This is a genomic window from Phaeobacter sp. S60 (assembly GCF_000826845.1).
Taxonomy (GTDB): Bacteria; Pseudomonadota; Alphaproteobacteria; order Rhodobacterales; family Rhodobacteraceae; genus Phaeobacter; species Phaeobacter piscinae.
Genome location: NZ_JSWJ01000014.1, coordinates 1 through 100,716, shown reverse-complemented (window position 1 = coordinate 100,716; position 100,716 = coordinate 1). Strand labels below are relative to the sequence as shown.

Here is a 100,716-nt window from a genome sequence, read left to right as displayed (position 1 = left end):
GTCGAAAATCACTGAGTAAGACGGCTTTGCCGTCTGGCGGGCGGCAGTTGGTTTTGCCCAGCAAAATCAATGAGAGCCCGCACCGGTGAGATAATAGAAAGGCCGCTCCAACTGGGGCGGCCTTTTTTCTATGCGAGGCTCTGCATCGCGTTCCGTAATATTTGGGAAAAGATGAATGGTGTGTTGCGCTTACACGATGGTTGTTAGCTTGCTTCGCTGTGGTCAGTTGAGCTGAAGTCGCCCACGCCGAAACTTCGCATGTGAAAGTATTGACGGGTGTCAGAATGCGGGTTCTCGTGGTTCTATTGCGCTGTTGAGTTCCCTCCGGAAATCGCAACACCCTACGGGTTAGCAGCCGTTGCGGCCTTTTTCCTGCCGCGCATGGCGCTAGGAAAGCCAAGCCGAGCCGCGCGCTTTTCGCATTTTGATCACCGCTTATCGTGGCGCCCTCAAACCCCCTTGCCACACTGGTCCAACAGGCGTATACGGCGCCATCTCGCATTGCGAGGATGAGGCGGGGTGATTCCCGCCTTTTGGGTTCGATGAGGGTGCGCGGTGGTCGCATGCCCTCCTCTCAACCCCAACGCCTGAGAAAAAAGGCACGACTATGCAAAGCCAAAATATCCGTATCCGGCTGAAGGCATTCGACTTCCGCGTACTGGACGCCAGCACGCAGGAAATCGTGAACACTGCCAAGCGGACCGGCGCGCAGGTGCGCGGCCCGATCCCCCTGCCGAACAAGATTGAGAAATTCACCGTTCTGCGTGGCCCGCACGTTGACAAGAAATCTCGTGACCAGTTCGAGATCCGCACCCACAAGCGGCTCCTGGACATCGTTGATCCGACCCCCCAGACCGTGGACGCGCTGATGAAGCTCGACCTTGCCGCTGGTGTGGACGTCGAAATCAAGCTGCAATCCTAAGATCGGAGGGTAATGAATATGCGCTCTGGTATTATCGCAAAGAAAGTCGGCATGACCCGGCTGTTCCTCGAAGACGGCAAGCAGGTTCCTGTGACCGTTCTTCAGCTGGACGGCCTGCAAGTGACCGCACAGCGCACCGAGGAAAAAGACGGCTACACAGCTGTTCAGCTCGGCGCAGGTTCGGCCAAGGTCAAGCGCGTCTCCAAAGCCATGCGCGGCCACTTCGCAGCAGCGAAGGTTGAGCCCAAGCGCAAGCTGGTTGAATTCCGCGTGCCTGCAGATGGCCTAATCGAAGTGGGTGCGGAAATCTCCGCAGAGCACTTCCTGGAAGGTCAGAAGGTCGACGTGACCGGCACCTCCATCGGTAAAGGTTTTGCCGGTGCGATGAAGCGCTGGAACTTTGGTGGTCTGCGCGCCTCGCACGGTGTGTCGATCTCCCACCGTTCCCACGGTTCGACCGGTCAGTGTCAGGATCCCGGCAAGGTTTTCAAAGGCAAGAAAATGGCCGGCCACATGGGTGCTGCCCGCGTGACCACTCAGAACCTTGAAGTCGTCAAGACCGACGCCGATCGTGGCCTGATCATGATCAAAGGCGCCGTTCCCGGCTCCAAAGGTGGCTGGGTCACCGTTAAAGACGCCGTGAAAAAGAAAGCCCCCGAAGGTCTGCCCTATCCGGCAGCTCTGAAGTCGGCTGCAGCGGAAGAAGTCTCCGCGGAAGGTGGTGAAGCATGAAACTTGATGTGATCAAACTGGACGGCGCCAAAGCCGGCGACATCGAGCTGGATGCAGAGCTGTTCGGCCTCGAGCCGCGCACCGACATCCTGCACCGTGTGGTGCGCTGGCAGCGTAACAACGCGCAGCAGGGCACGCACAAGGTCAAGACCCGCTCCGAGACCTCCTACTCGACCAAGAAGATCTATCGCCAAAAAGGCACCGGTGGCGCACGTCACGGTGACCGTAACGCGCCGATCTTCCGCAAGGGTGGTATCTACAAGGGTCCGACCCCGCGTTCGCACGGCCACGATCTGACCAAGAAATTCCGCAAGCTGGGTCTGCGCCACGCGCTGTCCGCCAAGGCAAAAGCGGGTGAACTGGTCGTTATTGAAAACGCCGATTCCGCAGGCAAGACAGCCGCTCTGGCCAAGCAGGTCAAAGACCTGGGTTGGAAGCGCGCACTGGTCATCGATGGCGCATCCGTGGACGAGGGCTTTGCCCGCGCCGCGCGCAACATCGACGGTCTGGATATCCTGCCGACAATGGGCGCAAACGTCTATGACATCCTGAAGCGTGACACCCTGGTGCTCACCAAAGCAGGTGTCGAAGCACTGGAGGCTCGCCTGAAATGAGCGCGAAGGCAGAACACTACGACGTGATCCGCAAGCCGATCATCACTGAAAAAGCAACCATGGCATCCGAAACCGGTGCAGTGGTGTTTGAAGTTTCGATCGACTCCAACAAGCCCCAGATCAAAGAAGCCGTTGAGGCGCTCTTTGGTGTGAAGGTCAAAGCGGTCAACACCACCATCACCAAGGGTAAGGTCAAGCGTTTCCGCGGCCAGCTGGGCAAGCGTAAAGACGTGAAGAAAGCCTATGTGACCCTGGAAGAAGGCAACACCATCGACGTGTCCACCGGACTCTGAGATCTGTTTGTCTGAGACTTAAGAAGGCCCCTGCGAAAGCGGGGGCCTTTTTTGTTGGTGAGTACTACGAAGGGCAGCGCCTGACTCAAAGTGGGCGTGACGCGCCCTCCCGTTTGGCCGAAGGCAAACCTGCGGTTTGACGGGGAGGGCCGGGCGCTGCTCGGTCTGCGGCCTGGAGGCTGAAAGAGCAGATACTACACCTGCATGAACGCCGCGCTTGCCCAACCTCAAGACTATTCCACAGCTTAAGCTATCCTCTCGGCAAGGGTATATCTCATTGTCCAATAGTAAAATCAGGACTTGCAACTCAGGGCGGTGACAGGCCGAAGAGCTGAAAATTTCACAAAGCTCGCAAAATGCGCTTAAGAATTCGAGCTGGTATTTCGGTGGATAACCTGGTGCAGAAATTCTCTCTGCAGGGTTTGCCGTGCGTCCGCATACGCAAAATCAGTTTCTTTACCCGTGGCTTCTGGGGCTATTTCAATCCCAGATCGTCCTTGGGGGTGGGTTTAAAATAGTTGGGTTTCATCGCGATCTCTGACTGTCCTTTCGATGGGACGAAACAAGGTTTCTACCTTGTGTCGTGAGGTTAAGGTCCTTCATCGATGCTATCCTAGTGATAACGAACGCATCGGGAGCCGCTTCCCCATTGCCACCCCTCCCAACCTCTGCTAAGTCGCAGCAATCCTGACGACCCCGGATTCGCTCCGGGGTTATTACGTTTGTCAGGATGTTCGAACCTGGGGACCTTCGGGGCCCTATAATCTGGCCACCCTAGTAGGGCGTCTCATCTTGGGACAACCGGGCGGGGGGCTTACACATAGCGGACCCAAAGACAAAAACCTAAGGGTCTGCACGCTAAACGGAAGACAGAAAGCATGGCACTCAAGTCGTATAAGCCGACGACGCCGGGCCAGCGTGGGCTGGTTCTGATCGACCGTTCGGAGCTTTGGAAAGGGCGTCCGGTCAAATCTCTCACTGAGGGTCTGACCAAATCGGGCGGCCGGAACAACACCGGACGGATCACTTCACGTCGTCGTGGCGGCGGCGCAAAGCGTCTCTACCGGATCGTTGACTTCAAACGGAACAAATTTGATGTCGCGGCAACCGTTGAACGGATCGAATATGACCCGAACCGGACCGCATTCATCGCGCTGATCAAATACGAAGACGGCGAGCAGGCCTATATCCTCGCTCCGCAGCGTCTGGCAGTTGGTGACCAAGTCGTTGCATCCGCAAAGGCCGACATCAAGCCGGGCAACGCAATGCCGTTCTCGGGCATGCCGATCGGTACCATCGTTCACAACATCGAAATGAAGCCCGGCAAAGGCGGCCAGATCGCCCGTGCAGCCGGTACTTACGCTCAGTTCGTTGGTCGTGATGGTGGCTACGCTCAGATCCGCCTGTCCTCGGGCGAACTGCGCCTGGTTCGTCAGGAATGCATGGCCACCGTTGGTGCGGTCAGCAACCCCGACAACTCGAACCAGAACTTTGGTAAAGCCGGCCGTATGCGCCACAAGGGCAAGCGTCCTTCTGTGCGTGGTGTGGTTATGAACCCGATCGATCACCCGCACGGTGGTGGTGAAGGTCGTACCTCCGGTGGCCGTCACCCCGTGACACCCTGGGGTAAGCCGACCAAAGGCAAGCGTACCCGCAACAAAAACAAAGCGTCGCAAAAGCTTATCATCCGCTCGCGCCACGCCAAGAAGAAGGGACGTTAATCTATGTCTCGCTCTGTATGGAAAGGCCCCTTTGTCGATGCTTACGTGCTGAAAAAAGCCGAAGCAGCGCGCGAGTCGGGCCGCAACGAAGTCATCAAGATCTGGTCGCGTCGTTCCACCATTCTGCCCCAGTTCGTGGGTCTGACATTTGGTGTGTACAACGGTCAGAAGCACATTCCCGTCAACGTCTCGGAAGACATGATCGGTCAGAAGTTCGGTGAATACTCCCCGACTCGGACCTATTACGGTCACGCTGCGGACAAAAAAGCGAAGCGGAAGTAAGTCATGGGCAAGGCAAAAAATCCCCGCCGCGTGGCAGACAACGAAGCAATGGCAAAACTGCGCATGCTCCGGACCTCCCCGCAGAAACTGAACCTCGTCGCCGGCATGATCCGTGGCAAGAAAGTTGAGAAGGCCCTGACCGATCTGACTTTCTCCAACAAGCGGGTCGCGCAGGACGTGAAGAAATGCCTTCAGTCCGCAATTGCGAACGCCGAGAACAACCATAACCTGGACGTCGATGAATTGATCGTGGCCGAGGCTTATGTGGGTAAAAACCTGACCATGAAACGCGGCCGTCCTCGTGCCCGTGGCCGGTTTGGCAAGATCCTCAAGCCGTTTTCGGAGATCACCATCAAGGTGCGTCAAGTTGAGGAGCAAGCCTAATGGGACATAAAGTCAATCCGGTCGGCATGCGCCTTCAGGTCAACCGCACCTGGGACAGCCGTTGGTACGCCGACACCAAAGATTATGGTGATCTGCTGCTGGAAGACCTGCGCATCCGTGATTTCATCAAGGAAGAGTGCAAGCAGGCAGGCATCGCCCGCGTGATCATCGAACGCCCCCACAAGAAGTGCCGTGTGACCATTCACACCGCGCGTCCGGGCGTGATCATCGGTAAAAAAGGTGCTGACATCGAAGTGCTGCGCAAGAAGCTCGCCTCGATGACAGACTCGGAACTGCACCTCAACATCGTTGAAGTCCGCAAGCCCGAGCTCGACGCACAGCTGGTCGGCGAGTCCATCGCTCAGCAGCTGGAACGTCGTGTGTCCTTCCGTCGCGCGATGAAGCGTGCCGTACAGAACGCCATGCGCATGGGCGCCCTGGGTATCCGGGTGAACGTTGCTGGTCGTCTGGGCGGCGCTGAAATCGCACGGACCGAATGGTACCGTGAGGGCCGTGTGCCGCTGCACACGCTGCGCGCCGACATCGATTACGCTCACTCCGAAGCCATGACCCCTTACGGGATCATCGGGATCAAAGTCTGGATCTTCAAAGGCGAGATCATGGAACACGATCCTCAGGCGCGTGACCGTAAAGCACAGGAACTCCAGGACGGTCCGGCACCTCGCGGTGCAGGCGGTCGTCGCTAAGGAGGAGATGACATGCTTCAACCAAAGCGTACTAAATTCCGCAAAATGCACAAAGGCCGGATCTCCGGTCTGGCAAAAGGCGGTTCGGACCTGAACTTCGGCACCTATGGCCTGAAGGCAACCACTCCTGAGCGCGTCACCGCGCGTCAGATTGAGGCTGCTCGTCGTGCCATGACCCGCCACATGAAGCGTCAGGGTCGTGTCTGGATCCGTATCTTCCCGGATACCCCGGTGACCTCCAAGCCCGTCGAAGTTCGTATGGGTAAAGGTAAAGGTTCCGTGGATTACTGGGCTTGCAAAGTGAAGCCCGGCCGCGTGATGTTCGAGATCGACGGCGTCAATGACGACATCGCACGTGAGGCCCTGCGCCTGGCCGCGATGAAGCTGCCGGTCAAGACCCGCGTCGTGGTTCGCGAAGACTGGTAATCGCTTGCGCATCCGCGCATTCGATTAGAAGAAAAGACCCCCGCTGAGCAATCGGCGGGGGTCTTCTTATGAAATCAAAAGAGGCGGGCGGTTGTCCGCCCCGGTCGGCCCGGCCAGATCAGCGATACTGCGCTGCGGTGATGAACTCTGCGAAGGTTTCGCACCAGATTACCACTGTGGTGTACTCCTCGATATTGATACCCTCGGGGATAGCTAGGATCAGACCGTCGAACATCTTCACATCGCCGACGCGGGCCGAGGTGGCCTTGATTGCCTCAAAGCCCGCTTCGTCCTCGACAAACTCCGGCGCGAGGTAGAGCTTGTAATCCGGACCCGGTGCCAGCGCGCCCATATGGGTGATCTGCTGCGGCGACAGGCTGACACGGCCGGTGCCCCAGTGCAGGAAATCGCTACCGGCCAGATCGCGGGTGAAGCTGCCGGTATATGTCGCGCCGTCCGCACTGGCGGTCAGAGTTGCGGTATCGGGGCTATCCGGCGCGGTCAGAATGGGCAGCATGTAAATCCCCAAGGCAAAGCCGATCGCCAGCGCGATACCGTGGCTCAGCAGTCTCAAAATCCAGCGCATATCATGTTCCTTTTTCGGATGGGATCAGACTAGCCAGTCCGCAGAGGAAAAGGGAAGATGCGGGTGCACAGGATCCGGCAAAGCATCTCGTACTTCACGCTGTGTTGCGCTAAAGGACGGGTATGGCACAGATAGATTCCCTCTTCGTAACCCGTCTCTACCGCGCAACCCTGTCCGAACATGGACCCAAGGTCGACGCCGGTGAACTTGAAAACTCCTGCTTCGTGATCGCGCAAGACGACGATGCCGGCCAGGACTGGTGCGAGGAGAACGGCTATCCCGGCTACACCTCCTATGCCTCGTTGACGGATCTGCCCTGGCGCTTCCCGATCTTTGCTGACCTGGTGAAATCGCTGGACCTGCATGTCGCGGCCTTTGCCAGGGATCTGGAGCTCGATCTCGACGGTCGCGCCTTGGTGCTTGAGGATCTCTGGATCAACATCCTGCCCGAAGGCGGCACCCATGCCAGCCACATCCACCCCCATTCGGTGATTTCCGGCACCACCTATGTGTCGATGCCGGACGGGGCTTCCGCGCTGAAGCTGGAAGATCCGCGCCACGCCATGATGATGGCGCATCCGCCGCGCACTAAGGAGTGCCGGCAGGAGCTGAAGAGCTTCGTTTACCAGAAGCCTAATGTCGGCGATGTGCTGCTCTGGGAGAGCTTCATCCGCCATGAGGTGCCGATGAACATGTCCGAAGACGAGCGCGTCTCGGTGAGCTTTAACTACCGCTGGGAGTGAATCTTGGGTTGCGCCTGCAGCGATGGTAACTATGCAGGGTGCACAACCTAAAAGGATGGCTGACTAAATGAAATCAATTCTAGTTCTTGCTTCTGTATCCCTGATGGCGCTGTCAGCCTGCGTTGATTCTGAGAAAGCAGCGATGCGACGTGGGTCTCTCATTGCGCAGGTTTTTCCTAATCCTGCTGATCGAACGGGGATCCATCTGGCTCTCCCTGTCGGCTCATTCTTGCAGATCATCTACTTCAAGAATGAAGTTAGCTCTAAAGCTATTGATCGTCGTGTAGCGGGCTACTGCGAACGTATCGGTGAGCCTGTCTTAACCGTGTATAAGGCCCCGAAGGCGAGCGTTGCGACTTTGGCAAATGGAACGCAGCGACCCGCGACGACTATCTGGTATGACTGCAAATAATCTGTGAGTTCCCTTTGCCCCGCCGTCATCCCCGGTGGGGCAAAATCCAAATGAAGACCGGCAAGTGATCCAGATGTACCATCACGCGGCAATTGAACTCAGTGATGGTGAGCAAGTTGTTCATGCCACTCACGCCCGAATAGCGCCAACACTGACTGAGATGATCGTCATCGTGCTTTGCGCACCAGTGGCACTGGTGATTTGGCTGTTCATCCATAGGGCCTTTCTCTCGGTCACCTACATCATCACCACGCGGCGTGTGATGATTGTCGATAAGCAGGGCATTGCCGATCAGATCCGCATTCAGGATATCCAGCGTGTTAAGGCGAGACAGCGCGCGATGATGATTTCTGGAATGAGCAGACGCCTGTGGCTTGCACGGCTGCAAAACGGGGGGCAATTTGATACGATCTTAACGCGGGTTCGGGCACTGCGCTAAACGCTGTGACCGGGTGCAAACGGTGTCGCAAACTTCGCCCTTGCTCCGACCGCCCACCTCCTGTAAGTGGACCCATCGCCTGACCCTTGATCTGTCTGGATCCGGGGCTGGTGATTCTTTTTGCCGCGTCTTTTGGCGCGGTGTGACATAACCCACCAGGTAACAAGGTGACCCATTCGGGGCCTTCTGGTGCTTAGGACAAGGAACAAAGGCGATGAACGCCAATGATCTGCGCGAGAAAACCGTGGATGAACTCCGCGATACCCTCGCATCCCTGAAAAAAGAGAGCTTCAACCTGCGTTTTCAGCAGGCAACCGGTCAGCTGGAATCGACCGCAGGCATCAAGGCGGCTCGCCGCAATGCTGCACGCGTCAAAACCATCCTGAACGAAAAAGCTGCAGCAGCAGCTGAATAAGGAGCTTCTCGAATGCCTAAACGTATCCTGTCCGGCGTTGTGACCTCCGACGCCAACGCACAGACCGTCACCGTTTCCGTAGAGCGCCGCTTTACGCATCCGGTTCTGAAGAAAACCATCCGTAAGTCCAAGAAATACCGGGCTCACGATGAACAGAACGCTTTCAAGGTCGGCGACTCCGTACGCATCATCGAATGCGCGCCGAAATCGAAAACGAAACGCTGGGAAGTTCTGGAAGCCTAAGAGTCTCATCCGAGACTCCTGGCGACTGGGCTGAACAGCAAAGTCGAAACCCTGGGGGATCACGCCACGCATCGGCGCCCCAAAGGTCGGGAGAAACCACATGATCCAGATGCAAACAAACCTGGATGTTGCTGACAACTCCGGCGCTCGCCGAGTTCAGTGCATCAAGGTTCTGGGTGGTTCCAAGCGTAAATACGCATCCGTAGGCGACATCATCGTCGTCTCGGTCAAGGAAGCCATCCCGCGCGGCCGCGTGAAAAAAGGGGACGTCCGCAAGGCCGTCGTCGTACGCACCGCCAAAGAGGTCCGTCGTGAAGACGGCACCGCAATCCGTTTTGACCGCAATGCAGCTGTCATCCTGAACAACAACAACGAGCCGGTAGGTACCCGTATCTTTGGCCCGGTTGTTCGTGAACTGCGCGCGAAAAACTTCATGAAGATCATCTCGCTCGCTCCGGAGGTGCTGTAATCATGGCTGCTAAACTCCGCAAAGGCGACAAGGTCGTCGTGCTGGCCGGCAAGGATAAGGGCAAAGAAGGCACCATTGCCTCCGTTGACCCCAAAGCTGGCAAAGCCATCGTTGACGGTGTGAACATGGCAATCCGCCACACCCGTCAGACCCAGTCCGACCAGGGTGGCCGTCTGCCTAAGGCACTGCCGATCCAGCTGTCGAACCTGGCTCTGCTGGACGCAAATGGCAAAGCAACCCGCGTTGGCTTCCGCATGGAAGGCGACAAGAAAGTGCGCTTCGCTAAAACCACGGGGGACGTGATCGATGCTTGATAACGCAACCTACACCCCGCGTCTGAAAACTCTCTACAAGGACTCCATCCGTGGCGCCCTGAAAGAAGAGTTCGGCTACAAGAACGAGATGATGATCCCCAAGCTGGAGAAAATCGTTCTGAACATCGGCTGCGGCCGTGCTGCCGTCAAAGACAGCAAGAAAGCCAAGTCTGCTCAGGCTGACCTGACCGCAATCGCGGGCCAGAAAGCTCTGACCACCGTGGCAAAGAACTCCATCGCTGGCTTCCGCGTTCGCGAAGGCATGCCGATGGGCGCAAAGGTGACTCTGCGCGGCGACCGGATGTATGAATTCCTCGACCGTCTGACCACCATCGCGATGCCCCGTATCCGCGACTTCCGCGGCGTTTCGGGCACGTCTTTTGACGGCCGTGGCAACTACGCCATGGGTCTGAAAGAGCACATGGTCTTCCCCGAGATCGACTTCGACAAGATCGACGAACCTTGGGGTATGGACATCGTGATTGCCACCACCGCGAACACCGACGCGGAAGCCAAGGCGCTGTTGAAAGCATTCAACATGCCCTTCAACAGCTAAGCGCGGGAAGGAAGAGACATGGCTAAGAAAAGCATGATCGAACGCGAGAAGAAGCGCGAGCGCCTGGTGGCAAAATACGCCGCAAAGCGTGCCGAGCTGAAAGAAATCGCAAACGACGAATCTCGCCCGATGGAAGAGCGTTTCAAAGCGCGCCTCGAACTGGCGAAACTGCCGCGTAACTCGTCGGCAACCCGTCTGCACAATCGCTGCCAGCTGACCGGCCGTCCTCACGCTTACTACCGTAAGCTGAAGATCAGCCGTATCGCTCTGCGGGAACTGGGCTCGAATGGCCAGATCCCCGGCATGGTGAAATCGAGCTGGTAAGGGAGAGACTGATATGAACGATCCTATCGGCGATATGCTCACCCGTATCCGTAACTCGCAAATGCGCGGCAAATCCACCGTCATGACACCGGCTTCCAAGCTGCGTGCATGGGTTCTGGATGTGCTCAAGCAAGAGGGTTACATCCGCGGTTATGAGTCTGCGACTGATGCAAAGGGCCACCCGGCTCTCGAAATCAGCCTGAAGTACTTCGACGGCGAACCTGTCATTCGTGAACTGAAGCGGGTCTCCAAACCCGGTCGTCGCGTTTACATGGGCGTCAATGACATCCCGTCGGTCCGTCAGGGCCTGGGTGTGTCGATTGTCTCCACCCCCAAGGGTGTGATGTCGGACGCAAGCGCACGCGCAGCCAACGTTGGCGGCGAAGTGCTCTGCACCGTCTTCTAAGGAGGCCCCACGATGTCCCGTATTGGTAAAAAACCGGTCGAACTTCCCAGCGGCGTAACTGCTTCTGTGTCCGGCCAGACCATCGAAGTTAAAGGCCCGAAAGGCGCCCGTACCTTCACCGCGACCGACGACGTCACCCTGACGGTTGACGACAATGTCGTCAAAGTGGACCCTCGCGGCAAATCCAAGCGCGCGCGCCAGCAGTGGGGCATGTCCCGCACGATGGTCGCAAACCTGGTTGCAGGCGTGACCTCCGGCTTCAAAAAAGAGCTGGAGATCCAGGGTGTGGGTTACCGGGCTCAGATGCAGGGCAACACCCTGAAGCTGAACTTGGGCTACAGCCACGACGTTGATTTCACTGCCCCGGAAGGTATCACCATTACCGCTCCGAAGCAGACTGAAATCGTTGTCGAAGGTAATGATCAACAACTCGTTGGCGAAGTTGCGGCCAAAATCCGCGACTGGCGTCGTCCCGAGCCCTACAAAGGCAAAGGCATTCGCTACAAAGGCGAGTTTATCTTCCGCAAGGAAGGCAAGAAGAAGTAAGGACCAGCAAAATGGCAAACAGCAAACGCACCCTGTTTCTGAAGCGCCGGCTGCGCGTCCGGAACAAGCTTCGCAAGGTCAACGCAGGCCGTCCGCGCCTGTCCGTGCACCGTTCGAACAAGAACATCTCTGTTCAACTGATCGACGACGTACGTGGTGTGACCCTCGCTTCGGCATCGACCCTGGAAAAAGACCTGGGTCTCGTTGGCAAGAACAACGTCGAAGCAGCCACCAAAGTGGGTTCGGTTATTGCCGAGCGCGCCAAGGCGGCAGGCGTCTCCGAGGCCTATTTCGATCGTGGCGGCTTCCTGTTTCACGGCAAGGTGAAGGCTCTGGCCGACGCTGCGCGTGAAGGCGGCCTGAAGATCTAAGGATCTGCGCCCTGTGTTTTCGGTTGTCCGGGAACGCGGGGCGCACCCTAAGTCAAGGTGGATGGCGTTCGCGCCATCCCGATGATCCGGGGGTGGGCCGGTTCGGCCCTTGCCCACTTGGATTGAGTATACGTCAGGCGCTTGTCGCCAGAAAAAAAGGATTGCCTCATGGCAGAACGTGAAAATCGCCGTGGCCGTGGCCGCCGCGAAGAAGAAACACCGGAATTTGCTGACCGTCTGGTCGCGATCAACCGGGTGTCGAAAACCGTAAAAGGTGGTAAGCGCTTTGGCTTCGCCGCTCTTGTGGTTGTTGGCGATCAGAAAGGCCGCGTCGGCTTCGGTAAAGGTAAAGCGAAAGAGGTCCCCGAGGCCATTCGTAAAGCCACCGAGCAGGCCAAGCGTCAGATGATCCGTGTGCAGCTGAAAGAAGGCCGCACCCTGCATCACGACATGCACGGCCGTCACGGCGCAGGCAAAGTTGTCATGCGCACCGCCCCTGAAGGTACCGGTATCATCGCAGGTGGTCCGATGCGTGCTGTCTTCGAAATGCTCGGCGTCAAAGACGTTGTTTCGAAGTCGATCGGTTCGCAGAACCCCTACAACATGATCCGCGCCACTATGGACGGTCTGAAAAAAGAGCAGTCGCCTCGTTCGGTTGCTCAGCGTCGTGGCAAAAAAGTCGCCGACATCCTGCCCAAGCGGGATGAAGCACCTGCCGCTGAAGCAGAAGCGTAAGGAGACGGACACATGGCAAAAACCATCGTTGTTAAGCAGATCGGTTCCCCGATCCGCCGCCCCGCAGACCAGCGCGCTACCCTCGTTGGCCTGGGCCTGAACAAGATGCACAAGACTCGCGAACTGGAAGATACCCCTTCCGTACGCGGTATGGTCAACAAGATCTCGCATCTGGTTGAGATCATCGAAGAGCGCGACTAAGCCTCTCTCGCATGAGCCAAGAATACAGAAAGCGCCCCGATTTCGGGGCGCTTTTTTCTTTGTCTGGCGAACCTGGTGCCCATGTATGTCAGGCTCTCACGCGATGCCTGTTGGGGCTGTGTGCCCACGGGTCCATGGGTCCAGGGGTGCAGAAACCCCAGAACGCAGCCCGGACGGGCGGGTTAACGTTTGAGTCACCTCCTATGCTTGGCGTGCATAGCGGGCAGTCCGAGCTGTCAGTTGTTTGCGCAAACATTTGCGCCTATCTCTCGGATGTCACTGAAACAGACACAATTGAGAACAGCCGGAAATTCGTCCGGCCAGAGAAAGGACCAATACCATGGCACATGTCATCAACACCACCGACACTGGCTTCAATCTGATCACCCGCCTGCGCGGCCTGGCAGAAGAGATCAAGGATAGCTGGGCGCGTCGCGCCGAGTACAAACGCACCTTCGCCGAGCTGGACAGCCTGTCCAACCGCGATTTGGCCGATATCGGCGTGCGTCGCTGCGATATTCCGCAGATCGCTCATGTTCAGGCCTACGGCCACTGAGCTTTGCTACCCGGGGCAAATCGCAGTAATGCTGCCGCCGCTGGGTTGCCCAAGTGTCAGACCGGCTCTTTCTCCTCCCTCAGGGGCCGGACTGGACGCGCCTCCGCTTTGCGGGGGCGTTTTTGGTTTCTGAGGCGGCGGGCCAATAAGAGGCCGGGTGTTGGCCAGTAGCTGGCCGTTGCGACCCCAGCGCCCGCCCGCTCCATGATCCGTTCATGCGCCTGTGGCATCCTGCACAGGATCGCGATCACCCGCCGGGCCTGACACCCCCGGCACCGATGACCAGGGCCCCGGCGTGGCAGTCGGGAAGCACGATAATATTATCCTCGCACGGGAGAGATCCCGTCCCACATACCCCGGCGGCGCCGCCACCCTCTATGGTCGGCCACAAACGCAACGGAACCATGAGGTAGCAGAATAACACGCAACCGGCAGGGCAGAGGCCCCGGCGCTGCGTCTGGCTGTGCGCCTTTGGGAGCCAGTTGCCAGCCATACTGCACCCTTGATCCCGCTCCGCATCGGGTCTATACGCCCCCGGTGGTCCTGCGGGACACAGAATCATAAAACCAAGAAACGCCGTGTCTGCCCTAATCCGCTTCGGGGGCACTTCCGGCAAAGGAGAAGCGATATGAAACTCAATGAACTGCGCGACAATCCAGGCGCCGCCAAAAAACGTATGCGCGTTGCCCGTGGTCCGGGTTCCGGCAAAGGTAAAATGGGTGGCCGTGGTATCAAAGGTCAGAAATCCCGTTCGGGTGTTTCGATCAATGGCTACGAAGGCGGCCAGATGCCCCTCTACCAACGCCTGCCGAAGCGTGGCTTCAACAAGCCGAACCGTAAGTCCTACGCCGTTGTGAACCTGGGCCTGATCCAGAAATTCATCGACGAAGGCAAGCTGGAAGCCGGTTCCATCACCGAAGATACCCTGATCTCTTCGGGTCTGGTACGCCGTAAACTGGACGGTATCCGCGTTCTGGCAAAGGGTGACTTCACTGCCAAGGCAACCATCGCTGTGACCGGCGCCTCCAAGGCCGCCGTTGACGCGGTCGCAAAGGCTGGTGGCGCCCTGACCGTGGCAAACACTGCCGCAGCTGAGTAACAGCTTGTGAGCGGCGCCGATGCCGCTTACATAGTCTTCAGTTTTCCATTAACGCCGCCCGAGCCGGAAAACGGCCCTGGGCGGCGTTTTCGCAAGAAGAGACCTTTTTTATGGTATCAGCAGCAGAACAAATGGCGGCGAACACCAGCTGGGCCGCTCTTGGCAAAGCCACGGATCTGCGCAACCGCATCCTGTTTACGCTCGGGCTTTTGATTGTCTATCGCCTGGGCACCTATATTCCCGTTCCGGGGATTGATGCGGATGCTCTGCGCCAGTTCATGACCTCGGCAGGGCAGGGCATCGGGGGCATGGTGTCCATGTTCACCGGCGGTGCGCTTGGCCGTATGGGCATCTTTGCACTTGGCATCATGCCCTATATTTCGGCGTCGATCATTGTGCAGCTGCTGACCTCGATGGTCCCGGCGCTCGAACAGCTCAAAAAAGAGGGCGAGCAGGGCCGCAAGAAAATCAACCAATACACCCGTTACGGCACCGTGCTTCTGGCCACGGCGCAGGCCTATGGCCTCGCTGTGTCGCTCGAATCGGGCGATCTGGCGACGGATCCGGGCCTGTATTTCCGTCTCGCTTGCATGATCACGCTGGTCGGCGGCACCATGTTCCTGATGTGGCTCGGCGAGCAGATCACCCAGCGCGGCATCGGCAATGGTATCTCCCTGATCATCTTCGTTGGCATCATCGCCGAGGTGCCCGCCGCAATTGCCCAGTTCCTGGCCTCCGGCCGCTCCGGTGCCATTAGCCCGGCAGTGATTATCGCGGTAATCCTGATGATGATCGCGATCATCATGTTCGTGGTGTTCATGGAACGCGCCCTGCGCAAGATCCACATCCAGTATCCGCGCCGTCAGGTCGGCATGAAGGTCTATGACGGTGGTTCCAGCCACCTGCCGGTCAAGGTGAACCCAGCAGGCGTGATTCCCGCAATCTTCGCTTCGTCCTTGTTGCTGCTGCCGGTGACCATCTCGACCTTCTCGTCGAATGCAACCAGCGGCCCGATCATGTCTTGGCTCTTGGCCAACTTCGGCCCTGGTCAGCCGCTCTACCTGCTGTTCTTCGTCGGCATGATCGTGTTCTTTGCCTATTTCTACACCTTCAACGTGTCCTTCAAACCGGACGAGGTGGCCAATAACCTGAAGAACCAGAACGGTTTTGTCCCCGGCATCCGCCCCGGCAAAAAGACCGCGGAATACCTCGAATATGTGGTCAACCGTGTGCTGGTCCTGGGCTCCGCCTATCTGGCTGCTGTCTGTCTACTGCCGGAAATCCTGCGCGGTCAGCTTGCAATCCCGGTTTACTTTGGCGGTACCTCCGTGTTGATTGTGGTTTCTGTTGTGATGGACACCATTCAACAGGCACAAAGCCACCTGCTTGCGCATCAATACGAAGGTCTCATTGAAAAGAGCCAGCTGCGCGGTCGGAATAAGAAACGGACACGACGGGGACCTGCACGCCGATGAGCAATATTATCCTTCTGGGCCCGCCCGGCGCGGGCAAGGGAACACAAGCCCGTTACCTGGTTGAATCTCGCAATATGGTTCAGCTGAGCACCGGCGACATGCTGCGCGACGCGCAGGCGTCGGGCAGTGAAATGGGCCAGCGGGTCGCCGCAGTGATCGCCCGCGGTGAGCTGGTCACGGATCGCATCGTGATCGGTCTGATCCGTGAGAAGATCGAAGAGGGGGCCGAGGGCGGCTTTATCTTCGACGGCTTCCCCCGCACACTCGCTCAGGCGGATGCGCTGGCGGAACTGCTGCGCGAAACTGGTCAGAAACTGGATGCCGTGATTGAGATGCAGGTGGATGACACCGCATTGGTCGCCCGCATCACAGGCCGCTCCACCTGCGGTGACTGCGGTGAGGTCTATCACGACGAGACCAAACCCTGGCCCGAGGATGGCAAGTGCGCCAATTGCGGTGGTACCAACCAGAAACGCCGCCCGGACGATAACGAGGAAAGCCTCCGCACCCGGCTGATGGAATACTACAAGAAGACCTCGCCGCTGATCGGCTATTACTATGCCAAGGGCAACCTGCAGCGCCTCGACGGTCTGGCTTCGATCGAAGAGGTCCGCAAAAACCTCGGCTGGATCATGGGTGACTGATGGCCTGATCCGTTTGGATTTGAAAACGCCCCGCGCCACACCGGCCGGGGCGTTTTTGTACGTGGTCGCGTGCTGGCAGAAATACCTCACAAATTGCGCTGCGGGAGGTTGACCTTGGGGGAAACTTCGGCCCCAGTCTTGCCGACGGGTTGACCATAGTGCGATTTCCACATAGGGAACCCCATCCCTTCTGGGAATCATCACAGGTGCGTGCAATTTCTGCCGCCCTGACCACCTCGAAATGCTGGACCAACGGGCGACACTGCCAAGGTCAAGCGTTGTGAAAAAAGGTTCCGGCGCTACGGAACCGCAACGAAAAGGAAAGTGACACGTGGCACGTATTGCCGGCGTAAACATCCCGACTGCAAAGCGGGTACCGATCGCCCTCACCTATATCACTGGCATTGGCACGACCTCTGCTGAAGCCATCTGCGAAGCCGTAGGCATCGACGCAACCCGTCGTGTAAACGAGCTGTCCGACGCTGAAGTTCTGGCCGTGCGTGAGCACATCGACGCCAACTACACCGTCGAAGGCGACCTGCGCCGTGAAGTTCAGATGAACATCAAGCGTCTGATGGACCTCGGCTGCTACCGCGGTCTGCGCCATCGTCGTAACCTGCCCGTTCGCGGTCAGCGTACCCACACCAACGCTCGTACTCGCAAAGGCCCCGCAAAGGCCATTGCTGGTAAGAAGAAATAAGGGAGGGTTTGATCAATGGCACGCGATAAGACTCGTACCAAGCGCAAAGAGCGCAAGAACATCGCCTCCGGCGTTGCACATGTGAACTCCTCGTTCAACAACACCAAGATCCTGATCTCGGACGTGCAAGGCAATGCGATTTCCTGGTCCTCCGCAGGCACCATGGGCTTCAAAGGGTCGCGTAAATCGACTCCTTATGCGGCTCAGATGGCTGCTGAAGACGCAGGCAAAAAAGCGCAGGAACACGGCGTTAAAACCCTGGAAGTCGAAGTTCAGGGTCCCGGTTCGGGCCGTGAATCCGCACTGCGCGCTCTGGCCGCAGTGGGCTTCAACATCACCTCGATCCGTGATGTGACCCCGATCGCGCACAACGGCTGCCGTCCGCCAAAGCGCCGTCGCGTCTAAGCGACACTGATTTTTGCTGGGGCTTTGCGATTTCTGCAAGGCCCCAGTACGCCATTTGAAACCTCGGGCGTCTGTACCTTCGGACATGAGGTATAGACAGGAATGGAGGGACCGCATGATCCACAAGAATTGGGCTGAACTGATCAAGCCGACTCAGCTTGACGTGAAGCCGGGCAATGATCCCGCACGCCAGGCCACCGTTGTGGCTGAACCGCTGGAGCGCGGCTTTGGTCTGACACTGGGCAACGCGCTGCGCCGCGTCCTGATGAGCTCGCTGCAAGGCGCCGCCATCACCTCCGTGCAGATCGACAACGTCCTGCATGAATTCTCCAGCGTCGCCGGCGTTCGCGAAGATGTCACCGACATCATCCTGAACCTCAAAGGTGTGTCGCTGCGCATGGAAGTCGAAGGCCCCAAGCGTCTTTCGATCAATGCCAAAGGCCCCGCAGTTGTCACCGCCGGTGACATCTCCGAATCCGCTGGCATCGAAGTGCTGAACCGTGAACACGTGATCTGCCACCTTGATGATGGTGCGGATCTGTTCATGGAACTGACCGTCAACACCGGCAAGGGCTATGTCTCTGCTGACAAGAACAAGCCCGAAGATGCGCCCATCGGTCTGATCCCGATCGACGCCATCTATTCGCCGGTCAAGAAGGTCTCCTATGACGTTCAGCCGACCCGCGAAGGTCAGGTTCTGGACTATGACAAACTGACCATGAAGATCGAAACAGACGGCTCCATCACGCCCGATGACGCGGTCGCTTATGCGGCCCGTATCGTGCAGGATCAGCTGTCGATCTTCGTCAACTTCGACGAGCCGGAATCGGCAAACCGTCAGGACGATGACGACGGTCTCGAGTTTAACCCGCTTCTGCTGAAGAAAGTGGACGAGCTGGAACTGTCCGTACGTTCGGCAAACTGCCTGAAGAACGACAACATCGTCTACATCGGCGATCTCATCCAGAAGACCGAAGCAGAAATGCTGCGCACGCCGAACTTCGGCCGCAAGTCGCTGAACGAGATCAAAGAAGTGCTGTCGGGCATGGGTCTGCACCTTGGCATGGACGTCGAGGACTGGCCGCCGGACAACATCGAAGATCTGGCGAAGAAGTTCGAAGACAGCTTCTAAAAGATTGGGCGGCTTACGGGCCGCCCGAAATGCCCGGATGTGCCGGGGACAACGAGGGCACACGCCCCAAGGTGAGCCGCTGACACGCATCAGCAGCCTGACAAAGCAAAAACGCAGATCAAAGGACTATCAAAATGCGTCACGCACGTGGTTACCGCCGCCTGAACCGTACTCATGAGCACCGTAAGGCCCTGTTCTCCAACATGGCTGGCTCGCTGATCGAGCACGAGCAGATCAAGACAACCCTTCCCAAAGCAAAAGAACTGCGCCCGATCATCGAAAAGATGATCACCCTGGCAAAGCGCGGCGACCTGCACGCCCGTCGTCAGGCCGCGTCCAAGCTGAAGGAAGACAAGGACGTCGCAAAACTGTTCGAGGTTCTGGGCCCGCGCTACAAAGACCGTCAGGGCGGCTATGTCCGTATCCTGAAAGCCGGTTTCCGCTATGGCGACATGGCACCGATGGCGATCATCGAATTCGTTGATCGTGATCGCGATGCCAAAGGCGCCGCCGACAAGGCACGTCTGGCTGAAGCAGAAGCTGCTGCTGACGAATAATCAGATCGGTCATCTGACCGGACCTGACCCCCGCTCTGGCAACAGGGCGGGGGTTTTTCGTTTTCGCACTCCGCGCGGTGGGCTGAAAGTGGGTGGGTGAAAATGCAGCGTTTTTCCCCCGCAAATCCAACCTTGTAAAAGATGCCTCCGGTCCGCATATCCTGTTCACAAGAACAATCGGAGTCGTCATGTTTCGCGCAATCCTGACCGCAGCGGGCCTGTTTTTGGCCACTCAGATCCCCACCACACAGGCGCTCGCAGAGACCCGTGTGCCGCAGAATCAGGCGGAGATTTCCCTCGGCTTCGCACCCTTGGTGAAAGAGGCCGCTCCGGCAGTGGTCAATATCTACGCCAAGATTGTCCATGAACAGCGCCGCACGCCTTTTATGAACGACCCGTTCTTTGATGATTTCTTTCGCGGCCTCTCGAAGCCCCAACCCCGTGTGCAGAACTCCCTCGGCTCTGGGGTGATCCTGTCTGCGGATGGCATTGTGGTGTCGAATTACCACGTTGTGGGCATGGCAACCGACATCCGTGTGGTGACCACAGACCGGCGCGAATATGCGGCACAGGTGGTGCTGGCGGATCAGGCCAGTGACCTGGCCATCTTGCAATTGGAAGAGGCCGAAGACCTGCCCTATCTGGAGCTGCGCGACAGTGACGGGGTTGAGGTGGGTGAGCTGGCGCTGGCCATCGGCAATCCCTTCGGCGTTGGTCAGACCGTCAGCAGCGGGATCGTCTCCGGTCTGGCGCGCAGCGGCGCGGCGACAGGGGAGGGGATTGGCTATTTCATCCAGACAGATGCGCCGATCAACCCCGGTAACTCTGGCGGGGCGCTGATTGATGTGAATGGTGACCTAATCGGCATCAACACCCGTATCGTGACCCGCTCCGGCGGCTCAAATGGTATCGGCTTTGCCATCCCCGCCAATTTGGTGCGCGCGTTTATGCGACAGGCCGATCAGGGCGCCGAGGAATTCCAGCGCCCCTGGGCTGGCATGATGGGGCAGCCGGTGGATGCGGATCTGGCGGCCTCGCTGGGGATGGACCTGCCGGAGGGGATGGTGATCTCCGAACTGCACCCCTCCAGCCCTTTCACCAAGGCGGGGTTTGAGGTGGGCGATGTGATCCTTGACGTGGCCGGGCAGGTGGTGAACTCCCCGTCGGAGATGGTGTTCCGCATGTCCGTTACCGGGCTCGGCGATACGGCCGAGATCACCCGTTTGCGGGCAGGCGAACGCGAGGTGTTGACAGTCGAGATGATGCTGGCCCCGGATGAGCCACCTGCCAACCCGCTCAGCCTTGATAAAAACACGCCGCTGCCGGGACTGACGGTCGCGCGGATCAATCCGCAATCGATCCTGCGGTTCCAGCTGCCTTTGTCCTCTGACGGGGTGGTGATCACCGACCCCGGCGCCTATGGCGGCCGCGTCGGTCTGCGCGCAGGAGATATCATTCTGGGCATCAACAATGAGGTGATTGCCTCGCCCTCCGATGTGTCTGACGTGCTGGCGACCGTCGGCCGTTGGATGAAGGTCGATCTCAACCGGCAGGGCCAGCGCGTCTCGCTGCGCTACCGGCTCTGATCATGGCGGATCTCTTTGACAGTGGCGATGCCGCCCCCCGCCCGGACCCGCAATCGGAGGTGAACCGCCCGCTGGCGGATCGCCTGCGTCCGCAGTCGCTGGCAGAGGTGATCGGTCAGGCGCAGGTCCTTGGTGAGGAGGCGCCGCTTGGGGTGATGCTGGCCTCCGGCTCGCTCTCGTCGCTGATCTTCTGGGGGCCGCCCGGTGTGGGCAAGACCACCATCGCGCGGCTTCTGGCGCGAGAGACGGATCTGCATTTTGTGCAGATCTCAGCCATTTTCACCGGCGTGCCGGATCTGAAGAAAGTGTTCGAGGCGGCCAAGATCCGCCGCCAGAACGGGCAGGGCACGCTGCTCTTCGTGGATGAGATCCATCGCTTCAACAAAGCCCAGCAGGACGGGTTCCTGCCGCATATGGAGGATGGCACCATCCTCTTGGTCGGGGCCACGACCGAGAACCCGAGTTTTGAGCTGAACGCCGCTGTGCTGAGCCGCGCGCAGGTCTTGGTGCTGGAGCGCTTGTCGCTTACGGACTTGGAACGGCTGACCCAGAGGGCGGAGCAGGAACTGGATCGCGCCCTGCTGCTGACCACGGATGCGCGGGACGCCTTGCAGGAGATGGCCGATGGCGACGGGCGCGCCCTGCTGAACCTGATCGAACAGGTTGCGGCCTGGAAGGTGGAGAGCCCGCTGGGGCGTGAGGCGCTGGCCGCACGGCTGATGCGGCGGGCGGCGAAATACGACAAATCCGGTGATGAGCATTACAATCTGATTTCCGCGCTGCATAAATCCGTGCGCGGTTCGGACCCGGACGCAGCCCTTTATTGGTTCGCCCGCATGCTGGAGGGGGGAGAGGATCCCCGATACCTGGCCCGCCGCCTGACCCGGATGGCGGTTGAGGATATCGCCCTTGCCGACCCGCAGGCGCAGGGCATCTGCATTCAGGCTTGGGAAACCTATGAGCGTCTGGGCAGCCCAGAGGGCGAGCTGGCGCTGGCGCAGGCGGTGATTTATCTGGCCCTCGCGCCGAAAACCAACGCCGGCTACATGGCCTATAAGGCGGCGCGCCGGCTGGCGAAACAGACCGGCAGTGCGCCGCCGCCGAAACATATTCTGAATGCGCCGACCAAGCTGATGAAATCGCAAGGCTACGGTGACGGCTATGACTACGACCACAACGCGGCAGATGGGTTTTCTGGACAGAACTACTTTCCCGACGATGTGCCACGTCCGGTGCTATATCAGCCGGTTGAGCGCGGGTTCGAGCGCGAGTTAAAGCGCCGGACCGAGTATTTCGCCAATTTGCGCGCCAAACGGAACAGCTGATCCGGCTTTGCGGGGCAAAGCCGGTGCCTGCGGCGCGAGTATTTTGGGAAAGGTGACGGGCCTGCGCCGCTGCGCAATGCTGCCATGCTTGCGCAAAACTTGACATCCATGCGCCAGCCGGCGACAGACCGTTGATGGTTTTTTCGGTTCTATATGTGGCCTTGGGCGGCGCGATCGGTGCCGCCTGCCGCTATCTGGCCGGTTTGGGGATGTCCCGCCTTTTTGGGGCGGGAGAATTTCCGGTGGCGATTCTGACGGTGAATGTGATCGGCTCCTTTCTTATGGGCGCCTTTATTGTCACGGCCGCCCATAAGGGGCTGACCCACCTGAGCCCGTTTGTGATGACTGGCCTTCTGGGCGGTTTCACAACGTTTTCGGCCTTCTCGCTTGAGACGGCCACCCTGATCGAGCGCGGCGCCTTCGGGCAGGCTGCGCTCTATGTGCTGTTGTCCGTGGGCCTGTCGGTCGGCGGGCTGTTTTTCGGCCTGATGGCCGCCAGAGGAGTGTTCGCATGAGCGGCGTACAGATGATTACCGTCAGTGAAGACGATGCAGACCAGCGTATTGACCGCTGGCTGCGGCGGCTGTTCCCGCATGTGAGCCAGGGGCGGATCGAGAAGATGTGCCGCAAGGGCGAATTGCGTCTGGATGGAGGCCGGGTGAAGGCCAACAGCCGCGTCGCCGCCGGGCAGGTGGTGCGTGTGCCGCCGCTTGGCGCAAGCGATCTGAAACCGGCAGAGGCGCCGAGCTACCGGATTTCCGAAGCGGACGCCAAGATGATCCGGGGCTGTGTGATCTACAAGGACGATGCCGTCATCGTGTTGAACAAACCCGCGGGTCTGGCGGTGCAGGGCGGCAGCGGGACCACCAAACATGTCGACGGGCTGAGTGCGGCCTTGCAGTTCGATGCGGAGGAAAAGCCGCGTCTGGTGCATCGTTTGGACAAGGACACTTCAGGTGTGCTGGTGCTGGCGCGCACCCGCCTCGCGGCGCAGTCGCTGACCGCAGCCTTCCGGCATCGCGCCACCCGCAAGATCTATTGGGCGCTGGTGGCCGGGGTGCCGACGCCCTATCTTGGTGAAATCAAATGCGGGCTGGTGAAGGCGCCGGGACACGGCAAATCGGGCGAGGGCGAGAAAATGATCGCCATCCATTCCAATGAGGTGGACAGCACACCCGGCGCCAAACGCTCGCACACCCATTACGCCACGCTCTACCGTGTGGCCAGCCGTGCGGCCTGGGTTGCGATGGAGCCGATCACAGGCCGTACCCATCAGCTGCGCGCGCATATGGCGGAAATCGGTCACCCGATTGCCGGTGACGGCAAATACGGTGGCTCCAGTCAGGAAAACCTCGGCGATGGCTGGGGCGCGCAGCTGGGGGGGATTATCTCCAAGAAGCTGCATTTGCACTGCCGCCGTATGGCGTTTGAGCATCCGACCACGAAAAAGCCGCTGTCGATCACAGCACCTTTGCCCGATCACATGAAGGACAGCTGGGACACCTTTGGCTGGTCCGAAGATCTGGCAGCAGAAGATCCGTTTGAGAGCCTGCAATAAGGGGCTGCACAGATGAGTGGTGAGTTGCGTCTGATCCTGTTTGATGTGGATGGTACCCTGGCGGACAGCCAGGGCGCGATCACCTCGGCGATGGCGGCCGCCTTTGACGGGGCCGGACTGGCGGCGCCCAACCGGACGGAGATTCTGTCGATCGTCGGCCTGTCGCTGCCCTTGGCAATTGTCGAACTGGCCCCGGCGCTGGATGCCAGTGTTCAGGCAGAGTTGGTTGAGGGCTATAAGTCTGCCTACAAATCCGCCCGCATGGCTGCGGGCGCAGGGCATTCGCCGCTCTATTCCGGGGCGGCAGAGGTGCTGGCGGAGCTGAATGCCGTGCCGCACTACCTGCTGGGGGTAGCCACTGGCAAATCTCAACGTGGATTGGATGCGCTGATCGAGGCGCATGAGCTGCGGTGTTTCGTAACCCGCCAATGTGCGGACCACCACCCGTCAAAGCCGCATCCGTCCATGGTTCTGCGGGCGATGGCAGAGACCGGGGTATTGCCTGAGCATACCGTGATGATCGGCGACACCAGTTTTGACATCGATATGGGCCGGGCCGCCGGCGTGCGCACCATCGCGGTGAGCTGGGGATTCCACCCCGCTGACCAGCTGGGGGCGGATCACATTATCGACAGCTTCGCCGACCTGGCGCCGCTGTTACAGCACATCTGGAAAGACTGACGATATGAGCGAGTGGAAACAAAAGCGATTCTGGAAAACCGTCTCAGTGGCCGAAACCGAGGATGGGTTTGCGGTGGAATTGGACGGGCGGCGCGTAAAAACTCCGGCAAAAGCTGCGCTTTCTGTTCCGGGTCGCGAAATGGCCGAGGCAATTGCGGCGGAATGGAACGCGCAGACCGAATCAGTTAACCCAAACACCATGCCAGTGACCCGTTCGGCCAATGCCGCAATCGACAAGGTGACACATCAGCACGCCGCCGTTGCGGATATGCTGGCCGAATACGGTGATTCCGATCTTTTGTGCTATCGCGCGGAGATGCCGGTTGAGCTGGTGCAGCGCCAGGCCGAAATCTGGGATCCGGCGCTGGAGTGGGCGGCAGACGTGCTCCGCGCCCGTTTGGAGCCGCGTTCCGGGATATTGCATGCACCGCAAAACCCCGAGGCGCTGGCGCGGTTGCGCGGCTTAGTCCATGAAATGACACCATTTCAGCTGGCTGCTTTCCATGATCTGGTAGCAATGTCGGGGTCTCTGATCCTTGGGTTCGCAGCGGCAAAAGGCTGGCGCCCAGCCGAACAGATCTGGGAAATGTCTCGGCTGGATGAACTGTGGCAGGAGCAGCAATGGGGCCAGGACGAAGAGGCCCAGGCCACTGCTGACCTGAAACGCCATGCCTTTTTACACGCTAAACGGTTCTATGATTTTTCCTGTTAGCGCAATATATTACCGAGATTGCCGCGCAGCCGCAAAAATCGTTCGTGCCCACGAAAATGTTCGGCATGCGCCCATCGAAATTCCTGATCCCGCACTTGACGTTTGTTGATGAATGCGACCACACTCGATCGCGAAATGGGCAAAACCCTGTTTCAACACCTATCTCCGGCATGGCTGGTGCCGGGCAAAAAGAGCCGCCAAATAGGCGGACAATCAGGAAGAGGTAAACATGAAGAATAAGGTAATTTTGGGTGCGCTGACTGTTGCTGGTCTGGCCGCCGGTGCCGCTGCGGCGGGAACGCTGGATGACGTCAAGGCCCGTGGCAAGCTGAACTGCGGCGTGACCACTGGTCTGGTCGGCTTTGCAGCGCCCAATGCCAATGGCGAATGGGAAGGTTTTGACGTTGCTGTCTGCCGCGCGGTTGCTGCGGCTGTACTGGGCGACTCGACCGCCGTTGAATTCGTGCCGACCACCGGCAAAACCCGCTTCACCGCTCTGGCCTCCGGCGAGATCGATATGCTGGCGCGGAACACCACCTGGACCTTCAGCCGCGATGTCGACCTGAAGTTCGAATTTGTTGGTGTGAACTACTACGACGGTCAGGGCTTCATGGTTCCCAAGGAATTGGGCGTGTCCTCCGCGAAGGAACTGGATGGCGCGACCGTCTGTATCCAGACCGGTACCACAACCGAGCTGAACCTGGCGGATTTCTTCCGTTCCAACAACATCAGCTATGAGCCGGTTCCGATCGAAACCAACGCTGAAGCGCAGCAGCAGTACCTGGCAGGCGCCTGTGACGTCTACACCACCGACGCGTCTGGTCTGGCGGCAACCCGCGCGACCTTTGATGATCCTTCGGCGCATGTTCTGCTGCCCGAAATCATCTCCAAAGAGCCGCTGGGCCCGCTGGTTCGTCACGGCGACCATGAGTGGGGCGACGTTGTCCGCTGGAGCCTGAACGCACTGGTCGCAGCTGAAGAGCTGGGCGTGACCTCCGCCAATATCGGCGAGATGGCTGCAGGTACCGAGAACCCGGAAATCAACCGTCTGCTGGGCACCGAAGGCACCCTGGGCGAAATGCTGGGTCTGTCGGCTGACTGGGCGAAAAACGCCATCGGCGCCGGCGGCAACTACGGCGAAGTCTTTGCGAAGAACATCGGCGAAGACACTCCGATTGGTCTGGCACGCGGTCTGAACGCACAGTGGACCGAAGGCGGCCTGCTCTACGCACCGCCCTTCCGCTAAGAACGACTGAGGAAAGGGCGCAGGACCAACCTGCGCCCTTTTTTCCTACCGACCTATCCTAACAAAAACGCTTGAGGTCTGACGCGAGCAGGGAACCAACCCCGCCGATCAGTTGACCTATAAGCCACGGGGATCACACATTCATGTCAACTCTCACTGACCCTCCAAAGGCACAGTTTCAGCTGTCCATGTTGGTCAACGATACCCGCTATCGTTCGTTGACCTTCCAGGCGATTGCTGCACTGGTTCTGGCCTTGGCCATCTGGTATCTGGGGAACAACCTTATTCAGAACCTGCGGGCCGCGGGTCTGAATATTTCATACGGGTTCCTTGGGGATCCATCCGGTTACGACATCAACCAGCGTCTGATCGAATACGACAGCCAGTCCAGCCACGCGCGTGCGGCGGTTGTTGGTGTTCTGAACACGCTGCTGGTGGCCGTTCTTGCCTGTATCACCGCCACCATCTTTGGTGTGATTGCGGGTGTTCTGCGCCTGTCGAACAACTGGCTCGTCTCCAAATTGATGGCCGTTTATGTGGAAATCTTCCGCAATATTCCGGTTCTGATCTGGATCATCATCATTTTCACCGTCATGACCGCCGTGATGCCGGGGCCTCGGGAATTCCGGGGTGACAACGCCACGTCGAGCATGCTGTTTGACCTCTTCGCCTTTACCAACCGTGGTGTCTATATCCCGATGCCCTGGTTCGAGAGCGGTTTCTTCGCCTCCGGTGCGTTGAACTGGCTGGTGATCATCGCAGTGTTGGTCGGGTCCTTCCTTGTGATGCGCAGGGTCGAGACCAACGCGACCAAAACGCAGGAAAAAACCGGCGTACGTCCCAACACCAAGCTGATTGCCCTGGGCGTCTGGCTGGTGCCACTGGCGCTGGTCCTGTTTGTCATGGGCCTGTCCTGGGAAGTGCCTGAGCTGAAAGGCTTCAACTTCAAGGGCGGTATCAAGATTGGCGGACCGCTGATTGCCCTGTGGTTTGCTCTGTCGATCTACACCGGTGCCTTCATCGCGGAAAACGTGCGCGCGGGTATTCAGGCGATCAACAAGGGTCAGACTGAGGCTGCCGCAGCACTGGGTCTGCGTCCGGGCCGGATTATGAACCTCGTGGTGCTGCCGCAGGCGCTGCGCGTCATTATTCCGCCGCTGATCTCCAACTTCCTCAACATCACCAAGAACTCCTCGCTGGCGATTGCTGTGGGCTATGCCGACATCACCGCGACCCTGGGCGGCATTACGCTGAACCAGACCGGCCGCGCCATCGAATGCGTGCTGCTGCTGATGTTGTTCTATCTCACCGCGTCGCTGCTCATCTCTATGGTGATGAACGTCTACAACGCATCTGTGAAACTGAAGGAGCGCTGAGACATGAGCGATACACACGCACAAACTGTCGCCTTTGTCCGCGAAACCCAGATCCCACCGGCGCCGCCGCCGGGCCGCGAGACCGGGGTCTATAAATGGATGCGCGAGAACCTGTTCTCCAGCATCCCCAATTCGATCCTGACCCTGGCGGCGCTGGCGCTGATCTATGCTCTGCTGAGCAGCACCCTGCCGTGGTTGCTGAATGGCGTCTGGACCACCAACTCTCTCGCGGAATGTCGTGAGGTTCTGGATGGCAAGGTTGGCGCCTGCTTCTCAGTTCTCACTGAGCGTTGGAACCAGCTGCTCTATGGCTTCAAATATCCGGGCACGGAATATTGGCGCCCAAATCTTGCATTGGTGTTGTTGCTGGTCGCATTGGCACCCGTGCTGTTCTTTGATCTGCCGCGCAAGCTCCTGGCCTTCACCGCAATCTATCCTTTCCTGGCCTTCTGGTTGATCTGGGGTGGTTCCATCCTGGTGCCGATCGTTGCCCTGCTTGGCTTTGTTGCTGCCGGGTTCGTGTTTCAGAAATTCGGTAAGGGCAGCTTTGCTCTTGGGTTCTTCGGTGCGATTGTTGCGGCGATCGTGGTCTGGAATGTCGGCGGCTTTCTGATCCCGGAAGGGGCGTCTGACAACGCGATGCTGTCGGCTGTGCCCTCGCGGGATTTGGGCGGCTTCATGCTGAACATGATGCTGGGTGTCACCTGTGTGTCGCTGTCGGTGCCGCTTGGTATCGCGCTGGCACTGGGGCGTCAGTCCAACATGCCTCTGATCAAGTGGATCTGCGTCGTTTTCATCGAATTCGTGCGTGGCGTGCCGCTGATCACCCTGTTGTTCGTGGCATCTGTGATGCTGTCCTACTTCTTCCCGCCAGATGCCACCGTGGACCTGTTCCTGCGCGTGGTCATCATGATCACCCTGTTCTCTGCGGCCTATATCGCCGAAGTGATCCGGGGCGGTCTGGCCGCGCTGCCCAAGGGGCAGTATGAAGCAGCAGACAGTCTGGGGCTGGATTATCCGCAGGCGATGCGCCTGATCATTCTGCCGCAGGCCCTGAAGATCTCGATCCCCGGTATCGTGAACGTGGCCGTCGGCCTGTTCAAGGATACCACGCTGGTGTCGGTCATCTCGATGTTCGACCTGGTGGGCATGATCCGTGGCCCAATCCTCGCCTCCACTGAGTGGAACGGCGTTTATTGGGAACTCCTCGGCTTTGCCGCCTTCCTGTTCTTCATCGTCTGCTACGGCATCTCTCAATACTCACAGTGGCTCGAGCGTCGTCTCGCCACCGATCACCACTAAGGAGTTCAACATATGTCTGAACTTATGTCCGACCGCGCCATCGACCGCTCCAAAATGCAGGTGAGCGACGAGGTTGCTATCGAAATCAACAATATGAACAAGTGGTATGGCTCGTTCCATGTGTTGCGCGACATCAATTTGACCGTCAATCAGGGCGAGCGGATCGTGATCGCGGGACCGTCGGGGTCCGGCAAATCCACCCTGATCCGCTGCCTCAACGCGCTGGAAGAGCACCAGCAGGGCAAGATCATGGTGGATGGCACAGAACTGTCCAACGATCTCAAGAATATCGACAAGATCCGGTCCGAGGTTGGCATGGTGTTCCAGCACTTCAACCTGTTCCCGCATCTGACGATCTTGGAGAATTGCACCCTGGCGCCGATCTGGGTGCGCAAGACGCCCAAGAAAGAAGCCGAAGAGCGGGCGATGCACTTCCTGGAGAAGGTGAAGATCCCCGACCAGGCGCATAAATATCCCGGCATGCTCTCCGGTGGCCAGCAGCAGCGTGTGGCGATTGCCCGCTCGCTGTGCATGATGCCGCGGATCATGCTGTTTGATGAACCGACGTCGGCACTGGACCCGGAGATGATCAAAGAGGTGCTCGACACCATGATCGAGCTCGCGGAAGAAGGCATGACCATGCTCTGCGTGACGCATGAGATGGGCTTTGCCCGTCAGGTGGCGAACCGCGTGATCTTCATGGATGCGGGGCAGATCGTGGAGCAGAATGAGCCGGAAGAGTTCTTCAACAACCCGCAGAGCGAGCGTACCAAGCTGTTCCTGAGCCAGATCCTCGGCCACTGAGGTCTGTCTGCTATGATATTGAAAAGGCCGGGCGTCTGCCCGGCCTTTTTTGGTTTGTGGCCCTGGCTAGGGCAGTGTCAGGGAGCACCGGCAGGGGACGCTGCCCCCTGACCCCCGGAGTATTTATCGGAAAGATGACGGGGCGGCGTTGCGCAGAGGTTAGCCGTGGTGTGCAAAGATCTCGCTGGTGCCATCTGCGCGGATCAGCAACGTGGCGAAGGGGTCTGTGTCGTCGCCCATCTCCATGCCGGGAGAGCCGATCGGCATGCCGGGCACGCTGAGGCCGCGGGCACCCGGGCGTTCGGCGAGAAGGCGGCTAATATCTTGTGCGGGCACATGGCCTTCGATCACATAGCCCGCGATTATTGCAGTGTGGCAGGAGGCCAGCGCATCGGTGATGCCAAGCCGGGATTTCATCTGCCAGAGCTGATCGTCGCTGACATTCCGGACATCTGTCTGGAAGCCTGAGGTGGTGAGGTGGTCCACCCAACCGGTGCAACAGCCGCAGCTTGGGGACTTCATCACCTCTATCATCGGGGTGGCGTCTGTGACGGCCCATGCGCCTGTAGCGAGGGGTAGCGTGGCGGTCGCAGTGAGCAGAAAGGATCGGCGGTTCATCTCAAAGGGGCTCTATATGCGGTGGTCTCAAGTCCCCCAGATGGTAGGGGATATCCGCAAAAGGGGGCGAAGGGGTTCCCGTGTGGGAGCGACAGGATGCCACAGATGCGGTGGCCGCAGCGCCGCGCTAGCGGCGCCACGCCCAACGGGAGCGGTTGCATGGTGATGCAGCCGTGACGGGCGGGAGGCCTGCGGGTGCGGCGCTGTCAGGTCTGGGGTCAGGCGCCCAGCAATTCACGCGGGACAGTGAACTCTGCCACCTTGCCGCTGCTCCACGTCAGATCGGCCCAGCTGTCGATGTCGAAACGGGCGATCAGAGTGGCGCCGGTAGGGAAGTCGTCAAACCGGGAATGATCCGGCGGGTGGCGGACAATGGAATGGGCAAAGGCGGCCAGTCCGGGGTTGTGGCCCAGAATCAGCACCCGCTTGTGTTCGGCCTCACGCAGCACCTGAAACAAGATCTCCGCGCTGGCATGATAGAGCCGTTCGATGAAAACCGCAGGCGCCCCAAGCTCCATCAGATCACAGGTCTCGCGGGTGCGCTGCGCCGAGGAGGAGATCACTTGATCCGGGATCATCCCGATTTCGCGCAACCAGGTGCCGACGGCCGCGGCGGAATGGCGGCCACGGTTGTTCAGCGGGCGGGCGTGGTCGCTGGGGGCGGAAGTATCCCAAGCGGATTTGGCGTGGCGGGTCAGGATCAGCGTGCAGGTCATTTTATGTGAAAATACCTCATGTGATGGGCGGATTGCGCCGGGAGACGGTCAGCGCCTGCGCTCAATGGGCAGGCGCGGCGGGCGAGGCAGCCATCGGACAGGCAGGGCGCACCTGCGGGGCTGTCTAGATGGTCATGGCAGGCTGCCAGATCATAGGGGCCACCATCGTTCAGGGCGGCCACCGGGCAGGTGGTCAGGCAGGGGCGGGCATCGCAGCTGAGGCAGGGCGTCTGGGCCCGTGGTGCAGGCGGCAGGTCCAGAGGAGTGGTGAAATAAAGCGCACCGCGAAAGGAAATCATCATACCGTAGCGATCATGCACCAGCATTTGCGACGGGGATGTGAAACAGCGGCCCGTTGCCAGCGCCCAGTCCACAAACGGCGCATAGGGCGGGCCTGTGAAGGGGAAGGCCGGTGTGGCCTGCCATGATTCTGCCAATGCGGTGATGACGCGGCGCGACCAGCGGTCAACCGGGTCGGCAGCGCCGTCCTGCGCCTCTGGGCTGCCGCGAAAGTGTGTCCAGAAGGACTGCGCCGTGCCCAGCAGGATCAGCGTGCCATGGGGGATGCCGGGGGCGGCATCCACGGGCAAGGAAGCGCCGGGGAAGCGAGACATGTCTGCAGGTGAGGGATGAAAGCCGCCGTAGATATCCAACCCAAGCCTTTCGGCGGCGTTTTGCAGCCGGGCGTAACCTCGGGTGGTCTCAACAGGGTCAGCGACAGGTGCCGCTGCTAAATCCATGGCAACGGCCCTGTCCGTGTCGGGGGGGCTGGTCATGGCTCCAGTCTAGCGCAGTTTGGCCAGTTTCCCTAAGGGGATTTCACTGTCGCCAATTGGGCGTAAAGCGCGCCGAAGCAATCAAGTAAAGCTCAGGGGCGGATCATCGACCCGGCCCCGTGGTCGGTGAACAGCTCCAGCAGCACCGCGTTGGGCACCCGTCCGTCGACGATGGTACAGGCCCGCACACCGCTGCGGACGGCCGACAGTGCGGTTTCGGTTTTCGGGATCATGCCGCCGATGATCACACCGTCGCGGGTCATCGCCTCGACGTCGGCGGCTTTCAACTCTGTAACCACCTCACCTGCGCCGTTCTTGACGCCGGAGACATCAGTGAGCAGCAGCAGCCGGTCGGCCTTCAACGCGGAGGCAATGGCCCCAGCGGCGGTGTCGCCATTGATGTTGAAGGTCTCGCCATTGGGGCCTGCGCCAATGGGGGCAATGACCGGGATCATGTCCTGTTCAAACAGGTGGTGGAGCACGGAGGGGTCCATCTGCGACGGGGTCCCGACAAAGCCGAGATCCGGGTCCGCCTGAGTGCAGGTGATGAGATTTGCATCCTTGCCCGAAAGGCCAACACCGGCGCCGCCTTGACGGTTGATCGCCTGCACGATGCGTTTGTTCACCACGCCGGACAGCACCATTTCGACCACATCCATGGTGGCAGCATCGGTGACCCGCTTGCCGTTCACGAAATCGGATTTGATCTGCAGTTTTTCCAGCATGGCATTGATCATCGGGCCGCCGCCATGAACGATAACCGGATTCACCCCGACCTGCCGCAACAGCACGATGTCGCGGGCAAAGGTTTCCATCGCCTCGTCGCTGCCCATGGCGTGGCCACCCAGTTTGATCACGACGATGGCACCGTCATAGCGCTGCAGATAAGGCAGGGCGCTTGAGAGGGTCTCGGCTGTAGCAATCCAATCGCGGTTCATGTCTTGTTTCTTCATCGTTGCAATCCCTGGAACTGGCCGCAGCAAACGGCGCAGGCGTGGGCCATGTGTTACGCGGTTCTGCTCGCTGTGCCAAGCATCGGGCAGAGTATTCGCCCCATTGCAGTTGCCTGTTGGGGTGCTAGGTTCGCCTCAACGTGCCGATGATGTGGCGCCGATCGTCTGACTGTCAGACGGAACCTCGGGACTGGCTTTGGGCCAAGGATGGTAACATGCGCAAGAAGACCCTGTTGTTGACCGGTGCAAGCCGGGGCATCGGCCATGCGACGGTGCAGCGGTTCAATGCCGAAGGCTGGCGGGTGATCACCTGTTCGCGCCAGCCCTTTCCTGCCGAATGCCCCTGGGGGGGAGGGCAGGAAAACCATGTGCAGGTGGACCTCTCCGACCCGACGGACACCATCAACAAGGTGGGGGAAATACAGGAGCTGCTGAACGGGCAGCTGGATGCGCTGGTCAACAATGCCGGCGTGTCGCCCAAGGGACCAAAGGGCGAGCGGCTGAGCACGCTGGACACCGACCTGATGACCTGGGGTAAGGTATTCCACGTGAATTTCTTTGCCTCTGTGGTGCTGGCACGGGGACTGAAGGATGAGCTGGCCGCGGCCAAGGGATCTGTTGTCAATGTAACGTCGATTGCGGGCAGCCGGGTGCATCCCTTTGCCGGGGCGGCCTATGCCACATCGAAGGCGGCCCTGGCGGCGCTGACGCGCGAGATGGCCCATGATTTCGGCCCACTCGGGGTGCGGGTCAATGCGATTGCGCCGGGGGAGGTGGAGACCGCGATTCTGTCGCCGGGCACCGACAAGATCGTGAAGAAACTGCCGCTGCAGCGTCTGGGCCAGCCGGAGGAGGTGGCCGCGGCGATCTACTATCTGTGTTCGGACCAAAGCTCTTATATCTCGGGCGCGGAGATTGAGGTGAACGGCGCCCAACACGTCTGATATCGGCTCTACCTTGCGGGTTAGACACAAAACACCCCCGGATCAGCGGATCAGCGGATCACGGGGGCGTTTGTCATATCACTGAAAGGAAGCTGGCGTCATTCCAGCCCGGCGATGATGGACCGCAGGGTGGCGATACCGTCGCCCTTCTCCGAGGAGGTCAGAACAATCTCGGGATAGGCGGCAGGGTGTTTGGACAGGGCGCTGCGCACCTGTTCCATCACCGCGGCGCGGTCCTTGTCCTTGACCTTATCCGCCTTGGTCATCACGCATTGGAAGGTTACGGCAGAGCTGTCCAACCGGGTCATGATCTCGTCATCGACCTTTTTGATACCATGGCGGCTGTCGATCAGCACAAAGGCGCGGCGCAGGGTCTGGCGTCCGGAGAGATATTGTTTCAGCAGGCGCTGCCATTTCTCCACCACAGGCAGAGGCGCATTGGCGTAGCCATAGCCGGGCAAGTCGACCAGATAAAGCTCCGGGCCTTGGGTGAAATAGTTGATTTCCTGCGTGCGCCCCGGCGTGTTGGAGGCACGGGCCAGACCTTTGGTGCCGGTGAGGGCGTTGATCAGGCTGGATTTGCCCACATTGGAGCGGCCAGCAAAGCAGACCTCGATGCGGTCGGCAGGCGGCAGGCCGGACATCGCAACCACGCCTTTGACAAATTCCGATTGTCCGGCAAACAGCTTGCGACCCTTCTCGGTCATGATTTCATCTGGCGTCTCGGCCAGGGGGAACGGCATCTGCATCAGAGCACCTTTACAGTATCGCCGACGCGGATCGCGCCGTCTTGGATGACCTCTGCATAGACAGCAAAGTCCTGATGACCCCAGCTCTCGCGCAGGGTCTTCAGCGTATCGGCGTCGCGGACGCCGGTCTCGGGGTTGGTTGTGGTTGCAAGGCAGCGCACGGTGCGCTCGCGGACGGTCAGCACCGCCTCGCCAATCTGGACATTGCGGCCGATCCAGTCGTTTTCCTCCCAGGCGGTGCCTGTGTCGAACCAGATGTTGCCGCGCCAGCGCTGCGGGGACAGCGGATTGCCGATGGCGGTCTCCACCGCGCGGTGAGAGGCCCAGTTGCACAGGCTGATCGACGGGAAATCGCTGTCGGTCATGCCCCGTCCCGGCACCCGCAGAATACGGGCGGAGGCGGCGCGATCTTCGGGCATCAGGGGGCGTACCCAGTCAAGGAACCGGGGCAGGTCAGCCGCGCTATCAGGATTGAAGGTTAGCGCATCCTGCGTCGGGTGGGTCAGTGTCACCGCGCCCTTAGCCGCATCGTAAACGGCCTCAATCGCCATCAGCTGTGGGGCCTTGGCCACACGGCTGAAGTTGGCGCAGGGCACCCAGGCGCTGCCGTCAGCCTTGGAGGCCTCATGGGCAACCGCCCAAACGCGATCGCCGGGCAGACACTGCCCGGCGACCAAAGAGGCGCTCTCCAGCGGCTCCCGACCATGTGATTTGATCGGATGCCGCCAGATATGAGTTATGCCTTCGCTCATTTCTTTTCAGCCTTCGGCGTCTTTTTGAAGCCAGATTTGATATTGCCGAACACATCGGGTTTGTAGCCGTGGCTGCGCATAATCAAATACTGCTGGGTAAAGGTGATGGTGTTGTTCGCAATCCAGTAAACCACCAGACCCGAGGCAAACCCGCCCAGCATGAACATGAAGACCCAAGGCATCCAGGCAAAGATCATCTGCTGAGTCGGATCGGTCGGCGCCGGGTTCAGTTTCTGCTGCAACCACATGGAGATACCCAGAAGGATCGGCAGAATCCCGATGAAGATCGTCGCCATCAGCGTGCCTTCGACCGGGGCGGCAAAGGGCAGCAGGCCGAAGAGGTTCATGATCGAGGTCGGATCTGGCGCGCTCAGATCCTGAAACGGACCAAAGAACGGCGCGTGACGCAACTCGAGCGTGACGAAAATCACCTTGTAGAGCGAGAAGAAGATCGGGATCTGGATCAGGATCGGCAGACAGCCGGCGGCCGGGTTGACCTTTTCCTTCTTGTAGAGCGCCATCATCTCCTGCTGGAGCTTCTGACGGTCGTCGCCCGCTTTCTCCTTGATCTCCTCCATCCGCGGCTGCAGCTCTTTCATCTTCGCCATGGAGGCATAAGATTTATACGCCAACGGGAAGACCAGAAGCTTGATCAACACGGTCAGGCCGATGATCGCCCAGCCCATGTTGCCGATCAGGGCGTTCAGCCAGTGCAGAACCGCAAAGATCGGTTTGGTCAGGAAGAAGAACCAACCCCAGTCGATGCTGTCGAGGAAGCCCTCGATGCCGTCTTTCTGGTAGCCGCGAATGGTGGCCCATTCCTTGGCGCCGGCAAACAGCATGGTGGTGGCTTCAGAGGTGTCGCCATCCGCCACGGTGACGGTCGGCAGCACGATATCGGTCTGATAGATCTCGCGACGCTCGTCGAATTTGGCGATGGAACGGAAGGCCTGACCCGGCTCTGGCACCAGGGTCGACATCCAGTAGTGGTCGGTGAAACCGATCCAGCCATTGGTTTCAACCTGGGTCACCTCGGCGCGGGCACCGCTGCGGGCGTCCGCCTCGAAATCGGTCATGTCGTCATAGTCGATTTCGGCGAGGGTGCCGTCCGCCATGCCAATCACGCCCTCATGCAGGATGAAGAAGTTCTTCAGATCCTGCGGCTCGCCATGGCGGGCCAGCGTGCCGTAAGGCGCCAGCGCGACGGTGTTGCCGGAGGCGTTGGTGACCGATTGCGTGATGGTGAAGAGATAATCCTGATCAACCGCGATGGTGCGGTTGAAGGTCAGACCCTTGCCATTGTCCCAGGTCAGGGTGACCGGGCTGTCCGGCGTCAGGGTTGCGTCACCTTCGGCCTGCCACAGGGTGTTGGCACCGGGCACATCATCAGGGCCAAGACCAGCACCCGGCGCCCAGCCATAGAGCGCGTAATAGGCGTTCGGATCACCGGCGGGGGACAGCATCTTGACGATGGCGGCATCCTCTTCCAGCGAGACGCGGTAGTCCTTGAGGGACAGGTCGTCAAGACGCCCACCTAGCAGGGAGATGGTGCCGGAGACGCGGGGCGTGTCGATGGTGAGACGCGGCGCATCGGCGACCGCGTCTGCCTCAGCGGTGACAGCGGCGCCTTCGCTGCCAGCTGCGGGGCTGGCGGCGGCTGGCGCGGTCACGACGTCGCCCGCAGGCGCAGTCTCGGCCACAACAGCGTCCGGCTGGGGCTGCGGTTCTGGCGGTGGGAAAAAGACATACCACCCCAGAATCACCAGGAAGCTAAGCGCGGTTGCGAGAAGAAGGTTTTTGTTCTGATCGTCCATTGGGGACCGCCACCTCGTGTATGGAATGACAGGGTGTGGTTCAACAGAGATGCCCCCCAAAGGTCAAGCGGAATCGCCCCCATGGCGGCCTCGCGACGCGGATGACGGGGTATTTCCTTGTATCACCGCTGTAAAAGACCGAATTGCCGCCTTACGATGAATGAAAGGGCGGGCAACAGGACAGGGGAGCGCGCCGGGCTGAGGTCCCCGCGCAGGGCCACATCAGATCCGCGTCAGGCCCAACGTCGGAACAGGCAGGCGCTGGATGACAGGGCGTTGGCTGGAGCAGGGGCTGAAGGCACGAGGTCCGGCGACGGGATTGGCAGGCAAGGCGGGCGGCCCGCTTAGGTAGCCAACCTGCGACCGATCAGATTGGCTATGGTCAGGGGCGCGCTGCGTGTTGTGTGCCCGGGGCCGGATGCCTTGCGCAATGACTGTATGGATTAGTTGCCCTGACGCCCTATCGTGGGCGCCTCTTGCAACTTGGCCTCATGGGCGGCGATCCAGTCGAGTGTTTGGTCAAACGGCATGGGGCGGCCAATGCCAAAGCCCTGGACATGATCACAGCCCAGCTGAGACAGGAGCGCGTGTTCGCCGACGGTCTCCACCCCCTCGGCAAGGGTGGCCAGATCCAGTCGTTCGGCCATGGTCAGGATTGCGGCGATCAGTTTTTGCTGTTCGGGATCGCGGTCCGCCTTCATCACGAAAGAGCGGTCAATCTTGATCCGCGAGACGCGGAACCGCTGAACCGCCGCAATGGAGGCATGGCCGGTGCCAAAATCATCCAGATCAATACCGCAACCCAATTCGCCAAGGGCGGCGATATTGCGCACGATCATATCATCCGGACGATCCGTCATCACGGTTTCGAGGATCTCGATGCTGAGCCGATCCGGCGTGAGGCCAAACCGCTCCAGCTCCCAGCTGATCCGCTCGACCAGATTGGCGTTGCGCAACTCATCCGTGGCGAAGTTCACACCAACAGAGGGCACATTGAGGCCCGCCGCATCCCAGGCTTTCAGCGCGGTCAGTGCGTTGTAGAGCATGATTTCGCTCAGACGCTCCATCAGGCCGGCGCTTTCCAAGGTCGGGAGGAAGGACATCGGCGCGATCATGCCGCGCACCGGATGGGCCCAGCGGGCCAAGGCCTCAAACCCGGAGACACGGCCGGTGTCGGTGCAGATCTGTGGCTGGAACCAAGCCTGGATCTGGCCATTCTCCAGAGCTTCAGTCACCTCATCCAACATATCGCCGCGGGCCTTGCTGCGCTGATCCATCTCGGGAGAGAAGGCGCGAATGCCGGAGGGGCCGTTGTTCTGAGCATCCAGCAAAGCGGTGCAGGCCGCGCCCATCCAGTCGTTGCCGGTTGGTCTGGGGCTGCGGCTATGAAGGCAGAAGCCGACCGAACAGGAGATGTAAAGCGACGCGCCATCCACTGCGATCGGCTCTTCAATGGAGGATTGTAGGCGCCCGGCCATCTGGATCGCCAGTTCGAGATCCATCTGCAAAACCGGCGTGAGGCAGATGGCGAAACGCGAATCACCTATGCGGGCGACGTAATCCTGCGGGCGCAAGATAGACATAATGCGGTCACCACAGCGGTTGACCAGCTGATCGGCGGTTTCCTGTCCGTGGCGCTGTGCCAGCTCCTTGAATTCATCAAGTTCGACGATGAAGACCGCAGACCGAAGGCCAGTATCGGCGGCGCTATCATAGATCTCGGAGACGATTTCATCGAATCCCTCGCGCAGCATCATCCCGGTAAGGCTGTCGCGGGGCATGGTCGGGCGACGGAAATAGGCAAATCCGCCTGAAGCGGCAAAGATCAGCGGCAGACCGAGGGCCACGGCCAGCAATGCCGCCTCGCCGCCCAGCCAGAAGGTTGCCAGTGTAAGGGCCGGCAAAAACGCAAGCAGCGGCGGCCCGAGCAGCACCGGGGCAATCCGTTTCCTGACCTGTGTCAGCGTCTGCGACAGCGTTTTTGTCATCTGTAGACCTTTCACCTACGGCATATGGCGCCTGCTGTAGACTAAGGTCGCGGTCTGACCGGCAAGTTAACGCAAATCGGGAATCTCATCGGAATCTGCCCTCAAATCGGGATTTTTCAGCATAAGCGCAGAAAAATCGAACAGTTTGGGGTCCAGAAGATGCGACGGGCGGGCATTCATCAGGGCGCGGAACATCACTTGACGGCGTCCCGGGCTGTTTGATTCCCACTGATCGAGAATCTGTTTGACCTGCTGGCGCTGCAATCCGTCCTGACTGCCGCAGAGATCGCAGGGAATGATCGGGTAATTCAATGCTTTGGCGAATTTCTCGCAATCCGCTTCGGCAACATGCGCGAGGGGGCGGAACACGAACAGATCCCCTTCCTCATTGACCAGCTTTGGCGGCATGGTTGCCAGACGGCCGCCGTGGAAGAGGTTCATAAAGAAGGTCTCAAGAATATCGTCGCGGTGATGGCCAAGAACCACGGCAGAGCAGCCTTCCTCGCGGGCGATCCGGTACAGGTTGCCGCGCCGCAGACGCGAGCAGAGGGCGCAAAATGTGCGCCCCTGCGGGACCTTATCCATCACGATGCTGTAGGTGTCCTGATATTCGATGCGGTGCGGGACCCCCATCTTCTCCAGAAACTCGGGCAGCACGGTGGCTGGAAATCCGGGCTGACCCTGATCCAGATTGCAGGCGAGCAGATCCACCGGCAAAAGCCCGCGCCACTTCAGTTCATAGAGAACCGCAAGCAGGGTATAGCTGTCCTTGCCACCGGAGAGGCAGACCAACCATTTCGGCGTGCTGCCGTCCTCGCGCCGTTCCACCATGCCGTATTGGTCGATCGCCTCGCGCGCGTAGCGCACGATCCGTTTGCGGAGCTTCTTGAACTCCGTCGTCGAGGGGGCGCCGGCGAACAGCGGGTGGATATCGTCCAGATCATCATCAAGCATGGGCGCGCCCTAGCCGAGGATCGGCGTTTTGCCAAGAAGAAAAGGCGCCGCAGACGCGTCGCAATGCCAGGATCGGAGGGCAGGCCGGGTGGCAGAGTCATCCAAAACCGGGGCCGCTGCGTAGCCAACAGCGAGAGACTCAAGACAAAGATGAGGTGTGCGACATGGCATTTGTGACGGAAACACCATGGCGGTTTCGGTTTGGGCGCTGGGCGGCTCTTGGCGCGGGGGCAGCAGCTGTAGCGGCATTGGCGTCTTGCGGGCGGCCCAGTCTGACGGATGAAAAGCTAAGTGATAAGACCTTCAATCTGGAGGAGTATTTTGAAGGTAAGACGGTAGCTTATGGGCAGTTCGCGGATCGGTTCGGCACTGTGCGGCGCCGGTTCAAGGTGGATATCACCGGTGAGTGGGACGGCCGTGTGCTGACGCTGGCGGAGAATTTCCGCTACGCCGATGGCAGTACCGAGCAACGGATCTGGTCGCTGACCAAGACCGGGGAGAACACCTGGGAAGGCAGCGCCGATGGGGTTCAGGGCATCGCCAAAGGCGAAGAACGCGGGGACACCTTCAACTGGGGCTACACAATTGATCTGCCGGTGCCCGGGGGCGACACCATGCGTGTGACATTTGATGACTGGATGTGGCTTCTGGAGGACGGCAGGTTGTTGAACAAAGCATATATGAGCCGCTATGGTGTCACGCTGGGCGAAGTCACGATTTTCTTTGAGAAGCTCTGAACGGGTTACCTGCGGCCAGCAGCCGGGTCCTGTTTGGCCCGGTCATGGTCGGGGTCACAGCCGGGCACCGGATCGTAGCCATCCCCGCCGAGGGGGTGGCAGCGCCCGATTCTGCGCGCGGTGAGCCAGGCGCCCCTGATGGCGCCGTGTTTCTCCAGTGCCTCCAGCGCATAGGCTGAGCAGGTGGGCTGGTAGCGACAGTTGAAGCCGACCCATGGGCTGAACAGCAGCCGGTAGGCGCGCACAGGCAGAGCGAAGAGATGGGCGAGCAGGGTCATGGCGCATAGATAGGTGCGATAGCGTCCCATAGCAATCTGCGGGGTGTCGCCGCTGCCGGGGGAGGGCGCACCAGCAGGCGCGGCCTGATGTGACTACTTGCCGTGAATTTTCTTCAACGCGTAGATCAGATCGTTTTTCAGATCGTCGAACGGGCGGTCAGCGGTCCCACCGGCACGGCCAATCAGCACATAATCCCAGCCAGTGCGGCCGTGGATTGGCAGAATCATCCGCGCTACCTCGCGCAAGCGGCGTTTGGCGCGATTGCGGGCCACTGCATTGCCGACCTTTTTGGAGCAGGTAAATCCCATGCGAATGCCATCGCCGACGGGATCGTCGGCGTGGCGTTTGCGGCCCTGAACCATCATCCCCTTGGTGCCCTGACGCCGTGCCCGCGCCGCCGCGAGAAAATCACGGCGCTTGGCGATCACAACGGGTTGCGGCTGGGGGAGGCTGCGTGCGGGTGTTTCAGACGCAGAAACGGACACCGCCGGAGACCTGGTCCCTTGGGCAGCTGAGCCATCCTTGGGGGTCTCCGGCGGTGTCATGTCCGTCTGAACAGTGCTGGGCGCGATTACGCGCTCAGCGACTTACGACCGCGTGCGCGGCGTGCGTTCAGGATCTTGCGGCCTGCCTTGGTGGCCATGCGCGCACGGAAGCCGTGGCGGCGTTTGCGAACCAGGTTCGAAGGCTGATAGGTGCGTTTCATCGCTCCGGTCTCCAACTGTTTACATCGGGACGGCGCGGAATCGGCCACCCGGGGGTCTATCTCGAAGCCCGGTCTCTAGAAGGGAATGACCTGCGAGTCAAACCCCAACGCTGTTGTTTTCTGCACGAAATGCAACATTTCCATGAAAACCGGACGCTGGAGGCTCTTTAACAGAAGAGAATTGTAACAGACAGGGGGCAGATTGGTGTTTGGCTCACTTTTTCGCAGGGGATGATCAAGCGGACGTGAATAAGTGGCGCATGGTCTCGTGCAGGGCCTATTTACCGGATAGCCAGAGACAAAGCCCATAGGGCCTATGTCGCCCCAGCCGAAAAACCGCAGCTGCGGGACAATGTATGACCGGTCAGCCATGGCCCCAGACAGCAGGATTTACATAAGATGCCCGATCAGTCCGACCAGCCAGATATCGGAGATAATTCACAGACCCAGACCCCCGCAGACGAATCGGGGGGGAGGGGCGAGAAAAAACCAGCGCTGACCCGGTTTCTGCCGCTGGTGCTGGTGCTGGTGGTTGCGGTGATCGGCGCGATGACCTTGGGCGACTATCTGACGTTTGAGACGCTGCGCGACAACCGGGTGGCGCTGATGGCGTTTCGTGATGACAATTATCTGGGTCTCGTTGGTCTGTTTGTGCTGGCCTATGTGGCGATTGTCGTTTTCTCGCTGCCCGGTGCGGCTGTGGCCTCTGTCACGGGTGGCTTCCTGTTCGGGTTGGTTGCGGGCACGGTGTTCAATGTGCTGGCGGCCACGGTCGGGGCTGTTGGCATTTTTCTGGCGGCACGTTGGGGGCTTGGGGCGATGCTGACCCACCGGTTGGAAACAGCTGAGGGGCGGGTGCGAATCCTGAAGCAGGCGCTGCGGGAAAATGAGATCGAGGTGCTGCTGTTGTTGCGTTTGGTGCCGGCGGTGCCGTTCTTTGTGGCCAATCTCCTGCCCGCGCTGGTCGGGGTCAAGCTGATCAATTTTCTGTGGACGACGGCAGTGGGCATCATTCCCGGTGCTGTGGTCTTCACCTGGATTGGTGTGGGCCTTGGCGCGGTGTTTGATCGGGGCGAGACGCCGGATCTGTCGATCCTGTGGGAGCCGTTTGTGATTGGGCCGATCCTTGGTCTGTGTGTGTTGGCGGCCCTGCCCATCCTGCTGAAGAAACGCCGCCCGACAACCCTCGGAAAGGACCAGTGACCATGCATGAGATAACTTGCGATCTTCTGGTAATCGGGGCCGGGTCTGGCGGATTGTCCGTCGCGGCAGGGGCGAGCCAGATGGGCGCTGACGTGGTGCTGCTGGAAGGTCATAAGATGGGCGGCGATTGCCTGAACTACGGCTGTGTGCCGTCCAAATCGCTGCTGGCCAGTGCCAAGGTTGCTTATGGTCAGGCCCATGCCAGCGCCTATGGCGTCGCGGATCAGGCGCCGGTGGTGGATTATGCTGCCGCGAAGGATCATGTGCAGGACGTGATCGCCACCATCGCGCCCGTGGACAGTCAGGAGCGCTTCGAAGGGTTTGGTGTGCGGGTCCTTCGCGACTACGGGCGGTTTGTCGATGATCGCGTGGTCGTGGCGGGTGAGCACCGGATCACAGCCCGCCGGATTGTGATCGCTACGGGGTCCTCTCCGCTCGTGCCGCCCATCGATGGGCTGGCGGATGTGCCCTATTATACCAATGAAACGCTGTTTGAGCTGCGCGAGCGGCCAGAGCATCTGCTGATTATCGGCGGCGGACCCATCGGTATGGAAATGGCGCAGGCCCATATCCGGCTGGGCAGCAAGGTGACCGTGATTGAGGGCGACCGGGCGCTGGGCAAGGATGACCCGGAGCTGGCCGCCATCGTATTGGACCAGCTGCGCGGCGAAGGTATTGAGATCGCCGAGGGCGCGCAGGCCGAAACGATCACCTCTACGGAGGCCGGGGGCATTCGCGTGCGCACCAAGGATGGGCGTCAGTTCGATGGCAGCCATCTTTTGATGGCGGTCGGGCGGAAGGCCAATATCGACAAGCTGAATCTGGAAGCGGCCGGGATTGAGACCAATCGCGCGGGCGTGGTGGTGGATGACAGCCTGCGCAGCAGCAACCGCCGGGTCTATGCCATTGGCGACGTGGCGGGCGGGATGCAGTTCACCCATGTGGCGGGGTATCACGCCGGTGTGATTATCCGCTCGATCCTGTTTGGCCTGCCGTCCAAGGCCAAAACCAATCATATCCCCTGGGCGACTTATACCGCGCCGGAACTGGCGCAGGTCGGCCTCACGGAGGGGCAAGCGCGTGAGACACATGGCGACCGGCTGGAGGTGGCGCGGTTTGATTATCACCACAACGACCGCGCCCTGGCTGAACGCAAAAGCAAGGGGCTGATCAAGGTGATGGTGGTCAAGGGGCGCCCCGTCGGGGCCTCCGTCGTGGGGCATCAGGCGGGGGAGCTGGTGGCGCTGTGGTCCATGGCCATCGCCAATAACCTGAAAATGAGCCAGGTCGCGGGCATGGTGGCACCGTACCCCACCATATCTGAGGTGAATAAACGCGTCGCAGGGGCCTATTTCTCGCCACGGCTTTTTGATAGTCCAATGGTGAAACGAGTGGTGCAATTTGTGCAGCGCTGGCTCCCGTAACGCCGGAAGGGGCTGAATGCTCAACACGCTTTCAGGCAGATTCCTGATCCTGACCACGGTCTTCGTGATGTTGGCCGAGATCCTGATCTTTGTGCCCTCTATCTCCCGGTTTCGGCTCGACTATCTGGCAGACCGGCTGGAGCGGGCGCAGATTGCCTCGCTGGCGCTGCTGGCCGATGACATGCTGGAGACCGAGCTGGAGGCTGAGCTGCTGGAAAACGCAGGCGTCTTCAACGTGGTGCTGCGACGGGATGAGGTGCGCCAGCTGGTGCTGTCCTCACCGATCCCGGCCCCGATTTCGGGCACCTATGATTTGCGGATGAGCAGCCCGTTTGCGCTGATTGGCCACGCGATGCAACGGCTGGTGACGCCGGAAAATCAGATCATCCGGGTAATCGGCGCGCCGGTGCGTGACGCTGGGCTGCTGATCGAGATCACGATTGAGACCGACGGGCTGCGGGCTGCGATGATCGATTATGGCGTGCGCATTCTGCTGTTGTCTGCGGTGATCTCCATCTTTACCGCAGTGCTGTTGTTTGCGGCGGTGCGCCGGTTCATGGTGAAACCGATCAAGGGTGTCATCGGCTATATGCAGCGCTATGCCGCCGCACCGGAGGACGCCCGCGGCATCATTCATCCCACCGCCGGGGTCCGCGAATTGCGTGAGGCGGAAGAGGCGCTGATGCAGTTGCAGACCGAGCTGACACAGGCGCTGAAGCAGCGTGAGCGGCTGGCGCAGCTGGGCGGTGCGGTGGCCAAGGTGAGCCATGATCTGCGCAATATCCTGACCTCGGCGCAGCTGTTCACCGACCGTATCGAGATGAGTGAAGATCCGCTGGTGCGCCGCCTTGCGCCCAAGCTGGTGAATTCGATCACCCGCGCGGTGTCGCTTTGCGAGGGGACGCTGGCGTTTGGCCGGGCGGAGGAACCGGCGCCGACCTTTGGCCGCGTCGCCCTGCATGGGCAGGTGGAGGATATTCTGGAAAGCGAGAGCCTGGCCGGGGGCGCTGAGGGGCGGGTCCGTTTCCTGAATGAGGTGCCTGTGGATCTGAGCCTGCGGGCCGATCCCGAACAGCTGTTTCGGATCGTGATGAACCTGGTGCGCAATGCGCGTCAGGCGATCGAGGCCACGGGGCAGGAGGGGCAGATCACCCTCTCTGCCCGCGAAGACACCGAAAGCTGGTGGATCTCGGTTGCGGATACCGGCCCCGGTCTACCGCCAAAGGCACGAGAAAACCTCTTTACCCCGTTTCAGGGTGGCATCCGCAAAGGCGGCACCGGCCTGGGCCTTGCCATCGCCGATGAGCTGGCGCGCGGTCATGGTGGCATGGTGGTTCTACGCGAAACCGGTCCGGAGGGCACGGTGTTTGACATCTGCCTGCCCAAGGGGGACGGGACGCTTTGAGGGTTGGTCGGCGGTAACCCATACCGGATGCGCAAAATTACGAAAACCTGCGCCAAGCTGACATTTTAGGCTTGCACCCGCGCGCCGCTGCGCATAAACCCCGCCGCAGTGGACCGATAGCTCAGCTGGATAGAGTACTTGACTACGAATCAAGGGGTCGGGGGTTCGAATCCTCCTCGGTCCGCCACTACCTCCCTGTAAAACGCCACAGATGTTTGACTTTTCCGTCACAACATTGATCCAAGCGCCATTTTGAATTCAATTGGGCTTGGGCTGGCCGCTTCATCTTGGCGACTAATACTACGCTGGGCTATTGTGAATAGGGCGTATCTCAAGCCCTTAATTGGACAAAGCGGTCCTTGAAAACGGGCGCTTTTCAGGGTGCTCGAGAATGCCAGAGTTTCCCTTTGCCGAGTGCAGCGCGATACACGCTTTCAGTCATTAATGGCGTCGCCGCTTCCGGCCCAAAGCTGCCCGTCGGTTTCGATCAATGCTGCGTGGCCGCAAGCCTGGAAACTGACGTTCGACTGACACCGCAGCAAAGTCTAGGCAACGATGGTAGGGAGCCGACTCCGGACGTGGCTCTCTTATGCTGCGTTTGCAGCTTACACCGCCGCCATTCGTGGCAAGTACACATCCCAAGGCTGCTTGAAAAAAGGCGACATTTGGTCTTGCACAGCCGTTGAAAAACCATATCAAAATGGACACCTTAAGGTTGAGTGAATTTGAATGAGAGGTTTAATATGAACGCGGGTGCGGACATAGGTTATGGGTATAACGTCGCGATTGAAAAACTCGCTGAGGAATTGGCAGTACCGCAAGACCGCTTCGATCAAGCCGAAAAACGCTACAAGGATCTTGGTGAGTTTTTGCATCGCGACGAGTCTAAGGTTCGCATCTATGATCCTGAGGTTTATATCCAAGGCTCTTTCGCGCTCGGCACACCGATCAAGCCGGCGTCCAAGGACGAAGATTACGATCTCGACATCGTTGTCTCGTTCCGGTCTTTGACAAAATTGCAAATTTCCCAAGCAGATCTTCGTGCTCTTCTATTGGTTGAGCTTGAGGCGTATCGCCATGCCCGGGGGATCAAGAACGAGGTAGGTGAGTCTAGAAGGTGCTGCACCTTGGCCTACGCCGAAGGTGCGCAGTTCCACATGGACATACTGCCGGCGGTTCCGGACGAGGCAAACATGCGGACCGTCCTTTCTTCCCACCTCGCGGATCAGGCACTTGCGGAAGGTGCGATCGCTATCACCGACCGCGACAAGCCTAGAAAATACCATGTCATCACGGATGATTGGCCCCGAAGCAATCCCAGGGGGTTTGCCACATGGTTCAAGTCAAGGCAGATCGAACAGCTAAACGAACGTCGCAGGGCATTCCTCAACGCCCAAGGCAAAGTGACCGCGAGTGTGGAGGATGTCCCGGTATTTCGGGTGCGAACACCTTTGCAGTCAGCCATCATGATCTTGAAACGTCACAGGGATGAGTGGTTCGCGGAGCGGGATCCGGACCTAAAGGTTATTAGTGTAATCCTCACGACGCTCTCAACCCATGCCTATGCAGGCGAGGCAAGAGTATCGGATGCAATTGCTAAGATCCTGAGGGATATGCATCTCGCAATCGAAGAACGGAATGGCGTGTCGTGGATCACAAACCCCACGGACCCTTCAGAGAATTTTGCTGATCGGTGGGAGAAATTTCCTGAACGTCGGAAATCTCTCTTTGAGTGGCTTGAGGTCGCTCGAATGGATTTCGGTACCGTGCAACGGTTCAGTTGGAATAGACTCGATGTGATCTGACACCGCCCCCTTCTCAGGAAGCTGAAATGGGGACGGCGCATCTCTTGATGGAGATGATGGTTGCCCGTTTTGATGGTGGTGCAAACCCGACCACGAAACGAGGAAACCACGATGTTGAACTCTACAGACAAGATCATCAAACACAAAACCGGTCTGTTGAACCTTGCCGAAGAACTGGGCAACGTGTCGAAGGCCTGCCAGGTCAACTGACGTGCTGGCCACTGCGCCAGAACGATGCCTGTTGCCCATCCAGAAGACGCCCCAACCGCTGCAAGAACAGGAAGAATAAGCATGACAGTATTCCATAGATTTGCTACACTATCGGTAGCAATATATCGCTACACAAAATGTAGCAATAGGAGGTTTCTATGACAGATGGGATACCCGTTCCGGGTCAGCCGGTCAGAGGTTCCAAATCGGGCAAGCCAATCATGGCGCTGTTTGATCTGCTTGGCCGGAGTTGGGCGCTCGGAATTGTGTGGCAACTTTCAGAAAGGCCGCTCACATTTCGTCAAATCCAAACGGCTTGCGAGAAAATGTCCCCGACTATTTTGAACCGACGCCTCAAAGAACTGGTGGCCAGCGATATCGTGGCGCGAAGCGACCATGGCTACCAGCTTACTGACAAAGGTTCGGAGCTATTCACCTTCCTCAAGCCGCTCGGCTCATGGTCTAAGGAATGGGCTGAGGGGCTAACTTCGGACAGTGACGATCGTTGCGGTTAGGACGCTGCCATTTATGCGGAGCGCAGCATTGCTCAATATGGGCTCTTCACCCTATTTCGCCGCTTCCGGCCCGGAGGTCGGCTCATTAAACACGAACGACCGCCCCGCGAAAGAGACCACTGAAGTTCAAGGGTTTAGCCCTTTTCGCTGATGGCCGGTTCCGTCCTGTCCCTATCGAGGTGCTTGCTGCGTTGGCATTCGGCGGCACTGAGCCCGTTTTACCGGATGCTGCGCCGAGATTGAATGTCAGCTTGGTATTGTCGGTTTGATTTCAGAAGTTGGCCGAACGTCAGCGTAACTGGCAGCCAACGGTGCCATGATGGCCGCATGAACCATCGCGGCGGGTACGCTGACATCATCGTGCAAAACACTGGCGGCAGCGCAGGCATCTTGAGCGACCGTAACTTTAAAGCCCAGATCAACGCCCCCACGGACAGTTGCATCGATGCACATCTGGCTCATGGCGCCACAAATGACGAGGTGACCAATCTGGGCTTTGCGCAATAGCGGCTCTAAATTGGTGCCGACAAAACTGTTTGGCCTGCTTTTTTCGACAATACCTTCACCGGCCTTTGGCGAAACGCGGTGGTGAATTTCCGCTCCCTCGGATTCGGGATGGAAAAATGGGGCCGCATCTGTTGCCATCAGATGTCTTACATGGATCACTTTCAAACCGGCATCGCGCGCTGTTGCGAGCAGGTCGGCAGCGTTTTCCACAGCGGCGTCCATGTTTGGCAAAGGCATCTTGCTGCCGTCAAAGCTGGGGAAATAGTCGTTCTGTATATCAATCAGGAGGAGAGCGGATTTGGTCATAGTGTTCTCATTTCAACATTGGTTTGAGTTCATATGCGTGTGTACAACGTGGTGCCATGTGGATACGATTGGCGGAAATGACAGATCATGTGCCAAATACGCCAGAAGTCGCAATTGTCGCTTACTCAGGGGCTCAGCAATCCGCTCTGCACGGGCTTCGAGAGATGTTCGATGTTGCCAATAGTCTTGTTGACGAAGACAATGGTCCGCAGATTGCCCACCAGATCTTGACACCACCCGAATTCGAACATCGACGGGATGTAGACGCTATCATTCTGCCACCGAACCTGACAGGGAAGAGAGGTGGAGATGATCAGGCGCTGCACCGCTGGATTGCACATCAGCATGGCGAGGGTACAATCATTTGCTCTGCCTGCGCAGGAAGCTTCTGGTTGGGACATGCGGGCATTCTAGAAGGGCGTCCCGCTACAACACATTGGGCGCTTGAGGCGGAATTCAGGTCTCAGTTCCCCAAAGTTCGCTTGAGTCCCGAGCATATACTCGTCGATGACAATGACATCGTGACTGTCGGTGGCGTGATGGCATGGGTGGATTTAGGGATTCATCTGATTGGCCACTGGCTTGGCGCGGTTGTCGTTTCGCGCACCTGCCGCCAGATGTTGATTGATCCGGCGGGTCGGGAACAGCGCAACTATCGTTCTTTCCGCCCCAACATGGCGCATAAGGATCAAACCATCCGAACACTGCAAATCTGGATGGAAGGTAACGTGGAGGCCGATCTTTCAGTTGGGGGTCTGGCCCATAGAGCAGGTCTTTCTGAACGATCACTGCACCGGAAGTTTTTGCACAGCACGAACCTTTCCGTAAACCGATATGTGCAGGAGCTTCGTGTTGAAAAGGCCAGGGGGCTACTCGAACTCACAGCTCTGACGGTTAGCGAGATTTGCTGGCAGGTTGGGTACCAAGATGTTTCTGCATTTAACCGTCTTTTCAAGTCCATTTCTGGCCTCAGCCCTGGTGAGTATCGACAACGTTTCAGAATTCATCCCGAGTAAATGAAATGAGCGGTTCTCTGTTTGCGGGATCGTCAAGTGCGGGTTCTATTTGTGGTGACCTGAAAACATAATCGGCTCGACCTGCAATCATCGCGATTTTCAGCCCGAATTATTTGCATCTATCGAAGGGGTCAAACCCGAATTATTTGCGAATGAACCCACATTATTTGCAACCATCCTGCAATCATCCGGTTCAGCTCACAATAAATGCGAACGGAGCTTTCTCTGTGTTTTCAATCATCTGACTTCTCATCGAATTGCCCAGGTACTGAACGTAGATTGTTGGACGAGATTTCGAGACAATATTCTTCAGCGGTTGTGGCACCGTGGATGGCCGTGCTCTGCTGTCTGGAAATCCCCGTTTCCTGAACTGCCCAAGGTCGGCTTAGCCCAGTCCAGTCCCTGGCTGTCTGCGCGGCGAAGGCTCTAGCAGAGCCCAATTTACCGGATGCTGCGCTCTGCATGAATGGCGGTTTTGTTGACTGTCAGCTTGAAACAAGCTTGACGTGCAGCGCGATTCCTTTTTGTAACAGCGCCCGAATAAGCGTTAGGCTTCTTCAAGTTTCCTATAGGACAAACCTGTCAACCCGGCTCCGATCAGGCGCTCAGCCAACGTATCCGAAAACAAATATGACATGGATAAAAATTTATCATGCCACATATGATGGCCAGACACTTTTTCCTTGTCGAAAACAATACGATCCAGGCTCTTATCCCTGTCTTTGTAGTCTTCATTAAACTTATCAATGAACCCGCGATCATTCCTTGGCGGAACACACAGGGTGTCATGCAACGTATCTAATCGCTGGCAAATCACCATCCAATAGCCGTCGCCAATTTTCACTTTCCCTTTGCTGTCATAATATTCCATCGGGAAAAACTGGTGCATTCCAGGTTCAAACTCTTCAACAATATCCTTGAAGGTCTGGTTGACCAAATCAAGACTGCCGGTCTGGCGGTTGACGTCCAGCAACTTCGCGCGCTTGATGCCTGGGTCTGAGCGCTTCAATTTCGTCGGAAAATTCTCGTCAACTTTAACAGAGCGCCCCTTGTGCCAAGAGGACTTGCAATTGCGCACCCCCCCCCGTCCGGCGTCAAATCGGCGACTTCCGCAGCCCTCAACTTGCCATCCATGCCTTCAAAAAAAATTTCCAGGCTCGCCGTCCAGGGTCGGATCATAGTCGGTGTTGCCGCCCGCCATCGCATAAACCATGATATACCTCCTTAGTGCTGATGTGGTGTGTCTTCAGAAACGGCCGCGCCTTGTTGCAACGCGCCCATCTTCTCCAGCGCCTCCGCATCCACCAGCTTGGCGATCACCGGATGCAGGCGCAAGTCGCCATCCTTGCTCACCTGCTTGAAGTTGCGCAACATTCCCGACAATGAGGCGGGTCGGCTGCACCGCTTCCCCATTTTGAGCTGCATTAAACAGATGAACGTAGAACAACGCACACCGGAACTTCGCAAGGCGCCTGCGAATGACAACTCCGTCCGCAACCTGTAGATTGCCGCTGACAACCTCGCTGCATCCCGAGCGAATGGCCGCGCTTCACGCCGCATGGCGGCGCTGAAGATGATGCAATCTCGGCGATTTTGGTGCTGCGAGCGCACGCAGCGAGAAATGGCAATGGCAGCCTTGGGCTCTTTTCTGCCACTTACCGCGGCCTTTGCAAACGGCTGCTTCGCTGGCTGGGTAAGAAATGCTTGACGTTTGGGTCAGAATTGCACGGTGCAATTCACTCATTTATTGAGGTTTTGGCTGCCGATAGAGTCAAAGTTTCGTGACGTTCCACACTCCCTTATAAGAAGACGCGCTGATTTGCGGTATGGCGAAGGTAGCCATCACTGCCCCGTTCTTTCTCTTTCCACATGATCGCTGCTGGTTTGAAGGTAATGGGCTGAGGATAGCAGTTCCTGTTGATCTGCGACGCGGTGAATAAGGCGGGGTTTGGGATTGCCGTTCGGTGGGCACTGCGGCCCCGCAAGCGCAGCCAGGAAGAGGGTCTGGTCTATTAGGCGGGAGCCGGAAGTCAGCGCGCGCTTTCTGGGCATCACAGGCATTTTGCGTGTCGATACCCCGCTTGCCAAAGGGGCTAAGGGACGGTTCGCCTGCCACCATTTCGACCGTTCTGAAATTTGAGATGCGGCGGCTGAATCGCGTCATCTTATGCGCAACTGTCAGAAAGTACTTTCAGAAACCTTCTAGTCGCGAACGTTTCATCCGACCACGGAGGTCTTTTTGCAATCTCTTACAGCGAGAGATTTGAAAAGGTAAACCGTAAGGCCGGGTCTGCTCTGAATTGATCACTTATTGTGGGCAGGACCAGTCGCAACTGCGCCAACATGTCGTCACCACGACGGGATGCATGCATCAGTGCTATTGACTTGCCGATAGTCTCACCTCTCGACACCATCCAATCAATGGCATTCTTCAGGCCACCGGGGATCGCAGGGCATATTCAGGGCTTGAGATAATGAGCGCATCGCTTTGCCGCACCTAGTCTGTAAACCTCTGAGCGGCGGGAGGCACCGTGCCATGTTCGGCATCCGACGAGAACACGGGTAAATCGGCTAAGCCAGAAAAAAAGCGCCTATCTCGTGGCTGGCAGCAGTGATCTCGGCACCTGCATTTAGCATCGCAGTATTCATCGAACCAGCGCGGGCTCCCAGAAATGGCGAGAATTCTCATGTGCTCACGTGTTGGCCAGAGCGGCGGGGCCTCAATGGCTGCAAAGACCCGCATCGGGTCGGGTTCCTCTGACATTCGATATTCCCCTTAAGACCTTCCCGGTATTGAGCGGCAGCGGGGACGGTTTCAGAACGGTCATGGCGCGTTTGTCAGATGCAATGCGCCAGTTAATCTCGGCAGGTGGTATGTGTGGGGTAGATATTCGCGCTGATTTGCCGCCGGGGGATCCATTGAGGGCATACACAGACCCTTGTAAGTTTTAGAAAAACTGGGGGATACATGCGATGATCCGTGGACACCGGATAAAAAATTGCGCTGCCGCTGAGGACAGGATCCTGCTGATTCCCGAGGGGCTTCACGATTTTGCCGGGGCGGAGGTGATCATGACCAGTGGTCGTGCTGGGATCTTTCATAAGCTGCTGTATCAAGATGCCTTTGGGACGGAGTTTCTTTCCAACGCGCCCTGTCTTGCATATGTGCTTCGAGGACGCGAAACTTTTGTCGACGCGGATGGCGACGAGACAACTGTGGTAACGGGGGACACGCTGCTGGTGCCGCGGCATCATCACATGGTGTCTGAGTTCTCAAGTGAAACGGGGCCGCTTGAGGCGGTCTTGTTCTTTTTTAGCGATGCTGTGATCGCGGAGTTTCTGGCTGCGACCTCACATGGAGTCACAACGGCACCGCGCAGCCGGACTGCCCTGTTTGCGGGGTCGCCATCGCTGCACGAATATGTCAGTGCGCTTCCCCGGGTATATGGCGGCCTGCAAGCCTCTCCCGCACTTGTGAAATCGAAACTGTTGGAGCTGCTGTTGCTGCTGGATCTGCATGACCACCAGGGGCAGCTATGGCGATTTCTTGTCCATGAGAACTCCCAGCGCGCCCGTCGCAATATCAAGCAGGTCATGCGGGCACATGCGCTCGCGGATCTTTCGGTTGCGGATTACGCGACGCTTTCGGGGCGGTCAGTTTCGACCTTTCAGCGTGACTTCAAGCGTGCCTTTGGCGAGGCGCCGAGTGTCTGGCTGCGGCGCGCGCGGCTGGACCATGCTCGGGTCCGGGTGATCGACGGCAAAGATACCATTGCCGACATCGCGCTAGCAGCAGGGTACTCCGACACCTCACATTTCATCAAAGCCTATAAGGCCCATTTCGATCGGACGCCGAAGCAGCACCGTTTGCAACTGGCCTAATCTGGCGTGTGTAACTGACCTATAAACCCGATTTTTGAGGCTGGTTTTCTATCTCTAGATGCAGGTTGCGGTGACACTGCCCCTGTCACAAAGAAGGAGACTATTCATGACGATTTGGGTCACGCTTGAAATGCGCGTAAAGGACGGGGCGTTTGACGCATTGTCAGCGTTTCTGGAGGCAAACCTGCCAAATGTGCGCGGCTTCGACGGGGCGTTGAGTGTTACGCTTTATTATGATGCGCAAACAATGGCGTTCCTCATCCACGAAGAGTGGCTGAGCCGTGAGCACCATCAGGCCTATCTCGCCTTCATTGAAGAGCGCGGAGTTATGGCGGCGCTGCTCGGGTTCATGGAGGGGCCACCTAAGGTTACCTACTACGACAGGCTGGTGGTGTGATGGCCGGGTTGTTGCGCCTTTCCCGGCGTAGTGTGGTTGCTGCAATGCCCGTCTGTCTGCTGGCGTGGCGCGCAGCGGCTTGGGGTGTGCCTGACACGCCGGCACCCGGTACTCAGCACGTTTTGCGAGTCGAAACGGGGATATCGGAGGCTGCGGCGGCTTCTCTGGCGACGGCGTTGCGGCGCGCATCAGGATGTCTGCGTGTTGATGTCTTCCGGGGTGAGGGGCAGGAAGTTGCGATGTTCCAACGCTGGCGCACGCAAGCCGATGGCGACGCATTCTGGTTGGGCCAGACCGACGCGCGGGCCTTGGCCTACCTGAGCAGGCTCGAGATCTAACCCGATGGTCCGCCAGGGCGCGGGCACCGTGGTCATCGGCCTCTGTCGCGGGCGATAGCCTGCAGAGGATATCGATCTGGCGCGTCCTCAATCGGTCACGAAAGACCAATTGGTCTTTCGTGCTTCTCCGGGGCGGTGATGCTACAGGGACAGGATCTGCAAGACTGCGGCAGCGTTGTCGCGTTGGTGGAACGCCCTGGGCGCCTGAGGGCAGCGTTCCAGATCTGCCAAGGCCACGACGTTCCCCTTGGCCTTATGCACCTAGGCCGCTTGAACTGCTCCGGGAGCGTAGGGCCAACAGAGGGCCATGAGGCTTGCGCGGCATGGATTTACGCGGCGTGGCGATTGGCGATGTCGCGACGTCTGAGGGAGCGGCGGGCGAGATCGCCGTAGGTTTTGCGGACCTGACGGCGGCCGGGCTCGCCTGACAACCCATGCACGGTTGCCAGCTCCGGGAATAGTGTCAGCAACTCGCGCAGGTCATCTACGGACAGGCCGCGGATCGCCTCCGGGCCGGGCCAGAAAGTTTCGGTCGCGATGCCTTCAGCAAAGATGACTTCATGCTGCTCCGTCATCAGGTGGACATAGGTGACAGGTGTCTGCTGCGTCACCTGTGCGGCAAAACCGCCATCCATTTCCGCAAGAAGTTTCGCGGAAACAAAGCTTTCGTCACGTGGTTGTTCCGGCATCAGGCAGCCGTCATTGACGATCAGGCGGTGTTGCGGGGACAGCAGCATCGGTCGGTCCGGTGACAGCAGGCCGCCCGGGCGCAGGCAGTAGGGGCGCAATTGTGGGCGGTGCATAAGATCGGCCGCGCTGAGGTGGCGCCTGCCAACCCAGATCACCGGCTGAAACCCATTGTCTGCGGTTTGCAGCAAATCCCCGACCCGGATCTGACCCGCAGGGACAGCGCCCCGGCGCGTGGCCAATAGCACGTCAGGCGTAAAGCAGGGAATGCCCGCCGCGTAGAGCTGGTTGTGACTGCTCATTTGCGCGGGTGTGACCCCCTGAAGCACCAGTTGCTCCCCGCCGGGGAAGGTCAGGAGCGCATTGCCGAACCCATCGTCTGCCACGGCGACATCACCGGTGCGCACGGCTCCGTTGGTTCCGCTGCCACCCGCCAGGTCTGAGACGTCGAGTTGGTCATTGTAAAACCCGTTGCCATCGTCATCGTTCAGGTCGAAGTCGCTGACGGTATCGACGCCACCGCCCTCCGTCAGGATCAGCTCATCGTCGCCAGCTCCACCGGTGATGGAATCATCACCTTCACCAAAAGTGATGGTGTCGTCGCCAGCGCCTGCATCGATATCCACCCCGGCGTTGTCAGTCGAAGCATCAACAATATCCGCCTGGTCGGTCAGGGTCAGCTGTTCAATCTCGCTGAAGGAGATGGTGTCGGCGCCATCGGTAATCTGGCCGGCTTCATATCCGGAATAGGTGACGGTAACACTGCTGGTGACATTCGACAGGTCGATGTGGTCGGAATCATTCCCGGCCTCACCGCCAGAGATGGTGTCATTGCCAAAGCCATCCGACATCTGGAAGGTATCGGCATCCGCCTCGCCATACATCTTGTCATCGCCGGCGCCGCCGACCAAAAGGTCATTGTCATTGCCGCCGTACATGGTGTCGGCACCATCGCCGCCTTCCAGTGTGTCATTGCCGTCTGTAGCGACGATGCTGTCATCACCGGTGCCGCCGACCAGGCTGTCATCGCCTGCCGAATTGCGTAGCGTGTCATTGCCTGCGCCACCAATCAACGTGTCGTTGCCAAGGCCGGTTGTCAGACTGTCGTCGCCGTCGCCGCCGTCGATATAGTCGTCACCATCCCCGCCCGCGATGGTATCGGCGCCGAGGCCCCCCATCAGCGTATCGTTTCCGACACCGCCATCCATCACATCGTCGCCGGTGCCGCCATCCAGGCTGTCGTCGCCCGTCTCGCCATACATCAGATCGTTGTCGGCACCCCCAACCAAAAGGTCGTTGTCATTACCGCCGTACATGGTGTCGGCGCCATCGCCGCCTTCCAGCGTGTCATTGCCATCTGTGGCGACAATGCTGTCATCGCCGGTGCCGCCGACCAAACTGTCATCACCTGCCGAGTTGTTCAGCGTGTCGTTGCCCTCTCCGCCAAGGAGCGTATCGTTGCCGATGCCGGTTGACAGTCTGTCGTCGCCCTCACCGCCCTCGATGTAATCGTCCCCATCGCCGCCAGAGAGCGTATCGCCACCGGCGCCGCCAAGCAGGGTGTCGGCCCCTGTGCCTCCCTCCATGACATCGTCGCCTTCACCGCCGTCCAGCAGGTCATCACCTTCCTCGCCCAGCAGGGAATCATCGCCCCCCTGACCATGGACAATATCATCACCGACGCCAGCCATGACCGTATCTGCCCCCTGGTCGATGATGGTGGTGACCGGATCCTCCAGAATGTCGCCAGATAGGGTGAACCCAGCCAAGCCCGCACGGGTTTGCAGGGTGAATTCAATTGAAGAGCGGTCCTCAAACGAGGCGGAGAACCAAGAGTCCTGATCGGTGTAATCATTCAGCTCTGATCCGGTGGCTTTGACTACATCTCCATTGATGTCGGTGGTCAGAGAAGAGTCTGCCGAGACGCCAAAGGAGGTAAAGCTGCTGCCATCGATGATGACGGCTTCGGCGTCGCCGTAGTAGCTGTTGTCGTCGATATCATTGAAGGTCGCGGTGGAGTTGAGGTAGACCGTCTCACCGGTGGCCGGATCAAAAAATTCAAGTCGGAACTTGGCCTGATCGCCAGGCTGATCCCCATCCAGCAGGATTTCTGCGCCGCTAGTATACCCAAATTCCACCGACATATTGGCGTTGGATTTTTCGACCAGAACCAATTTGCCGGAGATGCTGGTGCCGTCCTCAAGCGTGGCGACATTGCTAAACACAGCGTAGTTGCCGGCCGAACCTGTGCCACCATCATGGGATACGCTGTGCATATTATTGATATCAAGGGTCAGCGGAGAGGCCTGCATCCCTTGGTCAAACCCGTCCCCCATGTCGCCATAGATGATGTCGTCGCCGTCGCCGCCGTCAATCAGGTCGTTGCCTTCTTCACCGGCGACAGTGTCATCCCCCTCGCCGGCATCCATGGTGTCATCACCCGTGGTGCCGCCAAGTTTATCCTTGCCCCTGCCACCGATCAGATTTGTGAGGAGATTTTCGAGCCAATTTGAAAGGGGCATGGCGGGTCTCAATCCTTAACCGATTTATACAATTGTTGTGCTGACCATAGTGCGCGCTTCATGGTCGATGGTGGGGACACACATCAGCAGAAGCTTAGGTGTTTCGCGATAACAAAGCGTAAATCGGCAAGGCGGTCTGCTGCGCAGCCGAGCAGCAAGCCTCGTAGGGTGGAATGCGACGTGCGGCGCGGGCGCTACGAGGTAACAGGAGTGGGCGCTGTGCTGTTTGACAGGTTCTGCAGTAAGGTCGCAACCGGTGCTGCAATCCGACGCCGCACCAATGGACACGCTGTGCCTAAACGGCGCCCGCAGCAATCACTGGCCTCTTCGGGAGAAGATGACGTTGTGCTGGAATTTTTAAGGAAGTTTGGTGGAGCCTAGCGGGATCGAACCGCTGACCTCCTGCATGCCATGCAGGCGCTCTCCCAGCTGAGCTAAGGCCCCGAACCGCCGCGTTTCGTTTCCGTCTCGCGGTGTGTGTCGGTGATTTAAGGGAGGCTGGCGCGTGCCGCAAGCGGAAAATGCACCATCGTCCGAGATTTTTTCAACACCGGTTTTCCGGCGGTCATTCGCGGTATCCGGGGGAGGTGGCAGCACCTCCCCCAAGGGCCTTGTGGCCTTAGGACTCGTCGTCTTCGGAGGCGACGTCGGCGATCTCGTCGAGCGAGACGTTGTCCTCGTCATCATCATCGTCCAGGACGTCGTCGCCCAGATCCAGATCGACATCATCTGCATCATCAAGCACCGCGTCATCACCGTCGGTGTTTTCCTTGGCCTTGCGGCTGGCCGCATCTTCGGCGTCGGCTTCGATCATGCGGCTTTTGCCGTTGTTCAGTTCGACAACCTCACCGGTGTAGGGGCTGACGATCGGGTTCTTATTCAGGTCGTAAAAACGTTTGCCGGTTGTCGGGCAGACGCGCTTTACACCCCATTCTTCATTGGGCATGTGGATCCCCTTGATTTTCTGCTGAGTCGGTTCGACGATTCAGGTGCCTTGCCATATGCGCCGGGTGCTGTCAAAGCCTTTGCCAAAAGGGGAGGCCGTCATGGCTGATCATCACCTGCCCGGAGATCCGCCGGTTCCGCTGACGCTGCGCCGCTCTGCGCGGGCGCGGCGGATCAGTCTGCGCATCTCAGGGCTGGATGGTCGGGTGACGCTGACGTTGCCGTCACGGGTCCCGGATCGCGAAGCGCTGGAGTTTGCGCGAGAAAAGGAAGGTTGGATTCGCGGGCATTTGGCGAAGCATCCGGAATGTATCGACGTGGATTACGGCAGCGTGCTGCCGATTGATGGCCAGCCACGGCATGTGGTTGCCGGGCGGGGGCGCAGGGTGCTGTTGGCACCGGGCCAAGTGACGGTGGGGGGGGGTGCCAGCGGGGCGAAGCCCGGGCGCCGGATTCAGCGGTATCTACAGGAGCTTGCGCGTGACAGGCTGGCGGCGGCCTCTGATCACTACGCGGCGGCGCTGGGTCGTCCATATAGACGTATCAGCCTGCGGGATACCCGGTCGCGCTGGGGGTCGTGTTCGTCCGACGGGGCGCTGATGTATTCTTGGCGGTTGATCCTGGCACCGCCGGAGGTGTTGCGCTATGTCGCCGCGCATGAGGTGGCCCATCTGGCGGAGATGAACCATTCGCCCGCATTCTGGGCGACCGTCCAGCAACTATATGGCAATTACGATGGCGCGAGAGAGTGGCTGCGCAGCGAGGGCAATCAGCTGCACCGCTACCGTTTCTAAGCGTATCGATGCTCCGGGCCTGATTTGGCCAGCTGTACCAGTTGACCTGATCGGGGTTTGTGATCACAACACCATCATGTCCGATCCTGTACCCAACCCCATTCGCTCGACCGTTGAGCCGCCGACGGGCTCTGCCCATGACCGTGTCTATCGCGCATTGCGCACTCGCATCATGCACGGTGAGATGGCACCGGGGGAGGCGCTGACGCTGCGCGGGATTGGCCGTGAGTTTGAAGTCTCAATGACGCCCGCCCGCGAATCGGTGCGGCGGTTGGTAGCAGAAGGGGCCTTGTTCCTGTCGTCTTCTGGTCGGGTATCGACACCGGAGCTGACAAATGAGCGGATCGAGGAACTGGCAGCCCTGCGGGCGCTGATCGAGGTCGAGCTGGCCAGTCGGGCCCTGCCGCGCGCGCATATCGCGCTGATCGACCGCTTGCAGAGTATTAACAGCAATGTGGCCGAGATGATCTCCAAACGGGATGCTGTTGGCTATCTCCGAACCAATCTGGAGTTTCACCGTACGCTATATCTGCGGGCGCAGGCGCCGGCGATGTTGGCAATGGCGGAGACCGTCTGGCTGCAGCTGGGGCCGACGATGCGGGCGCTTTATGGCCGGTTGCGGCGCACCGAACCCCCGCAGAACCACAAGTTGATCATTGCCGCGCTGAAGGCGGGGGATGAGCCGGGCTTGCGACTGGCAGTGCGTTCCGACGTGACGCAGGGGCTGCGTATGCTGACGGGATAGGTCGCGCCGTCATTTGTCGCTGAGTGCATCACCGAGGGTCTTTGTGCCGCGGTCACTGGCCTTGGGCACGACGCGATACAGTGCATTGATGCAGCAAAACAAGGCAAAGCCCAAGAGGCCGAAACAGAGGGCGGTGACGAGAATCTGGCCAAAGACTTGTTCCCGTAGCCAGTCGAATACACTGCCGATACCACCTGGGTTGTCGGCAGACGCAAACATGGCGGCCTGAATGATCAATACACCGATAACACCGATGACCACGCCGTTTGCAGCGACACCAATCTTCAATAACGTATTGAGGCGTTGGGTGATCGAGTTGGCTTTGAGATGTGTCCGGTAGTTTTCACTCCAAGCCTTGTGAAGGTAATAGCCTGCTGCGCCCAGTGTCATCAGTCCAACCGCGCCTAGAAGGATTGAGTCAGCGGAAGAGGACACCAACTGTGTAAATTGCCCACCGCCGGACGCATTACCGGACCGATGGTCGATCAAAACTGTAATGGCTATGCTTGCCATGACGAGGTGCACAAGACCCGTCACTACCATCGCCGTACGGGCGATCAGCCCCTTGATACCAGCCCCGTATGCTTCGAGGTCCCAGACGCTGTCGACCACACGCCAGACCGCGTAGGCCATAAGTCCCAGAATGATTGCGAGTAGTACAATTGTCCCCCAGCCACCATCCAGCCATTCTAGTGCTTCCGTGGTGCCTTTTGCCCCGCCGCCCTGCCAGATCGACCAAAGCGATGTGCCAGCGATCGTCAGGTAGACCAGTGCCCGCCCGCCGTAGCCTGTTCGCATGATGGGTATTGCCCAAGAAAAGTCATCTGGGTTGATCTGATCAAGGATCTCGTTGCGGGTTTTCTGAGAGGGCAGGGCGCGATTTGCGAACCCCGATAGCAGGTGATCTGACATGTTGGCGCTCCTGACCATGGGAAAGGATATTTGCTAGTCAAATGCGCAAACCCGCAGGATTGTTCCGAATCAGCTTGGCCCCATACGAACAAACATAAAAAAAACCTCGGCGCAAAGGCCGAGGTTTCATACCGAAATCAGGGTGTTGCGCGTGGCCCTAGGCCGCCAACCCCTTGGAGCCGATGTCCAGGAATTTCTGGCGACGATCCTTGATGAGGGCAGCGGCGTCCATACCTTCTAGCTCTGCCAGCATCTCTGTCAGCGCGCCACTCACCGCCTCAAAGGTGGCTTCAGCATTGCGGTGGGCGCCGCCAAGCGGCTCGGGGATGATCTTGTCCACCACGGCCAGCTCCTTGAGGTTCTGAGCGGTGAGGCGCAGGGCTTCGGCGGCTTCGCGCATCTTTTCGGCATCCTTCCAGAGGATTGAGGCGCAGCCCTCGGGGCTGATCACTGAGTAGACCGAATGTTCCAGCATCGCCACGCGGTTGGCAGAGGCAAAGGCCACAGCTCCGCCAGAGCCGCCTTCACCAATGATGATGGAGATCAGCGGCACACCAATTTTCAGGCACATCTCGGTAGAGCGGGCGATGGCCTCGGACTGGCCGCGCTCTTCCGCGCCCTTGCCGGGGTAGGCACCAGCCGTATCCACGAGGGTCACCACCGGCAGACCAAAACGTCCGGCCATTTCCATCAGGCGGATTGCCTTGCGGTAGCCTTCGGGACGGGCCATGCCGAAATTATGGGCGATACGCGCCTTGGTGTCCGAGCCTTTTTCATGGCCGATCACCATGACTGGTTGGTCGTTGAACCGCGCCAATCCGCCCATCACCGCCAGATCATCGGCGAAGTTCCGGTCGCCGGCCAGCGGGGTATATTCGGTGAACAGCGCATCAATATAATCACGGCAATGCGGCCGTTCGGGGTGACGAGCGACCTGGCATTTGCGCCAGGGTGTCAGATCTTTGTAGAGATCGATCAGCAATTGCGCCGCCTTGGCGTCAAGGGCGGCGGCCTCATCGGTCAGATCAGCTTCTTCATTTGCCCGTGCCAGGGCGCGCAGTTCTTCCGCTTTGCCTTCGATTTCGGCCAACGGTTTCTCAAAATCCATGTACTGGGTCATGTCGTCTCACTCGGGCGGTTTGCCCGATATATGGCCCCAAGGGCCGACGGATGCAACTCAGCAAGATTTGTGAAGTGCTACTATGGCATCCAAATCGGGTCAGAAGAGGGACGTTTTCCATGAGCAACGCCTATGAGGACCGCATTCTGCGGGTGCTGGGCTATATCTACGACAACCCGGAGGGGGATCTGTCGTTGGATGCGCTGGCGGATGTGGCGGCGATGTCGCGGTTTCACTGGCATAGGGTGTTTCGCGCCCTGACCGGGGAAACTTGCGCGCAGGCGGTGCGCCGGATCCGGCTGCATCTGGCCGCAACTGCGCTGGTGCAGGGCGCAGCCCCGATCGAGAGCATCGGCCGCGCCGCAGGCTATCCCAATAGCCGCTCTTTTGCACGTGTCTTTGCCGAGGCTTATGGGGCGTCGCCCGCGGCCTTCCGCAGGAAGGGCCGTCTTCTGCCGCCCAATCCCAATCTGATGTCCCAAGGAGACCCCATGTATCCCACCACCATTCGCGATGAACCCGCCCGTACCCTGGCCGCATTGGCCCATAAGGGGGCCTATAGCGAGATTGGCCGCAGCTTTGAGGCGTTCTCAGCCCTGTGTACGGCGCGCAATCTTTGGCCGCAGATGCGCCAGATGATCGGTGTCTATCTCGACAGTCCAGATACAGTCCCGGATGCCGAGCTGCGCAGCTACGCCGGGGCCAGCACGGCCGAAGGTGTTGCCCTGCCTGAAGATATGGAAGAGGTAGCGTTGCCTGGTGGGAAGACTGCCGTGATGACCTACAAGGGGCCGTATTCCGGCATCCATGCCGCCTATGGTGATTTGTTCGGCGCGTGGTTGCCCCAGTCGGGCGAGGAGCCTGCTGATGCGCCCTGCTACGAGATCTATCTTAATGATCCGCACCAAGTCGCACCGGAGGAGTTGCTGACGGAGATCTGTCTGCCGCTGAAGTGACGCTCAGCGCTGCAGCAGGATCGCGGCCAGCGACGCAAGAAGCAGGGCTGCCATGGTCCAGTTGAAGGCCCGCAGCTGTGCGGGGCGGGTCAGCAGCCGACGCAGCTGCTGGCCCAGCAATGTCCAGGTCGAGGCCGAGAAACTGCCCACCAGCAAATAAGTGCCCGACACCCAGAGAATGGCAGTCACATCGCGGCTGGCCGCATAGAGGGTGATTGCGCCAAGGGCCATCGCCCAGGCCTTGGGGTTGACCCATTGGAAGGCGCAGGCCTGAAGGAAACTCAGCGGTGTCCCCTGCGCCTCGCCATCGCGTGGCGGGGCCGCATTGGCAACTTTCCACGCCAGCCACAGCATATAGGCCACCGAAAGTGCCGTCATGATCCACGTGAGCGCGTGGAAGGCATCAAACAGCTGCATCACCCCAAGGCCAACCGGCAGAATCATCAATGGAAAACCAACCGCGACACCCGTGAGATGCGGAAGGGAGCGGCGAAAACCGAAGTTGGCGCCGGAGGCCATCAGCATCAGATTGTTGGGGCCGGGGGTGAAGACAGTGCCAAAGACAAAGCCAGCGAGGGCGAAGAAGAGTTCGTAGGTCATGGCGATGAAAATGAAGAGTATTTGAGCGAATGAAATTGCGTTCTCTATGCGTTGACGTCATATTTTGCAACAAATGGCGAAACTGGATCAAATAAACGACAGGATATTGCAGGAGCTGAGCCGCGACGGGCGGATCAGCAATTTGGAATTGGCGGATCGTGTAGGGCTGTCGCCTTCTGCCTGTTTGCGCCGGGTGCAGGATCTGGAGCGCAGCGGGGTTATTACCGGTTATCGGGCGGTGTTGAACCGGCAGGCGCTGGGAGTTGGTTTTGTCACCTATATCGGGGTGGGTCTAGGCGAGCACACCAAAGAAGCACAAGAGGCCTTTGAAATCGCCATGCGGCGGGCGCCCGAGGTGGTGGAGTGCCACAATATCACCGGCACCATCGAGTACCTCCTGCGGGTCGAATGCGCGGATTTGCCCAGCTACAAGCAGTTTCATACCGATATTCTGGGGACGTCTCCCTATGTAACCTCGATCACCACCTATGTGGTGATGGGATCGCCCAAGGACATGCGGGCCTGAGAGCCGGGGCGTGGGATATTGAGTATTTGGAGAAAGGTGACGGGGTTGGCGTCAGCCCGCCCCTGTGAGGCTCCGCATGGCGATGGCGGGGGAGGCGAGCACCGGGATCTCAGTCTCAATCAGCGTGGCGGCACCAGCCATGGAAGCCTGCGCCAGCACCACGCAGGAGGTATCGGCCACCAAGGCGAGGCTGGTGCCGACCCAGGTGGCGATCTGTTGGTGGAACAGATCGGTATCGCCTGCAGTGAAGTGCGGCCAGAGGCCGGTCAGAGGCAGAGTGCGAATTTCTGCTGATGTGTCGAGGTCGCTGAAGGCGCGCTCCAACAGGGCCGTAGAGGGCGCGCGTGTGCTTTCCAGGCAATACGCAATCAGCACCGGCCCGCCGATCTGTGCTGCGGCCTGCATCATCGGCCAGTCGAGTCGGATGGCGCCGAGACTTTCTGCCAGCTCTCCGAATGTGGTGCACGTGCAGAGGATGGGGCTGGTCAGGCGCTGGATTTCGGTGGTGATTTCCCGGCGCAGGGCGTCGTCAATGCCATCTTGCGCCCGCTCCAGCCAGTCGGGACGGACGATATGGTGTAGCTTTGCAGCACCCGCCAGCGCATCGAAAGTGGCGACATGGGTCTTGGCCGTGTGAATCAGGGTGAGATCGACCATGTGCTTCGCCTGCCTTTGTCTCTGCCTTGACGGCCATTGTTTTACCGGGGGCATTGTTGCACCCCCGGTTTTACAAACCGTTAGCCGTTTTGGGCGATCAGCTCCGATTGCGCGACGATCACCTCGGCCTGTTTGATAGAGGCGATATCGACCAGACGGCCCTTGTAGACTGTTGCGCCTTCGCCTTTGGCCTTGGCTTGTTCCATGGCTGCGAGGATCTCACGCGCCTCAGAGACTGCTTCATCAGATGGGGTGAAAACCTGATTGGCCAACGCGATCTGTTTCGGGTGGATCGCCCATTTGCCCACCATGCCGAGGGTGGCGGAGCGTTTGGCCTGGGCGATATAGCCCTCATCATCGGAGAAATCCCCAAACGGGCCATCCACTGGCAGAATGCCATGGGTGCGACAGGCGGCGACAATGGCGGCCTGGGCCCAATGCCAGGGGTCCGACCAGTGTTTTTCGCCAGCGCGCAGCATATAGTAATCCTCCTGCGTGCCGCCGATGCCGGTGGTCTGCATGCCCATGGAGGCGGCGAAGTCTGCAGCCCCGAGGCTCATGGCCTGAAGGCGCGGGCTGGCGGCGGCGATGGCCTCAACATGGACGATGCCGGCGGCCGATTCGATGATCACCTCAAAGGATATCGGCTTGCGGCGGCCCTTGGCGCGTTCAATCGCCGTAACCAGTGCGTCCACGGCATAGACATCTTCGGCGCAGCCCACTTTGGGGATCATGATCTGGTCCAGCCGGTCACCAGCCTGCTCCAGGAGATCGACAACATCGCGGTACCAATAGGGTGTATCCAGCCCATTGATCCGCACGGAGATATATTTGTTGCCCCAGTCGACCGTGTTCAGGGCCTCGATCACATTGGCACGGGCTGCATCCTTATCCGACGGGGCGACCGAATCCTCTAGGTCGAGGTTGATCACATCTGCTGCTGAGGCTGCCATTTTTGGAAAGAGTTTGGTGTTGGAGCCGGGGCCAAACAGCTGACAGCGGTTCGGGCGGGCCGGGGCGGCGGGTTGGATGCGAAAGCTCATGTCAGCGACCTCTGGGTAATGATGTGTCGTAATTGCTTGCTGTTTTGGTATTAAATTGCAGCGCGGCCCGCAAGCGTTTTGTGCAGTCGCAGCATTGCGAGCGCAGAAACAGTCACTGGGGGGCCGAGTTGTACGACAGCGTAAGCAAGGAACCGGCGTATATGGCCATTGATTGGGAAGATCTTCGGGTTATTCCTTCTGTAATCGAAGATTCATGCGCCAATTTTCAGATGTTGCGCAGAATTCGGGATCCTCTCGCAGGCGCGCTCTCCTACACTCGCGCGGAACTCGACTTTTTCTGAGGAGGCCCCGCCATGATCGAGACCCCATATCTGCTGTTCCTGGGCGATGCGCCCGACATGCTCGCCGCCAAGGTGGCCATCGGTATTCGCGACTGGCGCCCGGATCACGCCGTGGGTCAGATCCGCCTGCCCGGCTGTGGAGCCGATCTTGGGCTGAGCGATATGACGCTGGCCGAGGCCAAGGCGGCGGGTGCCAAGACACTGGTGATTGGTGTGGCCAATCGTGGCGGTGTGATCTCCCCGGCGTGGAAAGAGGTGCTGATTGCAGCCTTGGAGATGGGGTATGACCTGGCGTCTGGTCTGCACAATCTGCTGCGGGACGAGGGTGATCTGGTTGCGGCGGCCCAGACCCATGGCGGCACCCTGCATGATGTCCGCGTGCCGACCGTCGGCTATCCGATCGCCAATGGCGTGAAGCGCAGCGGCAAACGCTGCCTCGCTGTTGGCACCGATTGTTCCGCGGGAAAGATGTATACCGCCCTGGCCATGGACGCTGAGATGCAGAAGCGCGGCATGAAGTCGACCTTCCGCGCGACGGGCCAGACCGGCATTCTGATCACCGGCCACGGCGTGCCGCTCGACGCGGTAATCGCGGATTTCATGGCAGGGTCCATTGAGTATCTGACCCCGGATAATGACGATGACCACTGGGATCTGATCGAGGGGCAGGGTTCATTGTTTCACGTGTCCTATTCTGGTGTGACCATGGCGCTGGTGCATGGGGGCCAGCCAGATGCGCTGATCCTGTGCCATGAGCCGACCCGTGAGCATATGCGGGGCCTGCCGGGTTATAAGCTGCCGAGCCTTGAGCAGCTGCGTGACACCGCGCTGCCGCTGGCGCAGGTCTCCAATCCGGAGTGCAAGGTCGTGGGTATTTCGGTGAACACCCAGCATCTGAGCGAGGAGGAAGCGAAATCCTATCTCGCCGAGGTTGAGGCCCGCATGGGGCTGCCAGCGGTGGATCCCTATCGCCATGGTGCGGGCCGTCTGGTGGACGCGCTGGACGCTGTGTGATCTAACCCCTGCTGCCGCTGGGGGTGAGCCGAACGGTTCGAAGCCTCCGGCGGGAGTATTTTTGGAAAGATGACATTGGGGTGCCCGGCCGTACGGGTATCCTTTGGGCCTTTTCCGGTTCTTTAGACAAAGACAACTACCGCAGTTATGGAGAGACATATGCAGATCAGCGTGACACCCGATATTTTCAAGCTGGCGCAGGTCTTTACCATCTCCCGAGGATCACGCACCGAGGCCAAGGTGCTGACCGTGCGTATCGAACAGGATGGCGTGACGGGCTGTGGTGAATGTGTGCCCTATGCGCGCTATGGTGAGACGCTGGAGAGTGTGACGGCTGAAATTGAAGGTCTGCCAGAGCGTTTCAACCGCGAAGAGCTGCAATCGCTTTTGCCTGCAGGGGCCGCGCGCAATGCCGTTGATTGCGCGCTGTGGGATCTGGAAGCGAAACAGGCGGGCAAGCGGGTCTGGGAGCTGGCAGGTCTGCCGGAGCCAAAACCAGAAATCACCGCCTATACGCTGTCACTGGACAGTCCCGAAAACATGCAGGCGCAGGCCGCCAAGAATGCCCATCGCCCACTACTGAAGATCAAGCTGGGCACCGCCGACGATATGGCCCGCCTGGAAGCGGTGCGCGCTGGAGCCCCTGAGGCCCGCATCATTGTCGATGCCAACGAGGGCTGGAGCGCCGAGGTCTACGCTGACCTTGCCCCACATCTGGTACGACTGGGAGTGGCGCTGGTGGAACAGCCACTGCCTGCGGGGGAGGACGCTGCGCTGCTGGGGATGGAGCGTCCAGTGCCAGTCTGTGCCGATGAGAGTTGTCATGATCGCGAGAGCCTCGCAGCCCTGGAGGGGAAATACGACGTCATCAACATCAAGCTGGACAAGACCGGTGGGCTGACGGAGGCGCTGCAACTGCGCGACGCGGCACTTGCGCGGGGTTTTGAGGTGATGGTGGGTTGCATGGTCGGATCCTCTCTTGCCATGGCGCCTGCGACACTGGTGGCACAGGGGGCGGTGGTCACTGATCTTGACGGGCCGCTTCTGTTGGCCGAAGACCGTGCGGAACCGTTGAAATTTGACGCAGACGGCGTGCACCCGCCGGAAGCGGCCTTGTGGGGCTAAGGAGAGCACTATGACCCGTACCGTATATGTGAATGGCGACTACCTGCCGGAGGATGAGGCCAAGGTCTCGATTTTTGACCGCGGTTTTCTGATGGCGGATGCTGTTTATGAGGTGACCTCGGTTCTGGGCGGCAAGCTGATTGATTTCGAAGGTCACGCCGTACGTCTGAAACGGTCTCTGGACGAGCTGGAGATGGCCGAGCCCTGCAGCAAGGAAGAGCTGCTGGAGATCCATCGCAAGCTGGTGGAGCTGAACGACATCGACGAAGGTCTGGTCTATCTGCAGGTCAGCCGTGGCTCTGATGGGGATCGTGATTTTGTGTTTCCCTCGGCTGAGACCACGCCGACCATCGTGCTGTTCACCCAGAACAAACCCGGTCTGGCGGACAGCCCGGCGTCGCGCAAGGGCGCTAAGATCATCTCGATCGAGGATATTCGCTGGGGCCGCCGCGACATTAAGACCGTGCAGCTGCTCTACCCCTCCATGGGCAAGATGATGGCGAAGAAGGCCGGGGCCGATGATGCCTGGATGATTGAGGATGGTCACGTGACCGAAGGGACCTCTAACAACGCATATTTCGTGAAGGATGGCGTGATTGTTACCCGCCCGCTGTCCAATGACATTCTGCACGGCATCACCCGCAAGGCGGTTTTGCGCATGGCAGAAGAGGCACAGATGAAGATCGAAGAGCGCCTGTTCACCATTGAGGAAGCGAAAGAGGCGGATGAGGCCTTTACCACATCGGCTTCCGCCTTTGTGATGCCGGTGGTTGAGATCGACGGCGTAGCGCTGGGCGATGGCACACCGGGTCCGATCGCCAAGCGCCTGCGCGAGATCTATCTGGAAGAAAGCATGAACGCGGCGATCTGATCACGCGCTCATCATGTGCGAAAATAAAAGGCCGCCCGCATCACTGCTGGGCGGCCTTAGTATTGAGCGCTGCGGCTTTCGCAGGCTTGCGGCCTCAGAGTAGGGCGAGCAGCTGTTTCGCGGCCTCTTCCGAGGAGGCGGGGTTCTGGCCGGTGACCAGCTTGCCGTCGGTGATGGCAAAGGAGGCCCAGTCGTCGCCTTTCTCGTAGGTGGCGCCATTTTCAGCCAACATGTCTTCCACCAGGAAGGGCACCACGTCGGTGAGGCCGACGCCGTCTTCTTCGCTGTTGGAGAAGCCGGTCACGCGTTTGCCCTGTACCAGCGGCGCGCCATCGGCGTCTTTGGTGTGGCGGAACACGGCTGGGGCGTGGCAGACAGCGCCGATGGGACGGTCGCTGTGTGCGAAGGCCTCGATCAGGCGGCGGCTGTCGGCGTCTTCGGCCAGATCCCAGAGAGGACCGTGACCGCCGGGATAGAACACCGCGTCAAAGCCATCATCTTTGACCTCTGCCAAGACCTTGGTGTTGGCCAAGGCGTCCTGCGCGGCGGTATCTTCCTTGAACCGGCGGGTGGCATCGGTCTGGGCGCTTTCATCATCGCTCTTGGGATCGAGCGGGGGTTGCCCCCCTTTGGGGGAGGCCAGTGTGATGTCGGCGCCTGCATCTTTCAGCGCATAGTAAGGCGCGGCGAATTCCTCCAGCCAGAAGCCGGTTTTTTCGCCTGTGTCGCCCAGTTTGTCATGGGAGGTGAGAACCATCAGGATTTTCATCTCGGGTCTCCTTGTGTTTTGAAGTTCAGATCAGTCGGCGAGGTGGATGACACGTTTGCCAAACGCTTCGCCTCTCAAAAGACCAACGAATGCTGCGGGCGCTTGTTCCAGACCTTCGATCATTTCTTCGCGGTATTTCACTTTGCCCTCCTGCACCCAGCCGGTCATCTGCTTGGCAAACACCGGGTAGAGATGGCCGAAATCGTCAAAGACGATGAAGCCGCGCATGGTGATGCGTTTGCGCAGCAGCTGGCCCATCAGGTAGTTCATCCGATCAGGGCCGTCGGGGAGGGCAGTTGCGTTGTACTGGGAAATCAGACCGCAGAGCGGGATGCGGGCAGAGGGGTTGAGGAGCGGCATCACCGCGTCAAAGACAGCGCCGCCGACGTTTTCGAAATAGATGTCGATGCCATCTGGAACCGCCTTGGCAAGGTCGTCGGCAAAGCTGTCGTCCTTGTAGTCGATGCAGGCGTCAAAGCCCAAAGTATCGACCACGTGCTGGCATTTCTCCGCACCACCCGCGATGCCAACCACGCGCAGGCCGAGGATTTTGCCGATCTGGCCAACCGTTGCGCCGACCGGGCCGCTGGCGCCTGCGACGACCAGTGTTTCGCCTTCTTTTGGCTGGCCGATCTGGGTGAGACCCGCCCAAGCGGTGAGGCCCGGCATGCCCAGAACACCAAGCGCCCAAGACGGGTTCTGCGGGGTCTTGCCCATATTGATCACACCGGTGCCATCCGACAGTGTGTAGTCCTGCCAGCCGCCGAATGCGACGACCCAATCGCCTTTTTCGTATCCCTTGACGTTGGATGCAACGACCTCGGCAACGGTGCCGCCCACCATGACCTCGCCGATCTCGACCGGCGCGGCATAAGAGGGCGCGCTGCTCATCCGGCCACGCATATAGGGATCCAGCGACAGGTATTCGTTGCGCAGGAGCATCTGACCTTCGCCCGGGGTGGGCACTTCGGTGGTTTCCAGGCGCAGGGTGCTGTCGGTTGGCTCACCCTTGGGGCGCTCGGCGAGGACATACTGGCGGTTGGTGGTGGAGCTCTGTGTCATGTTAGGGTCCTTTTCTGAAGGGATTAGACCGATCGTCTAGTGATCGGCAAATTTTTTTGCGGCACCCTAGGGAGCCAGAATGTCTCTGACAGGTTAGGCGTGCCGGGGTGGGGGGAGCATGGCCCGGGTCTGGACCATGGCAGTGTTGAACGGGGTGCTGTCCTGCGACAGATGCGCCATCAGGCTGGCGCCAAGCCAGATCTGATAGAGTGTGATGGCGGTATGGATTGGGTCGACGCTCGGGCTGAGGGAGCCGTCCCGTTGACCTTTGCGCAGGCAGTCAGCCAGCCGCGCTGTAATGCCTTCGACAGCCTGTTGCAGAATGCCGCGCATCGCGGGGGAGAGGTCGGCAATTTCGGCGGCCAGTTTGACAATAAGGCATTTTTGACCGGCCATGTCCGAGCTCTGCCGCTCCTGCCAGGCGGTGACATAAGACAGCACCTGATCGCGCCCGGTCAGCTCTGGGTTGTTCAACGTGGGCGTCAACTCAATCCGGTACTGGTCGACGTAGTGACGCAGCAGGGCGCAGCCGTAGTCTTCTTTGGAGGAAAAGTAGTGATAGAACGATCCCTTCGGCACCTGTGCCGTCGCAAGCAGCTCCGTCAGCCCGACGGAGGTATAGCCGCGCTGCGCCGTCAGTGCGCGTCCAGTGTCCAGAATATGCAGTCGGGTGTCACTCATGCGAGTAGACATAAGATCACTAGACCGATTGTCTAGTGGGGTTGGCAACTTTTTCTACCTGTCAAAACGAGACAAGGCCCCGCGTCTGCGAGGCCTTGCGCTGGCTGATACCAAGTGATCGGGAGGTATTACTTGATCATCAGCTGAGGGGATACAACATCAATGCCCAGAGCCTTGCCGACCGCGAAATAGGTCAGCTTACCAGCGTGCACGTTCAGGCCATTCAGCAGATGTGGATCGTCTGCGCAGGCTTGCTTCCAGCCTTTGTTTGCCAAATTCAGCAAGAATGGCAGGGTGGCGTTGCCCAAAGCCTGGGTCGAGGTGCGGGCAACAGCGCCGGGCATGTTGGCCACGCAGTAGTGCATGATGCCGTCGACCTCATAGATCGGGTCGGCGTGGGTAGTGGCCTTTGACGTCTCGAAGCAGCCGCCCTGGTCAATGGCGACATCCACCAGCACTGCGCCGGGTTTCATCTCGCTGAGCTGGGCCCGTGAGACCAGCTTTGGTGCTGCAGCACCGGGGATCAGAACCGCGCCGATCACCATGTCTGCATCACGCACCAGCTCGGCCGTGGCGCCTGCGGTGGAGTATTGGTTCTTGAAGTCGCGGCCGAAGACATCGTCGAGATATTTCAGGCGTGTGAGGGAACGGTCGAGGATGGTGACATCCGCACCCATGCCAGCAGCGATCTTGGCTGCGTGGGTGCCAACGACGCCGCCACCGATCACCACAACCTTGGCCGGGGCCACGCCAGGGACGCCGCCCATCAGCACGCCGCGACCACCGTTGGCCTTCTGCAGGGTGTAGGCGCCCACTTGTGGGGCCAGACGGCCGGCAACTTCGGACATCGGCGCCAGCAGCGGCAGGCCGCCACGGTCGTCGGTCACGGTTTCATAGGCAATCGCGGTGCAACCGGAATCCAGCAGATCACGGGTCTGATCGGGATCGGGGGCGAGGTGCAGATAGGTGAACAGCAACTGGCCTTCGCGCAGCATCTTGCGCTCAACGGCTTGGGGTTCTTTCACCTTCACGATCATGTCTGCGGTGGCAAAGATCTCCTCGGCGGTGTCGATGATTGCGGCACCTGCTGTGGTATAATCTTCGTCGGTGAAGCCAGCGCCCATCCCGGCACCGGCCTGAATTAGGACGGTATGGCCATGGTTTACGGCTTCGCGAGCGGCGTCCGGTGTCATCCCGACGCGGAATTCCTGCGGCTTGATCTCAGTGGGGCATCCGATTTTCATGCGATCTCTCCTCCAGCATGCTTGCGCTATGATGCCGCAGGAGCGATGAGATTTGCTGCTTTTTTAGGCGAAATAAAAAGGTGCATATAGAAGGTTCTTCTAATATGTTCATCCTTCATCGAAGGATCTTTCGCAATATGTCACTTGACCACACAGATCGTCGCATCTTGCAGGTGTTGCAGAAGCAGGGACGGATTTCCAACGCCGAGCTGAGTGAGCAGGTAAACCTGTCGGCATCGGCCTGCCACCGGCGTGTGCAACGGTTGGAGACAGACGGGTATATTCGTAATTACGTCGCTCTCCTGGACGCGCGCAAGATGAACCTGCCGGCAACCGTCTTTGTGGAGATCACGTTGCAGAGCCAGGCGGATGAGCTGCTGGATGCCTTTGAGAAGGCGGTGGGGCGCATTCCCGATGTGTTGGAGTGTCATCTGATGGCGGGGACGGCGGATTACATCCTGAAGGTGGTGGCTGAAAACACCGATGATTTTGCCCGCATCCATCGCCAACACCTGACCCGGCTGCCTGGTGTGGCGCAGATGCAGAGTTCCTTTGCGCTGCGCACGGTGTTTAAAACCACGGCGCTTCCGGTCTGATCTACGCGTCTGCGCGGGCCTTTGCGTGACTTGTCAGGCAGGGGGATCTGGGAAAGACTGCCCCGACAGAACAAGACGGCAGGATTGTCGCGGGCGGGGGCGTATGGACTGGGACTATATCATTATCGGCGCAGGCAGCGCGGGCTGCGTGCTGGCCAACCGGTTGAGCGCGGCAGGCCAGCGGGTGCTGCTGCTGGAGGCGGGCGGCAAGGACAACTACCATTGGGTGCATATCCCGATGGGGTATCTCTATTGCATCAACAACCCGCGCACTGACTGGATGTATCGAACCGAGGCGGAGGCGGGGCTGAACGGGCGCGCGCTGATCTATCCGCGCGGCAAGGTGCTGGGCGGCTGTTCCTCCATAAACGGAATGCTCTATCTGCGCGGACAGGCGGCGGACTATGATGGCTGGCGCCAGCGCGGGCTCACCGGCTGGGGCTGGGATGATGTGCTGCCCTATTTCAAGAAATCAGAGGATTACGTCGACGGTCCGTCTGACATGCATGGGGTCGGTGGCGAATGGCGGGTGGAAAACCAGCGTCTGCACTGGGATGTACTGGACGACTGGATGCAGGCTGCCGCCGAATGGGGCCTGCCCAAAGTCACTGATTTTAATACCGGCAACAATGAGGGCGTCGGCTATTTTCGGGTGAATCAACGCGGCGGCTGGCGGATGAACACCGCGAAGGCGTTTTTGCGCACGGCGACTGGTGAAAATCTGAAGGTAGAAACCGGCGCCCACACCCGGCGCATCCTGACCGAGAACGGCCGTGCCGTAGGGGTTGAATACAGCCAGGGCGGTGTCGTGAAAACAGTGCGAACGGGCGGTGAGGTGCTGCTGTCTGCGGGGGCCATCAACAGCCCACAGATTCTTCAGCTGTCTGGTCTGGGTCCGGCAGACCTGCTGCGCGACCACGGGATTGCGGTGCAGCGGGACATGCCTGAGGTTGGTCAGAACCTGCAGGATCATCTGCAATTGCGTTGCGCCTGGCGACTGCAAAGGGCAAAGACATTGAACACGCTGGCCAATTCGTTTTTGGGGAAGGCAAAGATTGCGGCCGAATATGCCCTGCGCCGGTCCGGTCCGATGTCGATGGCGCCGAGCCAGCTGGGGGCGTTTTCCCGTTCGCGCCCGGATCTGGCGACGCCGGATCTGGAGTATCACGTCCAACCGCTGACGCTCGACGCCTTTGGTCAGCCGCTGCATGATTTTCCGGGATTGACGGCAAGCGTGTGTAACCTGCGACCTGAAAGCCGGGGAGAGGTAGCTATCGCCAGCGCGGATCCCATGCAGGCGCCCCGGATCGCACCGAAGTATCTCTCGACCGAAGGCGACCGTCAGGTGGCCGTGGCGGCCATCCGGCAGGCGCGGGCGATTATGGGGCAGGGGGCCATGCAGCGTTATGCACCGCAGGAGCTGAAACCCGGCGGCGGTTCGGATGATGAGGCGGATCTGATGCAGGCGGCAGGCGCGATTGGGACAACCATCTTTCATCCGACCTGCACGGTACGGATGGGCGCGGAGGAGGCGGCCCCGGTGGACGGCGCGCTGCGTTTGCGCGGGGTTGGTGGGCTGCGGGTGGTTGATGCCAGCGTGATGCCGGTGATTCCCAGCGGCAATACCAATGCGCCGACGATCATGATCGCGGAAAAGGCAGCTGATATGATTTTGAGCGATCATCGCGGGTAATTGGACGCGCGGGCAGCATGCCCCCTTGCGTCTGCCGCCAATTTTCGATTCCCTGTTCCGATCCGGCTGGCGCGCGGCCTGCGGGACGCGTTGGTCTGTTTCAGCGACCAGAGGGGCTGACAGTGCTCATCGCTTGCCTGACTGTGACACGAAACGATCACATCAGCCTGCTACAGCCGCGTGACTGACCAAAGACCGACCAAGGAGCTTTAGTGTGACCAGCGACCATGACCCTGATTCCTTCGACTGGCTGGACGCCGAACTTCAGGACACGCTGGACGAGGATTTCGAGATCGAATTCGCCGAGCCGATGCTGTCAATGGAATTGCGCAAGATCTACCGGTCACAACACCCGGAGATGCTGGATCGCAAGGTCTATTTTCGCAACTTGCTGCGGTTGCAGGCTGAGCTGATCAAGGTTCAGGATTGGGTCCAACACACCGGGGCCAAAGTTTGCATCCTGTTTGAAGGACGCGACAGTGCCGGCAAGGGTGGGGTGATCAAGCGGATCACCCAGCGGCTCAATCCACGGGTGGCGCGGGTGGTGGCGCTGCCTGCGCCCAGTCGCCGTGAGCAGAGTCAGTGGTATTTTCAGCGTTATGTGCCCTACCTGCCGGCTGCCGGCGAAATCGTGCTCTTCGACCGGTCCTGGTACAACCGGGCCGGGGTCGAGCGGGTGATGGGCTTTGCCAGCGATGATCAGGTCGAGCAGTTTTTTCAGGACGTTCCGGAATTTGAACGGATGCTGGTGCGGTCGGGCATTATTCTGCTGAAATATTGGTTCTCCATTACCGATGAGGAGCAGCAGCTGCGGTTTCTCATGCGGATCCACGACCCGATGAAGCAGTGGAAACTGTCGCCAATGGATCTGGAGAGCCGCATCCGCTGGGAGCAGTATACCAAGGCTAAAGAGGACATGTTCGAGCGCACCAACATTCCCGAAGCGCCCTGGTATATCGTGGAAGGGAACGACAAGAAGCGCGAGCGGCTGAACTGTATCGAGCACCTTCTGACCAAGATCCCCTATTGCGATGTGCCAAGTGAACGCGTGTCGCTGCCGGATCGCGAATATAAGCCCGACTACGAGCGCCGGGTGCTGCCGGACGACCTCTACGTTCCCAAGATTTACTGACCTGAGCTGACGTGGCGGCCGCACCGGAAGTGGGCGCAGATGTGCCATGCTGGCATTTTCTGTTCGGGGATGAGGCGGGGAAGAAGGAACCCGGAGCGGCAAATGCCTTGGTTGTAAGGGGGTAAGACAAGCGCCTGATGGGGGGGAGACGCTGCCTGCTCCGGGTTAGACCATCGGGTGTTCCAAATCCGATGGAGCGGGCAGCTGCTGGGGAAACGCGTCAGCCTGCCCGTGCATTAACCACAGTAGCGCAGTTTGTTCAAAACGAACACACGTATTGCGTGTATTTTTTGATAAAATATTAAGTTTATAAGTGACGGATTGTCGCACTCGCTATTTATGGGGAGGCCAAAAACGACAAACCCCCGCGGCTGAGCCTCGGGGGTCGTCATTTTGCGTCCAGAACTGCGGACAAAGGGCTCAGAGGAGGCCTTCGCGCTGTGCTTTCTTACGTGCCAGTTTACGGGCACGGCGAATCGCTTCAGCTTTCTCGCGCGCTTTTTTCTCGGACGGCTTCTCGAAATGTTGCTTGAGCTTCATTTCACGGAAGACGCCTTCACGCTGCAGCTTTTTCTTCAGGGCACGAAGCGCCTGATCGACGTTGTTGTCGCGAACACTAACCTGCATGTGGTTTTCACCACCTTTCTAAGTTGAGTTGCAAGGATTTGCAGGAAGTGGCCGTATAGCAAGGTCGCCCTAGCTTGTCCAGTACCGGGCCAGTTGCCGGGCAGGGCCACTGCGGCGATAAACGGCGGCGCGCCAGTGAGACGATTGGCCGGGTAGATTTTGCCGATGTGACATCACATATTCGATGTCAAACAGATGCAATTGCAACTAGTAAGACGTGAAATTTCAGAAGGCGAGACCATGACGATTGAGGATCACACCGACCCGCGCGCAGAGCCTGAGGCGGGAGATATCATCGGGCAACTGCTGGATGCAGCTCTGTTGCATGTGCCCTTTGATGGCTGGAGCGCGCAAACGTTTGCGGTGGCTGTCGAGGACGCAGGGATCACGCCAGCGCTGGCCGAGGCGCTGTGCCCGCGTGGGGCGGTGGATCTGGCGATTGCCTTTCACAAACGCGGCGATCAGCTGATGCTTGACCGTCTGGCCGAAGAGGACATGACCGGCCTGCGGTTTCGCGACAAGATCGCACGTGCTGTGCGGCTGAGGTTGGAAGTGGTCGATGACAAGGAAGCCGTGCGCCGCGGCACCACGCTGTTTTCCCTGCCGCAATACGCGGGCGACGGAGTTCGCCTGATCTGGGGCACTGTCGATGCGATCTGGACTGCACTGGGCGACGCATCCGAGGATATCAACTGGTACACCAAACGCGGCTCGCTTGCCGGGGTCTATTCGGCAACGGTGCTCTATTGGTTGGGGGACGACAGTCTGGAGCATCAGGCCAGCTGGGAGTTTCTGGATCGTCGGATCGACAATGTCATGCAGTTCGAAAAGCTGAAGGCGCAGGTACAGTCCAACCCCCTGCTGAAACCATTGCTGGTGGGGCCGAACTGGCTGGCGCAGCAGATCAAGGCGCCTGGCACCCGTGATGATCTGCCGGGCAGCTGGTCCGCGCCGCGGCGCTGAGCCGCGCAACGTTACCGCGATCCGCAGCGGTGCGGGACCTATGACAGTCGGGCGTCCTTTGCTAGTCAGTGACAACAGCGGAGGAATGCGAATGACCGAAATGATGCGCGCGATTGAGATCCAGGAGCCCGGTGGCCCGGATGTCCTACAGGCCTGTCAACGCCCGGTGCCGACACCCGGCCATGGGCAGGTGGTGGTGAAAGTCGCCTATGCGGGCGTCAATCGGCCCGATGCGCTACAGCGTGCCGGCAAATATGCTCCGCCCCCGACCGCAAGCGACCTGCCGGGGCTGGAAGCCTCAGGAGAGGTTGTTGCCCTTGGGGCGGGGGTCAGCGAGCTGGAGATTGGCGACCGCGTCTGCGCGTTGCTGCCCGGTGGAGGCTACGCCGAATATGTGGCGACCCCGGCGGCGCATTGCTTGCCAATTCCTGAGGGGCTTTCACTGAAGCAGGCGGCCTGCCTGCCGGAAACCTGCTTCACCGTCTGGTCCAATGTCTTCACCCGTGGTGGCCTACAGGCGGGGGAGCGGTTCCTGGTGCATGGTGGCTCGTCCGGGATTGGGACAACAGCCATTCAACTGGCATCGCAGCTGGGCGCACGGGTGTTCACCACCGCCGGGTCGGATGAGAAATGTGCGGCCTGCCTGAAGCTGGGGGCCGAGCGGGCAATCAATTACCGGGACGAGGATTTCGTCGAGGTATTGAAGGGTGAAGGTGGTGCCAATCTGATTTTGGATATGGTGGGCGGTGACTATATTCCCCGCAGTGTGCGCGCATTGGCGGATGATGGACGTTTGGTGCACATTGCATTTCTGTCCGGGCCGAAGGTTGAGCTGAACTTTGCCCAGATCATGGCGCGGCGGCTGACGCTGACGGGCTCAACCCTGCGCCCGCAAAGCGATCTGGCCAAGGCGCAGATCGCCCAGGATCTGCGCGAGGTGGTCTGGCCTCTGATTGAGGCGGAGAAGTTTGCCCCGGTGATGGATCAGACATTTGCGCTAGAGGATGCGGCCGCCGCCCATACCCGGATGGAGGCATCGAGCCACATCGGAAAAATCGTACTGGAGGTCGGTGGCGAGGTGTAGACCGCACTGGGTGGGTGGCTCAGCAGGTGTCACCCGCCGCTTCCCTTGCTTGCCGTCACGCAATGGCACGACGATAGAGATGCCAGGTGGCGTGCCCCAGTACAGGGACGACCACGATCATGCCGACAAACATCGGAATCGCACCAAGAATGAGTAAGGCGGTGACGATGACGCCCCAAAGCAGCGAGACGAGAAGGTTCTGACGCACCACCCGCAGAGATGTGGCCACTGCGATCGGAAGGCCGACATGGCGGTCCAACAGCAGCGGAAAGGATACAAGGCTGACCGCGAGCGCGGCAAATGCAAAGACCGCGCCCACCGCGCTGCCAATCACCAGCATTGCCCATCCGGGTGCGGTGGTGAAGGTATCCCGCGTGAAGCTGATCACCGACTGTGGCGCCTCTGGGCCAAGTGTCCGGTTGTAGATGGCGGCGGCGACCGTCAGCCACAGGATGCAGAGCGCGGCAAGATACAGGCCCAGCATCAAAATCGAAAGAAACGCGGGAGACCGCAGCACCGCAAAGGCGTCCATCCAGCGCGGCGTGAACCCGGCCTCACGGCGCGATGACATCTCATACAGCCCGACAGCGGCCACCGGTCCGATCAGCGCAAAGCCCAGAACCAGCGGGAACACCAATGGCAGCAGGTTCATCGACAGGCTGAGCGTCACCAGGGCAACACCAATCAGCGGATAAAGGAAAACAAGCGCCATGGCGTCGGATCGGCAGGCGGTGAAATCTTGCCAGCCGGCCCGCAAGGCAGCGCCCAGATCCGTGATGTCCAATTGCAGTACGCGCGGCATCTCGCCAACCTTGTCGCTACCAAGGTGGTCCACCGAGGCGGAGACGTGAGAACTGGTTAGGCCAAAGGACTTAGCCAGCCAGCTGATGGGATTTCCGATGGTGCGTTCCATGATCCTTCCTCTCGTGTTGGCGCAGGGCGTACGGAGGGGGCGGGTCAGGTGGAGGCGGGCGTAGTCGGTCCGGATCAGTGACGCCCCAAGCCGGTGCGTATCCGCATGATACCATAAAATCAGCGCAACGTGTGTCACTATGGTGCGAGGGGGCGAGGGTTGCCAGCCGAGCGGGTCGGCGGGCAGAAGCCGTATCAACCTGACAGGGGGGTTAGCGGATCGGCTCAAACACCGCGTTTTTCTGTGTGCAATCGCGGATCACGTCGCGGCCGCAGGGAACTGGTTGCAGATCGCGGGACAAACAGATCCGGGCCTCCTGGATGTGACCGTCGCGGCAGGTGATGGTCAGCGTGTTGGAAGCCAGCTCTGGGTTGTCCTGCAGAAAAGCCTGCTCGACCAAGCTGGCAGGCAGCGTCACCGGTTGCTGCAGTTTGCGGAAGGCGGCGGGACGTTTGATCTGCCCATAGGCCTGTCTCGACAGCTCAAAATAGGCGCGGGGCGACAGGCCGGAGCAAGTGCCGTGTTTCTTCCACTGATGCCAGGCGAGGCCGGGGCTTCCCATGATATCCGCCATCTGCCGCGTCTGCTGGCGGTTTGGCGGGGCCTCGGCTGTGCGGCAGTAGCTGGGCCAGCCGCGGTGAAACTGCGGCCACAGACCATGCAGGGTCCAGCCGTGGTCATGACGGGGGTCGCATTGGTCGGATTTCCTGGCATCCCCCTCCAGTGCGCACCAATTCGGTGACCAGCTGAGCGCCAGAACGTAATAGTCGAATTGTCCGGCAATCTCACCTTCGGCCTTTGCCGGTGTTGTTGTGCCGACGTTCAGCCCGACGCCCATGACTGCAATAAGGGCCGCCATCAGGGCCTGTTTGATCCCGCGCATTCGCCTCTTTCCTTATAGAAACATCGCGACTATATAGAACTGAAGTTCCCCGACAACGGAAACCGCCCCAAATCGGGGAAGCCTCTTTCAGGCGACGGGAAAGATGTATCTGGGACAACCGTGTTATTAAGGAGATGAGCGCATGGCAAAACCGTTGATGGCCAAGGCGACCGCCGTGTGGCTGGTGGACAATACCACGATCAGCTTCAAACAGATCGCCGATTTCGTTGGCATGCACGAGCTGGAAATCCAGGGCATTGCAGATGGCGATGTGGCTGCGGGCGTCAAGGGGTTCGACCCGGTTGCCAACAACCAGCTGACGCAGGACGAGGTCGACAAGGCCGAGAAAAATCCGCTGCATAAGCTGAAGCTGAAGTTCAACCCGGCTGCCGCTGGCGAAGAAAAGCGCCGTGGCCCGCGCTACACCCCGCTGTCCAAGCGTCAGGACCGCCCGGCCTCGATCTACTGGCTGGTGAAGTTCCATCCGGAGCTGTCCGATGGCCAGGTGTCGAAGCTGGTTGGCACCACCAAACCGACCATTCAGGCGATCCGCGAGCGGACCCATTGGAACATTGCCAACATTCAGCCGATTGACCCGGTTGCTCTGGGTCTGTGCAAACAGTCCGAACTGGACGCCGCCGTCCAGAAGGCTGCGGCCAAGAAGGCTGCCGAAGGTGGCGTGATGAGCGATGACGAGCGTCGCAAGCTGGTGTCGACGGAACAGTCGCTGGATATGGACGCGGAACCCCGCATGCCGTCTGCGATCGAAGGTCTCGAAACCTTCACTCTGGGTGGCAACGACAAGCCTGATGCGGCCGAGGAAGAGACTGTTGTGGATGCTGACAGCTTCTTCAACCTGCCTGCCGGTAGTGACGATGAGGACGAGGACGAGGACAACATCGATCCCCGCTTCTAAGATCCGCAGGCCGCCGGAGTGGTGGCATGTCAGATAGCAAAGACCACGGTGCGCGCTGCGTTCCGTGGTCTTTTTGCGTCTGGGGGCGACTGATGCTGTAGGTGCCGCCACGGCGATTTCGTGACGCAGGATAGGGTGCGTGGAGGTCGATTATTCGACCGTCACAGAAAATTCGCCTTTCGATGCCGATCCCTGCATTTTTCTGACTTTTCCGCCTTGACGCGCGGGCGTGGCTGGCGTACCTCGCACCCCGACGGCGCGGTAGCTCAGTTGGTTAGAGCGAACGACTCATAATCGTTAGGTCGGGAGTTCGAGTCTCCCCCACGCCACCATTCTTCTCTTGAAAATATAGACTCGACCACTGGCAGATTGCCGGATGCAACCTGCGCTTTTCAGGCGATGAGCGGGTTTTACAGCTGGCCTCGGTTGCTCTCGTCAGAAGCCGATGGGGCGAGGTCTGCCACGGGCCTGTTGCAAAGCTTTAGATGTCCTTACGCGCGCGCAGGGCGGCTGTGATGGTGCCTTCATCTAGATAGTCCAGCTCTCCGCCGATGGGTACGCCCTGGGCCAGCGACGTCAGACGGACCTGCCCGCTGAGTTGATCAGCGATGTAATGTGCCGTCGTCTGGCCGTCGATTGTGGCGTTGAGCGCCAATATGACCTCGTTGACCTGTTCGGCCTGCACCCGGTCCACAAGGCGGGGAATGCGCAGCTCCTCCGGGCCGACCGCGTCCAAGGCCGAGAGTGTCCCGCCGAGTACGTGATAGCGCCCTTTGAAGACACCCGCACGTTCCATGGCCCAGAGGTCCGAGACATCCTCCACCACACAGAGCTCGCCGTTCTCACGGGTCATATCCTCGCAGATGGTGCAGAGATCACCGGTGCCGACATTGCCGCAGTTCAGGCACTCCCGCGCGGTGGCGGCCACCTCGCTCATGGTCTCGGCCAATGGGGTCAGCAGCAGGGCCCGTTTACGGATCAGGTGCAGCACAGCCCGGCGGGCAGAGCGTGGCCCCAGCCCCGGCAGCTTGGCCATCAGGGCAATCAGATCTTCGATATCGGTGGTTGAGTTCTTGATCATGCCTAACACCCCTGTCTGCCCCGCTATATAGGCTGATTGCGCCCTCGGAGTACAAGGGGGCGCAGGGCAACTGTTCAGGTTTTGTTTTTGCGTGCGCGCGGCGGACAAAAGAAAAGGCGACCCGAGGGCCGCCTGATGTTGTGTCTATGGTGCCGAGGGTCAGAACGGCAGCTTGATGTCCTTGGGCAGGCCCATGCTTTCGGTCAGGCTGGCCATTTCTTCCTGCGCTTTTTCTGCGGCTTTGGCCTGTGCATCCTTGATCGCGGCGAGGATCAGGTCTTCGACAACTTCCTTGTCGTCGCCATTGAAGATCGACGGATCGATATCCAGCGCTTTCAGGTCGCCCTTGGCCGAGGCGGTCGCCTTCACCAGACCTGCGCCTGCTTCGCCGGTGACCATGACATTGTGCAGCTCTTCCTGCATCTGCGCCATTTTGGTTTGCAGTTCCTGTGCCGATTTCATCATCTTGGCCATATCGCCAAGACCGCCGAGGCCTTTGAGCATCTGTTTTCTCCTAAGTGCGAGGGCGCAGGGCGCCGTAAGTCATCACCGCACATATTGCAATTGCGAGGCCGATGAACAAGTGGGGTGGTCCAAGGCAGCCTTCAGCAAGGGCGGAGGCTTCCCCATAATCAAGCGCGTTTTCGTATCGGTCAACCGCAACGACAAAGCTGATACCGGCCCAAAGCACGGCGGCGATTACGAAGGTCGGGCGGTTTCGTGTGGCCAGAGCGATGCCCGCAAGGGCAAGCAACGCAAGGGACACGGGCAGGGTGGAGAGGTTAATCAACTCATCCCAGGCGGGGGCGCGACCATCACCTGGTTGCCAAAACGGTCGTGCCTCATCACAGGCCTCTGCAAGGGCTGCGGCGGGAAACAGCGTCGCCATGAAGCCTATCGCCCAAGTCACTCTTCCTCGAAGGGATCCCATTCGTCTTCTACTTCGGGCAGGGCGTCTGCTTCGACCTCGGCGGCGAGATCTTCCGCTGTGCGGATGTTTTTGATCTTCGCCTTGGGGAAGCTCTCAAGAACCGCCTGCACCATCGGGTGGGTGCTGGCCTCCGCTCGCAGGGCGTTCTCTGCGGCGTTGTCGCGCTCAGTGATGGTTTCACCGCCACCCTCATTGGCGAGGGAGATCACCCAACGGGCATGGGTCCAGGTCTGCAACTGCTGGCCAAGACGCGCGGCGAGATCCTTGGGCGCGTCATCCGTGGGCTGGATGGTGATCCGGCCGGGTTGGTAAGACACCAGACGCAGGTAGGTTTTCACGTATTCCAGCAGCAAACCGTCGCGTTTTACCCGGATCAGTTCGATCACATGCTCAAAGCTGGGATAGCGGGCAAGCGCACTATCTACCTGCGGGGCGAGCGCGGTTGCCTGCCCGTTGCCTGCCGACATCGTTGGTCCGCCCTGGGGGCCGCTTGGCATGCCGCCCTGCGGTCCGGGTTGCTGAGGGACGTAACCGCCTGCGCCTTGGGGGGCGCCAGATGGTCCGCCAGAGTTCCCCGTCGGCGCGTTCATATGACCGCTGGGTGGCGGGGGCGGCGGCGTATCCTGCAGGGTGCGCATCAGCTGTTCAGGCGTCGGCAGATCTGCCACATGGGTTAGGCGGATCACCGCCATTTCGGCCGCCATCATTGCATTGGGGGCTGCGGCGACCTCTTCCAGCGCCTTCAGCAGCATCTGCCACATCCGCGTCAGGACACGCATCGGCAGCGCCTCTGCCATTTGGCTACCACGGGCGCGCTCATCCGGGCTGACAGTGGGATCTTCCGCCGCGTCGGGGGTGATTTTCACCACGGACACCCAATGGGTGATTTCGGCCAGATCGCGCAGGACGGCCAGCGGGTCGGCCCCCTCGGCATATTGCGCGCTGAGTTCGGTCAGCGCCGCAGCCGCGTCGCCTCGCAAAATCATGTCGATGAGGTCCAAGACCCGCCCACGATCCGCCAGCCCCAACATGGCGCGGACCTGATCCGCGGTTGTCTCGCCGGCGCCATGCGAAATTGCCTGATCTAGGAGTGAGGTGGCATCGCGGGCAGAGCCTTCGGCGGCGCGGGTGATGAGCGCCAGCGCGTCCTCGGCGATTTGCGCGTTTTCTGCCCTCGCGATCTTTTGCAGAAGGGCAATCATCACCTCAGGCTCGATCCGGCGCAAATCGAAGCGTTGGCAGCGCGACAGGACGGTCACTGGTACCTTGCGGATCTCCGTGGTCGCGAAGATGAATTTCACATGTGCTGGCGGTTCCTCCAGCGTCTTCAACAGCGCGTTGAAGGCGGAGGTCGACAGCATGTGGACTTCGTCGATGATGTAGATCTTATAGCGGGCAGAGGCTGCGCGGTACTGCACCGAATCGATGATTTCGCGGATGTCGCCCACGCCCGTTCGGCTGGCGGCGTCCATCTCCATCACATCGACATGCCGACCTTCCATGATCGCCGTGCAATGTTCGCATTTGCCGCAGGGTTCCGTGGTGGGGCCTCCCTGACCATCCTCGCCGATGCAGTTCATGCCCTTGGCGATGATCCGTGCGGTGGTCGTCTTACCGGTGCCGCGAATGCCCGTCATGATGAAGGCCTGGGCAATCCGGTCGGCGGCAAAGGCGTTTTTTAGCGTCCGCACCATGGCGTCCTGACCCACCAGATCGGCGAAGGTTTCGGGCCGGTATTTGCGGGCCAGAACCTGGTATTGGGATTGGCCTGCTGTGTCGCCTGCTGTGTCGCTCATGATCTCTCGTGCCAGATTCGGGGGTCGGTCGTTTGTATTCGGGTAAAGTAGGCAAGCGCGCGCGTGGCGTCCACCGCTGATGCAGATCCAGGAGGCGCAGGTGTCCACCGCCAGAGCGGACCCAGAAACCATTAGGTGCCGGAGGGGCGGACCGCTACATTGAAGGATGTGATCATCCGGGGGGATTGGTGGCGCAGGATTTGCGGCGCATTTGGCAGTGGGGGCTGACAATGGAGCATGGATCTGAGGGTGGCGATACCGATAGCGCGCAGAGAGGCGCACCGCTGGTGCTGCACGCGTTATCCGTGGCGGATGGTATTTTGGCGCTGTGCCCGCTACCCGGGGCAAGCGGGGATTATGACGCGGACATAGAACATATTCGAGAATGGCAGCCCGGGCTGGTGATTTCCATGACCACGGATGAGGAACACGTCGCCGTTGGCGCAGCGAGCCTCGGCAGTGATTTGCAGAGCCTTGGCAGCCGGTGGATCCACCTGCCGGTTCCCGACTTCAGCACGCCACCTCCGGACATTCTGAACCGTTGGCCTGAAGCCAGCCATATGGCCCGCAAAGCGCTTGTCGGGGGTGGTCGGGTGTTGGTGCATTGCCGGGGCGGCTGTGGCCGGTCGGGAATGGTTGTGCTGCGATTGATGACAGAATGCGGTGAGCGGCCCGATCTGGCGCTGGCGCGCCTGCGCGCGGTGCGCCCCTGTGCCATTGAAACTGAGGAGCAGATGGCTTGGGCCTATGGCCCAAGACGCATTCCCGGCAACGCGCGCTGACTTGGGTAACTTGGGAGCGCGGCGCCGCAAATTGGTCAACCTCGCCATGGTGTTTCATTCGGATGCAGCGCCGCGCAATCGCGGCGCCGGAGACCGGTTCGACAGGTTGATCTGGGTCGTCAGGCGGGCACGGATTGCAGCGCTGCCGCTGTGCGCGCGGGTTGCGGTGTCAAGGGCAGAGCCTGAGCCAAGCCACAGGGGTATTCCCGCAGGCAGGTAATGGGGCGGCTGTTCGCAGTTTGGCAGAAAAGTGCGTCCGCGAATTGGTCAAGGCTGCCCTGATCCACCTCGGGAGAGATGCCGAAGTAGATGCGGATGCGATCGTGGCTGGCCGCAAACCGTGCCTGGCAGGGCCGGTCGCAGGCGGTCAGTTCACAGGTGCCCGCAATTTCAAAGTCATCAGTTGTGACCGCACGGGCCTGTCCTAAAGCAGCGGCCAGGCGTGACAGCATGCGTTCTGCCGCAGGGCAGGGTTGCCCCAGATGTTGGCAATTGCTGAGTGAGTAGCGGTGTGTTGTGTCAGTCCAGTTCATTGCGCCCTCCGCGCGAAGGAGGGGATGAATGGTCAGAGCTGGCAGGCCAATGGGCAGACATGCAGACCCTGCCAGAACACCCCGCCTGGTTTCGAGTTTCTTGTCTGATGGCAGGTCTCCTGACTCGCGGGTCGTCACAACACCGGTGCCTTCCCAATGCGGCAGGTCCATATGGACCTCGGCATCAGTGGCATAGTCCGGGGTCGCTCACCGCTTACAGTTGCGGGGGCAGTCGCGGCATTGATCTGGCAAGTCTGCCATCTCGCACCGTGTTCCCTTTTCATCCTGACCACCCAATGGTGATACAGGAACCATCTATCGAAGAGCTAGCGGGGGCGGGGGCGAGTCGTCAAGCATATCGTCGGGTATGTCCCGGAATTACTGACCCGTACTGGCGCTACAGATTGTGCTGCCGGTTCAGCGGTATCTATATATTGTGCTGCCTAGCATCTCTTATGCGGAAGTGATGCTTTGCGCTCACTGCCGCCGACCAGTCATCTCATAAGAAAGGGAAAGGTGAGAGGTTGGACATCGACCCAAGCGGGGCTCGTTGTGGCTGCTTCCTTCCGGATCTGACCAGGTTGGCGAGGCGCTTGCCCGCGCCAACCTCTCGACCCCGATATAGGAGGGCAGGCGGAGAATGGCAAGCCCGTGCGATGCGCAATGTAAACGGAGCGACGAGGTGCATCATATGCTCTGACCTTACAATCTGACGCCAATTCGCAAGAACCCGTCGGGCGTGGTACCACGCAGGCTGTGGCGGGACGGATCAAGATCGCTGAGATAAGCGCGGGCCCCGGGGCCGGTAAAGATCTCGGCCTCGGTGGAGGCGTGGCTAACCAGGCGCCAGGGCGCAGGTGCGTGTTCCAATGGGTCACGGTCGAGACGCCCGGCCACATAGTCACGGATCACGTCTCTGACCCGTAATGGGGGGATCGGCAGCGGCGTGGCGGACTGGGCCATGGCGAAATTGCCGCCACCACCGATGCGATAGCTGCTGACTGCGACTGCGAAATGCTGGCTGTCGCGCACTGGCGCTCCCTTCCAGCGGAGGTTGCGAATTCGATGGCTGTCGGGATTGGCCAACTCGCCATCGATTGCAAACCTTGCCGGTGCGGAGACATCGATATCATATTGAACACCAAAAATAACGTCGAAGTTGTGGCCAGCCCGGTCATTGTCAAGCAATGGTTCACCAGATGAGCCCGGCGCGATCTGATTGAACAATCCGGCCGACATCTCCAGCCAGGCGCGCAATTGGGCGCCATTCAAAACCACTGTGCGTAGCTCATTTGGGAACGGCTGGATATCGACGACATGGCGCATATACATCTGTCCAACCGGCACATCGGTATAGTTCGACGGACCAGAGCGCGCGCCGAACTTTCCAGGCGCCGCAGCAGAAAGCAGTGGCAGGTTGCTTGCCACAGTATCTGTCAGGGCCGGGCGAACCGCAGCGGCCTGTGCCCGAGCCACCAGCGCCAGCGCTTGATCGTGTCCAAGAAAGGTAAAATAGGAATGCAGCGGTTGGCTCGTGCGTCCGACAGGTTGCGCCATGCGGCTTCGTGTTTCGGCATGATCTTCTGCGAGAGCCTCTATGACCGAGGTGTCTTCGTCGACTAGGGGGGTCAGAACACTGTCCGTGTCACAGGTCGGCCTGCGTTCTGCAATAGGGCGGAGCGCACTGGAGGCATAGGTCACGTCCCAGCGACCTGTGCTGAGCCTAATACTCAGATCGATCACTCCGAGATGCGAGCCATGGGCACCCGGCATGACAATCGGGACCGAAACTGGATGCCGCGGATCAGGCAGCGTCAGGTGTGTGTGACCGCCAATGATAGCGTCCAAGGAGCCAAGGTTGGCAAGCGGATGAAGGGCATTCTCGATGCCATAGGCGGCGCCTGTTTCCCCGATTCCAGTGTGGGCCAGAGCCACGACAATATCGCAGCCGTTCCTCCGTAGCGCCGCAGAGTGCTTGCTGGCCGATTGCACCATGTCATCAATAGTAACTTTGCCGTGCAAAGCATGGGCTGCCCATTTGAGTGTTTGCATCGGCAGGACCGACAGCAGTCCGATTCGCAGCGGCGCAGTATTGTCGGCACCAGGAAGCACGCGCTCCAATACGACAGACTGACAGAACGGCAGTGACAGCTGCGGGTTCAGGGCTCGCATATTGGAACACAGGACCGGACAGTTGATCCGAAGCAGCGCCTGTCGCAACTGATCCAATCCAAAGTCGAAGTCATGATTTCCAAGGCCGATGGCGTCATAGTTGAGCAGATCAAATGCGCGTGCAACCGGTGCAGGGCGGACGTCACTGAGCTCTAGCGGGCGCTCTGCAATCGGGGTTCCGAATATGCTGTCGCCATTGTCCAGAAGCAGGGTGACAGCACCGTTTGCGGCCGCCTCGCGGCGCGCCTGAGCGATCAGCGTGGCCACACGCGAAAGCCCCAGCGCAGGATCAGGTTGATCGGAATAATAATCGTGACTGAGCAGGTTTGCGTGAAGATCTGTGGTCGCCAGAATACGCAGGGATCCGACCTTACTGTCTTCGGCTTTATCCGATCCTGTCATTTGGTATTTCTTAGAGGTCGCACGGTAAATCCCGAGGTGGCGTTGGTTGCCAATTTATTAACAAGCCTGTTTGCCTCTTTGAAGCAATCAAATGTGACACTCGAAAGCCGCTTATTGCTGAGAATTCTATTCAATCGTGTTGCTTTCCTCTTGAGATGCTGCGGAATTAGGGTTTTCACCCGCTAGGCAGGGCCAGAACTTTCTAGGTTACTGTGGCGTAGAGGAAACAACTTTACACCCTAAAGTTGCATTCTTGTGACGATTTCAGGTGGAGTGGCGCATGTGTGCGCAGACGTAGAATTAGAGGGCGCGATGCGACAGGCAGAACAGGTGACATTTGGCGGCAGTGGTTTGGACCGGGCGGCGCATCTCAGGGACGATCCTGCGGCTTTGGCTGCGCTGTGGGAAGGTGGGAACTGTCGTATCTTGTTGATCTGGCGTGGAAAGCCATTGTGCGCCCTGCCTTCAGAGGTTGCCGTGGCATCAGACAGTGCGATTGTCCCTGAGGCTCTGGCCTGGATCCGGCCCGATCATCCTATGGTCACGGGCGCGGCGGCGGGTGCTGTCTTCCTCGGGATCTGTGCAGCAGGGCGGGCACGATTCTCGGTTGATATCAGTGATTGGCAGCCGGACAACCTTGACGATATAGCGCTGCTTGGCTTTGTGGACAGCAGCGAGCAGCGGCATCCGGATCTGCCGCAGGGCACTGGATTTGTCGAACTGCGCCGCATCATGGCGCAGCTCAGCCGCGAGGACGCAGAACTTGCGGCGACCGCACGGGCGGTGTTTGGCTGGCATCATTCGCATGGGTATTGTGCCTGCTGTGGTGCCAAAAGCGATATGGCGCAGGCGGGGTGGCAGCGGGTCTGCCCCAGCTGTGACGCCGCGCATTTTCCGCGCACTGATCCCGTCGTGATCATGTTGATCACGCATGGCGATGCGGTACTGGTCGGGCGGTCGCCGGGATGGCCCGAGGGGATGTATTCCCTGCTGGCCGGGTTCGTGGAACCAGGCGAAACACTGGAGGCCGCTGTGCGGCGTGAGACTGCGGAAGAGACCGGCGTAGAGGTCGGTGCCGTCAGCTATCTGTCCAGTCAGCCCTGGCCGTTTCCAATGTCACTGATGTTCGGCTGCGCGGGCGAGGCGCTGGGGCGTGAGATCACCATTGATCCCAAAGAGATCGAAGATGCGATCTGGGTCTCACGTCAGGATATGATGACGGTATTCGAAGGGGAGCACCCCGATATTCGCCAGCCGCGCAAAGGTGCAATTGCGCATTTTCTGTTGCAGAACTGGCTTGCAGATACGCTGGATTGAGACGAATAGTAGCAGTCAGTACAAGACCGCCATCGGATTTTCCGATCCGCTGTAACAACAGGACGCCCATGGATTTTTCCAGCAAAGAAGACATCGACGCACCAATTGCAGAAGTCTTTCGATCAATCGCAGATTTCGAAAACATGGAGCGTATGGCGCTGCGTCGGGGTGTGGATGTGCAGCGGATGGGGGATGTTCATCATCCCGAAAACGGGCTGGCCTGGGAGATCGAGTTCCAGTTTCGCGGCAAGAAACGCAATCTGCACCTATCGCTCAGCACTTATGAACCTGTGACACAGATGGTGCTGACCGGCACAGGCAGCGGCCTGGATGGCGCGATGGATATCGAGTTGCTGGCCCTGTCGCCGCAGCGCACCCGCTTGTCGGTGACCTTATCGCTGACACCCAAGACGCTGTCGGGGCGTTTGATGGTTCAGTCCCTGAAGCTGGCGCGCAGCAAATTGAACCGCGGCTTCAAGAAACGCGTGTCCGAGTTTGCCAAACAGACCGAAGACCGGGTTGGCCGCTCCGCCTGACGCGAATTACAGATCAGAAACGATCGTCATTCGCTGGGTAGACTCCCAGGATTTCGATGTTTGTAGTGAAATAGGCCAGTTCATCCATGGCGAGGCGGACATTGGGATCGTCCGGATGTCCATCAATATCAGCATAGAACTGGGTCGCGGTGAAGGACCCGTCGACCATGTAGCTCTCGAGCTTTGTCATGTTGATGCCATTGGTCGCAAAGCCACCCATCGCTTTGTAGAGTGCGGCGGGTATGTTGCGAACCTGGAAGACGAAGCTGGTGATCATGCCATGGTTGCCCCGGCGGTCCATATTCGGCTCGCGCGACATGGTCAGGAAACGGGTGGTGTTATTGCCATGATCCTCGATATGGCGGGCCAGCACCTCCAGACCGTAGATCTCGCCAGCCAGTTCACTGGCCAGCGCGGCGTGGGTCTTGTCCCCTTGTTCGGCCACGTCACGGGCAGCGCGGGCATTGTCGGGGCTGACACGGCCGTGGATGTTGTTTTCGCTTAGAAACCGTGCACATTGCGGCAGCAGCACGAGATGCGAATGCGCCTCTTTGATGTCTTCAAGCTGCGCGCCCGGTACGCCAAGAAGATTGATATGCACGCGCACAAAGGCTTCGTCGATGATATGAAGACCACTGTGCGGCAGCAGGCGGTGAATGTCGGCAACGCGCCCATAGGTGGAATTCTCCACCGGGAGCATGGCCAGCTCAGCGGCGCCGCTGCGCACGGCGTCAATGGCGTCCTCGAAATTGCGGCAGGGCAGCACGTCCATGTCGGGGCGTTCCTTGCGGCAGGCTTCGTGGCTGTAGGAGCCAAGCTCCCCCTGAATGGCAATTCTCTGGGTCATAACTGCGACATCCGTGCAAAACTTCAAAAAACGGGCGTTTCGTCGCGCTGTCTATACCTTGCCACTTGAGAGGGGAAGCCTTAGACACCCTCCCAGACAGCTGAAATGGACTCGCGATCATGTTTGACACGATGACCCTTACCAAAGCGACCGCAGGCGTTTGCGGCGCGTTCCTCGTGTTCCTCCTGGGCAAATGGGCCGCAGAGGAACTCTATCATACCGAAAGCCATGGCGAGGCTTCTTATGTGATTGAAGTGGAAGAGGCAGGTGCGGAAGAAGTTGCTGAAGTCGTAGACTTTGGTGAACTGATGGCCGCTGCAGACGTTGGCAAAGGTGCCAAGGTCTTCAAGAAATGCTCCGCCTGCCACAAACTCGAAGCCGGTGAAAACGCCACTGGCCCCTATCTCTATGGGGTGGTTGATCGTCCGATCGCCGCAGCGGATGGCTTTGGATACTCTGCCACTCTGGCCGGTCTTGGCGGTGAATGGACAGCAGAAGAGCTGGATGCCTTCCTGACCAAACCGTCACAATACGCGCCGGGCACCACCATGAGCTTCAGCGGGCTGAAGAAGCAGAAGGATCGGGTGAACCTGATCGCCTATCTCGACAGCCTCGACGACTGATTTTCATCGACTTTTGACAGAATGAGGAGACCGCGCCATTTGGCGCGGTCTTTTTCCGTTTAAGGGGTGAGCGGCGCAGAAGTGATCAGGGTCGACCGCGACTTGGCAATTTCATGCCCCTTCGGTTCTTGACACACGGGAAATTCAGCCAATCTGAACTTGAATGTTAGGGGGGCAGCCGCTTAGCTTTGGGTCAGACAATGATCCTGGCAGCGAACGCCGGACAATGGAGGTATTGGCAGATGAAGACGCCCACCGCACCCCGCCGCGCCGTTTCGGCCCGAGTGGTTGATCCGCAACCATTTTTTCGCCTCGTGATGACAGGGTTTGCCACGCTCATCATCTGCGCGATGGCGGCCTCGCTGGCCTTTGCTGAGGAGCGGGTGATCAAAAGTCACGGTTTCACTGAATTCGGAGAGTTGAAATATCCCGAAGGCTTTGCCCACTTCGACTACGTCAATCCTGAGGCCCCGAAAGGCGGCGAGCTGTCTCTCTCTGCGGTTGGAACCTTCGACAGTATGAACCCCTACACCCGTAAGGGCCGTGGGGGCGCCATGTCGGCTGATCATTTTGAATCGCTGATGATAGGCTCCTACGATGAACCGGGATCCTACTATGGTCTGCTGGCCGAGAGTCTGGAGTATCCGGAGAGCCAGGACTGGGTGATTTTCAACATGCGCCCTGAAGCACGGTTTTCTGATGGGACGCCCGTCACGGCTGAGGATGTTGTCTTCTCGCACAACCTTCTGTTGGAGCAGGGGCTGCAATCCTACGCGGAGGCCGTCAAAAAGCGCATTCCCAAGGCCGAAGTGCTGGGGCCGCATCGGGTGAAGTTCTATTTCTCGCCGGATTTCCCGCGCCGGGCGATGATCACGCAGGTTGGTGGAACCTCGGTGTTTTCCAAGGCCTGGTTTGAGGCAGATCCGGAAAACCGGCGTCTGGATGAGCCGCGATTGGACCCAGGGATCGGGTCAGGCCCTTATGTGCTCGAAAGTGCTGACGTAAACCAGCGCATCGTCTATAAACGCAACCCCGATTACTGGGGCAATGACGTGAATGTAAATGTCGGGCGCCACAATTACGATCGCATTCGGATCGAGTATTTCGGCGATAGCGTTGCCGCGATGGAAGGGTTCAAGGCCGGGGTCTACACCATGCGCCCGGAGAACAGCTCCAAGAGCTGGGCCACTGCCTACGGGTTTGACGCGGTTAAAGAGGGCGATGTGGTGAAGGGGGAATTCCCCGATGGTAATGTTCCCGCTGCCAGCGGGTTTGTGATGAACCTCCTACGCCCCAAATTTCAGGATCCCCGCGTTCGTGAAGCGATCCAGCTTGCCTATAATTTTGAATGGACCAACGACAGCCTGCAATATGGGCTGTTCGCGCAGCGCCATTCGTTCTGGCAGGATTCAGCTCTTGAAGCAAAGGGGCTCCCAAAGGGGCGCGAATTGGAGGTGCTGCAGAATCTGGGTGATCAGATTGACCCGGCGCTTCTGACAAGTGAGCCAGTAATGGCGCATAGTTCAAAACCTGCGCGGCCAGCGGATCGGCGCAACCTGCGCCGGGCGATGAAACTGCTGGATGAGGCGGGCTGGGCTGTTGGCGATGACGGGTTGCGCCGCGATGCCAAGGGAGAAGTGCTGAAACTGGAGTTTCTGATCGATTCGCCCACGATTGAGCGAATCGTGCAGCCCTATATCGCCAACCTGCGGCAGATGGGGGTGGATGCCATCTCTAACCGGGTTGATTTCGCGCAATATACCAGCCGTCGCCGCGAAAAAGACTTCGATATGATCACCTTCGCCTATCCAAAGTACCTGCAGCCCTCGACCGGGTTGTACCAGCAGTTTGGATCCGATGCGCATGAGTTTTCCGTGTTTAACCCGGCGGGGATGGCGGACCCGGCGGTTGATACGCTGATTGGTGCCATCGTAAAGGCGGAAGATCAGGAAGAGCTCTACGCCAATGTGCGTGCGTTGGACCGCGTTCTGCGGGCCAAGCGGTTTATGGTTCCCACCTGGTATCTGGATGTGAATTGGGTGGCCTATTGGAATTTCTATGAGCAGCCAGAGACCTTGCCGTTGTTCGATCTGGGGCTGCGCGATGTCTGGTGGGTCAACGCCGAGAAAGAAGCGGCATTGAAATCCTCTGGCGCGTTGCGGTAAGCGCCTGACATGGCAGCCTATATCCTTAGACGTTTTCTCCTGGTGATCCCGACGCTGTTCGGGATCCTCGTTATCAATTTCGCTCTGGTGCAATTTGTGCCGGGTGGTCCGGTCGAACAGATGATTGCACAGCTGGAAGGCGGCGGCGATGTATTCGAGGGATTCGCCGGGGGCGGCGGTGACGCTGGCGGAGAGGCCATCGCAGCCAATGACAATTACGCTGGTCGACAAGGGTTGCCGCCTGAGTTGATCGCAGAGCTGGAGCAGCAGTATGGCTTGGACAAACCGCCGTTGGAGCGGTTTATCCTCATGCTCGGCAACTACATGCGCTTTGACTTCGGCGAGAGCTATTTCCGCAAGATTGATGTGATGGATCTGGTTCTGGAGAAGATGCCGGTGTCAATCTCGCTGGGGCTTTGGTCGACATTAATCGCCTATCTGATTTCCATCCCATTGGGCATCCGCAAGGCTCTGCGGGACGGCAGTCGGTTTGATACATGGACCAGCGGTCTGATCATCGCCGCCTATGCAATCCCCGGTTTTCTGTTTGCAATCCTGCTCTTGGTGTTGTTTGCCGGCGGGTCCTATTGGCAGATTTTCCCGCTGCGGGGGCTGACCTCTGACAACTGGGAAAACCTCAGCCTTTTCGGTAAGATCGCCGACTATTTCTGGCACATCACGCTGCCGGTTGTGGCCTCGACCATTTCGGCCTTTGCCACGCTGACACTGCTGACCAAAAATTCGTTCCTGGATGAGATCAAGAAGCAATATGTGATGACCGCCCGCGCCAAGGGGCTGAGCGAGCGGCGGGTGCTTTATGGTCATGTGTTCCGCAATGCGATGCTGATCGTCATTGCGGGCTTTCCGGCGGTTTTTATCGGGGTCTTCTTCTCCGGCAGCCTGATCATTGAGACGATTTTCTCTCTCGACGGTCTGGGGCGCCTGGGGTTTGAGGCCGCGGTGGCGCGCGATTATCCGGTGATCTTTGGTACGTTGTTTATTTTCGGACTGATGAGCCTCGTGGTCGGGATTATCTCCGACATCATGTATGTGATTGTCGATCCGCGTATCGACTTTGAAAAGAGAGAGGGCTGACAGATGGCATTGTCCCCGCTCAACCAGCGTCGCTGGAGCAATTTCTGCCGCAATCGCCGGGCCTTCTGGTCGCTTTGGATCTTTTCCGTTCTGTTCGGGATTTCGCTGTTTGCTGAGTTTGTCGCCAATGACAAACCGATGCTGGTGAACTACCGGGGCGAATATTTCACGCCTGTGTTCAACTTCTACCCGGAGACGGCTTTTGGCGGGGACTTCCAGACGGAGGCCGCTTACCGTGATCCGGAGGTACAGTGTCTGATTGCCTCTGGCGGTGTTGAGGACTGCTTCGACGATCCCGAAGGAATTCTGGAAGAGATCGAAGCCGGCACGTTTGCGGCGGATGGGTTTGTGGAAGGGTGGGCGATCTGGCCGCCGATCCCCTATTCTTTCAACACTACGGTTGACCGGCCCGGTGCCGCACCTTTGCCACCAAATGGGCAGAACCTGCTGGGCACGGATGATACCAAGCGCGATGTATTGGCGCGCGTCATTCACGGGTTTCGCTTGTCGATCCTGTTCACCCTGATGGTCACCGGAGCCGCCACCTTGGTGGGCATTGTGGCGGGCGCGGTTCAGGGGTTCTTTGGTGGCTGGCTAGATCTGATTTTCCAGAGGGTGATTGAGATCTGGGGCTCCATCCCGCAGCTCTACGTCATCATCATCATGTTCGCCATTCTGGGACGCAGTTTCTGGCTATTGGTGGTACTGATGATCCTGTTCAGTTGGACGGCCTTGGTCAGTGTGGTCCGGGCGGAGTTCCTGCGTGCCCGCAATCTGGAATATGTGCGCGCGGCCAAGGCATTGGGGGTGGGCAATATGACCATCATGTTCCGCCATATGCTGCCGAATGCAATGGTTGCGACTCTGACGTTTCTGCCGTTTATCGTGACCGGCACCATTGGCACGCTGGCAGGGCTGGATTTCCTTGGCTTTGGGCTGCCATCCTCCGCGCCGTCGCTCGGGGAACTGACCTTGCAGGCCAAGCAGAACCTAGAGGCGCCCTGGCTGGCGTTCACCGCCTTCTTTACCTTTGCCATCATGCTGTCGCTGCTGGTCTTCATCTTTGAAGGGGTGCGCGATGCCTTTGATCCGAGAAAGACATTCTCATGAACACTGACACCTCTCAGCTCCTGAATGTCCGCGATCTGCGGGTTTCCTTCCGTCAGGACGGCAAGGTGACAGAGGCAGTGCGCGGCGTGTCCTTTTCGGTGGGCCGCGGGGAAACGGTCGCGCTGGTGGGCGAGAGCGGTTCCGGCAAATCAGTTTCGGCGCTGTCGACAGTCTCACTGTTGGGTGACAGCGCCACGGTCACTGGTTCCGTTACTTATGATGGCACCGAGATGGTCGGCGCCAGTGAGCGCCATCTTCGGCAGGTACGAGGCAATGATATCAGCTTCATTTTTCAGGAGCCGATGACCTCTCTCAACCCGCTGCACTCGATTGAGAAACAGTTGGCGGAGTCGCTTGCTCTGCATCAGGGGCTTGGCGGCACGGCGGCGCGGGAGCGGATTGTGGATCTGTTGAACCGGGTTGGTATCCGGGACGCAGAGACCCGTCTGGACGCGTATCCGCATCAGTTGTCCGGCGGGCAGCGCCAGCGAGTCATGATCGCCATGGCTCTTGCCAACAAACCTGACATCCTGATCGCGGATGAGCCGACAACCGCCCTTGATGTCACCATTCAGATGCAGATTCTTGAGCTGCTTGCGGATCTGAAATCCAGCGAGGGCATGGGGTTGCTGTTCATCACCCATGATCTGAGCATTGTCCGCCGGATCGCGGATCGCGTCTGCGTCATGCAGGCGGGTGAGATCGTTGAAAGCGGTCCCACGGCTGAGATTTTTGCCAATCCGCAGCATCCCTACACGCGCAAACTGCTGGATGCCGAACCGACTGGCCAGCCTCAACCGGTGCCGGAGGATGCCAAGGAGCTGATCCGCGCCGAAGATCTGAAGGTGTGGTTTCCCATTCAAAAAGGCTTACTGAAACGCACTGTCGGCCATGTGAAGGCGGTAAACCCAACGTCGCTTTCGGTCCGCGCGGGTGAGACGTTGGGCATTGTGGGCGAAAGTGGCAGCGGCAAAACCACGCTGGCATTGGCCATCATGCGTCTGATCGCCTCTGAGGGGCGGGTTGAGTTTCAAGGACAGGATTTGCGGCAGTGGTCAACCCGCGATTTGCGCCGATTGCGGGCGGATATGCAGATCGTGTTTCAGGATCCTTTCGGGGCGCTTAGCCCGCGAATGACCTGTGCGCAGATCATTTCCGAAGGGTTGGCTATTCACAATGTGGATCAGGACCGTGATCCGCGAGATCTGGTCGCTGAGGTGATGGCTGAGGTGGGGTTGGATCCGGCATTTATGGATCGCTACCCGCATGAATTTTCAGGTGGCCAGCGGCAACGGATTGCGATTGCGCGGGCGATGGTGTTGCGGCCGAAACTGGTGGTGCTGGATGAGCCAACATCGGCACTGGACATGACTGTGCAGGTGCAGATCGTCAATCTGTTGCGCGACCTGCAGGAGCGGCATGGGCTCGCGTATCTGTTCATCTCGCATGATCTGAATGTGGTACGGGCCATGTCACACAAGATGATCGTGATGAAGCAGGGTGATGTGGTTGAGGCGGGATCGGCCGCTGACCTGTTCAACAATCCGTCAGATCCCTACACGCAGCAACTTCTGGCCGCAGCCGGGTAGGCTGCGGTTCGCGCAAGCATTTCCGGCGCTGCACAGTTTTGCGCTTTGATTGTCGCGACAGAATGGCGCATCCGGCTACAGAGCCACAGTCATTGGCCCGTTGAAACGGGTAAATCATTGTCTTTGTTGGAGCGTGAAGCGTCACCGTCGTTGGCAACTACGGCTGCAGTCGCTTCGCGACCTAAAGACTAACGCGGAGTCGCCAATTGTGATTTACGCCGCACATGTTTAAATTGACACTGCCAGGTGAGCATTAGCCTTAGCGCAGATCAAATCGGACCTCTCATGAACGCTCCTACCATTCAGAACGTCAATTGCGGCGATTGCCCTATTCGTCACCGTGCCGTTTGTGCGCGCTGTGATGCGGATGAGCTAGAGGTGTTGGATTCCATCAAATACTATCGCACCTATGATGCGGGCCAACCAATCACCTGGTCCGGTGACCGGATGGATTTTGTAGGCTCCGTTGTCTCGGGCATCGCAACCCTGACGCAGACCATGGAGGACGGGCGGACCCAGATGGTTGGTCTGCTGCTGCCCAGCGATTTTGTTGGCCGACCCGGGCGCGATACGGCAGCTTATAATGTGGTGGCAACCTCAACGGTGGTCATGTGCTGTTTTCGCAAGAAACCGTTTGAGGAGATGATGGCCCATACACCGCATGTGGCACATCGCCTGCTTGAGATGACATTGGACGAACTGGACGCAGCCCGGGAATGGATGCTGGTTCTGGGGCGTAAAACGGCGCGCGAGAAGATCGCCAGCTTGTTGTCTATTCTGGCCCGGCGCGATGCCTCCTTGCAGCTCCACAAAGACAGCAACCGTCGCGTTTTTGATTTGCCGCTGACCCGCGAGGCTATGGCAGACTATCTGGGGCTGACGCTGGAAACCGTCAGCCGACAGGTCTCCGCCCTGCGCAAGGACGGCGTGATCGAACTGGAGGGCAAGCGGCATGTGACCGTGCCTGACATGGGGCGCCTTATGGAAGAGGCGGGAGATGACAGCGATGGCGGCTGCCTGATCTGACCACTCCTTGAGCAAGCGAAGGGGCCGAATGTGTCGCCCCCTCCTTACTTGAGACCGTGCCTTAGTGGGCCATCATAACCGGCACTTTTGCCCTCTCCAGCATATTGCGGGTTGCTCCGCCCAGGATCGCCTCACGGAAACGGGAATGCCCGTAGGCCCCCATCACGATCAGATCTGCCGCTGTATCGACCGCATGTCGGTTCAACACGTCCGAGACGCGGGCCATGGTCTTGCTGAGCACATCAATCTCGCATTTGACCCCATGGCGCGACAGCATCTGGCACAGCAACCCGCCCGGATCTGAGCGCTCCGGTCCGTGCTGCGGCGGGTCGATAA

The 100,716-nt window shown here is 59.3% G+C and carries 113 protein-coding genes, 3 tRNA genes, 1 other RNA gene and 1 riboswitch; of the genes, 76 read left to right on the top strand and 41 right to left on the bottom strand.

Going from position 1 to position 100,716, the window contains the following annotated elements; all coding sequences use genetic code 11:
• Nucleotides 1–607 precede the first annotated feature (607 nt).
• The 9 genes from rpsJ (at nucleotide 608) to rplP (ending at nucleotide 6,081) form a co-directional block, all read left to right on the top strand.
• Nucleotides 608–922, top strand: a complete 315-nt coding sequence (rpsJ, locus tag OO25_RS14615; protein ID WP_008563081.1) for a 30S ribosomal protein S10 — start codon at nucleotides 608–610, stop codon at nucleotides 920–922.
• Nucleotides 923–940: 18 nt separating this feature from the next.
• Nucleotides 941–1,654, top strand: coding sequence for a 50S ribosomal protein L3 (gene rplC, locus OO25_RS14610; protein WP_024095823.1), 714 nt, complete (start codon nucleotides 941–943; stop codon nucleotides 1,652–1,654).
• Nucleotides 1,651–2,268 carry a 50S ribosomal protein L4 gene (rplD, locus tag OO25_RS14605; protein ID WP_040174834.1) on the top strand — a complete coding sequence of 206 codons (618 nt, stop codon included), beginning with the start codon at nucleotides 1,651–1,653 and terminating at the stop codon, nucleotides 2,266–2,268. Before rplC ends, rplD begins: the two co-directional genes overlap by 4 nt.
• Nucleotides 2,265–2,561, top strand: a complete 297-nt coding sequence (locus tag OO25_RS14600) for a 50S ribosomal protein L23 (protein WP_014876008.1) — start codon at nucleotides 2,265–2,267, stop codon at nucleotides 2,559–2,561. The genes rplD and OO25_RS14600 overlap by 4 nt, the downstream gene beginning before the upstream one ends.
• Before the next feature lie 878 nt (nucleotides 2,562–3,439).
• Nucleotides 3,440–4,282: a 50S ribosomal protein L2 gene (gene rplB, locus OO25_RS14595; RefSeq protein ID WP_040174830.1), complete on the top strand. Its 843-nt coding sequence runs from the start codon at nucleotides 3,440–3,442 to the stop codon at nucleotides 4,280–4,282.
• Nucleotides 4,283–4,285: 3 nt separating this feature from the next.
• On the top strand, nucleotides 4,286–4,564 hold the full coding sequence (rpsS, locus tag OO25_RS14590; protein ID WP_005980699.1) for a 30S ribosomal protein S19: 279 nt from the start codon (nucleotides 4,286–4,288) through the stop codon (nucleotides 4,562–4,564).
• 3 nt (nucleotides 4,565–4,567) lie between these two features.
• Nucleotides 4,568–4,948 carry a 50S ribosomal protein L22 gene (gene rplV / locus OO25_RS14585; protein ID WP_008560423.1) on the top strand — a complete coding sequence of 127 codons (381 nt, stop codon included), beginning with the start codon at nucleotides 4,568–4,570 and terminating at the stop codon, nucleotides 4,946–4,948.
• The gene (rpsC, locus tag OO25_RS14580) at nucleotides 4,948–5,655 is read left to right on the top strand and encodes a 30S ribosomal protein S3 (RefSeq protein WP_024095828.1); all 708 of its coding nucleotides are present in this window, start codon (nucleotides 4,948–4,950) and stop codon (nucleotides 5,653–5,655) included. Before rplV ends, rpsC begins: the two co-directional genes overlap by 1 nt.
• Before the next feature lie 12 nt (nucleotides 5,656–5,667).
• Complete coding sequence (rplP, locus tag OO25_RS14575) at nucleotides 5,668–6,081, top strand: 50S ribosomal protein L16 (protein ID WP_014876004.1); 414 nt, start codon at nucleotides 5,668–5,670, stop codon at nucleotides 6,079–6,081.
• 118 nt (nucleotides 6,082–6,199) lie between these two features.
• On the opposite strand, the gene OO25_RS14570 is transcribed toward rplP, so the two are convergent.
• Nucleotides 6,200–6,667, bottom strand: coding sequence for a DM13 domain-containing protein (locus OO25_RS14570; RefSeq protein WP_040180843.1), 468 nt, complete (start codon nucleotides 6,665–6,667; stop codon nucleotides 6,200–6,202).
• Nucleotides 6,668–6,789: 122 nt separating this feature from the next.
• Between OO25_RS14570 and OO25_RS14565 the strand changes: the two genes are divergently transcribed.
• From OO25_RS14565 to OO25_RS14410, 32 genes are all read left to right on the top strand, one after another.
• Nucleotides 6,790–7,410 (top strand): TIGR02466 family protein, encoded by a 621-nt coding sequence (locus OO25_RS14565; protein WP_040174821.1) that lies wholly within the window; start codon nucleotides 6,790–6,792, stop codon nucleotides 7,408–7,410.
• A 67-nt stretch (nucleotides 7,411–7,477) separates the two neighbouring features.
• Nucleotides 7,478–7,822, top strand: a complete 345-nt coding sequence (locus OO25_RS14560) for a hypothetical protein (RefSeq protein ID WP_139044787.1) — start codon at nucleotides 7,478–7,480, stop codon at nucleotides 7,820–7,822.
• 73 nt (nucleotides 7,823–7,895) lie between these two features.
• Nucleotides 7,896–8,261: a hypothetical protein gene (locus OO25_RS14555; RefSeq protein ID WP_040180839.1), complete on the top strand. Its 366-nt coding sequence runs from the start codon at nucleotides 7,896–7,898 to the stop codon at nucleotides 8,259–8,261.
• Nucleotides 8,262–8,475: 214 nt separating this feature from the next.
• Nucleotides 8,476–8,676 (top strand): 50S ribosomal protein L29, encoded by a 201-nt coding sequence (gene rpmC, locus OO25_RS14550; RefSeq protein WP_014876000.1) that lies wholly within the window; start codon nucleotides 8,476–8,478, stop codon nucleotides 8,674–8,676.
• A gap of 12 nt (nucleotides 8,677–8,688) precedes the next feature.
• Nucleotides 8,689–8,919, top strand: coding sequence for a 30S ribosomal protein S17 (gene rpsQ / locus OO25_RS14545; RefSeq protein WP_014875999.1), 231 nt, complete (start codon nucleotides 8,689–8,691; stop codon nucleotides 8,917–8,919).
• A gap of 100 nt (nucleotides 8,920–9,019) precedes the next feature.
• Entirely contained in the window at nucleotides 9,020–9,388 is a 369-nt protein-coding gene (gene rplN / locus OO25_RS14540; RefSeq protein ID WP_005621870.1) for a 50S ribosomal protein L14, read from the top strand.
• A 2-nt stretch (nucleotides 9,389–9,390) separates the two neighbouring features.
• Nucleotides 9,391–9,702, top strand: coding sequence for a 50S ribosomal protein L24 (gene rplX, locus OO25_RS14535; protein ID WP_014875998.1), 312 nt, complete (start codon nucleotides 9,391–9,393; stop codon nucleotides 9,700–9,702).
• Entirely contained in the window at nucleotides 9,695–10,258 is a 564-nt protein-coding gene (rplE, locus tag OO25_RS14530) for a 50S ribosomal protein L5 (RefSeq protein ID WP_040180838.1), read from the top strand. The genes rplX and rplE overlap by 8 nt, the downstream gene beginning before the upstream one ends.
• Before the next feature lie 18 nt (nucleotides 10,259–10,276).
• The gene (gene rpsN / locus OO25_RS14525; RefSeq protein ID WP_040174804.1) at nucleotides 10,277–10,582 is read left to right on the top strand and encodes a 30S ribosomal protein S14; all 306 of its coding nucleotides are present in this window, start codon (nucleotides 10,277–10,279) and stop codon (nucleotides 10,580–10,582) included.
• Nucleotides 10,583–10,595: 13 nt separating this feature from the next.
• On the top strand, nucleotides 10,596–10,988 hold the full coding sequence (gene rpsH / locus OO25_RS14520; protein WP_014875996.1) for a 30S ribosomal protein S8: 393 nt from the start codon (nucleotides 10,596–10,598) through the stop codon (nucleotides 10,986–10,988).
• A 12-nt stretch (nucleotides 10,989–11,000) separates the two neighbouring features.
• The gene (gene rplF / locus OO25_RS14515) at nucleotides 11,001–11,534 is read left to right on the top strand and encodes a 50S ribosomal protein L6 (RefSeq protein ID WP_014875995.1); all 534 of its coding nucleotides are present in this window, start codon (nucleotides 11,001–11,003) and stop codon (nucleotides 11,532–11,534) included.
• An 11-nt stretch (nucleotides 11,535–11,545) separates the two neighbouring features.
• Nucleotides 11,546–11,905 (top strand): 50S ribosomal protein L18, encoded by a 360-nt coding sequence (gene rplR, locus OO25_RS14510; protein ID WP_014875994.1) that lies wholly within the window; start codon nucleotides 11,546–11,548, stop codon nucleotides 11,903–11,905.
• A gap of 168 nt (nucleotides 11,906–12,073) precedes the next feature.
• On the top strand, nucleotides 12,074–12,640 hold the full coding sequence (gene rpsE / locus OO25_RS14505) for a 30S ribosomal protein S5 (protein ID WP_014875993.1): 567 nt from the start codon (nucleotides 12,074–12,076) through the stop codon (nucleotides 12,638–12,640).
• A gap of 12 nt (nucleotides 12,641–12,652) precedes the next feature.
• Nucleotides 12,653–12,841: a 50S ribosomal protein L30 gene (gene rpmD, locus OO25_RS14500; protein ID WP_014875992.1), complete on the top strand. Its 189-nt coding sequence runs from the start codon at nucleotides 12,653–12,655 to the stop codon at nucleotides 12,839–12,841.
• Nucleotides 12,842–13,181: 340 nt separating this feature from the next.
• Nucleotides 13,182–13,397 carry a DUF1127 domain-containing protein gene (locus OO25_RS14495; protein ID WP_040174801.1) on the top strand — a complete coding sequence of 72 codons (216 nt, stop codon included), beginning with the start codon at nucleotides 13,182–13,184 and terminating at the stop codon, nucleotides 13,395–13,397.
• Between the two features lie 628 nt (nucleotides 13,398–14,025).
• On the top strand, nucleotides 14,026–14,496 hold the full coding sequence (gene rplO / locus OO25_RS14490) for a 50S ribosomal protein L15 (RefSeq protein WP_040174795.1): 471 nt from the start codon (nucleotides 14,026–14,028) through the stop codon (nucleotides 14,494–14,496).
• Nucleotides 14,497–14,606: 110 nt separating this feature from the next.
• Nucleotides 14,607–15,971 (top strand): preprotein translocase subunit SecY, encoded by a 1,365-nt coding sequence (gene secY / locus OO25_RS14485; protein ID WP_040174793.1) that lies wholly within the window; start codon nucleotides 14,607–14,609, stop codon nucleotides 15,969–15,971.
• Nucleotides 15,968–16,615 carry an adenylate kinase gene (locus tag OO25_RS14480; RefSeq protein WP_040174792.1) on the top strand — a complete coding sequence of 216 codons (648 nt, stop codon included), beginning with the start codon at nucleotides 15,968–15,970 and terminating at the stop codon, nucleotides 16,613–16,615. The genes secY and OO25_RS14480 overlap by 4 nt, the downstream gene beginning before the upstream one ends.
• Before the next feature lie 331 nt (nucleotides 16,616–16,946).
• Complete coding sequence (gene rpsM, locus OO25_RS14475; RefSeq protein WP_014875983.1) at nucleotides 16,947–17,315, top strand: 30S ribosomal protein S13; 369 nt, start codon at nucleotides 16,947–16,949, stop codon at nucleotides 17,313–17,315.
• A 15-nt stretch (nucleotides 17,316–17,330) separates the two neighbouring features.
• Nucleotides 17,331–17,720: a 30S ribosomal protein S11 gene (gene rpsK, locus OO25_RS14470; RefSeq protein WP_014875982.1), complete on the top strand. Its 390-nt coding sequence runs from the start codon at nucleotides 17,331–17,333 to the stop codon at nucleotides 17,718–17,720.
• Nucleotides 17,721–17,835: 115 nt separating this feature from the next.
• A complete protein-coding gene (locus OO25_RS14465; RefSeq protein WP_014875981.1) occupies nucleotides 17,836–18,852 on the top strand; it encodes a DNA-directed RNA polymerase subunit alpha in 1,017 nt (338 codons plus the stop codon).
• 134 nt (nucleotides 18,853–18,986) lie between these two features.
• Complete coding sequence (rplQ, locus tag OO25_RS14460) at nucleotides 18,987–19,409, top strand: 50S ribosomal protein L17 (protein WP_014875980.1); 423 nt, start codon at nucleotides 18,987–18,989, stop codon at nucleotides 19,407–19,409.
• Nucleotides 19,410–19,597: 188 nt separating this feature from the next.
• Entirely contained in the window at nucleotides 19,598–20,995 is a 1,398-nt protein-coding gene (locus OO25_RS14455; RefSeq protein ID WP_040180855.1) for a trypsin-like peptidase domain-containing protein, read from the top strand.
• A gap of 2 nt (nucleotides 20,996–20,997) precedes the next feature.
• Complete coding sequence (locus tag OO25_RS14450) at nucleotides 20,998–22,320, top strand: replication-associated recombination protein A (protein WP_040180836.1); 1,323 nt, start codon at nucleotides 20,998–21,000, stop codon at nucleotides 22,318–22,320.
• 134 nt (nucleotides 22,321–22,454) lie between these two features.
• On the top strand, nucleotides 22,455–22,835 hold the full coding sequence (gene crcB, locus OO25_RS14445; protein WP_040180835.1) for a fluoride efflux transporter CrcB: 381 nt from the start codon (nucleotides 22,455–22,457) through the stop codon (nucleotides 22,833–22,835).
• A complete protein-coding gene (locus OO25_RS14440) occupies nucleotides 22,832–23,878 on the top strand; it encodes an RluA family pseudouridine synthase (protein ID WP_014875976.1) in 1,047 nt (348 codons plus the stop codon). The genes crcB and OO25_RS14440 overlap by 4 nt, the downstream gene beginning before the upstream one ends.
• A gap of 12 nt (nucleotides 23,879–23,890) precedes the next feature.
• A complete protein-coding gene (locus tag OO25_RS14435) occupies nucleotides 23,891–24,559 on the top strand; it encodes an HAD-IA family hydrolase (RefSeq protein WP_040180834.1) in 669 nt (222 codons plus the stop codon).
• A 4-nt stretch (nucleotides 24,560–24,563) separates the two neighbouring features.
• On the top strand, nucleotides 24,564–25,271 hold the full coding sequence (locus tag OO25_RS14430) for an ATP12 family chaperone protein (RefSeq protein ID WP_040180832.1): 708 nt from the start codon (nucleotides 24,564–24,566) through the stop codon (nucleotides 25,269–25,271).
• 229 nt (nucleotides 25,272–25,500) lie between these two features.
• Nucleotides 25,501–26,517 carry an amino acid ABC transporter substrate-binding protein gene (locus tag OO25_RS14425; RefSeq protein ID WP_014875973.1) on the top strand — a complete coding sequence of 339 codons (1,017 nt, stop codon included), beginning with the start codon at nucleotides 25,501–25,503 and terminating at the stop codon, nucleotides 26,515–26,517.
• A 143-nt stretch (nucleotides 26,518–26,660) separates the two neighbouring features.
• Nucleotides 26,661–27,893, top strand: coding sequence for an amino acid ABC transporter permease (locus OO25_RS14420; protein ID WP_040180831.1), 1,233 nt, complete (start codon nucleotides 26,661–26,663; stop codon nucleotides 27,891–27,893).
• 3 nt (nucleotides 27,894–27,896) lie between these two features.
• A complete protein-coding gene (locus OO25_RS14415; protein ID WP_040174776.1) occupies nucleotides 27,897–29,195 on the top strand; it encodes an amino acid ABC transporter permease in 1,299 nt (432 codons plus the stop codon).
• Between the two features lie 12 nt (nucleotides 29,196–29,207).
• Nucleotides 29,208–29,999, top strand: coding sequence for an amino acid ABC transporter ATP-binding protein (locus OO25_RS14410; protein WP_040174773.1), 792 nt, complete (start codon nucleotides 29,208–29,210; stop codon nucleotides 29,997–29,999).
• 159 nt (nucleotides 30,000–30,158) lie between these two features.
• Here the strand turns inward: OO25_RS14410 and OO25_RS14405 are convergent, their stop codons facing one another.
• The 4 genes from OO25_RS14405 to argB form a co-directional block, all read right to left on the bottom strand.
• Nucleotides 30,159–30,617 (bottom strand): DUF411 domain-containing protein, encoded by a 459-nt coding sequence (locus OO25_RS14405; protein WP_040180829.1) that lies wholly within the window; start codon nucleotides 30,615–30,617, stop codon nucleotides 30,159–30,161.
• A 218-nt stretch (nucleotides 30,618–30,835) separates the two neighbouring features.
• The gene (locus tag OO25_RS14400) at nucleotides 30,836–31,333 is read right to left on the bottom strand and encodes a histidine phosphatase family protein (protein WP_040174767.1); all 498 of its coding nucleotides are present in this window, start codon (nucleotides 31,331–31,333) and stop codon (nucleotides 30,836–30,838) included.
• A complete protein-coding gene (locus OO25_RS14395) occupies nucleotides 31,330–32,073 on the bottom strand; it encodes a hypothetical protein (RefSeq protein ID WP_040180854.1) in 744 nt (247 codons plus the stop codon). The genes OO25_RS14400 and OO25_RS14395 overlap by 4 nt, the downstream gene beginning before the upstream one ends.
• A 128-nt stretch (nucleotides 32,074–32,201) precedes the next feature.
• Nucleotides 32,202–33,062: an acetylglutamate kinase gene (argB, locus tag OO25_RS14390; protein ID WP_040174765.1), complete on the bottom strand. Its 861-nt coding sequence runs from the start codon at nucleotides 33,060–33,062 to the stop codon at nucleotides 32,202–32,204.
• 215 nt (nucleotides 33,063–33,277) lie between these two features.
• Between argB and OO25_RS14385 the strand changes: the two genes are divergently transcribed.
• Nucleotides 33,278–34,006: an SDR family NAD(P)-dependent oxidoreductase gene (locus OO25_RS14385; protein ID WP_040174764.1), complete on the top strand. Its 729-nt coding sequence runs from the start codon at nucleotides 33,278–33,280 to the stop codon at nucleotides 34,004–34,006.
• Nucleotides 34,007–34,104: 98 nt separating this feature from the next.
• On the opposite strand, the gene yihA is transcribed toward OO25_RS14385, so the two are convergent.
• From yihA to ttcA, 5 genes are all read right to left on the bottom strand, one after another.
• Complete coding sequence (yihA, locus tag OO25_RS14380) at nucleotides 34,105–34,755, bottom strand: ribosome biogenesis GTP-binding protein YihA/YsxC (protein WP_040174763.1); 651 nt, start codon at nucleotides 34,753–34,755, stop codon at nucleotides 34,105–34,107.
• Nucleotides 34,755–35,507, bottom strand: a complete 753-nt coding sequence (locus tag OO25_RS14375; RefSeq protein ID WP_040174760.1) for an MOSC domain-containing protein — start codon at nucleotides 35,505–35,507, stop codon at nucleotides 34,755–34,757. The genes yihA and OO25_RS14375 overlap by 1 nt, the downstream gene beginning before the upstream one ends.
• Nucleotides 35,504–37,321: a membrane protein insertase YidC gene (gene yidC, locus OO25_RS14370; RefSeq protein WP_040180827.1), complete on the bottom strand. Its 1,818-nt coding sequence runs from the start codon at nucleotides 37,319–37,321 to the stop codon at nucleotides 35,504–35,506. Before yidC ends, OO25_RS14375 begins: the two co-directional genes overlap by 4 nt.
• Before the next feature lie 443 nt (nucleotides 37,322–37,764).
• Nucleotides 37,765–39,309 carry a bifunctional diguanylate cyclase/phosphodiesterase gene (locus OO25_RS14365; RefSeq protein WP_040174755.1) on the bottom strand — a complete coding sequence of 515 codons (1,545 nt, stop codon included), beginning with the start codon at nucleotides 39,307–39,309 and terminating at the stop codon, nucleotides 37,765–37,767.
• Between the two features lie 66 nt (nucleotides 39,310–39,375).
• A complete protein-coding gene (ttcA, locus tag OO25_RS14360; protein WP_040180826.1) occupies nucleotides 39,376–40,263 on the bottom strand; it encodes a tRNA 2-thiocytidine(32) synthetase TtcA in 888 nt (295 codons plus the stop codon).
• A 164-nt stretch (nucleotides 40,264–40,427) separates the two neighbouring features.
• On the opposite strand from ttcA, the gene OO25_RS14355 reads away from it, so the two are divergent.
• Complete coding sequence (locus OO25_RS14355; RefSeq protein WP_040180825.1) at nucleotides 40,428–41,000, top strand: DUF3833 domain-containing protein; 573 nt, start codon at nucleotides 40,428–40,430, stop codon at nucleotides 40,998–41,000.
• 5 nt (nucleotides 41,001–41,005) lie between these two features.
• On the opposite strand, the gene yidD is transcribed toward OO25_RS14355, so the two are convergent.
• The 3 genes from yidD to rpmH all read right to left on the bottom strand — a co-directional run bounded on the left by yidD (nucleotide 41,006) and on the right by rpmH (nucleotide 41,985).
• Complete coding sequence (gene yidD / locus OO25_RS14350) at nucleotides 41,006–41,278, bottom strand: membrane protein insertion efficiency factor YidD (RefSeq protein WP_040180852.1); 273 nt, start codon at nucleotides 41,276–41,278, stop codon at nucleotides 41,006–41,008.
• Nucleotides 41,279–41,371: 93 nt separating this feature from the next.
• Nucleotides 41,372–41,824 carry a ribonuclease P protein component gene (rnpA, locus tag OO25_RS14345; protein ID WP_040174748.1) on the bottom strand — a complete coding sequence of 151 codons (453 nt, stop codon included), beginning with the start codon at nucleotides 41,822–41,824 and terminating at the stop codon, nucleotides 41,372–41,374.
• A gap of 26 nt (nucleotides 41,825–41,850) precedes the next feature.
• Complete coding sequence (gene rpmH / locus OO25_RS14340) at nucleotides 41,851–41,985, bottom strand: 50S ribosomal protein L34 (RefSeq protein WP_005980833.1); 135 nt, start codon at nucleotides 41,983–41,985, stop codon at nucleotides 41,851–41,853.
• A 399-nt stretch (nucleotides 41,986–42,384) separates the two neighbouring features.
• On the opposite strand from rpmH, the gene OO25_RS14335 reads away from it, so the two are divergent.
• From OO25_RS14335 to OO25_RS14310, 6 genes are all read left to right on the top strand, one after another.
• Nucleotides 42,385–43,188 carry a TVP38/TMEM64 family protein gene (locus OO25_RS14335; protein ID WP_040180823.1) on the top strand — a complete coding sequence of 268 codons (804 nt, stop codon included), beginning with the start codon at nucleotides 42,385–42,387 and terminating at the stop codon, nucleotides 43,186–43,188.
• 2 nt (nucleotides 43,189–43,190) lie between these two features.
• Nucleotides 43,191–44,612 carry an NAD(P)/FAD-dependent oxidoreductase gene (locus OO25_RS14330; RefSeq protein ID WP_040180821.1) on the top strand — a complete coding sequence of 474 codons (1,422 nt, stop codon included), beginning with the start codon at nucleotides 43,191–43,193 and terminating at the stop codon, nucleotides 44,610–44,612.
• 16 nt (nucleotides 44,613–44,628) lie between these two features.
• On the top strand, nucleotides 44,629–46,017 hold the full coding sequence (locus OO25_RS14325; RefSeq protein ID WP_040174739.1) for a HAMP domain-containing sensor histidine kinase: 1,389 nt from the start codon (nucleotides 44,629–44,631) through the stop codon (nucleotides 46,015–46,017).
• Between the two features lie 110 nt (nucleotides 46,018–46,127).
• Nucleotides 46,128–46,204, top strand: a tRNA-Arg gene (locus tag OO25_RS14320).
• 556 nt (nucleotides 46,205–46,760) lie between these two features.
• Entirely contained in the window at nucleotides 46,761–47,822 is a 1,062-nt protein-coding gene (locus OO25_RS14315; protein ID WP_052465682.1) for a nucleotidyltransferase, read from the top strand.
• 368 nt (nucleotides 47,823–48,190) lie between these two features.
• On the top strand, nucleotides 48,191–48,547 hold the full coding sequence (locus tag OO25_RS14310) for a helix-turn-helix domain-containing protein (RefSeq protein WP_040174736.1): 357 nt from the start codon (nucleotides 48,191–48,193) through the stop codon (nucleotides 48,545–48,547).
• Nucleotides 48,548–48,793: 246 nt separating this feature from the next.
• Here the strand turns inward: OO25_RS14310 and OO25_RS14305 are convergent, their stop codons facing one another.
• Entirely contained in the window at nucleotides 48,794–49,360 is a 567-nt protein-coding gene (locus tag OO25_RS14305) for a cysteine hydrolase family protein (RefSeq protein ID WP_040180820.1), read from the bottom strand.
• 77 nt (nucleotides 49,361–49,437) lie between these two features.
• On the opposite strand from OO25_RS14305, the gene OO25_RS14300 reads away from it, so the two are divergent.
• Nucleotides 49,438–50,376, top strand: coding sequence for a GlxA family transcriptional regulator (locus tag OO25_RS14300; protein ID WP_040180819.1), 939 nt, complete (start codon nucleotides 49,438–49,440; stop codon nucleotides 50,374–50,376).
• 547 nt (nucleotides 50,377–50,923) lie between these two features.
• Here the strand turns inward: OO25_RS14300 and OO25_RS14295 are convergent.
• The 3 genes from OO25_RS14295 to OO25_RS23460 all read right to left on the bottom strand — a co-directional run bounded on the left by OO25_RS14295 (nucleotide 50,924) and on the right by OO25_RS23460 (nucleotide 52,811).
• Entirely contained in the window at nucleotides 50,924–51,349 is a 426-nt protein-coding gene (locus OO25_RS14295) for an imm11 family protein (protein WP_242407048.1), read from the bottom strand.
• A 251-nt stretch (nucleotides 51,350–51,600) separates the two neighbouring features.
• A complete protein-coding gene (locus OO25_RS22825) occupies nucleotides 51,601–51,801 on the bottom strand; it encodes a hypothetical protein (RefSeq protein ID WP_139044786.1) in 201 nt (66 codons plus the stop codon).
• Nucleotides 51,802–52,625: 824 nt separating this feature from the next.
• Nucleotides 52,626–52,811, bottom strand: a complete 186-nt coding sequence (locus tag OO25_RS23460; protein WP_369808869.1) for a hypothetical protein — start codon at nucleotides 52,809–52,811, stop codon at nucleotides 52,626–52,628.
• Nucleotides 52,812–53,349: 538 nt separating this feature from the next.
• Here OO25_RS23460 and OO25_RS14290 point away from each other — a divergent pair.
• The 3 genes from OO25_RS14290 (at nucleotide 53,350) to OO25_RS23455 (ending at nucleotide 54,993) form a co-directional block, all read left to right on the top strand.
• Nucleotides 53,350–54,258 (top strand): AraC family transcriptional regulator, encoded by a 909-nt coding sequence (locus OO25_RS14290; protein ID WP_052465679.1) that lies wholly within the window; start codon nucleotides 53,350–53,352, stop codon nucleotides 54,256–54,258.
• A 106-nt stretch (nucleotides 54,259–54,364) separates the two neighbouring features.
• Nucleotides 54,365–54,655, top strand: a complete 291-nt coding sequence (locus OO25_RS14285; protein ID WP_040174727.1) for a putative quinol monooxygenase — start codon at nucleotides 54,365–54,367, stop codon at nucleotides 54,653–54,655.
• Nucleotides 54,655–54,993: an antibiotic biosynthesis monooxygenase gene (locus OO25_RS23455; RefSeq protein ID WP_040174725.1), complete on the top strand. Its 339-nt coding sequence runs from the start codon at nucleotides 54,655–54,657 to the stop codon at nucleotides 54,991–54,993. Before OO25_RS14285 ends, OO25_RS23455 begins: the two co-directional genes overlap by 1 nt.
• Before the next feature lie 329 nt (nucleotides 54,994–55,322).
• Here OO25_RS23455 and OO25_RS14280 read toward each other — a convergent pair whose 3' ends face one another.
• From OO25_RS14280 to OO25_RS14270, 3 genes are all read right to left on the bottom strand, one after another.
• Nucleotides 55,323–58,202, bottom strand: a complete 2,880-nt coding sequence (locus OO25_RS14280; RefSeq protein WP_040180815.1) for a Hint domain-containing protein — start codon at nucleotides 58,200–58,202, stop codon at nucleotides 55,323–55,325.
• A gap of 368 nt (nucleotides 58,203–58,570) precedes the next feature.
• Nucleotides 58,571–58,646 (bottom strand) — tRNA-Ala (locus OO25_RS14275).
• A gap of 175 nt (nucleotides 58,647–58,821) precedes the next feature.
• Complete coding sequence (locus OO25_RS14270) at nucleotides 58,822–59,148, bottom strand: TIGR02300 family protein (RefSeq protein WP_014875934.1); 327 nt, start codon at nucleotides 59,146–59,148, stop codon at nucleotides 58,822–58,824.
• Nucleotides 59,149–59,248: 100 nt separating this feature from the next.
• On the opposite strand from OO25_RS14270, the gene OO25_RS14265 reads away from it, so the two are divergent.
• Together OO25_RS14265 and OO25_RS14260 are read left to right on the top strand one after the other, a co-directional pair.
• Complete coding sequence (locus tag OO25_RS14265; protein WP_040180848.1) at nucleotides 59,249–59,941, top strand: M48 family metallopeptidase; 693 nt, start codon at nucleotides 59,249–59,251, stop codon at nucleotides 59,939–59,941.
• A 76-nt stretch (nucleotides 59,942–60,017) separates the two neighbouring features.
• Nucleotides 60,018–60,686: a GntR family transcriptional regulator gene (locus OO25_RS14260; protein WP_040180813.1), complete on the top strand. Its 669-nt coding sequence runs from the start codon at nucleotides 60,018–60,020 to the stop codon at nucleotides 60,684–60,686.
• Nucleotides 60,687–60,695: 9 nt separating this feature from the next.
• On the opposite strand, the gene OO25_RS14255 is transcribed toward OO25_RS14260, so the two are convergent.
• Entirely contained in the window at nucleotides 60,696–61,598 is a 903-nt protein-coding gene (locus tag OO25_RS14255) for a DUF1206 domain-containing protein (RefSeq protein WP_040180811.1), read from the bottom strand.
• 157 nt (nucleotides 61,599–61,755) lie between these two features.
• On the bottom strand, nucleotides 61,756–62,718 hold the full coding sequence (locus tag OO25_RS14250) for an acetyl-CoA carboxylase carboxyltransferase subunit alpha (protein WP_040174702.1): 963 nt from the start codon (nucleotides 62,716–62,718) through the stop codon (nucleotides 61,756–61,758).
• Nucleotides 62,719–62,837: 119 nt separating this feature from the next.
• On the opposite strand from OO25_RS14250, the gene OO25_RS14245 reads away from it, so the two are divergent.
• A complete protein-coding gene (locus OO25_RS14245) occupies nucleotides 62,838–63,674 on the top strand; it encodes a GyrI-like domain-containing protein (RefSeq protein ID WP_040174700.1) in 837 nt (278 codons plus the stop codon).
• 3 nt (nucleotides 63,675–63,677) lie between these two features.
• Here the strand turns inward: OO25_RS14245 and OO25_RS14240 are convergent, their stop codons facing one another.
• Entirely contained in the window at nucleotides 63,678–64,274 is a 597-nt protein-coding gene (locus OO25_RS14240) for a LysE family translocator (protein WP_040180810.1), read from the bottom strand.
• Between the two features lie 73 nt (nucleotides 64,275–64,347).
• Here OO25_RS14240 and OO25_RS14235 point away from each other — a divergent pair, with 73 nt between their 5' ends.
• Nucleotides 64,348–64,800, top strand: a complete 453-nt coding sequence (locus OO25_RS14235) for an Lrp/AsnC family transcriptional regulator (RefSeq protein WP_040180809.1) — start codon at nucleotides 64,348–64,350, stop codon at nucleotides 64,798–64,800.
• Between the two features lie 51 nt (nucleotides 64,801–64,851).
• On the opposite strand, the gene OO25_RS14230 is transcribed toward OO25_RS14235, so the two are convergent.
• The gene (locus OO25_RS14230; protein ID WP_040180807.1) at nucleotides 64,852–65,457 is read right to left on the bottom strand and encodes a hypothetical protein; all 606 of its coding nucleotides are present in this window, start codon (nucleotides 65,455–65,457) and stop codon (nucleotides 64,852–64,854) included.
• 80 nt (nucleotides 65,458–65,537) lie between these two features.
• Nucleotides 65,538–66,500: an L-malyl-CoA/beta-methylmalyl-CoA lyase gene (locus tag OO25_RS14225; protein WP_040180805.1), complete on the bottom strand. Its 963-nt coding sequence runs from the start codon at nucleotides 66,498–66,500 to the stop codon at nucleotides 65,538–65,540.
• A gap of 314 nt (nucleotides 66,501–66,814) precedes the next feature.
• Here OO25_RS14225 and dgcN point away from each other — a divergent pair, with 314 nt between their 5' ends.
• From dgcN to OO25_RS14210, 3 genes are all read left to right on the top strand, one after another.
• Nucleotides 66,815–67,816, top strand: coding sequence for an N-acetyltransferase DgcN (dgcN, locus tag OO25_RS14220; RefSeq protein ID WP_040180804.1), 1,002 nt, complete (start codon nucleotides 66,815–66,817; stop codon nucleotides 67,814–67,816).
• 159 nt (nucleotides 67,817–67,975) lie between these two features.
• Entirely contained in the window at nucleotides 67,976–68,941 is a 966-nt protein-coding gene (gene dgcA / locus OO25_RS14215) for an N-acetyl-D-Glu racemase DgcA (RefSeq protein ID WP_040180802.1), read from the top strand.
• Nucleotides 68,942–68,951: 10 nt separating this feature from the next.
• Nucleotides 68,952–69,812 carry a D-amino-acid transaminase gene (locus tag OO25_RS14210; RefSeq protein WP_040180800.1) on the top strand — a complete coding sequence of 287 codons (861 nt, stop codon included), beginning with the start codon at nucleotides 68,952–68,954 and terminating at the stop codon, nucleotides 69,810–69,812.
• Nucleotides 69,813–69,906: 94 nt separating this feature from the next.
• On the opposite strand, the gene OO25_RS14205 is transcribed toward OO25_RS14210, so the two are convergent.
• The 4 genes from OO25_RS14205 to ald form a co-directional block, all read right to left on the bottom strand.
• The gene (locus OO25_RS14205; protein WP_040180799.1) at nucleotides 69,907–70,581 is read right to left on the bottom strand and encodes a type 1 glutamine amidotransferase domain-containing protein; all 675 of its coding nucleotides are present in this window, start codon (nucleotides 70,579–70,581) and stop codon (nucleotides 69,907–69,909) included.
• A gap of 30 nt (nucleotides 70,582–70,611) precedes the next feature.
• Nucleotides 70,612–71,643, bottom strand: coding sequence for an NADP-dependent oxidoreductase (locus tag OO25_RS14200; protein WP_040180797.1), 1,032 nt, complete (start codon nucleotides 71,641–71,643; stop codon nucleotides 70,612–70,614).
• Between the two features lie 93 nt (nucleotides 71,644–71,736).
• Nucleotides 71,737–72,324 (bottom strand): TetR/AcrR family transcriptional regulator, encoded by a 588-nt coding sequence (locus tag OO25_RS14195; protein WP_242407047.1) that lies wholly within the window; start codon nucleotides 72,322–72,324, stop codon nucleotides 71,737–71,739.
• 128 nt (nucleotides 72,325–72,452) lie between these two features.
• Nucleotides 72,453–73,568 carry an alanine dehydrogenase gene (ald, locus tag OO25_RS14190; protein ID WP_040174681.1) on the bottom strand — a complete coding sequence of 372 codons (1,116 nt, stop codon included), beginning with the start codon at nucleotides 73,566–73,568 and terminating at the stop codon, nucleotides 72,453–72,455.
• A 137-nt stretch (nucleotides 73,569–73,705) separates the two neighbouring features.
• On the opposite strand from ald, the gene OO25_RS14185 reads away from it, so the two are divergent.
• From OO25_RS14185 to ppk2, 3 genes are all read left to right on the top strand, one after another.
• Nucleotides 73,706–74,164 (top strand): Lrp/AsnC family transcriptional regulator, encoded by a 459-nt coding sequence (locus OO25_RS14185; RefSeq protein WP_024095888.1) that lies wholly within the window; start codon nucleotides 73,706–73,708, stop codon nucleotides 74,162–74,164.
• A 103-nt stretch (nucleotides 74,165–74,267) separates the two neighbouring features.
• Complete coding sequence (locus OO25_RS14180; RefSeq protein WP_040180794.1) at nucleotides 74,268–75,857, top strand: GMC family oxidoreductase; 1,590 nt, start codon at nucleotides 74,268–74,270, stop codon at nucleotides 75,855–75,857.
• Between the two features lie 214 nt (nucleotides 75,858–76,071).
• Nucleotides 76,072–76,989 carry a polyphosphate kinase 2 gene (gene ppk2, locus OO25_RS14175; RefSeq protein WP_014875915.1) on the top strand — a complete coding sequence of 306 codons (918 nt, stop codon included), beginning with the start codon at nucleotides 76,072–76,074 and terminating at the stop codon, nucleotides 76,987–76,989.
• Between the two features lie 420 nt (nucleotides 76,990–77,409).
• On the opposite strand, the gene rpsU is transcribed toward ppk2, so the two are convergent.
• Nucleotides 77,410–77,616, bottom strand: coding sequence for a 30S ribosomal protein S21 (rpsU, locus tag OO25_RS14170; protein ID WP_005614280.1), 207 nt, complete (start codon nucleotides 77,614–77,616; stop codon nucleotides 77,410–77,412).
• A gap of 240 nt (nucleotides 77,617–77,856) precedes the next feature.
• Here rpsU and OO25_RS14165 point away from each other — a divergent pair, with 240 nt between their 5' ends.
• Together OO25_RS14165 and OO25_RS14160 are read left to right on the top strand one after the other, a co-directional pair.
• The gene (locus tag OO25_RS14165; RefSeq protein ID WP_040180793.1) at nucleotides 77,857–78,579 is read left to right on the top strand and encodes a COQ9 family protein; all 723 of its coding nucleotides are present in this window, start codon (nucleotides 77,857–77,859) and stop codon (nucleotides 78,577–78,579) included.
• A 91-nt stretch (nucleotides 78,580–78,670) separates the two neighbouring features.
• A complete protein-coding gene (locus OO25_RS14160; protein WP_040180792.1) occupies nucleotides 78,671–79,663 on the top strand; it encodes an NAD(P)H-quinone oxidoreductase in 993 nt (330 codons plus the stop codon).
• Between the two features lie 55 nt (nucleotides 79,664–79,718).
• Here the strand turns inward: OO25_RS14160 and OO25_RS14155 are convergent, their stop codons facing one another.
• Both OO25_RS14155 and OO25_RS14150 read right to left on the bottom strand, forming a co-directional pair.
• Entirely contained in the window at nucleotides 79,719–80,576 is an 858-nt protein-coding gene (locus OO25_RS14155; RefSeq protein ID WP_040180790.1) for a DUF2189 domain-containing protein, read from the bottom strand.
• Nucleotides 80,577–80,787: 211 nt separating this feature from the next.
• The gene (locus OO25_RS14150) at nucleotides 80,788–81,459 is read right to left on the bottom strand and encodes a ribonuclease T2 (RefSeq protein ID WP_040180789.1); all 672 of its coding nucleotides are present in this window, start codon (nucleotides 81,457–81,459) and stop codon (nucleotides 80,788–80,790) included.
• 142 nt (nucleotides 81,460–81,601) lie between these two features.
• Between OO25_RS14150 and OO25_RS14145 the strand changes: the two genes are divergently transcribed.
• Together OO25_RS14145 and OO25_RS14140 are read left to right on the top strand one after the other, a co-directional pair.
• On the top strand, nucleotides 81,602–82,375 hold the full coding sequence (locus tag OO25_RS14145) for a DUF1013 domain-containing protein (RefSeq protein ID WP_040180788.1): 774 nt from the start codon (nucleotides 81,602–81,604) through the stop codon (nucleotides 82,373–82,375).
• Between the two features lie 255 nt (nucleotides 82,376–82,630).
• Nucleotides 82,631–82,707: transfer RNA gene (locus OO25_RS14140), tRNA-Met, on the top strand.
• Between the two features lie 149 nt (nucleotides 82,708–82,856).
• On the opposite strand, the gene recR is transcribed toward OO25_RS14140, so the two are convergent.
• From recR to OO25_RS14120, 4 genes are all read right to left on the bottom strand, one after another.
• The gene (recR, locus tag OO25_RS14135; protein WP_040180787.1) at nucleotides 82,857–83,456 is read right to left on the bottom strand and encodes a recombination mediator RecR; all 600 of its coding nucleotides are present in this window, start codon (nucleotides 83,454–83,456) and stop codon (nucleotides 82,857–82,859) included.
• A 159-nt stretch (nucleotides 83,457–83,615) separates the two neighbouring features.
• Nucleotides 83,616–83,960 (bottom strand): YbaB/EbfC family nucleoid-associated protein, encoded by a 345-nt coding sequence (locus OO25_RS14130; RefSeq protein WP_024095897.1) that lies wholly within the window; start codon nucleotides 83,958–83,960, stop codon nucleotides 83,616–83,618.
• A 10-nt stretch (nucleotides 83,961–83,970) separates the two neighbouring features.
• Nucleotides 83,971–84,345, bottom strand: a complete 375-nt coding sequence (locus OO25_RS14125) for a hypothetical protein (RefSeq protein ID WP_052465678.1) — start codon at nucleotides 84,343–84,345, stop codon at nucleotides 83,971–83,973.
• 17 nt (nucleotides 84,346–84,362) lie between these two features.
• Nucleotides 84,363–86,183 carry a DNA polymerase III subunit gamma/tau gene (locus tag OO25_RS14120; protein ID WP_040180785.1) on the bottom strand — a complete coding sequence of 607 codons (1,821 nt, stop codon included), beginning with the start codon at nucleotides 86,181–86,183 and terminating at the stop codon, nucleotides 84,363–84,365.
• A gap of 230 nt (nucleotides 86,184–86,413) precedes the next feature.
• Between OO25_RS14120 and OO25_RS14115 the strand changes: the two genes are divergently transcribed.
• Entirely contained in the window at nucleotides 86,414–86,965 is a 552-nt protein-coding gene (locus tag OO25_RS14115; RefSeq protein WP_040180846.1) for a protein-tyrosine phosphatase family protein, read from the top strand.
• A 119-nt stretch (nucleotides 86,966–87,084) separates the two neighbouring features.
• On the opposite strand, the gene OO25_RS22385 is transcribed toward OO25_RS14115, so the two are convergent.
• From OO25_RS22385 to OO25_RS14105, 3 genes are all read right to left on the bottom strand, one after another.
• Nucleotides 87,085–87,498 carry a hypothetical protein gene (locus tag OO25_RS22385; protein WP_040180844.1) on the bottom strand — a complete coding sequence of 138 codons (414 nt, stop codon included), beginning with the start codon at nucleotides 87,496–87,498 and terminating at the stop codon, nucleotides 87,085–87,087.
• Between the two features lie 91 nt (nucleotides 87,499–87,589).
• Nucleotides 87,590–87,829, bottom strand: a riboswitch (cobalamin riboswitch).
• A 183-nt stretch (nucleotides 87,830–88,012) separates the two neighbouring features.
• Nucleotides 88,013–88,111, bottom strand: an RNA gene (gene ffs, locus OO25_RS22380) — signal recognition particle sRNA small type.
• 89 nt (nucleotides 88,112–88,200) lie between these two features.
• Entirely contained in the window at nucleotides 88,201–90,072 is a 1,872-nt protein-coding gene (locus tag OO25_RS14105) for a 5'-nucleotidase C-terminal domain-containing protein (protein ID WP_040180784.1), read from the bottom strand.
• A gap of 312 nt (nucleotides 90,073–90,384) precedes the next feature.
• Between OO25_RS14105 and nudC the strand changes: the two genes are divergently transcribed.
• Both nudC and OO25_RS14095 read left to right on the top strand, forming a co-directional pair.
• Nucleotides 90,385–91,389 carry an NAD(+) diphosphatase gene (gene nudC, locus OO25_RS14100; RefSeq protein ID WP_040180783.1) on the top strand — a complete coding sequence of 335 codons (1,005 nt, stop codon included), beginning with the start codon at nucleotides 90,385–90,387 and terminating at the stop codon, nucleotides 91,387–91,389.
• Between the two features lie 68 nt (nucleotides 91,390–91,457).
• Nucleotides 91,458–91,925: an SRPBCC family protein gene (locus OO25_RS14095; RefSeq protein ID WP_040174589.1), complete on the top strand. Its 468-nt coding sequence runs from the start codon at nucleotides 91,458–91,460 to the stop codon at nucleotides 91,923–91,925.
• A 13-nt stretch (nucleotides 91,926–91,938) separates the two neighbouring features.
• Here the strand turns inward: OO25_RS14095 and OO25_RS14090 are convergent, their stop codons facing one another.
• Entirely contained in the window at nucleotides 91,939–92,772 is an 834-nt protein-coding gene (locus OO25_RS14090; RefSeq protein WP_040174588.1) for a prephenate dehydratase, read from the bottom strand.
• 119 nt (nucleotides 92,773–92,891) lie between these two features.
• On the opposite strand from OO25_RS14090, the gene OO25_RS14085 reads away from it, so the two are divergent.
• The 6 genes from OO25_RS14085 (at nucleotide 92,892) to fnrL (ending at nucleotide 100,380) form a co-directional block, all read left to right on the top strand.
• Nucleotides 92,892–93,395, top strand: coding sequence for a cytochrome c family protein (locus tag OO25_RS14085; protein WP_014875899.1), 504 nt, complete (start codon nucleotides 92,892–92,894; stop codon nucleotides 93,393–93,395).
• A 242-nt stretch (nucleotides 93,396–93,637) separates the two neighbouring features.
• The gene (locus tag OO25_RS14080) at nucleotides 93,638–95,560 is read left to right on the top strand and encodes an extracellular solute-binding protein (protein ID WP_040180782.1); all 1,923 of its coding nucleotides are present in this window, start codon (nucleotides 93,638–93,640) and stop codon (nucleotides 95,558–95,560) included.
• Between the two features lie 9 nt (nucleotides 95,561–95,569).
• Complete coding sequence (locus OO25_RS14075) at nucleotides 95,570–96,655, top strand: microcin C ABC transporter permease YejB (protein ID WP_040180781.1); 1,086 nt, start codon at nucleotides 95,570–95,572, stop codon at nucleotides 96,653–96,655.
• 3 nt (nucleotides 96,656–96,658) lie between these two features.
• On the top strand, nucleotides 96,659–97,765 hold the full coding sequence (locus OO25_RS14070; RefSeq protein ID WP_040180780.1) for an ABC transporter permease: 1,107 nt from the start codon (nucleotides 96,659–96,661) through the stop codon (nucleotides 97,763–97,765).
• Nucleotides 97,762–99,354: an ABC transporter ATP-binding protein gene (locus tag OO25_RS14065; RefSeq protein ID WP_040180779.1), complete on the top strand. Its 1,593-nt coding sequence runs from the start codon at nucleotides 97,762–97,764 to the stop codon at nucleotides 99,352–99,354. The genes OO25_RS14070 and OO25_RS14065 overlap by 4 nt, the downstream gene beginning before the upstream one ends.
• 285 nt (nucleotides 99,355–99,639) lie before the next feature.
• Nucleotides 99,640–100,380: a transcriptional regulator FnrL gene (fnrL, locus tag OO25_RS14060; protein ID WP_040174583.1), complete on the top strand. Its 741-nt coding sequence runs from the start codon at nucleotides 99,640–99,642 to the stop codon at nucleotides 100,378–100,380.
• 61 nt (nucleotides 100,381–100,441) lie between these two features.
• On the opposite strand, the gene OO25_RS14055 is transcribed toward fnrL, so the two are convergent.
• Nucleotides 100,442–100,716: universal stress protein (locus OO25_RS14055; RefSeq protein ID WP_040180778.1), on the bottom strand; the 275-nt coding region annotated here is incomplete at its 5' end.

Coding starts and splice junctions, on each gene's coding strand:
- OO25_RS14300 (WP_040180819.1), top strand. CDS start 49,438: ATGACAGATCATGTGCCAAATACGCCAGAAGTCGCAATTGTCGCTTAC.
- OO25_RS14325 (WP_040174739.1), top strand. CDS start 44,629: ATGCTCAACACGCTTTCAGGCAGATTCCTGATCCTGACCACGGTCTTC.
- OO25_RS14160 (WP_040180792.1), top strand. CDS start 78,671: ATGACCGAAATGATGCGCGCGATTGAGATCCAGGAGCCCGGTGGCCCG.
- OO25_RS14420 (WP_040180831.1), top strand. CDS start 26,661: ATGTCAACTCTCACTGACCCTCCAAAGGCACAGTTTCAGCTGTCCATG.
- OO25_RS14065 (WP_040180779.1), top strand. CDS start 97,762: ATGAACACTGACACCTCTCAGCTCCTGAATGTCCGCGATCTGCGGGTT.
- OO25_RS14255 (WP_040180811.1), bottom strand. CDS start 61,598: ATGTCAGATCACCTGCTATCGGGGTTCGCAAATCGCGCCCTGCCCTCT.
- fnrL (WP_040174583.1), top strand. CDS start 99,640: ATGAACGCTCCTACCATTCAGAACGTCAATTGCGGCGATTGCCCTATT.
- yidC (WP_040180827.1), bottom strand. CDS start 37,321: ATGGACGATCAGAACAAAAACCTTCTTCTCGCAACCGCGCTTAGCTTC.
- OO25_RS14495 (WP_040174801.1), top strand. CDS start 13,182: ATGGCACATGTCATCAACACCACCGACACTGGCTTCAATCTGATCACC.
- OO25_RS14245 (WP_040174700.1), top strand. CDS start 62,838: ATGAGCAACGCCTATGAGGACCGCATTCTGCGGGTGCTGGGCTATATC.
- rpsK (WP_014875982.1), top strand. CDS start 17,331: ATGGCACGCGATAAGACTCGTACCAAGCGCAAAGAGCGCAAGAACATC.
- dgcA (WP_040180802.1), top strand. CDS start 67,976: ATGCAGATCAGCGTGACACCCGATATTTTCAAGCTGGCGCAGGTCTTT.
- OO25_RS14395 (WP_040180854.1), bottom strand. CDS start 32,073: ATGGATTTAGCAGCGGCACCTGTCGCTGACCCTGTTGAGACCACCCGA.
- OO25_RS14155 (WP_040180790.1), bottom strand. CDS start 80,576: ATGGAACGCACCATCGGAAATCCCATCAGCTGGCTGGCTAAGTCCTTT.
- OO25_RS14290 (WP_052465679.1), top strand. CDS start 53,350: ATGATCCGTGGACACCGGATAAAAAATTGCGCTGCCGCTGAGGACAGG.
- argB (WP_040174765.1), bottom strand. CDS start 33,062: ATGAAGAAACAAGACATGAACCGCGATTGGATTGCTACAGCCGAGACC.
- OO25_RS14130 (WP_024095897.1), bottom strand. CDS start 83,960: ATGCTCAAAGGCCTCGGCGGTCTTGGCGATATGGCCAAGATGATGAAA.
- rplP (WP_014876004.1), top strand. CDS start 5,668: ATGCTTCAACCAAAGCGTACTAAATTCCGCAAAATGCACAAAGGCCGG.
- rplC (WP_024095823.1), top strand. CDS start 941: ATGCGCTCTGGTATTATCGCAAAGAAAGTCGGCATGACCCGGCTGTTC.
- yihA (WP_040174763.1), bottom strand. CDS start 34,755: ATGCAGATGCCGTTCCCCCTGGCCGAGACGCCAGATGAAATCATGACC.
- rplO (WP_040174795.1), top strand. CDS start 14,026: ATGAAACTCAATGAACTGCGCGACAATCCAGGCGCCGCCAAAAAACGT.
- OO25_RS14180 (WP_040180794.1), top strand. CDS start 74,268: ATGGACTGGGACTATATCATTATCGGCGCAGGCAGCGCGGGCTGCGTG.
- rpsS (WP_005980699.1), top strand. CDS start 4,286: ATGTCTCGCTCTGTATGGAAAGGCCCCTTTGTCGATGCTTACGTGCTG.
- rpmD (WP_014875992.1), top strand. CDS start 12,653: ATGGCAAAAACCATCGTTGTTAAGCAGATCGGTTCCCCGATCCGCCGC.
- rplV (WP_008560423.1), top strand. CDS start 4,568: ATGGGCAAGGCAAAAAATCCCCGCCGCGTGGCAGACAACGAAGCAATG.
- OO25_RS14230 (WP_040180807.1), bottom strand. CDS start 65,457: ATGGTCGATCTCACCCTGATTCACACGGCCAAGACCCATGTCGCCACT.
- OO25_RS14405 (WP_040180829.1), bottom strand. CDS start 30,617: ATGAACCGCCGATCCTTTCTGCTCACTGCGACCGCCACGCTACCCCTC.
- OO25_RS14415 (WP_040174776.1), top strand. CDS start 27,897: ATGAGCGATACACACGCACAAACTGTCGCCTTTGTCCGCGAAACCCAG.
- OO25_RS14115 (WP_040180846.1), top strand. CDS start 86,414: ATGGAGCATGGATCTGAGGGTGGCGATACCGATAGCGCGCAGAGAGGC.
- rplX (WP_014875998.1), top strand. CDS start 9,391: ATGGCTGCTAAACTCCGCAAAGGCGACAAGGTCGTCGTGCTGGCCGGC.
- OO25_RS14435 (WP_040180834.1), top strand. CDS start 23,891: ATGAGTGGTGAGTTGCGTCTGATCCTGTTTGATGTGGATGGTACCCTG.
- rpmH (WP_005980833.1), bottom strand. CDS start 41,985: ATGAAACGCACCTATCAGCCTTCGAACCTGGTTCGCAAACGCCGCCAC.
- OO25_RS14240 (WP_040180810.1), bottom strand. CDS start 64,274: ATGACCTACGAACTCTTCTTCGCCCTCGCTGGCTTTGTCTTTGGCACT.
- OO25_RS14195 (WP_242407047.1), bottom strand. CDS start 72,324: ATGAGTGACACCCGACTGCATATTCTGGACACTGGACGCGCACTGACG.
- OO25_RS14430 (WP_040180832.1), top strand. CDS start 24,564: ATGAGCGAGTGGAAACAAAAGCGATTCTGGAAAACCGTCTCAGTGGCC.
- OO25_RS22825 (WP_139044786.1), bottom strand. CDS start 51,801: ATGCAGCTCAAAATGGGGAAGCGGTGCAGCCGACCCGCCTCATTGTCG.
- secY (WP_040174793.1), top strand. CDS start 14,607: ATGGTATCAGCAGCAGAACAAATGGCGGCGAACACCAGCTGGGCCGCT.
- OO25_RS14270 (WP_014875934.1), bottom strand. CDS start 59,148: ATGCCCAATGAAGAATGGGGTGTAAAGCGCGTCTGCCCGACAACCGGC.
- OO25_RS14315 (WP_052465682.1), top strand. CDS start 46,761: ATGAACGCGGGTGCGGACATAGGTTATGGGTATAACGTCGCGATTGAA.
- nudC (WP_040180783.1), top strand. CDS start 90,385: ATGCGACAGGCAGAACAGGTGACATTTGGCGGCAGTGGTTTGGACCGG.
- OO25_RS22385 (WP_040180844.1), bottom strand. CDS start 87,498: ATGAACTGGACTGACACAACACACCGCTACTCACTCAGCAATTGCCAA.
- OO25_RS14150 (WP_040180789.1), bottom strand. CDS start 81,459: ATGCGCGGGATCAAACAGGCCCTGATGGCGGCCCTTATTGCAGTCATG.
- ttcA (WP_040180826.1), bottom strand. CDS start 40,263: ATGCTTGATGATGATCTGGACGATATCCACCCGCTGTTCGCCGGCGCC.
- OO25_RS14305 (WP_040180820.1), bottom strand. CDS start 49,360: ATGACCAAATCCGCTCTCCTCCTGATTGATATACAGAACGACTATTTC.
- rpsC (WP_024095828.1), top strand. CDS start 4,948: ATGGGACATAAAGTCAATCCGGTCGGCATGCGCCTTCAGGTCAACCGC.
- OO25_RS14265 (WP_040180848.1), top strand. CDS start 59,249: ATGGCTGATCATCACCTGCCCGGAGATCCGCCGGTTCCGCTGACGCTG.
- rplR (WP_014875994.1), top strand. CDS start 11,546: ATGGCAAACAGCAAACGCACCCTGTTTCTGAAGCGCCGGCTGCGCGTC.
- OO25_RS14425 (WP_014875973.1), top strand. CDS start 25,501: ATGAAGAATAAGGTAATTTTGGGTGCGCTGACTGTTGCTGGTCTGGCC.
- OO25_RS14450 (WP_040180836.1), top strand. CDS start 20,998: ATGGCGGATCTCTTTGACAGTGGCGATGCCGCCCCCCGCCCGGACCCG.
- OO25_RS14385 (WP_040174764.1), top strand. CDS start 33,278: ATGCGCAAGAAGACCCTGTTGTTGACCGGTGCAAGCCGGGGCATCGGC.
- OO25_RS14410 (WP_040174773.1), top strand. CDS start 29,208: ATGTCTGAACTTATGTCCGACCGCGCCATCGACCGCTCCAAAATGCAG.
- OO25_RS14465 (WP_014875981.1), top strand. CDS start 17,836: ATGATCCACAAGAATTGGGCTGAACTGATCAAGCCGACTCAGCTTGAC.
- rpsH (WP_014875996.1), top strand. CDS start 10,596: ATGAACGATCCTATCGGCGATATGCTCACCCGTATCCGTAACTCGCAA.
- OO25_RS14090 (WP_040174588.1), bottom strand. CDS start 92,772: ATGACCCAGAGAATTGCCATTCAGGGGGAGCTTGGCTCCTACAGCCAC.
- OO25_RS14225 (WP_040180805.1), bottom strand. CDS start 66,500: ATGAGCTTTCGCATCCAACCCGCCGCCCCGGCCCGCCCGAACCGCTGT.
- OO25_RS14260 (WP_040180813.1), top strand. CDS start 60,018: ATGTCCGATCCTGTACCCAACCCCATTCGCTCGACCGTTGAGCCGCCG.
- rnpA (WP_040174748.1), bottom strand. CDS start 41,824: ATGACACCGCCGGAGACCCCCAAGGATGGCTCAGCTGCCCAAGGGACC.
- OO25_RS14125 (WP_052465678.1), bottom strand. CDS start 84,345: ATGGCGACGCTGTTTCCCGCCGCAGCCCTTGCAGAGGCCTGTGATGAG.
- OO25_RS14075 (WP_040180781.1), top strand. CDS start 95,570: ATGGCAGCCTATATCCTTAGACGTTTTCTCCTGGTGATCCCGACGCTG.
- OO25_RS14145 (WP_040180788.1), top strand. CDS start 81,602: ATGGCAAAACCGTTGATGGCCAAGGCGACCGCCGTGTGGCTGGTGGAC.
- recR (WP_040180787.1), bottom strand. CDS start 83,456: ATGATCAAGAACTCAACCACCGATATCGAAGATCTGATTGCCCTGATG.
- rplF (WP_014875995.1), top strand. CDS start 11,001: ATGTCCCGTATTGGTAAAAAACCGGTCGAACTTCCCAGCGGCGTAACT.
- rpsJ (WP_008563081.1), top strand. CDS start 608: ATGCAAAGCCAAAATATCCGTATCCGGCTGAAGGCATTCGACTTCCGC.
- OO25_RS14235 (WP_040180809.1), top strand. CDS start 64,348: ATGGCGAAACTGGATCAAATAAACGACAGGATATTGCAGGAGCTGAGC.
- OO25_RS14335 (WP_040180823.1), top strand. CDS start 42,385: ATGCCCGATCAGTCCGACCAGCCAGATATCGGAGATAATTCACAGACC.
- OO25_RS14355 (WP_040180825.1), top strand. CDS start 40,428: ATGGCATTTGTGACGGAAACACCATGGCGGTTTCGGTTTGGGCGCTGG.
- rpsU (WP_005614280.1), bottom strand. CDS start 77,616: ATGCAGGTTAGTGTTCGCGACAACAACGTCGATCAGGCGCTTCGTGCC.
- OO25_RS14455 (WP_040180855.1), top strand. CDS start 19,598: ATGTTTCGCGCAATCCTGACCGCAGCGGGCCTGTTTTTGGCCACTCAG.
- rplB (WP_040174830.1), top strand. CDS start 3,440: ATGGCACTCAAGTCGTATAAGCCGACGACGCCGGGCCAGCGTGGGCTG.
- OO25_RS14120 (WP_040180785.1), bottom strand. CDS start 86,183: ATGAGCGACACAGCAGGCGACACAGCAGGCCAATCCCAATACCAGGTT.
- OO25_RS14570 (WP_040180843.1), bottom strand. CDS start 6,667: ATGCGCTGGATTTTGAGACTGCTGAGCCACGGTATCGCGCTGGCGATC.
- OO25_RS14565 (WP_040174821.1), top strand. CDS start 6,790: ATGGCACAGATAGATTCCCTCTTCGTAACCCGTCTCTACCGCGCAACC.
- OO25_RS14365 (WP_040174755.1), bottom strand. CDS start 39,309: ATGACAAAAACGCTGTCGCAGACGCTGACACAGGTCAGGAAACGGATT.
- yidD (WP_040180852.1), bottom strand. CDS start 41,278: ATGACCCTGCTCGCCCATCTCTTCGCTCTGCCTGTGCGCGCCTACCGG.
- rpsQ (WP_014875999.1), top strand. CDS start 8,689: ATGCCTAAACGTATCCTGTCCGGCGTTGTGACCTCCGACGCCAACGCA.
- OO25_RS14280 (WP_040180815.1), bottom strand. CDS start 58,202: ATGCCCCTTTCAAATTGGCTCGAAAATCTCCTCACAAATCTGATCGGT.
- rplE (WP_040180838.1), top strand. CDS start 9,695: ATGCTTGATAACGCAACCTACACCCCGCGTCTGAAAACTCTCTACAAG.
- crcB (WP_040180835.1), top strand. CDS start 22,455: ATGGTTTTTTCGGTTCTATATGTGGCCTTGGGCGGCGCGATCGGTGCC.
- OO25_RS14555 (WP_040180839.1), top strand. CDS start 7,896: ATGTACCATCACGCGGCAATTGAACTCAGTGATGGTGAGCAAGTTGTT.
- rplD (WP_040174834.1), top strand. CDS start 1,651: ATGAAACTTGATGTGATCAAACTGGACGGCGCCAAAGCCGGCGACATC.
- OO25_RS14375 (WP_040174760.1), bottom strand. CDS start 35,507: ATGAGCGAAGGCATAACTCATATCTGGCGGCATCCGATCAAATCACAT.
- OO25_RS23455 (WP_040174725.1), top strand. CDS start 54,655: ATGGCCGGGTTGTTGCGCCTTTCCCGGCGTAGTGTGGTTGCTGCAATG.
- OO25_RS14210 (WP_040180800.1), top strand. CDS start 68,952: ATGACCCGTACCGTATATGTGAATGGCGACTACCTGCCGGAGGATGAG.
- OO25_RS14330 (WP_040180821.1), top strand. CDS start 43,191: ATGCATGAGATAACTTGCGATCTTCTGGTAATCGGGGCCGGGTCTGGC.
- OO25_RS14165 (WP_040180793.1), top strand. CDS start 77,857: ATGACGATTGAGGATCACACCGACCCGCGCGCAGAGCCTGAGGCGGGA.
- OO25_RS14070 (WP_040180780.1), top strand. CDS start 96,659: ATGGCATTGTCCCCGCTCAACCAGCGTCGCTGGAGCAATTTCTGCCGC.
- OO25_RS14310 (WP_040174736.1), top strand. CDS start 48,191: ATGACAGATGGGATACCCGTTCCGGGTCAGCCGGTCAGAGGTTCCAAA.
- OO25_RS14205 (WP_040180799.1), bottom strand. CDS start 70,581: ATGAAAATCCTGATGGTTCTCACCTCCCATGACAAACTGGGCGACACA.
- OO25_RS14285 (WP_040174727.1), top strand. CDS start 54,365: ATGACGATTTGGGTCACGCTTGAAATGCGCGTAAAGGACGGGGCGTTT.
- OO25_RS14480 (WP_040174792.1), top strand. CDS start 15,968: ATGAGCAATATTATCCTTCTGGGCCCGCCCGGCGCGGGCAAGGGAACA.
- OO25_RS14250 (WP_040174702.1), bottom strand. CDS start 62,718: ATGACCCAGTACATGGATTTTGAGAAACCGTTGGCCGAAATCGAAGGC.
- OO25_RS14105 (WP_040180784.1), bottom strand. CDS start 90,072: ATGACAGGATCGGATAAAGCCGAAGACAGTAAGGTCGGATCCCTGCGT.
- OO25_RS14560 (WP_139044787.1), top strand. CDS start 7,478: ATGAAATCAATTCTAGTTCTTGCTTCTGTATCCCTGATGGCGCTGTCA.
- OO25_RS14095 (WP_040174589.1), top strand. CDS start 91,458: ATGGATTTTTCCAGCAAAGAAGACATCGACGCACCAATTGCAGAAGTC.
- rpmC (WP_014876000.1), top strand. CDS start 8,476: ATGAACGCCAATGATCTGCGCGAGAAAACCGTGGATGAACTCCGCGAT.
- OO25_RS14085 (WP_014875899.1), top strand. CDS start 92,892: ATGTTTGACACGATGACCCTTACCAAAGCGACCGCAGGCGTTTGCGGC.
- dgcN (WP_040180804.1), top strand. CDS start 66,815: ATGATCGAGACCCCATATCTGCTGTTCCTGGGCGATGCGCCCGACATG.
- rpsE (WP_014875993.1), top strand. CDS start 12,074: ATGGCAGAACGTGAAAATCGCCGTGGCCGTGGCCGCCGCGAAGAAGAA.
- OO25_RS14200 (WP_040180797.1), bottom strand. CDS start 71,643: ATGACACAGAGCTCCACCACCAACCGCCAGTATGTCCTCGCCGAGCGC.
- ald (WP_040174681.1), bottom strand. CDS start 73,568: ATGAAAATCGGATGCCCCACTGAGATCAAGCCGCAGGAATTCCGCGTC.
- OO25_RS14400 (WP_040174767.1), bottom strand. CDS start 31,333: ATGACCTGCACGCTGATCCTGACCCGCCACGCCAAATCCGCTTGGGAT.
- OO25_RS14185 (WP_024095888.1), top strand. CDS start 73,706: ATGTCACTTGACCACACAGATCGTCGCATCTTGCAGGTGTTGCAGAAG.
- rplN (WP_005621870.1), top strand. CDS start 9,020: ATGATCCAGATGCAAACAAACCTGGATGTTGCTGACAACTCCGGCGCT.
- OO25_RS14440 (WP_014875976.1), top strand. CDS start 22,832: ATGAGCGGCGTACAGATGATTACCGTCAGTGAAGACGATGCAGACCAG.
- rpsN (WP_040174804.1), top strand. CDS start 10,277: ATGGCTAAGAAAAGCATGATCGAACGCGAGAAGAAGCGCGAGCGCCTG.
- OO25_RS14080 (WP_040180782.1), top strand. CDS start 93,638: ATGAAGACGCCCACCGCACCCCGCCGCGCCGTTTCGGCCCGAGTGGTT.
- OO25_RS14600 (WP_014876008.1), top strand. CDS start 2,265: ATGAGCGCGAAGGCAGAACACTACGACGTGATCCGCAAGCCGATCATC.
- rplQ (WP_014875980.1), top strand. CDS start 18,987: ATGCGTCACGCACGTGGTTACCGCCGCCTGAACCGTACTCATGAGCAC.